Origin of the sequence: Lentzea sp. NPDC005914 (assembly GCF_040629405.1) — a bacterium.
GTDB lineage: Bacteria > Actinomycetota > Actinomycetes > Mycobacteriales > Pseudonocardiaceae > Lentzea.
On record NZ_JBEXVQ010000040.1, the window covers coordinates 1 to 89,586 of the forward strand.

Annotated in this window: 84 protein-coding genes and 1 riboswitch; of the genes, 36 read left to right on the forward strand and 48 right to left on the reverse strand. The window is 68.8% G+C overall.

The features are described from left to right. Nucleotides 1-79: 79 nt before the first annotated feature. The 4 genes from ABZ345_RS38820 to ABZ345_RS38835 form a co-directional block, all read right to left on the reverse strand. On the reverse strand, nucleotides 80-478 hold the full coding sequence (locus ABZ345_RS38820) for a GntR family transcriptional regulator (RefSeq protein WP_359860024.1): 399 nt from the start codon (nucleotides 476-478) through the stop codon (nucleotides 80-82). Between the two features lie 45 nt (nucleotides 479-523). After that, entirely contained in the window at nucleotides 524-1,522 is a 999-nt protein-coding gene (locus ABZ345_RS38825; protein ID WP_359859947.1) for an ABC transporter permease subunit, read from the reverse strand. After that, complete coding sequence (locus ABZ345_RS38830) at nucleotides 1,519-2,265, reverse strand: ABC transporter ATP-binding protein (RefSeq protein WP_359859948.1); 747 nt, start codon at nucleotides 2,263-2,265, stop codon at nucleotides 1,519-1,521. Before ABZ345_RS38830 ends, ABZ345_RS38825 begins: the two co-directional genes overlap by 4 nt. A gap of 118 nt (nucleotides 2,266-2,383) precedes the next feature. Then, nucleotides 2,384-3,289, reverse strand: a complete 906-nt coding sequence (locus tag ABZ345_RS38835; RefSeq protein WP_359859949.1) for a phosphotransferase — start codon at nucleotides 3,287-3,289, stop codon at nucleotides 2,384-2,386. A 71-nt stretch (nucleotides 3,290-3,360) separates the two neighbouring features. On the opposite strand from ABZ345_RS38835, the gene ABZ345_RS38840 reads away from it, so the two are divergent. The 3 genes from ABZ345_RS38840 to ABZ345_RS38850 are packed head-to-tail and all read left to right on the forward strand — an operon-like array spanning nucleotide 3,361 to nucleotide 5,730. Beyond that, entirely contained in the window at nucleotides 3,361-3,936 is a 576-nt protein-coding gene (locus tag ABZ345_RS38840; protein ID WP_359859950.1) for a sigma-70 family RNA polymerase sigma factor, read from the forward strand. Further along, nucleotides 3,933-4,772, forward strand: coding sequence for a hypothetical protein (locus tag ABZ345_RS38845; RefSeq protein WP_359859951.1), 840 nt, complete (start codon nucleotides 3,933-3,935; stop codon nucleotides 4,770-4,772). Before ABZ345_RS38840 ends, ABZ345_RS38845 begins: the two co-directional genes overlap by 4 nt. A 43-nt stretch (nucleotides 4,773-4,815) precedes the next feature. Then, entirely contained in the window at nucleotides 4,816-5,730 is a 915-nt protein-coding gene (locus ABZ345_RS38850; protein WP_359859952.1) for an alpha/beta hydrolase, read from the forward strand. Here the strand turns inward: ABZ345_RS38850 and ABZ345_RS38855 are convergent. After that, nucleotides 5,640-6,110, reverse strand: coding sequence for a hypothetical protein (locus ABZ345_RS38855; RefSeq protein ID WP_359859953.1), 471 nt, complete (start codon nucleotides 6,108-6,110; stop codon nucleotides 5,640-5,642). The two genes, ABZ345_RS38850 and ABZ345_RS38855, sit on opposite strands and share 91 nt — an antisense overlap. A gap of 83 nt (nucleotides 6,111-6,193) precedes the next feature. Then, complete coding sequence (locus tag ABZ345_RS38860; RefSeq protein ID WP_359860025.1) at nucleotides 6,194-7,750, reverse strand: wax ester/triacylglycerol synthase family O-acyltransferase; 1,557 nt, start codon at nucleotides 7,748-7,750, stop codon at nucleotides 6,194-6,196. Between the two features lie 222 nt (nucleotides 7,751-7,972). On the opposite strand from ABZ345_RS38860, the gene ABZ345_RS38865 reads away from it, so the two are divergent. Beyond that, nucleotides 7,973-8,791, forward strand: coding sequence for an alpha/beta fold hydrolase (locus tag ABZ345_RS38865; protein ID WP_359859954.1), 819 nt, complete (start codon nucleotides 7,973-7,975; stop codon nucleotides 8,789-8,791). Here ABZ345_RS38865 and ABZ345_RS38870 read toward each other — a convergent pair. After that, nucleotides 8,788-9,546: a helix-turn-helix transcriptional regulator gene (locus ABZ345_RS38870; protein WP_359859955.1), complete on the reverse strand. Its 759-nt coding sequence runs from the start codon at nucleotides 9,544-9,546 to the stop codon at nucleotides 8,788-8,790. The two genes, ABZ345_RS38865 and ABZ345_RS38870, sit on opposite strands and share 4 nt — an antisense overlap. Before the next feature lie 69 nt (nucleotides 9,547-9,615). On the opposite strand from ABZ345_RS38870, the gene ABZ345_RS38875 reads away from it, so the two are divergent. Then, nucleotides 9,616-10,344, forward strand: a complete 729-nt coding sequence (locus ABZ345_RS38875; RefSeq protein ID WP_359859956.1) for an SDR family oxidoreductase — start codon at nucleotides 9,616-9,618, stop codon at nucleotides 10,342-10,344. A 16-nt stretch (nucleotides 10,345-10,360) separates the two neighbouring features. Here ABZ345_RS38875 and ABZ345_RS38880 read toward each other — a convergent pair whose 3' ends face one another. Both ABZ345_RS38880 and ABZ345_RS38885 read right to left on the reverse strand, forming a co-directional pair. Then, complete coding sequence (locus ABZ345_RS38880; protein ID WP_359859957.1) at nucleotides 10,361-11,743, reverse strand: glycosyl hydrolase family 28 protein; 1,383 nt, start codon at nucleotides 11,741-11,743, stop codon at nucleotides 10,361-10,363. A gap of 77 nt (nucleotides 11,744-11,820) precedes the next feature. Continuing rightward, nucleotides 11,821-12,828, reverse strand: coding sequence for a helix-turn-helix domain-containing protein (locus ABZ345_RS38885; protein ID WP_359859958.1), 1,008 nt, complete (start codon nucleotides 12,826-12,828; stop codon nucleotides 11,821-11,823). A gap of 95 nt (nucleotides 12,829-12,923) precedes the next feature. Here ABZ345_RS38885 and ABZ345_RS38890 point away from each other — a divergent pair, with 95 nt between their 5' ends. Continuing rightward, a complete protein-coding gene (locus tag ABZ345_RS38890; RefSeq protein WP_359859959.1) occupies nucleotides 12,924-13,802 on the forward strand; it encodes an alpha/beta hydrolase in 879 nt (292 codons plus the stop codon). Continuing rightward, the gene (locus ABZ345_RS38895; protein WP_359859960.1) at nucleotides 13,799-14,755 is read left to right on the forward strand and encodes a serine hydrolase domain-containing protein; all 957 of its coding nucleotides are present in this window, start codon (nucleotides 13,799-13,801) and stop codon (nucleotides 14,753-14,755) included. Before ABZ345_RS38890 ends, ABZ345_RS38895 begins: the two co-directional genes overlap by 4 nt. Here the strand turns inward: ABZ345_RS38895 and ABZ345_RS38900 are convergent. Together ABZ345_RS38900 and ABZ345_RS38905 are read right to left on the reverse strand one after the other, a co-directional pair. Further along, the gene (locus ABZ345_RS38900) at nucleotides 14,731-15,648 is read right to left on the reverse strand and encodes a hypothetical protein (RefSeq protein WP_359859961.1); all 918 of its coding nucleotides are present in this window, start codon (nucleotides 15,646-15,648) and stop codon (nucleotides 14,731-14,733) included. The genes ABZ345_RS38895 and ABZ345_RS38900 overlap by 25 nt on opposite strands. Nucleotides 15,649-15,659: 11 nt before the next feature. Beyond that, nucleotides 15,660-16,628: a DUF2332 family protein gene (locus ABZ345_RS38905; RefSeq protein WP_359859962.1), complete on the reverse strand. Its 969-nt coding sequence runs from the start codon at nucleotides 16,626-16,628 to the stop codon at nucleotides 15,660-15,662. A 103-nt stretch (nucleotides 16,629-16,731) separates the two neighbouring features. Between ABZ345_RS38905 and ABZ345_RS38910 the strand changes: the two genes are divergently transcribed. Both ABZ345_RS38910 and ABZ345_RS38915 read left to right on the forward strand, forming a co-directional pair. Beyond that, nucleotides 16,732-17,490: an enoyl-CoA hydratase-related protein gene (locus ABZ345_RS38910; protein ID WP_359859963.1), complete on the forward strand. Its 759-nt coding sequence runs from the start codon at nucleotides 16,732-16,734 to the stop codon at nucleotides 17,488-17,490. A gap of 2 nt (nucleotides 17,491-17,492) precedes the next feature. Then, nucleotides 17,493-18,593, forward strand: coding sequence for a pentapeptide repeat-containing protein (locus ABZ345_RS38915; RefSeq protein ID WP_359859964.1), 1,101 nt, complete (start codon nucleotides 17,493-17,495; stop codon nucleotides 18,591-18,593). On the opposite strand, the gene ABZ345_RS38920 is transcribed toward ABZ345_RS38915, so the two are convergent. The 10 genes from ABZ345_RS38920 to ABZ345_RS38965 form a co-directional block, all read right to left on the reverse strand. Next, nucleotides 18,590-19,189, reverse strand: a complete 600-nt coding sequence (locus ABZ345_RS38920; protein ID WP_359860026.1) for an MBL fold metallo-hydrolase — start codon at nucleotides 19,187-19,189, stop codon at nucleotides 18,590-18,592. The two genes, ABZ345_RS38915 and ABZ345_RS38920, sit on opposite strands and share 4 nt — an antisense overlap. Next, nucleotides 19,186-20,274, reverse strand: a complete 1,089-nt coding sequence (locus ABZ345_RS38925) for an S-(hydroxymethyl)mycothiol dehydrogenase (RefSeq protein WP_359859965.1) — start codon at nucleotides 20,272-20,274, stop codon at nucleotides 19,186-19,188. The genes ABZ345_RS38920 and ABZ345_RS38925 overlap by 4 nt, the downstream gene beginning before the upstream one ends. 13 nt (nucleotides 20,275-20,287) lie before the next feature. Next, the gene (locus ABZ345_RS38930) at nucleotides 20,288-20,806 is read right to left on the reverse strand and encodes a VOC family protein (protein ID WP_359859966.1); all 519 of its coding nucleotides are present in this window, start codon (nucleotides 20,804-20,806) and stop codon (nucleotides 20,288-20,290) included. A 49-nt stretch (nucleotides 20,807-20,855) separates the two neighbouring features. After that, nucleotides 20,856-21,719 (reverse strand): hypothetical protein, encoded by an 864-nt coding sequence (locus ABZ345_RS38935; RefSeq protein ID WP_359859967.1) that lies wholly within the window; start codon nucleotides 21,717-21,719, stop codon nucleotides 20,856-20,858. A 105-nt stretch (nucleotides 21,720-21,824) separates the two neighbouring features. Continuing rightward, nucleotides 21,825-22,094, reverse strand: a complete 270-nt coding sequence (locus ABZ345_RS38940) for a DUF4235 domain-containing protein (protein WP_359859968.1) — start codon at nucleotides 22,092-22,094, stop codon at nucleotides 21,825-21,827. After that, nucleotides 22,091-22,378: a DUF3618 domain-containing protein gene (locus ABZ345_RS38945; protein ID WP_359859969.1), complete on the reverse strand. Its 288-nt coding sequence runs from the start codon at nucleotides 22,376-22,378 to the stop codon at nucleotides 22,091-22,093. Before ABZ345_RS38945 ends, ABZ345_RS38940 begins: the two co-directional genes overlap by 4 nt. Further along, the gene (locus ABZ345_RS38950; protein ID WP_359859970.1) at nucleotides 22,375-22,758 is read right to left on the reverse strand and encodes a phage holin family protein; all 384 of its coding nucleotides are present in this window, start codon (nucleotides 22,756-22,758) and stop codon (nucleotides 22,375-22,377) included. Before ABZ345_RS38950 ends, ABZ345_RS38945 begins: the two co-directional genes overlap by 4 nt. Before the next feature lie 33 nt (nucleotides 22,759-22,791). Beyond that, a complete protein-coding gene (trxA, locus tag ABZ345_RS38955) occupies nucleotides 22,792-23,157 on the reverse strand; it encodes a thioredoxin (protein WP_045317241.1) in 366 nt (121 codons plus the stop codon). A gap of 78 nt (nucleotides 23,158-23,235) precedes the next feature. Next, the gene (locus ABZ345_RS38960) at nucleotides 23,236-26,181 is read right to left on the reverse strand and encodes a LuxR C-terminal-related transcriptional regulator (protein ID WP_359859971.1); all 2,946 of its coding nucleotides are present in this window, start codon (nucleotides 26,179-26,181) and stop codon (nucleotides 23,236-23,238) included. A 64-nt stretch (nucleotides 26,182-26,245) separates the two neighbouring features. Continuing rightward, nucleotides 26,246-27,247, reverse strand: a complete 1,002-nt coding sequence (locus tag ABZ345_RS38965) for an FAD-dependent monooxygenase (protein WP_359859972.1) — start codon at nucleotides 27,245-27,247, stop codon at nucleotides 26,246-26,248. A 188-nt stretch (nucleotides 27,248-27,435) separates the two neighbouring features. On the opposite strand from ABZ345_RS38965, the gene ABZ345_RS38970 reads away from it, so the two are divergent. Genes ABZ345_RS38970 through ABZ345_RS38985 form a run of 4 tightly spaced genes read left to right on the forward strand, consistent with a single transcriptional unit; the run spans nucleotide 27,436 to nucleotide 31,584 of the window. Beyond that, nucleotides 27,436-28,338 (forward strand): ABC transporter substrate-binding protein, encoded by a 903-nt coding sequence (locus tag ABZ345_RS38970; RefSeq protein WP_359859973.1) that lies wholly within the window; start codon nucleotides 27,436-27,438, stop codon nucleotides 28,336-28,338. Further along, the gene (locus tag ABZ345_RS38975; RefSeq protein WP_359859974.1) at nucleotides 28,328-29,158 is read left to right on the forward strand and encodes an amino acid ABC transporter permease; all 831 of its coding nucleotides are present in this window, start codon (nucleotides 28,328-28,330) and stop codon (nucleotides 29,156-29,158) included. The genes ABZ345_RS38970 and ABZ345_RS38975 overlap by 11 nt, the downstream gene beginning before the upstream one ends. Next, complete coding sequence (locus tag ABZ345_RS38980; RefSeq protein WP_359859975.1) at nucleotides 29,139-29,903, forward strand: amino acid ABC transporter ATP-binding protein; 765 nt, start codon at nucleotides 29,139-29,141, stop codon at nucleotides 29,901-29,903. The genes ABZ345_RS38975 and ABZ345_RS38980 overlap by 20 nt, the downstream gene beginning before the upstream one ends. A gap of 1 nt (nucleotide 29,904) precedes the next feature. After that, nucleotides 29,905-31,584, forward strand: a complete 1,680-nt coding sequence (locus tag ABZ345_RS38985; protein WP_359859976.1) for an aminotransferase class V-fold PLP-dependent enzyme — start codon at nucleotides 29,905-29,907, stop codon at nucleotides 31,582-31,584. Here ABZ345_RS38985 and ABZ345_RS38990 read toward each other — a convergent pair. Then, nucleotides 31,547-32,386 carry a helix-turn-helix transcriptional regulator gene (locus ABZ345_RS38990; protein ID WP_359859977.1) on the reverse strand — a complete coding sequence of 280 codons (840 nt, stop codon included), beginning with the start codon at nucleotides 32,384-32,386 and terminating at the stop codon, nucleotides 31,547-31,549. The genes ABZ345_RS38985 and ABZ345_RS38990 overlap by 38 nt on opposite strands. 119 nt (nucleotides 32,387-32,505) lie before the next feature. On the opposite strand from ABZ345_RS38990, the gene ABZ345_RS38995 reads away from it, so the two are divergent. The 7 genes from ABZ345_RS38995 to ABZ345_RS39025 are packed head-to-tail and all read left to right on the forward strand — an operon-like array spanning nucleotide 32,506 to nucleotide 40,389. Next, the gene (locus tag ABZ345_RS38995) at nucleotides 32,506-34,788 is read left to right on the forward strand and encodes a chitobiase/beta-hexosaminidase C-terminal domain-containing protein (protein WP_359860027.1); all 2,283 of its coding nucleotides are present in this window, start codon (nucleotides 32,506-32,508) and stop codon (nucleotides 34,786-34,788) included. 44 nt (nucleotides 34,789-34,832) lie between these two features. Continuing rightward, on the forward strand, nucleotides 34,833-35,216 hold the full coding sequence (locus ABZ345_RS39000; protein ID WP_359859978.1) for a hypothetical protein: 384 nt from the start codon (nucleotides 34,833-34,835) through the stop codon (nucleotides 35,214-35,216). Between the two features lie 12 nt (nucleotides 35,217-35,228). Beyond that, nucleotides 35,229-37,439, forward strand: a complete 2,211-nt coding sequence (locus tag ABZ345_RS39005) for a P-loop NTPase fold protein (protein ID WP_359859979.1) — start codon at nucleotides 35,229-35,231, stop codon at nucleotides 37,437-37,439. An 8-nt stretch (nucleotides 37,440-37,447) separates the two neighbouring features. Then, a complete protein-coding gene (locus ABZ345_RS39010; protein ID WP_359859980.1) occupies nucleotides 37,448-37,828 on the forward strand; it encodes a TIGR03618 family F420-dependent PPOX class oxidoreductase in 381 nt (126 codons plus the stop codon). Further along, the gene (gene cbiE / locus ABZ345_RS39015; RefSeq protein ID WP_359859981.1) at nucleotides 37,809-38,954 is read left to right on the forward strand and encodes a precorrin-6y C5,15-methyltransferase (decarboxylating) subunit CbiE; all 1,146 of its coding nucleotides are present in this window, start codon (nucleotides 37,809-37,811) and stop codon (nucleotides 38,952-38,954) included. The genes ABZ345_RS39010 and cbiE overlap by 20 nt, the downstream gene beginning before the upstream one ends. After that, on the forward strand, nucleotides 38,951-39,691 hold the full coding sequence (gene cobM / locus ABZ345_RS39020) for a precorrin-4 C(11)-methyltransferase (RefSeq protein ID WP_359859982.1): 741 nt from the start codon (nucleotides 38,951-38,953) through the stop codon (nucleotides 39,689-39,691). The genes cbiE and cobM overlap by 4 nt, the downstream gene beginning before the upstream one ends. Next, the gene (locus ABZ345_RS39025) at nucleotides 39,688-40,389 is read left to right on the forward strand and encodes a cobalt-precorrin-6A reductase (protein ID WP_359859983.1); all 702 of its coding nucleotides are present in this window, start codon (nucleotides 39,688-39,690) and stop codon (nucleotides 40,387-40,389) included. Before cobM ends, ABZ345_RS39025 begins: the two co-directional genes overlap by 4 nt. Here ABZ345_RS39025 and ABZ345_RS39030 read toward each other — a convergent pair. From ABZ345_RS39030 to ABZ345_RS39040, 3 genes are read right to left on the reverse strand one after another with little or no spacing between them, the layout of a single operon-like run. Beyond that, nucleotides 40,361-41,812 carry a precorrin-2 C(20)-methyltransferase gene (locus ABZ345_RS39030; RefSeq protein WP_359859984.1) on the reverse strand — a complete coding sequence of 484 codons (1,452 nt, stop codon included), beginning with the start codon at nucleotides 41,810-41,812 and terminating at the stop codon, nucleotides 40,361-40,363. The two genes, ABZ345_RS39025 and ABZ345_RS39030, sit on opposite strands and share 29 nt — an antisense overlap. Continuing rightward, a complete protein-coding gene (locus ABZ345_RS39035) occupies nucleotides 41,809-42,429 on the reverse strand; it encodes a precorrin-8X methylmutase (RefSeq protein WP_359859985.1) in 621 nt (206 codons plus the stop codon). The genes ABZ345_RS39030 and ABZ345_RS39035 overlap by 4 nt, the downstream gene beginning before the upstream one ends. After that, entirely contained in the window at nucleotides 42,426-43,616 is a 1,191-nt protein-coding gene (locus tag ABZ345_RS39040) for a hypothetical protein (RefSeq protein WP_359859986.1), read from the reverse strand. The genes ABZ345_RS39035 and ABZ345_RS39040 overlap by 4 nt, the downstream gene beginning before the upstream one ends. A gap of 8 nt (nucleotides 43,617-43,624) precedes the next feature. After that, nucleotides 43,625-43,757, forward strand: a riboswitch (cobalamin riboswitch). A gap of 34 nt (nucleotides 43,758-43,791) precedes the next feature. On the opposite strand from ABZ345_RS39040, the gene cobN reads away from it, so the two are divergent. Beyond that, the gene (gene cobN, locus ABZ345_RS39045) at nucleotides 43,792-47,355 is read left to right on the forward strand and encodes a cobaltochelatase subunit CobN (protein WP_359859987.1); all 3,564 of its coding nucleotides are present in this window, start codon (nucleotides 43,792-43,794) and stop codon (nucleotides 47,353-47,355) included. Here cobN and ABZ345_RS39050 read toward each other — a convergent pair. Then, entirely contained in the window at nucleotides 47,316-47,993 is a 678-nt protein-coding gene (locus ABZ345_RS39050) for a helix-turn-helix domain-containing protein (RefSeq protein ID WP_359859988.1), read from the reverse strand. The genes cobN and ABZ345_RS39050 overlap by 40 nt on opposite strands. Nucleotides 47,994-48,071: 78 nt before the next feature. Between ABZ345_RS39050 and ABZ345_RS39055 the strand changes: the two genes are divergently transcribed. The 3 genes from ABZ345_RS39055 to ABZ345_RS39065 are packed head-to-tail and all read left to right on the forward strand — an operon-like array spanning nucleotide 48,072 to nucleotide 49,568. Next, complete coding sequence (locus ABZ345_RS39055) at nucleotides 48,072-48,452, forward strand: DoxX family membrane protein (RefSeq protein ID WP_359859989.1); 381 nt, start codon at nucleotides 48,072-48,074, stop codon at nucleotides 48,450-48,452. Then, on the forward strand, nucleotides 48,449-49,006 hold the full coding sequence (gene folE / locus ABZ345_RS39060; RefSeq protein WP_359859990.1) for a GTP cyclohydrolase I FolE: 558 nt from the start codon (nucleotides 48,449-48,451) through the stop codon (nucleotides 49,004-49,006). The genes ABZ345_RS39055 and folE overlap by 4 nt, the downstream gene beginning before the upstream one ends. A gap of 10 nt (nucleotides 49,007-49,016) precedes the next feature. Next, complete coding sequence (locus ABZ345_RS39065) at nucleotides 49,017-49,568, forward strand: hypothetical protein (protein ID WP_359859991.1); 552 nt, start codon at nucleotides 49,017-49,019, stop codon at nucleotides 49,566-49,568. Here the strand turns inward: ABZ345_RS39065 and ABZ345_RS39070 are convergent. Then, nucleotides 49,547-50,212 (reverse strand): EF-hand domain-containing protein, encoded by a 666-nt coding sequence (locus ABZ345_RS39070; protein ID WP_359860028.1) that lies wholly within the window; start codon nucleotides 50,210-50,212, stop codon nucleotides 49,547-49,549. The genes ABZ345_RS39065 and ABZ345_RS39070 overlap by 22 nt on opposite strands. On the opposite strand from ABZ345_RS39070, the gene ABZ345_RS39075 reads away from it, so the two are divergent. Both ABZ345_RS39075 and ABZ345_RS39080 read left to right on the forward strand, forming a co-directional pair. Then, nucleotides 50,205-50,765 carry an RICIN domain-containing protein gene (locus tag ABZ345_RS39075; protein WP_359859992.1) on the forward strand — a complete coding sequence of 187 codons (561 nt, stop codon included), beginning with the start codon at nucleotides 50,205-50,207 and terminating at the stop codon, nucleotides 50,763-50,765. The two genes, ABZ345_RS39070 and ABZ345_RS39075, sit on opposite strands and share 8 nt — an antisense overlap. Nucleotides 50,766-50,824: 59 nt before the next feature. Next, nucleotides 50,825-53,614 (forward strand): BTAD domain-containing putative transcriptional regulator, encoded by a 2,790-nt coding sequence (locus tag ABZ345_RS39080; RefSeq protein ID WP_359859993.1) that lies wholly within the window; start codon nucleotides 50,825-50,827, stop codon nucleotides 53,612-53,614. On the opposite strand, the gene ABZ345_RS39085 is transcribed toward ABZ345_RS39080, so the two are convergent. Further along, entirely contained in the window at nucleotides 53,554-56,097 is a 2,544-nt protein-coding gene (locus tag ABZ345_RS39085) for an AAA family ATPase (protein ID WP_359859994.1), read from the reverse strand. The two genes, ABZ345_RS39080 and ABZ345_RS39085, sit on opposite strands and share 61 nt — an antisense overlap. Before the next feature lie 281 nt (nucleotides 56,098-56,378). Between ABZ345_RS39085 and ABZ345_RS39090 the strand changes: the two genes are divergently transcribed. Continuing rightward, nucleotides 56,379-59,003, forward strand: a complete 2,625-nt coding sequence (locus ABZ345_RS39090) for a LuxR C-terminal-related transcriptional regulator (RefSeq protein ID WP_359859995.1) — start codon at nucleotides 56,379-56,381, stop codon at nucleotides 59,001-59,003. Here the strand turns inward: ABZ345_RS39090 and ABZ345_RS39095 are convergent. The 3 genes from ABZ345_RS39095 to ABZ345_RS39105 form a co-directional block, all read right to left on the reverse strand. Then, entirely contained in the window at nucleotides 58,957-59,298 is a 342-nt protein-coding gene (locus ABZ345_RS39095) for a lipopolysaccharide assembly protein LapA domain-containing protein (RefSeq protein ID WP_359860029.1), read from the reverse strand. The genes ABZ345_RS39090 and ABZ345_RS39095 overlap by 47 nt on opposite strands. A gap of 100 nt (nucleotides 59,299-59,398) precedes the next feature. Beyond that, nucleotides 59,399-59,752 (reverse strand): DUF742 domain-containing protein, encoded by a 354-nt coding sequence (locus ABZ345_RS39100; RefSeq protein WP_359859996.1) that lies wholly within the window; start codon nucleotides 59,750-59,752, stop codon nucleotides 59,399-59,401. A gap of 216 nt (nucleotides 59,753-59,968) precedes the next feature. After that, the gene (locus ABZ345_RS39105; protein ID WP_359859997.1) at nucleotides 59,969-60,892 is read right to left on the reverse strand and encodes an anti-sigma factor RsbA family regulatory protein; all 924 of its coding nucleotides are present in this window, start codon (nucleotides 60,890-60,892) and stop codon (nucleotides 59,969-59,971) included. 102 nt (nucleotides 60,893-60,994) lie between these two features. Here ABZ345_RS39105 and ABZ345_RS39110 point away from each other — a divergent pair, with 102 nt between their 5' ends. Continuing rightward, nucleotides 60,995-61,816, forward strand: coding sequence for a MerR family transcriptional regulator (locus ABZ345_RS39110; RefSeq protein WP_359859998.1), 822 nt, complete (start codon nucleotides 60,995-60,997; stop codon nucleotides 61,814-61,816). Here the strand turns inward: ABZ345_RS39110 and ABZ345_RS39115 are convergent. The 10 genes from ABZ345_RS39115 to ABZ345_RS39160 all read right to left on the reverse strand — a co-directional run bounded on the left by ABZ345_RS39115 (nucleotide 61,803) and on the right by ABZ345_RS39160 (nucleotide 76,754). Continuing rightward, nucleotides 61,803-62,882 carry an MFS transporter gene (locus ABZ345_RS39115; RefSeq protein ID WP_359859999.1) on the reverse strand — a complete coding sequence of 360 codons (1,080 nt, stop codon included), beginning with the start codon at nucleotides 62,880-62,882 and terminating at the stop codon, nucleotides 61,803-61,805. The genes ABZ345_RS39110 and ABZ345_RS39115 overlap by 14 nt on opposite strands. Nucleotides 62,883-62,901: 19 nt before the next feature. After that, the gene (locus tag ABZ345_RS39120) at nucleotides 62,902-63,531 is read right to left on the reverse strand and encodes a GTP pyrophosphokinase family protein (protein ID WP_359860000.1); all 630 of its coding nucleotides are present in this window, start codon (nucleotides 63,529-63,531) and stop codon (nucleotides 62,902-62,904) included. A 16-nt stretch (nucleotides 63,532-63,547) separates the two neighbouring features. Then, complete coding sequence (locus ABZ345_RS39125) at nucleotides 63,548-65,503, reverse strand: DUF4231 domain-containing protein (RefSeq protein WP_359860001.1); 1,956 nt, start codon at nucleotides 65,501-65,503, stop codon at nucleotides 63,548-63,550. Continuing rightward, nucleotides 65,500-66,567, reverse strand: a complete 1,068-nt coding sequence (locus ABZ345_RS39130) for a hypothetical protein (protein ID WP_359860002.1) — start codon at nucleotides 66,565-66,567, stop codon at nucleotides 65,500-65,502. Before ABZ345_RS39130 ends, ABZ345_RS39125 begins: the two co-directional genes overlap by 4 nt. After that, nucleotides 66,567-67,511, reverse strand: a complete 945-nt coding sequence (locus tag ABZ345_RS39135) for a hypothetical protein (RefSeq protein WP_359860003.1) — start codon at nucleotides 67,509-67,511, stop codon at nucleotides 66,567-66,569. Before ABZ345_RS39135 ends, ABZ345_RS39130 begins: the two co-directional genes overlap by 1 nt. Next, entirely contained in the window at nucleotides 67,508-69,649 is a 2,142-nt protein-coding gene (locus ABZ345_RS39140) for a hypothetical protein (RefSeq protein WP_359860004.1), read from the reverse strand. The genes ABZ345_RS39135 and ABZ345_RS39140 overlap by 4 nt, the downstream gene beginning before the upstream one ends. Nucleotides 69,650-69,660: 11 nt before the next feature. Continuing rightward, complete coding sequence (locus ABZ345_RS39145) at nucleotides 69,661-72,816, reverse strand: tubulin-like doman-containing protein (RefSeq protein ID WP_359860005.1); 3,156 nt, start codon at nucleotides 72,814-72,816, stop codon at nucleotides 69,661-69,663. A gap of 14 nt (nucleotides 72,817-72,830) precedes the next feature. Next, nucleotides 72,831-75,029 carry a vWA domain-containing protein gene (locus ABZ345_RS39150; RefSeq protein WP_359860006.1) on the reverse strand — a complete coding sequence of 733 codons (2,199 nt, stop codon included), beginning with the start codon at nucleotides 75,027-75,029 and terminating at the stop codon, nucleotides 72,831-72,833. A gap of 208 nt (nucleotides 75,030-75,237) precedes the next feature. Beyond that, entirely contained in the window at nucleotides 75,238-76,209 is a 972-nt protein-coding gene (locus ABZ345_RS39155; RefSeq protein WP_359860007.1) for a D-cysteine desulfhydrase family protein, read from the reverse strand. A 14-nt stretch (nucleotides 76,210-76,223) separates the two neighbouring features. Beyond that, nucleotides 76,224-76,754, reverse strand: a complete 531-nt coding sequence (locus ABZ345_RS39160) for an NUDIX hydrolase (RefSeq protein ID WP_359860008.1) — start codon at nucleotides 76,752-76,754, stop codon at nucleotides 76,224-76,226. A 179-nt stretch (nucleotides 76,755-76,933) separates the two neighbouring features. Between ABZ345_RS39160 and ABZ345_RS39165 the strand changes: the two genes are divergently transcribed. Both ABZ345_RS39165 and ABZ345_RS39170 read left to right on the forward strand, forming a co-directional pair. Continuing rightward, a complete protein-coding gene (locus ABZ345_RS39165; protein ID WP_359860009.1) occupies nucleotides 76,934-77,281 on the forward strand; it encodes a hypothetical protein in 348 nt (115 codons plus the stop codon). A gap of 107 nt (nucleotides 77,282-77,388) precedes the next feature. Next, on the forward strand, nucleotides 77,389-78,402 hold the full coding sequence (locus tag ABZ345_RS39170; RefSeq protein ID WP_359860010.1) for a hypothetical protein: 1,014 nt from the start codon (nucleotides 77,389-77,391) through the stop codon (nucleotides 78,400-78,402). Here the strand turns inward: ABZ345_RS39170 and ABZ345_RS39175 are convergent. Then, nucleotides 78,392-79,765 carry an IucA/IucC family protein gene (locus ABZ345_RS39175; protein ID WP_359860011.1) on the reverse strand — a complete coding sequence of 458 codons (1,374 nt, stop codon included), beginning with the start codon at nucleotides 79,763-79,765 and terminating at the stop codon, nucleotides 78,392-78,394. The two genes, ABZ345_RS39170 and ABZ345_RS39175, sit on opposite strands and share 11 nt — an antisense overlap. A gap of 22 nt (nucleotides 79,766-79,787) precedes the next feature. Between ABZ345_RS39175 and ABZ345_RS39180 the strand changes: the two genes are divergently transcribed. Together ABZ345_RS39180 and ABZ345_RS39185 are read left to right on the forward strand one after the other, a co-directional pair. Beyond that, nucleotides 79,788-81,215: an IucA/IucC family C-terminal-domain containing protein gene (locus ABZ345_RS39180; protein ID WP_359860012.1), complete on the forward strand. Its 1,428-nt coding sequence runs from the start codon at nucleotides 79,788-79,790 to the stop codon at nucleotides 81,213-81,215. A 46-nt stretch (nucleotides 81,216-81,261) separates the two neighbouring features. Then, entirely contained in the window at nucleotides 81,262-83,334 is a 2,073-nt protein-coding gene (locus tag ABZ345_RS39185; protein WP_359860013.1) for a glycoside hydrolase family 2 TIM barrel-domain containing protein, read from the forward strand. On the opposite strand, the gene ABZ345_RS39190 is transcribed toward ABZ345_RS39185, so the two are convergent. Beyond that, nucleotides 83,331-84,290, reverse strand: a complete 960-nt coding sequence (locus tag ABZ345_RS39190) for a chitinase (RefSeq protein WP_359860014.1) — start codon at nucleotides 84,288-84,290, stop codon at nucleotides 83,331-83,333. The two genes, ABZ345_RS39185 and ABZ345_RS39190, sit on opposite strands and share 4 nt — an antisense overlap. A gap of 104 nt (nucleotides 84,291-84,394) precedes the next feature. Then, nucleotides 84,395-85,327: a DUF1295 domain-containing protein gene (locus ABZ345_RS39195; RefSeq protein WP_359860015.1), complete on the reverse strand. Its 933-nt coding sequence runs from the start codon at nucleotides 85,325-85,327 to the stop codon at nucleotides 84,395-84,397. 61 nt (nucleotides 85,328-85,388) lie between these two features. Between ABZ345_RS39195 and ABZ345_RS39200 the strand changes: the two genes are divergently transcribed. After that, nucleotides 85,389-85,964 (forward strand): QsdR family transcriptional regulator, encoded by a 576-nt coding sequence (locus ABZ345_RS39200; RefSeq protein WP_359860016.1) that lies wholly within the window; start codon nucleotides 85,389-85,391, stop codon nucleotides 85,962-85,964. Here the strand turns inward: ABZ345_RS39200 and ABZ345_RS39205 are convergent. Together ABZ345_RS39205 and ABZ345_RS39210 are read right to left on the reverse strand one after the other, a co-directional pair. After that, nucleotides 85,961-86,377, reverse strand: a complete 417-nt coding sequence (locus ABZ345_RS39205; protein WP_359860017.1) for a type II toxin-antitoxin system VapC family toxin — start codon at nucleotides 86,375-86,377, stop codon at nucleotides 85,961-85,963. The two genes, ABZ345_RS39200 and ABZ345_RS39205, sit on opposite strands and share 4 nt — an antisense overlap. Before the next feature lie 15 nt (nucleotides 86,378-86,392). Beyond that, the gene (locus tag ABZ345_RS39210; RefSeq protein WP_359860018.1) at nucleotides 86,393-87,079 is read right to left on the reverse strand and encodes an alpha/beta fold hydrolase; all 687 of its coding nucleotides are present in this window, start codon (nucleotides 87,077-87,079) and stop codon (nucleotides 86,393-86,395) included. Nucleotides 87,080-87,165: 86 nt separating this feature from the next. Here ABZ345_RS39210 and ABZ345_RS39215 point away from each other — a divergent pair, with 86 nt between their 5' ends. Further along, on the forward strand, nucleotides 87,166-88,131 hold the full coding sequence (locus ABZ345_RS39215; RefSeq protein WP_359860019.1) for a WYL domain-containing protein: 966 nt from the start codon (nucleotides 87,166-87,168) through the stop codon (nucleotides 88,129-88,131). Nucleotides 88,132-88,184: 53 nt separating this feature from the next. After that, nucleotides 88,185-88,535 carry a VOC family protein gene (locus ABZ345_RS39220; RefSeq protein ID WP_359860020.1) on the forward strand — a complete coding sequence of 117 codons (351 nt, stop codon included), beginning with the start codon at nucleotides 88,185-88,187 and terminating at the stop codon, nucleotides 88,533-88,535. A 13-nt stretch (nucleotides 88,536-88,548) separates the two neighbouring features. Here the strand turns inward: ABZ345_RS39220 and ABZ345_RS39225 are convergent, their stop codons facing one another. Beyond that, nucleotides 88,549-88,713, reverse strand: coding sequence for a hypothetical protein (locus ABZ345_RS39225; protein WP_359860021.1), 165 nt, complete (start codon nucleotides 88,711-88,713; stop codon nucleotides 88,549-88,551). A 59-nt stretch (nucleotides 88,714-88,772) separates the two neighbouring features. Beyond that, the gene (locus ABZ345_RS39230) at nucleotides 88,773-89,090 is read right to left on the reverse strand and encodes a hypothetical protein (protein WP_359860022.1); all 318 of its coding nucleotides are present in this window, start codon (nucleotides 89,088-89,090) and stop codon (nucleotides 88,773-88,775) included. Nucleotides 89,091-89,140: 50 nt separating this feature from the next. On the opposite strand from ABZ345_RS39230, the gene ABZ345_RS39235 reads away from it, so the two are divergent. Beyond that, the gene (locus ABZ345_RS39235; RefSeq protein WP_359860023.1) at nucleotides 89,141-89,515 is read left to right on the forward strand and encodes an alpha-L-rhamnosidase C-terminal domain-containing protein; all 375 of its coding nucleotides are present in this window, start codon (nucleotides 89,141-89,143) and stop codon (nucleotides 89,513-89,515) included. The last annotated feature ends 71 nt before the right edge of the window (nucleotides 89,516-89,586 follow it).

An 89,586-nucleotide genomic window follows, 5' to 3' on the forward strand; every position in this document is an offset into this window, starting at 1 on the left:
ACGTCATCTGGGCGCTGCTGCGTGATGGCCGGGAGTTTCATCGCTCACCACAGCTCACGGCCCAGGCGGCTTGACACGATCATTGAGACTCCTCGGCGGGATAGCACTCGTCGCGGACCGCGAAGTACAGGGCATCGACGTCCTCGACGACGAGGCCGTCCTCGCGGGCGCGGCCCATCCAGCCCGCCAGTTCCTGCCGCAGCGGCGCGTCGTCGCCGGTGGTGGCCTCGGAGGACAGCGACTTGGTCACGAAGGTGCCCAGGCCGCGGCGGCCTTCCGCCAGCCCTTCCCGTTCGAGTTCGCGGTACGCCTTGAGCACGGTGTTGGGGTTGACGGCGGTCGCCTCCACCACCTCCCGCGCTGAGGGCAGCCGGTCGCCGGGGTTCAGCAGTCCCAGTCGCATGGCCTGCTTGACCTGCTGGACGATCTGGACGTAGGTGGAGACCCCGGAGCGCCGGTCGATCCGGAACTCGATCACGTCGGCCAGCATAGGTGCTCCCGCAGTTCAGGGTCTCCACCACGGTCAGCTCTGACGGCGCAGCGCCCAGGCGGTACCGATCAGCAACAGGACGGCGAGCGTGCCGAAGATCGCCGCGTCGGCGAGGTGCACCTGCCAGGCCTGGCTCGGCGGGATGACGTCGGCGAAGCGTTTGACGAGACCGGACTTCGGCAGGCAGGCCAGGAACTCCTGCTGCGACTCGGCCGTCCCCTGTCCTTGCGGCACGCTCTTGCAGGCCTCGGTCAGAGCGCTGACCTTGTCCGCGGGCACCGGGTGCCCGGCGGCGTCCAGATAGCCGTAGTCGATCACCAGGCTGACGTCCGTGTGCACGTTCAGTTCCTGGTCGGGCGTCACCTCCACGCGCTGCGCGGGAATCAGGCGGTCCACCAGGCCCGACAGGGCGAAGCGCGCGACGACGAACGCGCCGAGCCCCGCCGTCATCGCCACCAGGGTGCGGCGGGACATCACGCCGATGAAGGTGCCGAGGGCGAAGGCGAACAGCGCGTAGCCGGCCGGGGAGACGTGCCCGGTGCTGAAGTTCAGGGCGTTGAACGGACCGTTCACCAGCGGACCCAGCGTGCCGGCCGCGGACAGCCACCACGAGACCAGGAACTGGAGCACGACCAGCACGAGCAGCGCGGGAACCAGCGCGATGACCAGCTTGCTCGACATCCACCGGGTACGACTCACCGACTGGGTGAAGGCCAGCACGTGGGTGCCCTGTTCCAGCTCGCGGGCGAAGAGGGGAGCCCCGATGAAGACACCGATCAGGGCGGGACCGAAGGTGATCAACATCCGCCCCAGGTCCAACGGGTTCGCCCACGCCTCCGCGAAGCTCTTCGCCGCCCCCGGCGGTGCCGTGCACTGCTCGAGGGGCAGCGTGACGCAGCTGGTGAGCCGCGCCGAGGTGAGATCGCCGATCATGGTCGACCGCAGCAGGATGATGACGCCCGCGCCGACGACCAGCAGGCCGAGCAGGGTGATCAGTTGCGCGCGCTGCCGCCGCCAGGAGACCCAGATCATGCCGCTTCCTCCTGTGCCGCTTGGCGCATGCGATTAAGAGCCAGTTCGCCGAGCGGGGTGCCGTTGGCGCTGAGCTGGTTGACGTCTCCGGCCAAGAGGATCTGTCCTTTGTGGAGCAGGACCAGGTGGTCGCACACGCCTTCCAGCTCCGCCAGCACGTGCGAGGACAGCAGCACGGTGATGCCCTGAGTCCGCGCCTCGGTGATCAGTGCGCGCAGCACGGTCTCGCGGGCCAGCGGGTCCAGGTCGGCCAGCGGCTCGTCGAGCAGCAGCAGGCGCGGGCGCTTGCCCAATGCCAGCGCCAGAGCGACGCGGGTGCGCTGTCCGCCGGACAACGTGCCCACCACGGCGTTCATCGGCACCGCCGCCTGTCCGACCAGGTACTCGGCATAGCCCTGGTCCCAGGTCGGGTTGGTCCGGGCCCCGAACGTCAGCGTCTCGGTCACGGTGAACTGCTGGTACAGCGGCTTCTGCTGCGCCAGGTAGGACACGGCGGGGTGCAGGCCCTTGCCGGTCGGGCGGTCTCCGAAGACGGAGATCCACCCGGTCGTCGGGCGCAGCAACCCGGTGATCAGGCCCATCAGCGTGCTCTTGCCCGCGCCGTTCGGGCCGACGAGGGCCACGACCCGGTTCTTCGGGATCACCAGGGACGTCTCCCGCAGGGCCCACCCCCTGCGGTACTTCTTGCCCAAGCCCTCGGCGACGACCGGAAAACCCAGGTCAGGCTGCCTTTGCAAGGTCAAGACCATCTCCTCTCCGTGGTCGGCTTGCCGCCAAGGTAACACCTTTCACTAGTGAAGTAGTGAACTGGTGATCGTCGCCTCGTGCGAGCAACCTGTCGGCGAGATGTGGCTCCGGGCGCTAACAGAGCAGAACGCGTTCGATGTTCTGCTCGGCGATCTCCAGCATTGCGTCGCGGTGCGGGAAATCGCCGTCCAGCAACCGAAGCGGACCCTCCACGAGGGACAGGTACTGCGCGAGCCGGTAGAGGCTGAGCCGCGCCGGGTCCAGGCCCGGGACCGGCCGGTAGTGCGGGCCGAACCGCAGCTCCAGGAACACGTGCTCCCACTCGACGTCGAAGAACATCACGCCCTCGATGTCGATCAGCACCGGTCTGCCGTCGGCGACGAGCACGTGGTCCGGCCCCAGCTCGCCGTGGATCAGCCCGTACCGCTCGCGCGGCTCGATGACCGAATGTTGTTGGCGCAGCAGGGTTTCCAGGCGTTCTCGCTCGGCGGCGATGCGCGGAACCCGTTCACAACAGGCTTCTAGGTGCGCGAGGGCTCGTTTCAGCACGACGTCCGGCACCGGCGGCGCGTCCGCGGGCTGCAGCGCGCTCGGGCGGCCGTAGCGCGGGCTCAGACGCTGGTGCATGGCTCCGAGGTCATCCCACAACCGTTCGAGCGCCTCGGTGTCGTGGTCGAGGAGCTTCTCCAGGAACTCGCCGCCCAGGTCCTCGACGACGATCACGTCGCGGTCGACCAGCACGAGACGAGGCACGCACGCACCGGCCTCGGACAGCGTGGTGTGGGCGGTCAGGAACAGGTCGCGTCCGCTCGCGTTGCCGAACAACGGGTCGTACTCGTGCTCGGGCCAGTAGTCCTCGGATGCGCGCCACACATAGGCGATGCCCGTTGTGCCGTCGTCGAGCGTCATGCGGTAGACGCCCTTCTTGCTGCCACCGTGCAGACGAGCCACGTCGCGCAGTTCACGGCCGTACGCCGCCTGCGCGATGTCCGTCAGGTCAGCCACCCCCAGATGTGCCACGCTCCGCAACGTTAGGGAGGGGCACGTGAAACTGGTGCCAACACCGGACGGGCGGGCGGACACGAAGAGGCATGACGACCGAAGACCCTGACGACGGCGCGTTGTGGTCGCAGGCCGCCGGGGGCAGTGCGCATGCCTTCGGGGTGCTGTTCGACCGGCACGCCAAGGCGGTCTACAACCACTGCTTCCGGCTGACCGCCTCCTGGGCCGAGGCCGAGGACCACCTGCAGGCCACGTTCCTGGTGGCCTGGCGCAAGCGTGCCGAGGTGCGGCTGGAGCGCGAGTCCGCGTTGCCGTGGCTGCTCGCGGTGGCGACGAACGTGGTGCGCAACGAGCAGCGCTCGCTGGGCAGGCGGCTCAAGAACCTGCGGCGGGTGGGCGAGGAGCCCGCGATACCCGACCACGCGGACCTGGTGGTGGACCGGCTCGACGACCAGCGGCGGATGAACGAGCTGCTCGGTGCCGTGGCGAAGCTGCCGCGCAACGAACGTGAGGCGCTCGCGCTGTGCGTGTGGTCCCAGGTGTCCTACGCGGACGCCGCGGCGGTGCTCGGCATCACCGAGGGCAGCGTGCGGGCGAGGGTCAGCAAGGCCAAGTCGAAGCTCCAGCAGCAGCATGAGCTCGTGCACACCGGGGAGGACCGATGACCAGCATGCTTCCGCCCACTCGCGACCTGCCGCCCGGCCGTCACGCGCAGATCCGCGCCGAGCTCGAACGCGCGGCCGGCGGCCGCAAGACGAGCCGGCTCACCGTTCCGATCCTCGCCGCGGCGGCCTCGGTGCTCGCCGTCGCCGCGGGCATCGCGGTGCTGCGGCCGGACCCGTCGGAGCCGGCGCCGGCCGTCCAGATCACCACGTCACCGACATTGCCGGCGGCCCCCGACTTCGGCGTTTCGCAGGAGACGATCGCCGCGATCGAGGAAGGCTGCGCCAAGAGCGCCGGCGTCGGCAAGGCGACCCTGCACCAGCTGCGGCGCGAGGAGACCACGTGGGCGGTGCTCTACACCGAGAGGGAGGAGCTGACCTGCAGCATCGGGGTGGGCGGCATGGAGTACAACTCGAGCTTCGGCCAGACGAGCGTGCAGTACCTGCCTGGGCACTTCTCCGTCGACGGCCAGACCGCCAGCGCCGGTGGTGACGTGATGGGCAGGCCCGCGTACCTGGGCGTGCCGGGCAACCGGACGGTCGTCGGCCGGGTCGGTCCCAAGGTCGCGAAGGTGACGTACACGGTCGACGGCAAGACGGTCGAGGCCAAGATCGCCAACGGTACCTACGCCGCACGCATCTACTACCCGCCGACCTGGGGGATCGGGGAGCCGACGCCCGAGGTCGTGCGGGCCTACGACGAGAAGGGCGCGCCGCTCGGCGCCAGCACCGACCTCGAGACGACCTGCTACTACTCGCCGGACATGACGGTCGTCTACGGGACCCGCAAGCAGGAGAACGCCGACTGCAAGCCCGTGTCGCCGTGGCCTGGGCGCTAACGGCCGCTACCAACCGGTCGGTCCAACCGACATACTGGTTGGTATGACGACTGTGGCGAACTTCGGCGGCACCAGCCACTACGCGGACCTCGACGGGCCCGTGCACTGGGTCGACTTCGGCGGACCGGACGACGGACCGCGGATGGTCCTGGTGCACGGGCTCGGCGGCTCGCACCTGAACTGGGCGTTGCTGGCGCCGTTGCTCGCCCGGAAGGCCAGGGTCACGGCCGTCGACCTCGCCGGGCACGGCCTGACGAACCCCGAGGGCCGCAAGACCACGGTCCAGGCCAACGCGGGGCTGCTCGGCCGGTTCCTCCGGGAGGTCGTCGGCGAGCCGGTGATCCTGGTCGGCAACTCGATGGGCGGGATGATCTCCCTGTTCCACACCGCCTACAACCCCGACCTGGTCAGGGGCCTGGTGCTGGTCGACCCGGCACTGCCGATGGTGTTCGGGACGCGGCCGGACCCGACGATGCTGAGCACGTTCTTCATGTACTCGGTGCCGCGGCTGGGCGAGCGGTTCCTGGCCAAGGCGAGGACGGTGCCCGCGCGCCGGCAGGTCGAACGCCTGCTGGAGCTGGTCTGCGCGGACCCCTCCGGCATCCCCGAGGAGCTCAAGCAGGCGTCCGAGCACCTCATCGGCGAGCGCGCCAAGGTCGACGGGCTGGACACGGCGTTCCTCGCGGCCGCGCGCAGCACCGTGTTCACCACGTCCAAGCGCGGCGCCTACTTCGCGGCGATGTCCAAGGTGCGCGTGCCCGTGTTCCTGATGAGCGGCGACCAGGACCGGCTGGTCAACGTCGCCGCCGCCCGATACGCCGCCCGCAGGCACCCGCACTGGCGCTACGACGAGTACGCGGGCGTCGGTCACGTGCCCCAGATGGAGATCCCCGAGGTCGTGTCGGAACGGGTCCTGGCCTGGATGGACGCCAACCGCTTGAGCACGTCGGCGAGCTGACCGAGCGTGAGCCGCTCCCGCAGCACGGGGGCGGCTCCGGTCAGCACGAAGTGGTCATCGAGCTGCTCGACGCCGGTCAGCTGGATGCCGCGCGGGAGCTCCGGCACGGCGAACACGCGCGCCGGAAGCCACTTGTGCAATCGCACGTGCAGTTCCGTGCCGACCAACCGGACGGTCAGCGGCAACCAACTGAGGCGTTGCAACTCCGGGATGTCGGAGAACTCCACCTCGACCCGGAACTCGACCGGCGACGACACCAGCGTCGCGGGCGGGTTCACGTGGACGTCGCGGCACACGACGGTCGCGCGGCGAGCACGCCAGCGCGACCATCGCACGTTCTCCAGCTCGATGCGGACGTCGTCGACCTGGCCGAGCGCCACACCGAGGGCGCCCAGCCGTGCGTCGAGTCCTACTACGGTCAGGTGCAGGTCGTGCGCACCCGCCTGAACCGTCAGATCGTGTCTCAGGCCGTCGTCTCCGGCTTCACACCGTTGGTCGCCGCCTTGGCGGTCGGCTTCACCGAACGCGGCTTGGGAGCGGGCTTCGCAGCAGCGGGCTTCGCAGCACCGGTCTTCACGGCAGCAGGCTTCACGGCAGCGGGCTTGACCGCAACAGGCTTGGCGGCTTCGGCCTTCTCCTCGGCCTCGGCGGCGAGCGTCACCAGCTCGTCGAACCCGGCGCGGATGCCGTCGGCCAGCAGCTGCACGTCCGGCACGCCGTCGAAGTCGGCGTTGATGCCGAACGTGAACTTGTCCAGGTAGGAGAAGATGCCGACGGTGATCCGGATCGTCGAGGCGACCGGCACGTACGGGAACATCTCCACCAGCGGGCGGCCGAGCATGTAGAGCGGGATGCGCGGGCCGGGCACGTTCGTGGTGACGGTCTGCAGGATCTGCTGCGGGAAGCGCATCGCGGTGCGCGAGCCCAGTGCCATCAACGTCGGCGCGGCGAAGTTCGACAGGTTCGTGATCACGTCGGCACCGGCGGCCTGACGGGAGCTCTTCAGGTCGTCCATCTGTGCGCGGATCGACGCGAGGCGCTTCACCGGGTCGGCCTCGCCCACGGGCAGGTTGACGAGCACGGCGCTGACGCGGTTGTTCAGCTCGTTGTGCTGGTCGGACTTGCGCATCGACACGGGAACCATGGTCCGCACGACCATGCCCTCGGTCAGCTCGCCGCGCTTCTCCAGCAGGTCCCGGAAACCACGCGTGATCGCGGTCAGGATGACGTCGTTGACCGTGCCACCGGCGACCGAACGGACCTTCTTGATCTCGGCGAGGTTCGCGCGCGCCCACACCCAGCGGCGGTGAGGCCCGATAGGACCGTTCAACGACGTCGCCGCACGCGTCACCAGACGCCGCGCGGTCCCGGGAAGAGACCCGAGAACGGTCTTGCCGAAGTCGAGGATCTCGTTGAGCGACCGCATGTTCCGCGCGAGAGCGGGCAACGCGGAGAGGTGCTGGACGGGCGTCACCACGGCGTCGCGCACCCCGTCGACCACCAGGTCGAGCGTCGAGGGCGTCGGCGCGGGCTTCCACTCCTTCGGCTCCGGCAGCGCGGTCTCCTGCTTGAAGTCCAGCAGGAGCTGCAGCATGTCCGAACCGGACACTCCGTCGATCATGCAGTGGTGGACTTTGGAGATGATGGCCCAGCGACCGCCCTCGAGACCCTCGACGAGCCAGGCCTCCCACAGCGGCTTCTTGTCGTCGAGCTTCTGCGCGAAGATCCGGCCCGCGAGGTTGCGCAGCTGGTCCTCACCGCCCGGCGTGGGCACCGCTGTGTGCCGCACGTGGTAGAGGATGTTGAAGTGGTCGTCGTCGACCCAGACCGGACGGCCGACGTGGAACGGCAGGGCCTTCACCTTCTGCCGATAGCGCGGCACCTGGTCCAGCCGTGACACGAAGAGGCGGATCACGTCGCCGTATGACGGCGCCGGGCCGTCGAAAACCAGGACCGAGCCGACGTGCATCGGCACGTTCTCGTCCTCGATGAAGTAGAAGCCTGCGTCCAAAGAGCTCATCCGATCCACTCGAAAAATGGTAGAGGAGCTTTCCGTCTGAATCGACGTCCATGCAGGTGAGAGGCAGTGCACACGTGTGAGGTTGCCAACGTGTTACCTGGACGTGGCGAATCGAGACTCGAAAGTACTGGCGAAAAGATCGTTCACGAAACATCATGGACTCACTGGGCAACGAGGCCTGGGGACGCCGGCTCGGGGTTGTCGACGTGTGGGGAGGCTCCTATGTCTGCCGTACCTTCAGACGAGTTCTTCGAAGTTCCTGTTGTGTCTCCCCTCCACCTCGTCAGAGGAAGCGCGCCGGGACTGTTCTGGTACCTCACCGAGCCGACCCGCTGCGCCCTGGACGTCGGCGAGTTCGTCGCCACCAGGTCGATGCTGCGGGGCGCCTCAGCCGGTGACGGCCACCCGGTTCTCGTGTTTCCCGGTCTCGGAGCCGCGGACTCGTCCACGGTGATGCTGCGCCGTTTCCTGTCCGGTTTGGGCTATCAGGTCAACCCCTGGGGCCTGGGCCGCAACATCGGCCCGACGCGCCGCGCGGTCGACGGCATGCACGCGTTGGTGAAGAAGGTTTCCGACGCTTACGGCGGCCCTGTCTCGATCGTGGGCTGGTCGCTCGGCGGGATCTTCGCGCGCGAGATGGCGCGCGACCACCCGCACCGCGTGCGCCAGGTGATCACGATGGGCTCGCCGTACAACATGTCGGATCCCGTGCAGTCACGGGCGATGCCGGCGTTCGCGCTGTTCTCGCGGCTGCACATCCCGAAGGACGAGTTCCCGCCGCTGGAGTCGACCAGGCCGCCGATCCCGGTGCCCGCCACGTCGATCTACTCCAAGACGGACGGGATCGTCTCGTGGGAGTCGTGCATCGAAGAACCCGGCGCGCGGCGGGAGAACGTCCAGGTGTCGTCGTCACACCTGGGATATGGCTTCAACTCCACCGTTCTGTGGGTGGTGGCTGACCGGCTGGCGCAGGCGGAGGGCACGTGGGCGCCCTTCGCCGCGCCGCCCGGAATGGCCCGGCTCTACCCGCGGGCCGCCTAGCAGGGCTTCGGGTCGGCGTAGATCACCAGCGTCTGCCCTGGCTGCTCGGCGAGGTGGAACGCCGTGTACGCGTAGTCGACGGCGCCGAGTCTCTGGTGCCGCAAGCGTTTCCGGCCGCTGTGCTGGGCCTGCACGTCGTGGTGGGGCCACCAGGAGCGCATCTCCTGGCTGGCCTCGTGCAGCTCGTTGATCAGGCGGGTGAACCTCGCGTCGCCGGGGTACCGGCCGGTGAGCGTGCGCAGCCGGGCGAGCAGGGCGCGTGCCTCCGGTTCCCAGTCGATCACGACGTGCCGTGCCCGGGGATCGGTGAACGTCCAGCGCACGAAGTTCGGGTGTTCTCCCTGGAGCACCGGGAAAAGCTCTGCCGCCGCCTCGTTGTGCGCCAGCACGTCGTAGGTCGGTCCGATGATGTACGCGGGATTCGGTTGCAACAGGCCGGGCACGGCGGCCACCTCGGCGGGCAGCGTCTCTTCGGCCTCGTCCGCCGGTGCACGCCCGGCGAGCCGGAACAGATGGTCCTTTTCGGACGGATCGAGCGCGAGCGCGGCGGCGATCGCGCCGAGCACCTGGTCGGACGCCTGCACGTCCCTGCCCTGTTCGAGGTAGGTGTACCAGGTGGCGCTGATCCCGGCGAGGACCGCGAGCTCCTCCCGGCGCAGTCCCGGTGTGCGGCGCCTGCCGGTACTCGGCAGGCCTGCTTCGGCAGGGGTGATCCGCTCCCGGCGGCTGCGCAGGAACGCGCCCAGTTCGCTCATGCCGGGTACCTCCAGTTCCAGGATAAAGCGGCTCTGGATACCAGGGTAAAGGCAGCGCAGGCTGGGGTCATGTCAGGAATCGAAGGCAAGGTCGTGGCCATCACCGGTGCGAGCAGTGGGATCGGGGAGGCGACGGCGCTGCTGCTCGCGGAACGGGGCGCACGGCTCGTGCTCGGCGCACGCAGGGAGGATCGCCTCGGGGATCTTGTGGCCAAGCTCGGGGGTGAGGCCGTGTACGCGCGCACCGACGTGACGCGGCGGGAAGATCTGCAGGCGCTGGTCGCACTGGCCCAGGAACGGTTCGGCCGGCTCGACGTGCTGGTGAGCAACGCGGGGGTCGGACCGATCTCGCCGCTGGACGACCTGCGGGTCGACGAGTGGGACGAGATGGTGGACGTCAACATCAAGGGCGTGCTGCACGGCATCGCGGCCGCGCTGCCGGTGTTCCGGGCGCAGCTGGCCGGTCACTTCGTCACCACCGCCTCCACGGCCGCGTTCACGGTGGTGCCGGCCATGGCGGTGTACGCGGGCACCAAGGTCGCCGTGCGGTCGATCTGCGAGGGCCTGCGCCAGGAGTCCGGTGGTGCTTTCCGGGTGACGACGGTGTTTCCCGGGTTCGTGCACACGGACTTCGCGGAGGCGTCGAGCAATCCCGAGGTACGGGCGCGGATCGCGGGCATGCGGGACCAGATCGCGATCTCCCCGGACGCGATCGCCCGCGCCGTCGCGTTCGCACTGGAGCAGCCGGCCGACGTCGACGTGAACGAGATCGCCGTGCGGCCGGCTGCCCAGAGCTGAGCTACCCAGAGCTGAGTCACTTCGTCATCGGTTTGCCGTTCGCCGTGACGTTGGTGAACTTCAGGCCGTCGACGTTCTTGACGGTGTTGGTGGTGGAGCTGACGGTGAACTTGGAGTCCTTCAGCTCCAGCCCCTTCACGTGTTCCTGCGAGAGGCCGGACACGTCGAGGACCTTGGAGGCCTTGGTGCTGCTGCAGTTCGAGATGAAGAACGGGCCGAACTTCGGCACGTTGTTGCCCGTCTGCGAGTTGTAGGTCGTTGTCACGTAGACGAACGCGCGCTCGAACACGCCGGACACGCTGTCCAGGTTGATGTTCTGCGAGAAGCCGCCGCGCTTGGTGTTCGACTTGACGTACAGCGCGAACTTGGTGGCACCGACGCAGTTCAGCTTGTAGCCGTAGACGTTGCGGATGCCTCCGGTCTGCTCGGAGCCGCACGTGATGGCGCCCCAGTTGCCGTTCATGCGGCAGTTGACGACGACGAGGTTCTGGCACGGTACGTTGACCCGCCTGCCGTCCTCGTCGCGGCCCGACTTGATGGCCACGTTGTCGTCGTGGGCGCCGAGGTCGCTGTTGGCGATCACGATGTGGTCGCACGACTCCGGGTCGCACGCGTCGGTGTTGCTCGAGGCCGTCGACGGGTCGGTGTGCACGTCGTCGACGGTCACGTTCTTGCAGAGCGTGGGGTGGATCTGCCAGAACTTCGGGTTCTTCAGCGTGACGCCCTGGATCAGCACGGTGTCGCAGGAGTAGGGCTCGATGAACGTCGAGCGCATGTTCTTGCCGGATCCGGGCACCACGCGCTTCTCGGGCGGGGTTCCCTTGGCCACCAACGACTCCAGGTAGGAGCGGTCGCTGCCCTTGTTCCACGAACCGGTCGCGGCCGAGTCGAGCGTGCCCTTGCCGGTCAGCGCGATGTTGGTCTGCTGGTAGGCGTAGACCATGGGGGAGCGGTTCATGCACTCGATGCCCTCGTAGCGCGTGAGCACCGTCGGGAACTTCGAGGCGTCGCCGGAGAACTTGATCAGCACGCCGTCCTCGAGGTGGAAGTCGACGTTGCTCAGGAGGTGGATCGCGCCCGTGACGTACGTGCCCTTGGGGACGATCACGTGGCCGCCGCCGGCCGCGTTGCAGGCCGCGATGGCCTTCTTGAACGCTTCGGTGTTGTCGGTCTTGTTGTCACCCTTGGCGCCGTACGCGGTCGCGTCGAAGTTCTTGTCGGGGAACGACGGGAGCTTCGTGTTCTGCACGATCTCGTTGGCCGCGGGCCAGGGCAGTTCGGGAACCGCCGCTGAGAGCGCGACCGGCGCCGCGAGCGCGGTGCGCGCCAGCACCGGTGTGGCGATCGCCGCCACGACGGAGGCTTTCATCAGCAGTCGACGGTTGATCCTGCCGTCCATTCGACGTCCTCTTCCACAGTGAAGGCAACGTTGGGCGGCGGCGTTTCAGAAACGACTGTAAACGTTTGCGAGGCGGCTCACAACAGCCGGTGGGCGGCGAGCGCCAGACGGACACGTCCGACGTCTGACACGTCGAGGACCTTGCCGATCTGGTCGAGACGGCGGGAGACGCTGCTGTGGTGCAGGTGGAGGAGGTCGGCGGCGCGGCGGAGTGAGCCGGTGGTGCAGTAGGCGTCCAACGTTTCGAGGTCGTCAGCGGAGAGCGCCGCGATGGCGGCGACGTCGGCGTTCGCGCGCAGGACCGCTTCGGGGAGGTGGGCGAGCAGGGCCAGCGCCCCGAGGTCGGGGTGGCGGACGACGGGGGTGCGGGCGGTGGTGAAGCGGAGGGCGATCAGGGCCTCGCTCCAGGCGCGGGAGGGATGGGGATCGGCGCCCAGGCCCGCCCGGACGCCGGAAGGGAAGCCGGTCAGGTTCGTGGCGAGCAGGACGCCGACACCGGTCGCCGGGAGCATCGGCGCGGCCTTCACCAGATGCGAAGGGCACACCGCGGCCGCTACCCGGTCCAGCGGGAGCTCCGATCTGACCGCCGCGACCAGCACCGGCCGATCAGACGCGAAACCCAGCAGCCGCAACGCCCGTGCGCGCCCTGCCTCGTCGCTGTCGGCGCTGATCACCAGCTCGACCAGCGCGGGATCGGCCATGGTGGTGCGCGCGGGGCCGTAGCGTTCGACGACGGCGGCGACGGCGAGAGCGAGCCGGTCGAGCACCACCTCGTCCAGCGGGTTGGCTGTTTCGACGCGTTCCAGCCAGACCTCGCCGATCTCCTCGTCGTCGAGCGTGATCGGACTCCTCGACGACGGCAGTCGTGCCTCAACGGCTTCGGTGCCGGCGGGTGACATCCGGATCACCTTGCCGGTGCTGTGCAGCCGGATGCCCGCGACGCACTCCGCCAGTCCGGCCGAAGCCCGTGCCAGCGCCGGGAGATCGACGCGGCGGCGCATCAGGGTGTCGTAGAACATCACGACGCGGATCGCGCCCTCGACGTGCGAGTCGAGGTGCGACAGCCGGGTCGCCAACGCCTCCATGCCGACGACGATAGCGACGATCGGCGCGTGACCGGACCTGATTGCGCGACGCGCGTCGGCTGAAGCGCGGCCCGGAACTCGTGAGGATGAACGGCATGGATCCCGAGTTGGAAGCGTTCATCCCGTTCTTCCCGAAAGCCGACCTGACCGACGTCGAGAAGGAGCGCCAGGTCCTCGCCGAGCTGGCGGCGGGCATCCCGGCGGAGACCGAGGGCATGGAGGTCGAGGACCTGCTGGTGCCCGGCGACCCCGATGTCCCGATCAGGGTCTACCGGCCGCACGACGCGCACGGCACGGTCGTCTGGATGCACGGCGGTGGCTGGTGCATGGGCGACGTGGTGACCGAGCACCCGTGGGCGTCTCGCGTCGCGGCGCGCTCGCGGGCGACGGTGATCTCGGTGGGCTACCGGCTCGCACCGGAGAACCCGTTCCCGGCCGCGCTCGACGACGCCTGGACGGTGCTGCGGTGGGCGCACGAGAACGCCGCCGACCCGGACCTGGTCGCGGTCGCCGGGCACAGCGCGGGCGGTGGGCTGGCGGCGGCGCTGGCGTTGAGGAGCCGTGACGAGCAGGGGCCGCCGATCCGGTTCCAGCTGCTGCACCAGCCGGGGCTCGACGACCGGCTGACCACGTGGTCGGCGCGGCACTTCACCGAGACGCCCTGGTACAACCGCGCCAAGGCCGGGCAGGCGTGGGCGCACTACCTGGGCGGGCGGCCCGCGACGCCGTACGCGGCACCCGCGCGCGCCGAGGACCTGTCGGACCTGCCGCCCGCCTACATCGCGAGCGCCGAGTTCTGCCCGAACCGTGACGAGAACATCGCCTACGCGCTGCGGCTCCTGCAGTCGGACGTCCAGGTCGAGCTGCACCAGTGGCCCGGCACGTTCCACGGCTCGCAGGCGTTGCTGTCCGCGGACGTGTCGCAACGCCAGTTCGCCGAGATCGGTGCCGTGCTGAGGAGGGCGCTGACGTGAAGGCCGAGCTGGAGGAGATCCACCGGGCCGGAGTTCCCGGTGTGTGGGCGGAGGTGCGGGACGGCCGCGGGGTGTGGCGTGGCGCCGCCGGGGAGGCCGCGCCGGACATGCGGCACCGCGTCGGCAGCGTGACCAAGACGTTCACGGCCGCCGCGATCATGCTGCTGGTGGAACGCGGAAGGCTCCAGCTCGACACACCGGTCCACGGGGACGCCACGGTCCGGATGCTGCTGAACATGACCAGCGGCCTCGCGGACTACCGGTTCCTGGCGTTTCCGTCGCTGCTGGAGGGTTCGGCTCAAAGCCTGGACGACAACCAGTTCCGGCACTTCTACCCGCGCGAGCTGATCAAGCTCGGCGTCGACGCGCCCGCTGTCCCGCCCGGCACCTACTCCAACACCGGATATCTGTTGCTGGGCAGGCTCATCGAGAAGATCACCGGCATGACGGCCGAGCGGTGGATCACCCGGAACGTCATCGACCGCGCCGGGCTGCGCAACACGATGTTTCCGACCGGCACGAGGATCGAGGGGCCGCACGCGCGGATGTTCGAGGCGCTGTTCGGGCTGATCGACCCGCCGCGCGACTACAGCGTTTACGACATGTCGTGGGTCGGCGTGGCGGCGTCGCTGATCTCGACGATGGAGGACCTCAACAGCTTCTTCGCGCAGCTGCTCGACGGCAAGATCGTGTCGCGGGAGTCGTTGGCTCTAATGCAGCAGACCGGTCCGGTGGTCGCGTTCGACGGCTCGACGGTCGACTACGGGCTCGGGCTGCACAGGCTGGGGGCCTTCTGGGGGCACGACGGGTCCGTGTGGGGTGCGGGCACGTGGTCGTTCCACAGCACGGACGGCGAGCGACAGGTGTCGCTCGCCGTCACCCTTCAGCGCTGGAACAGTGCTGCGATCGACGAGGCTGTGGCGGCGTTTCAGCGGAAAGCGTTGCGGGTGTAGGTCAGGCTGAAGCTGCCCTTGTCGGAGAAGTACCTGTCGACGAGCAACGCCGGGTCCGTTGCCATGAAGCCCTTGTAGATCGGGCCGTCGTCGTGGTCGTCCCAGCCCCAGGGCGCGTTGGCGGCGTTGTCCTTGCCGTTGTCACCGCGGAACGTGCCGAACGACGCGAACGTCTCGGAGTTGTTGCGGCGCGCCCACATCCCGTTCGCCGCGAGCGTGTCCACCAGGCGGTAGCCGACGGTCCGGTCGTTGCCGCTGGACGGGACCTCACCGGTGGCGGCCGGGTAGTAGACGACGCCGTCGCCACCGGGGAAGTTGTTTCCGTCCCAGCGGTAGAGCCCGTGTCCCTTGGCTTCCTGGCGGGTCGTGGGACGGCCGTTGTTGAGCAGCAGCGTGCCGTCCACGGACTCGGCGCCGCTCCGGAACGACGACCCGGCGGGCACGTAGGAATAGAAGTCGCTGTGCGCCACCGTGACCGCGGCTTCGAGCCTGCCGAGACCGCCGTCCTTGCGCACGGTCAGCAGCACACCCTCCAGGTCGTTCTCGTGCGTCCTGGTGCCGAACGGGTCCGGCTCGTCGTCCCAGTCGCGCGGGTGGAAGAAGCTGTAGACGAGGAACCAGTGCGTCGACGTCTCGACCACCGAGTAGTAGGCGGCACCGGTGAGCCTGTTGAGCTGGACCTGGTTCTCCCAGTTGTTCAGCGCGTTCCAGTCACCGTCGAAGTCCACAGTGGACAGATAGTCGGCGTCGTAGTCGGAGGAGTCCGTGTCCTGGAAGTGGACCGGCGCCCAGTGGAACGCCAGGTCGTAGTCCGAGACGGCGGCGTGAGCGGGCGTGGTGAGGGTGCTCGTGAAGAATGCGGCGGCCAGCAGGGTGGCGCGGATCGGTTTCACGGCGCCGGACACTAACTGTAAATGGTGACTGTCAGCCGGGGGTTTGAGCGAAAATCGATCGACTCGTAGGCAACGCGCGCGAGAGGCATCGACCCCGCTGCGGCCGTCAGGGTCGTCTCGATCTCGTTGCGCTCGTCCTCGGTCAGGTACGCCCAGAACGAGCTGTGCCAGATCACCGTGTACGTGCCGCGCTCGTCGGGCGGCACGAGGGTCTCGCGCAGCCACCGCCCGGCCGGTGACCGGGCTACCTTCACGCCGACCTTGGCGGCGACCTCGATGGCGTCGTCGAGGTCCCAGCGCAGCGAGTCGTGCTCTGGCGGGATGAACGAGTGCAGGATCATCGCGTGCTTGGGATCGGACGGGTCGCGCGGCTGCAGGTCACAGCCCGCGCGGTCGACGATCTCGAGCTCGGGCGGGCGTGGTCCGGCGGCGGCCAGGCGCACGGGCGAGTCCTTCTCGCCCCACTCCCAGCCGAGGCCGAACCAGCGGTAGCGGTCCAGGATCAGGTTGAGTCCCGCGCAGGCGCCCAGTTCCAGGAGTCTCACCTTGGGCGCGCCGATCATGGTCAGGCCCCGCAGGAGGAACCCGGCGGTCTTCGGCTGGTGCTGCTGGACCGTGCGGTCGAGCGCGGCCAGGATCTCACCCGCGTTCTCGACGATCGCCCGCCTCGCCGCGAGCCACGCCAGCAGCGCCGTGGAGTCGGACTCGCCGGCCATCGCGGCGGCGTGCGCGCTGGCGAACCGCTGGCTCAGCTCCGGCGCCTTTCCTGACAGCATCAGGAGTCTTACCCCCGCGAGCGCCTGGATTCCGAACAGCGGGCTGTGCACGGCGCTGTGCGAGCAGAGCAGGTCGGCCACTGGGCCGCCGCGGTCGAGCTCGCTGGCGAGTTCCGAGAGGATGCGCGCGGAGACCGGCGCACTGGTGCGCAACCGCACCGCGAACGTGCGCAGGGTGGAGGCGCCGATGCCAGCCGCGGTCACGCGTCCCTCCCTTCTTCGGCAAGGGACTTTACAAGGGCGTGAACGCATTGTTCCCATCTGAGACCGGGCGTGGCGCCAGAAGGCTCTGGGTATCGTGCGGCACGTGAGCGAGTTCCTGGAGCTGTCCGCGGCCGGTCCGGTCGCGACGTTGACGATCAACCGGCCGGCCAAGCGCAACGCGATGAGCTACGAGATGTGGTCCGCGCTGCCCGGGTTGATGGAGCGCGTTTCCGCAGATGAGAGCATCCGGGTGCTCGTGATCCGGGGTGGCTCGCACTTCTCCGCCGGTGCCGACATCGCCGAGTTCTCGACGCTTCGGCGGGGTGCCGCGGGCGCCGCTCACTACGGCGAGGCGGTGCACAACGGGGAACGCGCCATCGCCCGGTTGGACAAGCCGACGATTGCCGCGATTTCCGGTTTCTGTGTCGGCGGTGGGTGCGAGATCGCCCTCGCTTGCGACATTCGGGTGGCGTCTTCGGACGCGCGATTCGGCATCACGCCCGCGAAACTCGGCATCGTTTACAACTTCACGTCCACCAAGGCGCTCGTCGACGCGGTCGGGCCGGCGTGGGCGAAGCAGATCCTGTTCTCGGCGGATTTGATCGACGCCGACGTGGCGTTGCGGATCGGTCTGGTCAACGAGGTCGTCGAGTCATTGGACGCTCGGGTGAAGGAACTGTCCGAACAGATCGCGGGGCGTGCGCGGGTATCGGTGCGGGGCGCCAAGAAGATCATCAACTCGATCACGGACGGCGGGCACGAGGACGACTTCGTCCGGGCGCTGTACGCGGAGGCCGCCTCCAGTGCCGACTACGAGGAGGGCGTGTCGGCGTTCCTGGAGAAGCGGCCCCCCAGGTTCTAGGGATGACTTCGTCGCGGGAGCCGTTGCAACCGATGCCGCGCAAGGTGATCGCGCTGGTGGCGGCCGCGATCGCGGTGTTCACCGTCGTGCTGGTGGCCGCGCTGTGGTGGGGCGGCACGGCCGGGTTGTCGGGCAAGGAACTCGTGACGGCCCGGCTGGACGCGTTGCGCACCGGGTTGAGCATCGGACTCGGCGGTGGCGGTCTGTTCGCGCTGTACCTGGCGTGGCGGCGGCGGCACGCCACCGAGGTCGGGTTGGTGCACGCGGAACGGGTTGCCGTGGCTACGGAGAAGGACGCCGCCGACCGCCGTGTCACCGAGTTGTACGCCAAGTCCAGCGAGCAGCTCGGGTCGGACAAGGCGCCGGTGCGGCTGGCTGGGATCTACGCGCTGGAACGCTTGGCGCAAGAGGTCCCGGAGCAACGCCAGACCATCGTGAACCTGCTGTGCGCCTACCTGCGGATGCCGTACGCGCCGCCGGATGACGAGACTGATGACGATCACCGCGAGCGGGTGCAGGAGCGCGAGGTCCGCCGCACCGCTCAGCAGGTCCTCGCCGCCCACCTGCGGCCCAAGGACGAGGCGGCGTTCTGGGGCGAGGCGGTGGAGGTGAACCTCGGCGGGGCCACGCTGATCGACGCGGACTTCAGCGACTGCCGCTTCGGTTCGGCCAGCTTCCGCATGGCGACGTTCGTCGACGTCGCCTACTTCGCCAGGGCCGAGTTCACCGGTGAGGCGAGGTTCGTGGCCGCGAAGTTCGAGACCCTCGCGAGCTTCACCGCCGTCCAGTTCGAGGGACCCGCGCTCTTCACGGGTGCCACGTTCCACTCGGTCGGCTTCAGGGGTTGCAGGTTCGGTGGCTTGGCGCAGTTCATGGACGCGAAGTTCCGCACATACGGGCCGGGGTTTGTCGGTGAGTTCGCCGACGTCGTCTTCGAAAAGTTCGTGACCTTCCAGGGCGCGCAGTTCGACGGACGCGTGGACTTCGGTGGTGCCCGAGTCTCAACCGGCGATGCGCACGCCCGCTCGATCTGGCCCGACGACTGGGCTGTCGGCGAGGACGGGGCGTTCGCAGAGCGACCGGTTGAGACCTCGAGCGACTAGAACACCTCTGCGGCAATCGTCGTGTCCGGGCCGTGGCCCGTGTGCACCACGGTGTCGCCGGGGAGTTCGAACAGCTTCTCCCTGATCGACCGCTCGATCGTCGGCCGGTCCGAGAACGACCGGCCGGTCGCGCCCGGTCCGCCCTGGAACAGCGTGTCGCCGGTGAACACCGCGCCCAGCGACGGCACGTAGAAGCACACGGCACCAGGCGAATGCCCAGGCGTGTGCAGCACGTGGATCTCTTCGCCCGCAACGGTGAGCACCTGGCCGTCCTGCAAGGCCTGGTGCGGGATCACGCCCGTGTGGGTCAGCGACCAGACGATGTGGTCGTCCTGGTGCAGAGCCATGGGCGCGTTGGTCGCGTGGGCGAGATCGGGCGCGACGCGGACGTGGTCGTCATGGGCGTGCGTCAGCAGGATCGCCGTGACTTTCCGGCCGTCCACGACCTTGAGGATCTCGTCCACGTCGTGCGGGGCATCAATCACCACGCACTCCTTGGCGTCGCCGATGACCCAGACGTTGTTGTCCACGTCGAAGGTCTCGCCGTCCAGCGAGAAAGTGCCGGACGTGATGGTGTGATCGACACGAAGCATCAGAACACCACGACCGATCGCAGCACGTCGCCGTGGTGCATCTTCTCGAAGGCGGCTTCCACGCCGTCCAGGGCGATCTCCTCGCTCACGAAGGCGTCCAGGTCGAAGCGGCCCTGCTGGTACAGGTCGACGAGCATCGGGAAGTCGCGGGTGGGCAGGCAGTCGCCGTACCACGAGGACTTCAGCGAGCCGCCGCGCGAGAAGAAGTCGATCAACGGCATGTCCAGGCGCATGTCCGGTGTCGGAACTCCTACCAGGACAACGGTTCCGGCCAGGTCGCGGGCGTAGAAGGCCTGCTTCCAGGTCTCCGGGCGGCCCACCGCGTCGATCACCACGTCGGCGCCGAACGAGTCGGTCAGGTCCTGGATCGCCGTGACGACGTCGTCGACCTCGCGGGCGTTGACGGTGTGGGTGGCGCCGAAACCCTTGGCCCACTCCAGTTTCCGCGGGTCGGTGTCGACGGCGATGATCTTCGCGGCGCCGGCGATGCGGGCGCCCGCGATGGCACCGTCACCCACGCCGCCGCAGCCGATCACGGCCACCGAGTCACCACGACTGACGCCACCTGTGTTCATCGCGGCACCGACGCCGGCCATCACGCCGCAGCCCAGCAGGCCGACCGCCGCCGCGCGGGCAGACGGGTCGACCTTCGTGCACTGTCCTGAGTGGACCAGAGTCTTCTCGGCGAACGCGCCGATGCCCAGCGCGGGCGACAGTTTGGTGCCGTCGGCCAAGGTCATGGGCTGCGAGGCGTTGAACGTCGAGAAGCAGTACCAGGGCTTGCCGCGGCGGCACGCACGGCAGGTGCCGCACACCGCGCGCCAGTTCAGCACGACGAAGTCGCCGGGCGCCAGGTCGGTCACGCCCTCGCCGACCGACTCCACCACGCCCGCGGCCTCGTGGCCCAGCAGGAACGGGAAGTCGTCGTTGATGCCGCCCTCGCGGTAGTGCAGGTCGGTGTGGCAGACGCCGCACGCCTGGACCTTCACCACGGCCTCACCGGGACCGGGGTCGGGAACGAGCACAGTGGTCAGTTCGACCGGCTGGCCTTTCCCTCTGGCGACAACACCCTTGACCTCTTGCGCCACGCTGCGACTCCGTTCACTTGATCAGGGTCGTGCCCTCGAACTCGCCGAGTTCCTCCCGGTAGAACTCAATCCCTACACCGTTGGGGTCGCGGATGTACAGGCTGTCCTCGACGCCGCGGTCGGGGCCCAGGTACTCGATCCCGCCGTCGTCCAGCTTGCCCTTGATCTCCTCGAACCGCTCGGGCGAGATGGACAGCGCCAGGTGCTGAACGGCGCCGATCGTCTCCATGAACGCCGGGTGGTCGTGGCCCGGGAAGTCGAAGAACCCCAGCAGGTTCTTGTTGCCGAGGTCGAAGAAGAAGTGGCTCGAGCCGCGGTAGTCGCGGTTCTCGACGAGCTCCACCAGGGGGAAGCCGAGGAACTCCTGGTAGAACTTGATGGTCTCCTCGACGTCCTTGCAGATCAACGCGATGTGGTGGACGCCCTGAGTTGGCGAGCCGCCTCGCTGGTCGAGCGGCTTCACGTACTGTTCGCGCAGCTCGTCGCGCTTGGACCTGATCGCGTCGAGTTCGGCACCCTCTGGCTGTGGCATGTCGGAGAGAATAGTTGAGAATTCAAGCGATCGCAGGGGTCGGAAGGCCTCAGCCCGCGACGCCCTCGAACTCCACGACGCGATCTTCCTGAAGCAGCGTGGCCTGCAGATAAGCCACGCACGTCTCGCGGTCCAAACGCGTGTCGCAGTCGAACCGCGCCAAGGAAAGATCACCCGGTTGCCGCGCGTACGCCTTCAGGGTCGTGATGTCGTGCAGGCCGAATCCGTCGTCGATTCCCCAGTTCGCGAGGTTGGCCGCGCTCATCAGCTCCTCGGCGTCGTCCAGCGAGGGGGCCGTGAAGAAAAGCCTGCCGTGCACGTAGACGCCGCGTGCGCCGCTCGGTGCGATGAGCGTGACCGGCGTGCCCGTGCGGCAGGCGAGGAAGTGGAACGCGATCCCGCCGCCGAGTGACCCGACCACCGTCGCCGCGGGCAGGCCGCTCCACGTGACCGGTCGTTTCGCGAACGCCTCCGCCTGGCCCAGCAGGAACTCGCGGTAGGTCTGCGGGTTGAGGTCCTGCAGGTAGTTCCACATCCGGAAGACGTGGTGGTAACCGAGCTTTCCGGCGAGCTCCAGCGCCGCCCGGAACGCGAGCCGTCCCGCGTAGGTGTGTTCGTCGCACGGGGGGATCCGGCCGGCGCAGAACAGGTACTCGCCGTCGTGCGCGTAAGTGATCGCCTTGTGCTCACCCGACTCGACGCCTCGCGAGCTCGTCCAGACCTCGGCGAAACCGCGCCGGTCGTCCTCGGCCAGGTGCACGGTCAGTTCCGGATGCCCGTCGCGCAGCACCGGGTTGAACGACGTGCCGGCGAACCGCACGACGCCCAGCCGGGAGCGGGACGGGTCGTCCGGAACCGAGGACAGCGGCTCGAACCTCGAGGACAGCGCGCGAGCCCGCAACTGACGAGTCATCACTGGCCCTTTCGCAGGCAACCGGGCCAGATTAAGTCGCGAAACGATTGGTGTGTACCTTTGCGTCTCGATAGGGCCGTTTCGCGGGAGCGGTCCCAGAGGCGCTCAATCCTCTTCGTCGCCGGGCCATTTACCCGTCAGCTTCTGAAATCCCTTGGCGCCACCGCGGTCGATGGCGGCTTTCACCAGGCCGAAGATGGCTCCCTGCAGCGCGGCGGCCAGCAGGACCTCGCGCCAGCCGCGGTTCCGCATCGTCGCGCTGGGTGCTTCTTCGTCACCCGCCACGACTTTCCACACTTGACCAAAGATCGCGGTTGCGAGGAACCCTCCCAACGCGCCGAGCAACATTCCCAGTGGGCGGTACAGGAACTTCATCCATTCCTCCTGGAAATTTTCCAGATCACGAGCACCAGCGTGATGAGCACCGCCGCGATCGCGGCGGGATGCCGGCGAGCCTTCTCGACCTGCGCGGCCACCGGCTCGGGCAGCGAGTCGATCGCCTCGTTGGTGGCGACGGTCATCCTGACCTTGGTCTCGTGCGCCTGCTCCTTGACGCGACCGGGCACGTCGACCTTGTGCGCCAACGCTTCCACGGTCTCGCCCAGCTCACGCCGGGTGCGTTCGACGTCGCGCTGCAGCTCTTCCCTCGGATCGCTCATCGGTGCGCGTGCTCCTTGATCGTCGCGATGTCCTGCTGGACGTTCTCCACCACCTGCAACGGCGGCGCGGCCCGCCGGACCTGGCTGCGTCCCATGAGCGCCGCGATGCCCGCGACGAGCAAAAGGGCGGCCGCGACGATCAGTGCGGCCGCCCACGGAGGTACTACGAGACTGAGGGCGAGGATGATGCCCGCGACGACGCTGAGCCCACCCCACCACGCGAACACGCCGGCCGCGCCGAACATCCCGGCGCCGACACCGGCGTGCTTGCCCTTGTCCTTGAGCTCAGCGACCGCGAGACGAATCTCGTCGCGCGCGAGCCTGCTCACCTGCTCGGACAGCTGGCTCACCAGCTGTGCGGTCGACGTGTCGGTGTTCATGCACGTCAGGTACCCACAGCCCGGTTTTGCCAATCAGCCCTGCTGTGCTTCCTTGACCTTCGCGTGGACCTCTTCCATGTCCACGTCACGCGCCTGCTGGATCAGGCTGTCCAGCGCGTTCCCCGGCAGCGCACCCGGCTGCGAGAACAGCACGACACCCTCGCGCACGATCATCAGCGTCGGGATGCTGCGGATGCCGAACGTGGCCGCCAGCTCCTGCTGCGCCTCCGTGTCGACCTTGCCGAACACCAGGTCCTCGTTCTTCTCCGACGCGGCCTCGAACGTGGGCCCGAACGCCTTGCACGGGCCACACCACTCGGCCCAGAAGTCGACCAGAACGATGCCGGACCCGCCGACCACGTCGTCGAAGTTCTCGGTGGTCAGCTCGACCGTCGCCATTGGGGTCCTCCTCGTTGTTTCAGCGTCTGATGGGTTCAACGGTCATCTGCCGTCCGGAATTCCCCGGCGTGCCCCCGGTCACCCCGCTACGTCCGCGGGCAGGTCGGTGCGGTATTTGACGTTGAGCTTGCGATACACGCGGGTCAGGTGCTGTTCGACCGTGCTCGCGGTGATGAACAACCGGTCCGCGATCTCCCGGTTCGTGTGCCCCTGCGCGGCGAGTTTCGCCACCTTGCGCTCGGCCTCGGACAACTCGTGCGGCGTGCTGGTCTTCTGCGTCAGGTGGGCGGCCCGCCTCGCCGTCATGCGCGCTCTGCGGTGCTCGCCCACCGCCTGCCACGCTCGGCTCAGGTCTTCGAGGGTCCTGGCGAGCTCGTACTGGTCCTGCTGATTCGTTGCGGCTTCGAGGAGCAGGGCTGGGCGGTGCCGTTTCTCCTCGCAGGCGGCTCTCAGCCTCAGCTCGTGCCCGTTGCGTGGCGTGGTGAGCAGGGCTCTCGCTTGCGCCTTGTTGCCCTGGTTGAGCCACGCCTCTGCTGCGCCGGCTCGCCACTGGACGATGTCCTGCATCTGCCAGTTTCTCAGCGTCTCGCCTATGACCAGGAAGTCGCTGAGCGCCGCGTGGTTCCTGTTCGCCGCCAGGTGGTGGTGGCCTCTCGCGAACGTGTAGTGCACGCCTGCCCTGGTCTCGTGCATGGCTTGTGGCGTGGGGATCTCGGCGAGCTGGGCGGCTTCGTGGTGGTCGCCTGCCCTGGTGGCGGCGAGGAGGGCGGTGCCGAGGGGGTGGCCGATGGCTGGGCCCCAGGCCTGCCTTGACATCGTTGTCAGGGCGTTGGCGGACTGGGTTGTGGCGCTGGTGAGGTCGCCTTTGCGGAGGCTGATCTCGGCTTGGACCGACAGGAGCATGGCTCGCAGGGTTGTGGAGCGGTGGTTGATGTCGAGGAGCCGGCTGCACCAGTCGGCTGCGGTGTCGAGGGCGCCCGCGTAGACGAGGGCGGTCAGGGCGGTGATCGGGTAGTCGGAGACGCTGGTGGCTCGGGTGGCTTGGAGGAGCTCTTCGGCGATGGTGACGTCTCGGGAGCCTCGGAGGACCGCCTCGAGGGCTGTCGCGGCTCGGGCCCACGGCTCGGACTCGCGCCCGCTCGGCCCGCCCGGGATCGGTGCGCTCGGGATTGGTGCGCTCGGGATCGGTGCGCTCGGGATTGGTGCGCTCGGGATTGGCGGGCTTGGGGTTGGTGCGCTTGGGGTTGGTGCGCTTGGGGTTGGTGCGCTTGGGGTTGGTGCGCTTGGGGTTGGTGCGCTTGGGGTCGACGCGCTCGGGATTGGCGGGCTTGGGGTCGACGCGTCTGGGGTCGGCGCGCTCGGGGTCGACGCTCCTGGGATCGGCTGGTCCGGGGTCGGCTGGTCCGGGGGCGGCCCGCCTGGGGTCGGCGCCGCAGGGAGCCCGGCGATGTCGGACCCGCTTCCTAGAATTGAAATTGGGGGTACCCGGTTGGAGTCGTGTGTGTGGTGTGCGGCCATAGCGCGTGCGTGGCCCGGCAGGTGGGCGCGCGTGTGGCCCGGCAGGTGGGCGCATGCGTGGCCCGGCAGGTGGCAGTAGAGCCATGAGCGCAGCAGGCCTGTCGACGGCACGCGACTTGGTGCAGTGGAAGTGCCGGCGACTCGGTCAAGCCCGGCGGAGTCGTCGGTGATCCAGCCGAGTCCTGCGGAAGTGCCAGCGACTCGATCGAGCTTTGCGGAGGTGTTGGCGATCCGGTCCAGCACCGTCGAGGCATCGGCGGTCCGGCCGTGCCACAGCAGCAACCGCACCAGTGACAGCTCCTGCAGCGGGTCGAGCAACCCCGAGCGGGACGCGGCCATCAACGCCGGGACGTGCCGGGCCGCGGTGAGCGGGCAGTCGTGCCACTCCACCGAAGCGAGGCGCGAACGGGCCGATGCCCGGCCGGCGTCGTCGGTGGCGGTGCGGGTGGCCAGCTCCAGATAGCGGGCGGCCGAGGAAGCGGCGCCGTCCTGCAGAGCGACATCGGCGGCTTCCGACAGGACCGGGGCCGCCCAGGCCGCGAGCGGGCGGTCCGCCGACAGCAAGTGCGGGGCGACAGAAGAAGCCGGCGTGCCACGGTCGTGCAGCAGGCGGGCGGCGCGCAGGTGCAGGTCGCCGCGTTCGTGGCGGGGGAGCGAGTCGAGCAGGTAGCCGGTGGTGGCCGGGTGGCGGAACGAGCCGTCCAGGACCAGGCCCGAGGCTTCCATCGTGGCCAGCACGCGCGGGACGGCGGCCGGGTCCAGGCCGGACAGGTCGCTGACCAGGTCGGAGCTGGCCCGGTCGGGGTTGGCCGGATCGGAGTTGGTCAGCGCGGCCAGGGCCAGAGCCAGAGTCCGGACCGACGGGTGGCTGCGGTGCACGCAGGCCAGGAGGTCCTCGCGCAGAGACGCGGCATCCAGGACCGCGTGGACCAGCAGCGGGTTGCCGCCGGTCAGGTGGTGCACCTCGGCGGCGCGGGTGCCGGCCAGCAGGGCGGTTTCCGGGAGGTTGAAGGAAGCCACGCGCAGGCGGTGGCAGTGGCGTTCGCGCGAGAGGGGCGTGTGCACGTAGGCGGGGCCGTCGGCTTCGGTCAACAGCAGCAGCACGCGCGTGCCGGACACACGGCGGGCCACGTAGAAGAGGCAGTCCAGCGAGAGAGGGTCGGCGTGCTGGATGTCGTCGACGGTGATGAGCAACGGTTCGGAGGAGGCGATGAGCTGGGTTGAGAGGTTGTGGAGTTGGACCGGGTCCAAGGAGGCGCGGCCGGGTGACACGGGCAGGAGCTGGGACAGGACGCCCAGGGGCAAACCCTGTTCGGACGGGGTGCAGGTGGCCGTGTGGTGGCGCATGCCGGTGGCTGACGCTATTTCGGCAAAAGTGTGAACCAGCTCGGTCTTGCCGGTTCCCACCGGGCCGGTCACCAAGGCGACCTGTCCATTTCCGGAAAGGGTGTGGCCCAGCAGGGTGCCGAGGAGTTCTAGTTGGGTGGTTCGTCCGATCAACTTCACGTGCTTGCCACGTCATAAACGTGCAGTGAAGGTCACTTGAAAGAGTGTGATTCACTCCAACGGCCTAACGCATCGGCCGGGGGTGGAACAATTGCGTGCGCAGGTCGTCAACGAGTTTCGGCAACTCGGACGACGTGTGGGCAACGCCGAAGACGTAGTGGTCCGGGCGGATCAGGGCGGCGATCGCGCCGGACGACGTCAGGAATGGGCCGTACACGTTCTCGGTGTCGACGACGGCACCCGATTGCGGCGGCGAACCGGCCGGGAGAACCCGCGCCACCCTGGTGTTGATGTCAGCCAGGAACGCACGCCGCGCGGGGCCTAGTGATCCGCGCACGTCGTCCAGTGTCAGCAGGACGAAGCCGCCGCCGAGCACGTCGTCGAGCGGGCCGCGGGCGTCCGGGGACTGCACGGTCGCGGACGGCAGGAGCGGGCCGTCGATCGGGAAGCTGTCGAGCAGCGAGTCGTGGGCGCGGTCGCGGAGTACCAGGTCAAGCTGCCAGGACAGCGTCGAGACGTCGAGCAGGCTGGCTCGGACGGGCAGCAGGATCCGGCCGGAGCGCCAGCCGTCCAGCCGGCCGTGGAAGTTGTGCCGGCCGTCGCAGCTCACGATCCAGGACGACGTCAGGGGCTCATCGCCGATCACGGACTCGGCGTAGTGGCCGTGATCGACGAGCAGGGACGTGGCACGCCCGCGGACGATCTGCAGGTTCGGCAGGCGGGAGGCGCGCGCCTCCAGTGCGGATTCCAAGCCTGACTGGTGGAACATCGTGAACGGGCCGCGGTGGAATCGAAGAACTGAGCTGCTGAATTCCAGTTCGGTGCCGGGGACGCCGATTCCCGCCAGCACACGTCCGATTCCGCAGCGGGAGAGCACGCGCACCACGGCCGAGTCGAGGCCGACGACCCGGGGAAACTCGTCGGAACCCGCGGAAGGATCGGCCAGCGTGACCAGCCAGCCTCGCTGGGCCAGCAGAATGGAGAGCGCCCACGCGGCGGCGCCGCGGCCTGTCACCAGGACGTCGGTGTCCGGGCAGGAATGAGCGGACGGTATCGGCATCGCCATCGCCGGCCTCCCTTTGCGCACGGGTCCACATCTCGAAGAATTGAGCATGCGGAGATGAATTCGCCCGGACAACCCGTGTCGAGACGACGCCCGGCGCGCCACCGCGTAGGGGGTGGGCAGGGGTGGCCGTAGGGGGGTGCTTCAACTTTTTGTGGACGTGTTCAACTGCGCGTTGTACGGTGCCCGCCATGATGCCGCGCCTGCTCGTGACCTCGTTGCTCGTCGCAACGCTTGCTGCCTGCGGAGGCACGTCTGACACCACGCAGACGAGCACCCCGCCGTCGTCGGACCTCTCGAGTGTCAAGAAGGACGACAAGCTCGCCGCGCTGGTGCCCGCCGAGATCGCGTCGAGCGGGAAGCTCAAGGTCGGGTCGAACATCCAGAACCCGCCCAACAACTTCTACGACCAGGACGGCAAGACGCCGATGGGGTCGGAGGTCGACCTGATCAAGGCGATCGCGGCCAAGCTCGGGCTGCAGGCCGAGCACAGCGACATGGCGTTCAGCTCGCTGATCACCAGCCTTGAGACCAAGCGCGTCGACGTCACGATGGCGGCGATGAACGACACCGCCGAGCGTCAGCAGAAGATCGACTTCGTCGACTACTTCACCTCCGGCATCACGATCATGGTGCAGAAGGGGAACCCGGCCCAAGTCAAGGGACCGGACGACCTGTGCGGCAAGGGCATCGCGGTGAACCTGGGCAGCTCCCAGGAGCAGTTCGGCAAGGAACAGAGCGAGAAGTGCAAAGCGCAGGGCAACCCCGAGGTCCAGCTCAGCGTCACCGACAGCGACACCGGCAACCAGAACCAGCTGCGCACCGGCCGGGTCGCGGCGATCCTCAACGACCTGCCGACCGCCGTCTACGTCGCGAAGACCGCGGGTGACGGCGGCTACTTCGAGGTCGTCCCGCTCGCCCCGATCAACGGCGGCCCGTACGGCATCGGCGTCAACAAGGAGAACGCCAAGCTCAGCGAGGCGATCAAGGGCGCGCTGCAGTCGCTGATCGACGACGGCACGTACACCAAGATCCTCACGACCTGGGACATCAAGCAGGGTGCGATCACCAAGGCCGCGATCAATGGCAAGTGATCTTCTGTCCCGCGATCAGGCACCGGACCTGGAGGTCGTGCCGCTGCGCCACCCCGGGCGGTGGATCAGCGGCGCGGTCATCCTCCTGATCATCGCGGGCCTCGGCTGGGCGATGGCCGAGGCGCAGATCCAGTGGGAGGACGTGCCGGGGTTCTTCACGCACCCCGTGATGCTCGAAGGCCTGCTCAACACCCTCGTGCTCGCCCTCGCTGCCCAGGGCGGCGCGATCGTCCTCGGCGTCGTCGTCGCGCTGATGCGGCTGTCGGCCAACCCCGTCGCGCGGTGGTTCGCCGTCGGCTACATCTGGCTGTTCCGCGGCCTGCCGGTGCTGCTGCAGATCCTGATCTGGTTCAACCTCGCCCTGGTGTTCAAGAACATCAGCGTCCCGATGCTCTTCACCGTGCCGACGAACGTGGTCATGACCGCGTTCGTCGCGGCACTGCTCGGCTTGGGGCTCAACGAGAGCGCCTACATGGCCGAGATCGTCCGCGCGGGCCTGAGCAGCGTGGACGAGGGACAGACCGAGGCCGCCAAGTCGATCGGCATGACGCCCATGACGACGCTCAGGAGAGTCGTTCTGCCCCAGGCGATGCGCGTGATCATCCCGCCGACCGGCAACAACTTCATCAACATGATCAAGGGCACCTCGATGGCGTCGGTGATCGCCTTCCTGGAGCTGATCCACGCCGCGAACAACATCTCCTCGCGCAACCTGGAGATCATGGAAACCCTGTTCGCCGCCGCGGCCTGGTACCTCGTGATGGTGTCCCTCGCGTCGATCGGGCAGCACTACCTGGAGCGTGCTTATGGCCCTCGTTGAGGCGGTTGGGGTCCGCAAGTCGTTCGGCCACACCGAAGTGCTCAAGGGCATCGACATGGAGGTCGACCGCGGCGAGGTCGTCTGCCTGCTCGGGCCGTCCGGCGCGGGCAAGTCCACGTTCCTGCGCTGCGTGAACCACCTGGAGACCATCGACGCCGGCCGGATCTGGGTCGACGGCGTCCCGGTCGGGTTCCGGTCGGCGCACGGAAAGCTCTACGAACTGCGCGAACGCGAGGCAGCCCACCAGCGCCGCGACGTCGGCATGGTGTTCCAGCGCTTCAACCTGTTCCCGCACCGCACGGCGCTGGAGAACGTCATGGAGGGCCCGATCCAGGTCCTTGGCCGCCACCGGAACGAGGTGCGCGAGGAGGCTCTGGCGCTGCTCGACCGGGTCGGGCTGCTGGAGAAGGCGGGCTCGTATCCGGCGCAACTGTCAGGCGGCCAGCAGCAACGTGTTGCGATCGCGCGCGCTCTGGCGATGAAGCCCAAGCTGATGCTGTTCGACGAGCCCACGTCCGCGTTGGACCCGGAGCTGGTCGGCGAGGTGCTCGACGTCATGACCTCGCTGGCTCGCGACGGCATGACGATGATCGTGGTCACTCACGAGATCGGCTTCGCCCGCTCGGTCGCCGACCGCGTGGTGTTCCTCGTCGACGGCGCCGTCGTGGAGAGCGGCACACCGGCCGACGTGCTGGACAATCCTCAGCAGCCGCGCACGCAACAGTTCCTCGCAAAGGTGCTCTAAGTTGATCGACGCCTCGTACCTCGCCCAGTTCCGCGAACCGGAGGGGTACCTCGACTTCGCCCGCTTCGGCCCGCCGTCGATCCCGGTGGTGACGGCCACCTCGCGCCTGATGGAACAGGCCTCGCTCGCCGGTCCGTCCACAGTGGACACGCTGATGCGTGAGGAACAACGGGTGAAGGCCGCCGTTGCCCGGTTGTGCCGCTCGGACACCGATCACGTGGCGCTCGTCCCGAACACGTCGATCGGCCTGTTCCAGGCGGCTTTCGGGCTGTCCGGGACGGTCATGTACTCGGCCTCGGAATTCCCGTCCAACACCTATCCGTGGGTGCGGGCCGGGCTGCCGTCGATCGTTTTCGACGGTCCGGTGGCACCTGCTGCCGTCGCGACTCGTCTGACGCCTGAGGTTTCCGCGCTGTCAGTGTCCGCTGTGGACTTCCGCACCGGCTACCGCGCCGATCTGGCGACCTTGCGCGAGGTCATCGGCGACCGGCTGCTGATCGTGGACGGCAGCCAAGGATTCGGGGTCGTCGACGAGCCCTGGGAGCTCGCCGACGTGCTCGTGGTCGGCGGGCAGAAGTGGCTGCGGGCCGGGTGGAGCACGGGCTTCGTCGTGCTGTCGGACCGGGCGCTGGAACGGCTGAAGCCCGTGCTGTCCGGATGGACGGGCGCAGTCGACGCCGGGCTGTTCGACAACTCCGTGCACGACGCCGCACCGGACGCCGCCTCCTGGAACATCACGAACCTCTCTCCGGTGGTGTCGGGCGCGTTCGCGGAGGCCCTCGAACTCGTTGAACTCGCAGGAGTTTCCGAGCTCGACGCGGCTGTTGCGGAGGTGGTCGCCGAGCTGGAGGAGATCGTGCTGTCGTGCGGCGGCAAGGTCGTGTCGGCTCGTGAGCGCCGCTCCGGGATCCTGGCGTTCACCATGCCCGAGGCGGCTCCCAAGGTCGGAGAGGCGTTGAACGCCTTCGGAGTCACGGCCACGGTCAGGCCTGAGCACGTCCGGTTGTCGCCGCACGTCACGACCTCGCGCGGCACGCTGGAACGTGTGCGCGCGGCTCTGAAGTCGTTGTCGGGGACGGCGAGCTCGCCGGTGCCGGCGGCGTTGTCGGCGCTGGTGCCGACGGTCGACAGCCTGGCCTCGGCCCTGGGACCGGACACCGAGGTCGTGGTGCACGACCTGTCCCGGCTGCCCAACTCGATCATCGCGATCGCCGGGTCGCTGACCGGACGCCAGGTGGGCGGCCCGATGACGGACCTGTTGCTGGGGCTGGTCCGGCGCGGCACCACCACGGACATGCCGGGCTACGAGACCTACGCGCCGGACGGGCGGGCGATCTGGTCGTCGACGACGTTCGTGCGCGACGCGGCCGGCGTGGCCGTGGGGTGCCTGTGCGTCAACAAACTGGCTGCGCACGAGGCTTCCGGTCCGGTCGAGTCGTTCCCGCAGGACGTGGACACGCTCCAGCGGGTGCTGGTGGAGAAGGCGATCGCCGACGTCGGCATCCCGGTCGAGCTCATGAAGAAGGTGCACAAGTCGCAGGTCGTGCGGGTGCTCGACGAAGCCGGGTTCTTCCTGATCCGCGACTCCGTCGATCATCTAGCGGGTGTCCTGGAGGTCACCCGCTACACGATCTACAACTACCTCAACGAGAACCGAGCCGACCCTCTCGAAGCGCGCTGAGGTACTCCACAAGCTTGTTCTTCGACTGTTCCTCGTCCAGGGCGACGGCCGCCAGTCGCTCGAACAGGTCCCTGCACCGCTTGACGACCGCGTCGTCCTGGGCGAAGACCTGCACCAGGTTGGTCTCGCTGAAGACGATCGGGGCGGCCTTGTCGAACTCGTACAGGGCGAACTTCGTCTCCAGGGAAGCGGTCCCGACGTCCAGCGGCACGATCCGGATGATGTTCGTGTTGCACAGCAGGCGGAGGTACTGGTCCTCCATGGCCTGGGCGTTGGCCACCCGTTGCTGCAACGCGAGCTCGTGAATGTAGAACAGGCACTCCGGGCGGAACGGCCGGCGCAGCACCGTCTGCCGATCGACGCGTGCCTCGACCAACCGCTCGATGTCCTCCGGTGCGTGGATTCCGGCTTCTGTCAGCAGTTCGCGCGTGTACTGCTTCGTCTGCAGCAACGCGGGGTGTGCCGTCACTTCGTAGCTGGTGATCTTCGAGGCCGTCGTCTCGGCCATCGCGAGCGTGCGGATGCTGGTCAGCGGCTGGGCGCAGACGAGATCGAACGCGTTGTAGTAACGGCGCTTGAAGTCATCAAAGAAATCTATGTCCATGCCGCACGCGGTAAGGTACTGCGCGAGGTCGATCTCGCTCGCGCGCGCCTTGCCGTTCTCGATGTTCGAGACCTTGCTTGGATCCCATCCAAGCTGGATGGCGAACTTGCGGCCGTTGAGAGTCGAGAAGCGCTCACGTAGGAGCCGCAGCTCGTCGCCGAGATCCCGGCTGTACGCGGTGGAAGTCGCTTGGGTCATGGCCAAAAACGCTATGGGTTGTTTTCGGTCCAAGGTACGGGCTCGTTCGGGTGAAAACGTCGCTTGTCTTTTGACGTCTTTCGCGCTTACCGTTCCCAGGTGTGAGAGCGCTCTCAAAGATGAGATGGCTGGCCGGACTGGCCGCCGCAGCGATTGCCCTGTCGTCATTGGCGTCGTCCACCGCCGCTTCCGCGGCCGAGGACTACACGCAGAACGTGACGGCGCTGGACGCCACTCAGGCAAGGATCGACTTCACGCCGACGACCCCTGCGCTGTACGTCGACGTGCACTATTTGATCACCAACGTTTCGCAGCAGAACTTCCGCATGACCAACAACGGCGGTGTTTGGCAGAAGACCGTCGGTGGGCTGTCATCGGGAACGGTGATCGAATACTGGTTCACCTACGAGAAGAGCGGTCCTCAGTACGACACGCCGCACTTCACCTACACGCACGGCAGCACGCAGGCGCCTGTTGCCACGCCCGGATTCAGTCCACCGGGCGGGGCTTACACGTCGGCGCAGACCGTGACGATCACGTCCGCCACCGCCGGTGCTTCGATCCGGTACACAGTGGACGGTTCGACGCCGACCGCCAGTTCTCCGCTCTACACCGGGCCGATCTCCGTGCCGACGAGCCGGACGATCAACGCGATCGGCATCAAGGCCGGGCTGGCGAACTCGTCGGTGGGCAGTGCTACCTACACGATCGGGACGCAGCAGGGTTGCGTGCAGTCCGACACGCCCAACTTCGGACCGAACACGCGCATCTTCGACCCGTCGATGTCCGCCGCGAGCATCCAGTCACAGCTCGACGCGGACTTCACCATGCAGAAAGACACGTTGACGGCGCAGATGGCGCCGCGCCGGGTCGCGCACCTGTTCAAGCCCGGTACGTACAACGTCCACGACGACGTCGGCTTCTACACGTCGGTTTCGGGCCTTGGGCGCAACCCCGGCGACGTCGTGATCAACGGCGACATCACGGTCGACGCGTTCAACGAGTCGGACAAGGGTGTTGCGCTGCAGAACTTCTGGCGGTCGGCCGAGAACATGGCGGTCAACCCGAGCAGCGGCACCAACCGGTGGGCCGTCGCGCAGGCGGCACCGTTCCGCCGCATGGACGTCCGTGGCAACTTGGCGCTGTACCCGGCTTCCTACGGGTTCGCCAGTGGTGGCTACACGGCTGATACGCGGGTGTCGGGGCAGACGGCGTCGATCTCGCAACAGCAGTGGTACACGCGCGATTCCAACTACGGCAGTTGGAATGGCGGTGTGTGGAACATGGTGTTCTCCGGGACTCCGGGCGCACCGGCCAACACGTTCCCGTCGCCGCCCGAGACGACATTGGCGACCACGCCGGTGTCGCGGGACGTTCCCTACCTCTACTTCGAGGGCGGCAAGTACCGGGTGTTCCTGCCTTCCTTGCGCACCAACGCTTCCGGTGCGTCGTGGATCAACGGTGGCACGCCGGGCAGCTCGTTGCCGATGAGCCAGTTCTACGTCGTGAAGGGCGGGGACACCGCGTCCACGATCAACGCGGCGCTGGCGAGCGGGTGCAACCTGTACTTCACGCCGGGCATCTACCACGTGAACCAGACGATCAACATCACGCGACCGGACACCGTCGTGCTCGGGAGCGGGTACGCGACGATCGTGCCGGACAACGGGGTCAACGCGATGCAGGTCGCGGACGTCGACGGCGTGCGGATCAAGGGCATCCTGTTCGACGCGGGGACGATCAGGTCATCCGCGCTGCTGACCGTGGGCCCGTCGGGGTCCTCGGCGTCGCACGCGGGCAACCCGACGACGTTGCAGGACGTGTTCTTCCGGGTCGGTGGTGCGGTTGCGGGCAAGGCGACCAACAGCCTTGTCATCAACAGCAACAACACGATCATCGACCACACGTGGGCGTGGCGTGCTGACCACGGCAACGCCGGCACGTTCGGCTGGACCGAGGCCGTCGGTGACACGGGCGTGGTCGTGAACGGCAACAACGTGCTGGCCACCGGGTTGTTCGTCGAGCACTACCAGAAGTACCAGGTGATCTGGAACGGACAGGGCGGGAAGACGATCTTCTTCCAGAACGAGATGCCCTACGACGTGCCGAACCAGGCCTCGTGGATGGCTCCCAACGGGGTGACCGGGTACGCGGCCTACAAGGTCGGCGACAACGTCACCACGCACGAGGCGTGGGGGCTCGGCAGCTACTGCTACTTCAACGTCAACCCGTCGGTGCGGGCCGAGCACGCGTTCGAGGTGCCCAACCGGTCCGGCGTGAGGATGCACAACCTGCTGACGGTGTCGCTCAACTACGCCGGGACGATCACGCACGTGGTGAACGACGTGGGTGCTGTGACGCCACCGGGCACCGTTCCGGTGAATGTTGTCAGCTATCCGTAGGTGAGACGGCCCGTCACTTCGGTGGCGGGCCGTACTCTTCGCCGGTGGGCATGACGACGATGGTGTCCGTGGGGGACCGCGGGTTCTGGGCGATGGACGACGCGTTCTCCGAGTGGTTCACCTGTTTGGCCGACCAGATCGAGCTCGAGTCCGCGCAGCCGTGGTTGAGGGAGCTGGCCGAGCTGTGGCGGGTCGCGGCGCTGGTGTCGGACTACGGTGCCCGCTTCCCGTCGCCTTCCGCGGAGCAGCTGCGGGTGCTGCACGCGATCGCCGTCGAGGCCAGGCGCCGTGTGACCGACGACCGCGTCCTCGAGGTGGCCGACGGTTTCCTGGGGCTGCTGGACGGCACGTTGCCCCTGGATCCGCCCGAAGGTGCCTGGTTCCTGGGCACCGGGCGCGGTTTCGAGACGATCGAGCTCGACCGCTGACAGAATCAGTGCGTGGCTGATGATCTTCCATGGGTGCGGGACGCCGACCGGACGAGGCTGCTGAAGGAGCCGAGCAGCTCCCCAGGCATCTATCTGCCGCGCGACGTCGACGCCCAACTCGATCGCGCGCTGCGCCGTCCAGGCGTCCTGCTCGTGGAGACCGAGCCGGGTGGAGCGGGCGCACGAAGGGCCGTGTACGAGGCACTGCTGCGGGTGCTGCCGGACAAGCCCATCGCGATCAATCCCGACCCCGGCCAGGCGGCCGTTCCCGACTCGGTGGCCTGGTACGACTACAGCGCGACGCCGGAACACATGGACACGAGCACCCCGCGCTGGATCATCCTGTTCGTGTCGGGGCTGGGTGGCAGGGGACTGCCGTCGTGGGCTCAGGACGCGACTGTCGTCCGGGTGCAGACCTATCTGAGCGAGAACGAGAAGGAGACGCTGCGGCGGCTCTACCCTGGCTTGCCCGAGGTGGACACCGTGCCGGAGTTCCTGAGCCAGGTGCGGCAGCTCGGGCCCCTGCGGGTGCACGCGGGCTATCGGGCGGACGTCGAGGACGGCGCCGACCTGCTCGGGATCGAGGCGGACGTCGTGATGCTCGCCGACCTGATGGCGTCGCGACTGATCAAACCCCCGCTGTCGATCGGGCTGTTCGGGAACTGGGGCAGCGGCAAGAGCTTCTTCATGCGGCAGTTGGAGGCGCGGATCGGTGACCTGGCGCGGCGGTCCGTCGGCGCGGATCAGTCGGTGTACTGCTCGTCGGTGCGGCAGATCCGGTTCAACGCCTGGCACTACGTCGAGGCGGACCTGTGGGCGTCGCTGGCCACGCACATCTTCGACAACCTCGCCGGTGGGTCGACGCACGACCTGGAGCGGTTCGCCGACGAGTTCGCCGCGCAGCGCAAGGACAAGACGTTGCTGGCCGACCAGCTGGCGAGTGTCCGGCTGGAACGGATGGCCGTCGCCGCCCAGCAGAAGAAGGTGCTCGGCTCGGCGCGACGCAAGCTGTCGAAGCAGCTCAGCGACGGGGATCTGACCTTCGTCGTGCCCGGTGTGAAGGTGCCCGAGTTCGTGTGGGGGCAGGTCCGGCGGGACAAGGCGGCGGTGATCACGCTGGTGCTGGGCCTGCTGGTGGTCGCCGGGCTGCTGTTCGTCTCGGTGAAGTGGCCGGTGGCGCTGGCCGCGTCGGTGGTCGCGCTGACGCCGGTGCTGGCCCGCGCCGCGAAGGCGGTGACGTGGTTCCGGGAGCTCAAGGACCGCGACGACCCCCTGGACGCGCGGCTCGCGGAGCTGGACGAGGAGATCGAGGGGCTGGAGCGGTCGATCGCCGAGCTGGCACCGGACGTCACCGAGTACGCGCGGACCCGCGACGGCGACTACCGGCAGCACCTCGGCGTGGTGTCGCTGGTGCGCAAGGACTTGGAGATGTTCGCGGCGATCCTCGCGAACTCCGCCGCAGGCCCGGAGCGGATCGTGCTGTACATCGACGACCTCGATCGGTGCCCGCCCGCCGTGGTGATCAAGGTGCTCGAGGCGGTGCACCTGTTGCTCGCGCAGCCGGTGTTCGTGGTGGTCGTCGGCGTGGACGCGCGGTGGTTGCTGCGGGCGTTGAAGGAGCACTACACCGAGATGCTGGACGACCCGGTCGACTACCTGGAGAAGATCTTCCAGGTGTCGTTCGCGCTGAGGCCGATGGACGGGCCGGGGTTCCGGCGGCTGGTGTCCGACCTCGCCGAGGAGGAGTTCGGCGACATGAACGTCGTCACGTCGACATCGGGTGCCGAGGCGGTGGCCACGACGCAGGGCGAGGTACGTCCCGCGGAGATTCCACGTGGGTCGTACGACCTGACGCCGCGCAGCATGCGGATCAGCGGGCCGGAGCTGCTGTACCTCGAACAGCTGTCGTCCCTGGTGCGCACGCCGCGGTCGGCCAAGCGGCTGGTGAACCTGTATCGGCTGGTCAAGGCGCGGATAGCGCCCACGGAGTACACCGCTTTCCTCGACCACGACTACAAGGTCGTCCTGGTGCTGCTGGCCGTGCTGGTCGGCCGCTCGGGGCAGTGCGACCCGTTGTTCGACGCCATCGAGTCAGGGCGGGACTGGCGGCAGGAGATGGACCGCTTCGCAGGCGATCTGGCCGTGCCGGACGATCTTTCCGCGTACCGGAAGTGGCTGCCGTTGGTGCGGCGATTTTCGTTCACGACCGCCGCTTGTGCATGATTCGTGGCATGTCGATCGAGCGGGGCGCGGAGTTCGCCGAGTTCTGGACGGAGCGGCACCTGTGCACGCTGTCCACTGTGCGTCCGGATGGCACTCCGCACGTGGTGCCGGTCGGGGTCACGCTCGACCTGGACGCCGGGGTGGCGCGGATCATCACCGACGGTGGTTCGTGGAAGGTCAAGCACGTGATCAAGGCCGGATACGCGGCTGTGTGTCAGGTGGACGGTCGGCGGTGGTCCACGGTGGAGGGTCCCGCCGTAGTTCGTGACGACGCGGCGTCGGTGGACGAGGCTGTACGCCGGTATGCGCTGCGGTACAGGCAGCCTCGGGTGAACCCCACACGTGTGGTGATCGAGATTCAGGTGCGGCGTGTCACCGGAACCGTCTGACGTCGTCGTTGTCGGCATCGGCGCCGACGGGTGGGACGGGCTGTCGCCCGCCGCGCAGCAGGCTGTCCGCGGCGCCAAGGTGCTGATGGGAAGCGCACGGCAGCTGGACCTGGTGCCTGGGGACTTTGAACGGGTGGCCTGGCCGTCGCCGCTGGTCCCGGCGTTGCCCTCGCTGTTCGAGAAGTATCGGGACGTGTGCGTGCTGGCGTCGGGCGATCCCATGTTCCATGGAATTGGCACGACTTTGGTGCGGCTGCTGGGTTCGCGGGTGACCGTGATCCCGCATCCGTCGTCGGTGTCGCTGGCCTGTGCGCGGCTCGGGTGGGCGTTGAACGAGGTCGAGGTCGTGTCGCTGGTGGGGCGGTCGCCTGACCTGCTGCGGCCTGCGCTGATCCCGGGGCGCCGCATATTGGTACTCGGTGGTGATCCTGCAACCGTTGCGGAACTGGCTGGGCCGATTACAGTGCTGGAGCAGTTGGGTGGGCCTGCCGAGCGGGTCTACCAGTGGTCCGGGGAAAGTGCGGATCCGTTGTGCGTCATCGCTGCCGAGTACGCCGGGAGCGCCTATTCGCGGGTGCCCGGGCTGCCGGACGACGCGTACGAGACTGACGGCCAGTTGACCAAACGTGAGGTGCGGGCTATTTCGCTGTCGACGTTGGCGCCGCTGCCGGGGCAGCTGCTGTGGGATGTCGGGGCTGGCTCGGGCTCGATCGCGATCGAGTGGGCGCGGACGCATCCGACGTGCCGGGCGATCGCGGTGGAGCAGGATGCCGTGCGCGCAGAGCGAATCGTGCGTAACGCTGCGTCGTTGGGTGTGCCGGGGGTCGAGGTCCACATTGGACGGGCCCCTGTCGTGCTGGAGGGGCTGGAGAAGCCCGACGCGATCTTCATCGGTGGCGGGCTGACGGTTCCCGGTGTCATGCAGACCTGCTGGGACGCACTGGGCGCCGGTGGGCGGCTGGTGGTGAACGCCGTGACGCTGGAGTCCGAGGCCGTGGTGGCGCAGTGGTACGCCCGGCTCGGCGGTGACCTGGTGCGGATCGCGGTGAACCGGGGGTCGTCGGTGGGGAAGTTCACCGCGTGGCGGCCGCACATGCCGGTGACGACCTGGAGCGTGGTCAAGTGACGGTGCACTTCATCGGCGCTGGTCCCGGGGCCGATGATCTGATCACCGTGCGGGGGCGTTCGCTCATCGAGTCCTCGCCGGTGTGCCTGTACGCCGGGGCGTTGGTCCCGGTCGAGCTGCTGGACTTCTGTCCTGCCGGGGCGCGGAAGGTCGACACCGCCTCGCTGACGCTGGACGAGATCGTGGCCGAGCTGGCCGCGGCTTCCGAGGCCGGTTTGGACGTGGCCCGGTTGCATTCCGGGGATCCGGCGGTGTTCAGCGCCATGGCCGAGCAGATGCGCCGGCTGGACGCGTTGGGGATCGAGTACTCCGTGACGCCGGGGGTGCCGGCGTTCGCGGCCGCGGCGGCGTCGTTGCAGCGGGAACTGACTGTGCCCGGCGTGGGACAGACGGTGATCCTGACCCGTACGTCGCAGCGGGCCACCCCGATGCCTGACGGTGAGGACCTGGACACGCTGGGTCGCAGTCACGCGACTCTGGTGCTGCACCTGGCTGTGCAGCGAATTTCCGACGTGGTCGCGGAGTTGGTGCCGAACTACGGGCTGGACTGTCCTGTCGCGGTGGTGGCCTATGCGTCCCGTGCGGACGAGGTCGTGTTGCGCGGGACGTTGGACGACATCGCCGCCCAGGTCGAGGCGGCCGGGATCAAGCGGACCGCGGTGATCATCGTGGGACGGACGCTGGGGGCCACGCAGTTCCCGGACAGCCACCTGTACTCGGCCACGCGCGTTCGATGATCCTGATTCTGGGAGGGACGGGGGAAGCGCGCGAGCTGGCTGCCCGCGTTCCCGCGATCTCTTCGCTGGCGGGGAGGGTGAGTTCGCCCCGGCTTCCGGTCGGTGAGGTCCGGGTCGGCGGGTTCGGCGGGGTCGCCGGGCTGGCTTCGTGGTTGCAGGACAACGACATTCACGCTGTTGTCGATGCCACGCATCCGTTCGCGCGGCAGATCACGGCCAATGCTTTCGAAGCCTGCACGCAGGTCGGGGTGCCGTTTCTGATTCTGCGGCGGCCTGGGTTCGCGGCTGTCGAGGGCTGGCGGTGGGTCGACAGCGTTGCCGATGCGGCGCGGGATCTGCCTGGCTCACGGGTGTTTCTGACCACCGGGCGCCAGGATCTCGCGGAGTTCGCCTCGTGTCCGCAGTGGTTTCTCGCCCGGATGGTCGAGCCGCCGGAACCGCCCATGCCGCACCGGATCGAGGTGCTGCTGTCGCGCGGTCCGTTCACTGTGGACGGTGAGCTCTCGCTGATGCGGTCGCGGTCGATCGACGTGCTGGTCACCAAGGACAGCGGTGGGTCGATGACGTCGGCGAAGCTCGAAGCAGCACAGCAGCTCGGGATTCCGGTGGTGATCGTACGTCGACCGCCGCTACCGCCCGCTTCGACGGTGGCGACCGTCGACGAGGCGGTCAGCTGGTTGGATACCGCCGGGGCGTGAAGACCACGCCCGCGTCCGTCACGATGGTCTGCGACGAGCCGATGATCAGCAGGCAGCGCATGTCGATCGTGTCCGGGTCGAGCGCGCCGAGCGTTCCGATGCGGATCTCTTCCTCGGGGCCGCCGACATCCCGGCCGACGACCACCGGGGTTTCCGGCGCGCGATGCTTGAGGAGCAGGTCGCGCATCTCCTGGACCTGGTGGGTGCGGGCCTTGGACGCCGGGTTGTAGATGGCGATCACGAGGTCTGCCTTGGCGGTGGCGGTCAGGCGTTCTTCGATGACGTCCCACGGCTTGAGCCTGTCGCTCAACGAGATCACCGCGTAGTCGTGGCCGAGCGGGGCACCTGCCTTGGCCGCCACGGCGTTCGCCGCGGTGACGCCAGGGATGACCTTGACCGGCACGTCCTGGGTTTCCGCGGCCACTTCCAGCACTGCGGTGGCCATGGCGAACACGCCGGGGTCGCCGGAGGAGATGACGGCCACCCGCTTGCCCTTGCGCGCCAGGTCGAGGGCGAACGCCGCTCGTTCCGACTCGACCTGGTTGTGCGAGGCGTGCTTGGTCTGGCCGGGCCGGTCCGGGACGCGGCCGAGGTAGGTGGTGTAGCCGACGAGGTCGTCCGCGGCTTCGATCTCCTGGCGCGCTTCCGGGGTGAGCCAGCCGCTCTTGCCGGGGCCGAGGCCGATGACGACGACTTCGCCCTTGGCGCGTGCGGGCTTGGAGTGGCTGGGGAGCAGGGCCAGGGAGAAGTACGGGACCGAGTCGGGGTCGACCTCGGCCAGGGGCGAGGTTTTCTGACGACCTGTGGTGGCTCGCTCGACGTACCAGGCGTTGTCGAGGCGGCCGGCGTCGTGCAGGGCCTGCTTGACGTTGCCGAAGGTGCGGCCCAGCTTGAGAATCGCGGCCGAGTCGGTGTCGGCGAGCCGGGCGGCGAGCTCGGCCGAGGGGAGGGTGCCGGGGAGGATCGTGAGGACCTCGTCGCGTTCCACCAGCGGGGTGCCGAGGACGGCACTGGCGCCGCTGACTGACGTCACGCCCGGGACGACTTCCCATTCGTAGCGGTCGGCCAGGCGTTTGTGCATGTGCATGTAGGAGCCGTAGAAGAACGGGTCGCCCGCGGCGAGGACGACCACGTCGCGGCCTGCGTCGAGGTGCGCGGCGAGTCGTGCGGCCGCCTCCTCGTAGAACTGGTCGATCTCGCCCTGGTAGTCGTCCGTGTCCTCGGTCGTCACCGGGTAGATGAGCTGTTCGAGGATCTGGCCTTCGCGAAAGTAGGGCTCCGCAATGGTTTTCGCGACGCTGCGGCCGTGGCGGGCGCTGTGGAAGGCGACCACGTCGGCTTCTCCGATGAGTCGTGCGGCCTTGACCGTCACGAGTTCCGGGTCGCCAGGACCCAGTCCGACGCCGTAGAGCTTGCCCGTCATTCTTCCTCGCTCGCGATCGCGTTGATGGCCGCCGCCGTCATGGCGCTGCCGCCGCGCCGGCCGTGCACCACGAGGTGCTCCAGGTCCGTTGCGGCCAAAGCTTCCTTGGACTCCGCCGCGCCGATGAAGCCCACCGGGATGCCCAGGACGGCGGCCGGTCGCGGGGCGCCCTTGGCGATCAGGTCGATCAGGTGGAACAGCGCCGTGGGGGCGTTGCCGACGGCGATGACGGCACCTTCGAAGCGGTCTTGGAGGAGTTCCAAGGCGGCTGCGCTGCGGGTGTTGCCGATGGTCTTGGCGAGGTCCGGGGTGCGCGGGTCCTGGAGGTAGCACAGGACTTCGTTGTCCTTGGGCAGACGGCGGCGGGTGACGCCGGACGCGACCATGTTGGCGTCGCACAGGATCGGGGCACCACTGCGCAGTGCTTCGCGGGCGTCGCGGACGACGTTGGGGGAGAAGGCGACGTCGTTCGGGAGATCGGTCATGCCGCACGCGTGGATCATGCGGACGACGACTTTCGCGACGTCCTCGGGGAACCTGGTGAGGTCCGATTCCGCGCGAATAGTGGCGAAGGACCGGCGGTAGATCTCCGCGCCGTCCTTGATGTACTCCGTCACCTGATCTCCTCGTAGCCGTCGCCGGTCGCGACGAACTCGATCACATCGCCCGCCGGGCGGCCGCATCGGCGCCCACAGCCCGACCAGTGAACCGCGCCGGGAGTGTCTGACCTGCCGGGACGTTCGGACCTGCCGCGACTGTCGGACGTGCCGTGACTGTCGGACGTGCCGGGACGTTCGGACGTGCCGCGACTGTCGGACCTGCCGGGACTGTCAGACCCGCTGCCTAGAATTGAAACTGGGGGTACCCGGCCGGGCGCGTGTGTGTGGTGTGAAGCGTTTGTGTCGTGTGACGCCTCAACCCAAGCGCGCGCATCGGCACGGACGTCGGACAACGACTTGGCGCAACCGGGGCGGCCGGCACAAGCGCTCACGCCGTGCCAGGGGGACGCTGGGTCGGTGATCAGGCCCGTCGTGTCGGTGCCAGCGGGCACGACCAAGCCACGCCACGGGGTCAGCCGGACCGGAACGCCGGGGAGCAGGTGCGCGTCGAGGCGACCCAGCGGCACGCCAGGGGTGGTCGGCGAAGGTGCGACAGGCGTCACAGCCGGGGTGATGCGCGGGGCGTCGGCGGTGCCGAAGTGCTCGGTGATCTTTCGCACACCGTCGTCCACTTCGGACAGGCGCCAGGCGGGGCCGCGCAGCTGCTGGAACAGGCGTGCGGCGGTCAGGAGCGCGTCAACGGGGTCGTCGACGCGGATGCCGGTGTCGCGGCCGGCGAGCAGGAGGGCGGTCGGGGCAGAAGTGCCGGCCGTGCCTGCTACCAGCCCGAAGTCGCCCCCGAGGCCGCTGACCGGCGCTCCGACCGTCACCAGGAAACGGCCTGGCAGACCAGCCAGTTCCTGGTCCGCGCACAGGGCGGCGTCCAGGGCGTCTACCAGCGGCTGGTTGTCCTCCAGGGGCGCGGCGATGATGTTGCGGATGCGTTCGTGGGTGTCCGAGGGCAGCAGGCCCGCCGCACGTAGGCGCGCACCTAGTTCGACGCCGTCCGCGAGGCCTCTGATCTGGAGGTTCGCGCGCGAAGTGAGTTCCAGCGTGCCGTCGCCGAGATCCATCGAAGCAACCCGGATCACGTCCCACTGCGCTGCCGAAAGCGTGCCGCCCGGAACCCGGATGCGCGCGAGGCCGCCGTCGGCCGCGGCGTGCAGCTCGACGGCGCCGGGGCAGGCATCCGGGTGACTACGCATAGGTCGGACTGTAACCCGCCGGTTAGGGTGAGCCCGAACGACGAAGCGCAGGAGGAAGCCGGTGTGAGTCCGGCGCGGTCCCGCCACTGTGACCAGCGGACGCTGGGAGTCAGGAACTCCGCTTCGCCTGTCACCCGCAACCTGGGGCGAGGACCCCACGAGGGATGGAGCCTGCGTGATCCTGCTGCTGTCGACCTCTGACACCGACCTGCTGTCGGCTCGGGCGAGTGGAGCCGAGTACCGCCTCGGCAACCCCGCGCGGCTCACGGCCGACGACCTGCCCGCGTTGATCGACGGGGTCAGCCTCGTGGTGGTGCGCATTCTGGGTGGGCGCCGGATGTGGGAGGAAGGGCTCGACTGGCTGCTGGCCAGCGGGTTGCCCGTGGTGGTGCTGGGCGGTGAGCAGCAACCGGACGCCGCGCTGATGGAGCTGTCGACGGTGCCCGGCGGGGTGTGTGCCGAGGCGCACCTCTACCTCGCGCACGGTGGGCCCGCGAATCTCGCCGAGCTGCACAAGTTCCTCGAAGACACGATTCTGCTGACCGGGCACGGGTTCGCGCCGCCCGCAGCCACGCCCACCTGGGGTGTGCTGGAGCGGGAAGGCAGCGCACAAGGCCCGACCGTCGCGGTGCTCTACTACCGGGCGCATCACGTCGCGGGGAACACGGCGTTCGTGCACGCGTTGTGCGACGCGATCGAGGCCAAGGGCGGGAAACCGCTGCCGGTCTACTGCTCGTCGTTGCGCACGGCGGAACCTGAGCTGCTGGAGACGCTCGGGAAGGCCGACGCGCTGATCGTCACGGTGCTGGCAGCGGGTGGCACGAACCCCGCGAAGGCGTCCGCTGGTGGGGACGACGACGCGTGGGACGTCGGGGCCCTGGCGGCGCTGGACGTGCCGATCCTGCAGGGGTTGTGCCTGACGTCGAGCCGTGAGTCGTGGGACGAGAACGACGACGGACTGTCCCCGTTGGACACCGCGACGCAGGTGGCGATCCCCGAGTTCGACGGGCGGATCATCACGGTTCCGTTCTCGTTCAAGGAGATCGACGAGGACGGGCTCACCGTCTACGTGGCGGATCCCGAACGCGCGCTGCGGGTCGCCGGAATCGCGGTCCGGCACGGGAAGCTGCGCCACATCCCCACCAAGGACCGCAAGATCGCGGTGATGCTGTCGGCCTACCCGACCAAACACTCGAGGATCGGCAACGCGGTCGGCCTCGACACCCCCGCGTCCACGGTCCGGCTGCTCAAAGCCATGGAAGACCACGGCTACGACATCGGCGACGAGCTGCCGGGCGTGCAGGAGCAGGACGGCGACGCGTTGATCCACGCGTTGATCGCGGCCGGCGGCCAGGACGCGGACTGGCTGACGCAGGAGCAGTTCGAGAGCAACCCCGTGCGCATCGCCGCGGCGGACTACCGCGAGTTCTACGAGACGCTGCCGGACGACTTCCGCGAGTCGATGCAGGAGCACTGGGGCGAGGCGCCCGGCTCGTTGTTCGTCGACCACTCGAAGTCCAAGGACGGCGAGATCGTGCTGGCGGCGCTGGAGTCGGGCAACGTCGTCGTGATCGTGCAGCCGCCGCGCGGGTTCGGCGAGAACCCCATCGCGATCTACCACGACCCGGACCTGCCGCCGTCGCACCACTATCTCGCGGCATACCGGTGGATCGAGTCGTCGTTCGGCGCGGACGCGGTGGTGCACGTCGGCAAGCACGGCAACCTGGAGTGGTTGCCCGGCAAGACCGTCGGCATGTCGGCGTCGTGCGGCACGGACGCGGCGCTCGGCGATCTGCCGCTGGTGTACCCGTTCCTCGTCAACGACCCGGGCGAAGGCACGCAGGCCAAGCGGCGCGCGCACGCGACGTTGGTCGACCACCTGGTGCCGCCGATGGCCCGCGCGGACAGCTACGGCGACATCGCGCGGCTGGAGCAGTTGCTCGACGAGTACGGCAACATCTCCGCGATGGACCCGGCGAAGCTGCCGGCGATCCGCGCGCAGATCTGGACGTTGATCCAGGCCGCGAAGCTCGACCACGACCTGGGCTTGGAGGACCGGCCGCACGAGGCCGAGTTCGACGAGTTCATCCTGCACGTCGACGGGTGGCTGTGCGAGGTCAAGGACGTGCAGATCCGCGACGGCCTGCACATCCTCGGCGAGGCGCCGACCGGGTCGGTGCGGGTCAACCTCGTGCTCGCGATGCTGCAGGCGCGGCAGATGTGGGGCGGTCAGGTCGCCGCGCTGCCGGGCCTGCGGGAGGCGCTCGGGCTCACGACCACCACGCGCGAAGACGTTGACGCCGTTGAGGAACAGGCTCGCGCGCTCGTCCAGGCGATGGAGGACGCGGGCTGGAACCGTGAGGTCGCGAAGACCCTGCACGACTCTGTTGACGTGCAGAAGATCCTGGAGTTCGCGGCCGTCGAGGTCGTGCCCAGGCTCGCCCGCACCACGGACGAGATGACGAACGTGCTGCACGCGTTGGACGGCGGGTACATCCCGGCCGGCCCGTCGGGTTCGCCGTTGCGCGGCTTGGTGAACGTGCTGCCGACCGGCCGGAACTTCTACTCGGTCGACCCGAAGGCCATCCCGTCGCGGCTCGCGTGGGAGACCGGCCAGGCGATGGCGGACTCACTGCTCGCCAGGTACCGCGAAGAGAACGACGGCGAGTGGCCGCCCTCGGTCGGCCTGTCGGTGTGGGGCACGTCGGCGATGCGCACGGCCGGTGACGACATCGCCGAGGTGTTCGCGCTGCTGGGCGTGCGACCGGTGTGGGACGACCAGTCCCGTCGCGTCACAGGGCTCGAGGTCATTGCGCTGGAGGAGCTGGAAAGGCCGCGCATCGACGTGACGGTCCGGATCTCCGGGTTCTTCCGCGACGCGTTCCCGCACGTCGTGTCCCTTTTGGACGACGCCGTGCAGCTCGTGGCGAACCTGGACGAGCCCGCGGGGCAGAACTTCGTGCGGGCGCACACTTTGCGGGACCTGGAAGAGCACGGCGACCAGCGCAGGGCCACGCTGCGGATCTTCGGCTCCAAGCCGGGCGCGTACGGTGCGGGCGTGCTGCCGTTGATCGACAGCCGCAACTGGCGCGACTCGTCGGACATCGCCGAGGTCTACGCGGTGTGGGGCGGGTACGCGTACGGGCGCGGGGTCGACGGCATCTCCGCGCGCGAGGACATGGAGTCGGCGTACCGGCGGATCGCGGTCGCGGCCAAGAACATCGACACCCGCGAGCACGACATCGCCGACTCGGACGACTACTTCCAGTACCACGGCGGCATGGTCACGATGGTGAAGGCGTTGACGGGCAAGGCACCCGCGGCCTACGTCGGTGACAGCACGCGTCCGGAGGCGGTGCGCACCCGGACGCTGACCGAGGAGACGTCACGGATCTTCCGGGCCCGCGTGGTGAACCCGCGCTGGGTCGGGGCGATGCGCAACCACGGCTACAAGGGCGCGTTCGAGCTGCAGGCGACGGTCGAGTACCTGTTCGGGTACGACGCGACGACCGGCGTGGTCGCGGACTGGATGTACGAGAAGCTGACCGAGACGTACGTGCTCGACCCGGAGACCCGCAAGTTCCTGCAGGCGTCGAACCCGTGGGCGTTGCACGGCATCGCCGAACGGCTGCTGGAAGCGGCCGAGCGCAAGATGTGGGAGCACCCGGAACCGTCCACTTTGGATGCTCTCCGCGCGGCCTACCTCGAAACCGAGGGCGACCTGGAGGACGGCGCCTGATCGAGCCTGACACAGCAATGTCCTGGTGACGGATCGAGGCTCGCGGTGTGACTGCGGGCCTCGATCCCGTCCAGGAGTCCGCTGATCAGGCACAGGTTCATCCCGCACACCAGTTGCGTGTGCTTCTGGGCCAGGCTGTGGAACGGGCAGTTGCCCAGCCGGATCGTCCGATCCTCCTGCTGCGGCTCGAACCCGAGGTCCTCCAACGCCCGCACGACGTCGCCGCCGGCTTCCTCCGCCAGGTCCTCGCCCCACTCGTAGGCGCGCCGGTTCAGGATCTCGCGCGCCGGCTCGCCCGAGGACTCCGACTCCAGCAGTGCGTCCGTGAGCAGATGGCTCGCCGCCTCGTACCGCCGGTCCGGCAGCGACACCTCGATCTGCTCCCCGGACCGCAGGTAGAGCTTCGCGGGACGGCCCGCGCCAGGCCCGGTGCGGCCCGAACGGCGCTCGTGGATCACGGCCAGCAGCCCCATCTCGACCAGCTTGTCCAGGTGGAACGCCGCGGTCGTGCGCGGCAGCCCGATGGCGGCCGACGCCTCGTCCTTGCTGATGGGCGCGGTTTGCCGCACCACGAAGTCGTAGAGCTTGCGCCTGTTCGGCTCGTCGAGGGCCGCGACGGCGGCGACGTGGTCGGCCATCTCTAAAACCTACTCCAGTTGACGAAAATCGGCACCTAGTTCTAACGTTAGCCGAAGTTGTCGTTAGAAGGAGGAGTCATGGCAGTCCTGACGCGCACGGATCCGTCGACGCAGGCATTCGTGCTGTTGCGGACGGTGTTCACGGTGGCGCCGATCCTGTTCGGGCTGGACAAGTTCTTCAACCTGCTCGTGGACTGGCCCGTCTACCTGGCGCCGTGGATCGACTCGATCGTGCCCGGCTCACCGCAGACCGCCCTGTACATCGTCGGCGTGGTCGAGATCGTGGCCGGTGTGCTCGTGGCGCTGCGGCCGATGTGGGGCGGGCTCGTCGTCGCCGCGTGGCTGCTCGGGATCATCGTGAACCTGGTGACCGGGCCCGGCTACTACGACATCGCGTTGCGGGACTTCGGTCTGCTGGTCGGCGCGCTGGCGTTGTCACGGCTGGCGGCTGCTCGATGACGGAGGCCGTGGATGTCGAGGCGGCGCGGCAGGCGGTCACGGATCTGCTGAAGGCGCTGGGCAGGGACCCGTACTCGGAGCACCTGGCCGACACCCCGCGCCGCGTCGCCGAGGCCTACGCCGAGCTCCTGACACCGCGATCGTTCAACCTCACGACGTTCCCGAACGACGAGGGCTACGACGAACTGGTGCTGGCACGCGGGATTCCCGTGCAGTCGTTGTGCGAGCACCACATGCTGCCGTTCCACGGGGTCGCGCACGTCGGCTACCTGCCGGGTGAACGGATCCTGGGCCTGTCGAAGCTCGCGCGGGTCGTGGAGATGTTCGCGCGAGACCTGCAGGTGCAGGAACGGCTCACCAAGCAGGTCGCCGACTGGCTGCAGGAACACCTGCGGCCCAAGGGAGTCGGCGTGGTGATCGAGGCCGAGCACATGTGCATGACGCTGAGAGGCGTGCGGGTCAACGGATCCTGCACCGTCACGTCGGCGCTGCAGGGCGTGCTGCGGAACAATCCCGCGTCGCGTCAGGAGTTCTTCACCCTCGTGCACGCGTAGCCTGCGACGCATGGGGAAGATTCACGCCGGCGCCACGCTGACACCGTCGTTCCGCGACTTCCTGCCCGCCTGGGTCGCAAGGCAACCGTGGTACGAGGGAAGCGGTGTGCTGAGGCCTGTCGGGTTCTTCCGGTTCGAGGACCCGGCAGGCCAGGTCGGCGTGGAGACGCATCTGCTCCAGGACGGTGGGGCGGTCTGGCAGGTGCCGCTGACCTACCGCCCCGCACCACTCGACCCAGGCGCGCTCGTCACGACGGCCGAGCACAGCGTGCTCGGCGCGCGGTGGATCTACGACGCCGAGACGGACCCGGTGTGGAGTGCCGCGATCCTCGACCTCGTCGCCACCGGCGGGGTCTCGGATTCGGCTGCCCGCACCGGTTTCGGTCTGGCACAAGCACGTGGAGCGCTGATCCGCCCGATGACGGGCCCGGTCACGATCGACCTCGACCGGCGGGTCGTCCCGGACGGTCTGCCGCAGGACGCGCTCGGCGTGGTCACCGGCTCCTGGCAGGACGGAGCGGGGCGGTTCGCGGTGATCCGTCAGACCGGTCCGAAGACGTAGGTGCCGGCGGCTTCCGCGTTGTCACCGGCCCAGAACTCGTACCACAGCTGGGAGAACTCCTCGCGCGACAACCTGCCGTCGCCGTCGGAGTCCAGCGCGGCGAAGTCGGTGACGCCGTCGTGGCCCAGCCAGGCGGCGATCATCGTCTGGTACTCGGACTTCGAGATGTAGTCGTCGTGGTTCTCGTCGACGGCGGCGAACATCGCCTCGGCGGTGTCGGTGACGGCCTCCGGGGTCTTCGGGAGCGCGTCCACGATGCTCAGCACGTTGTCGACGGTCACCTCGTCGTGGCCCGCGATGGCCTGCAGGGTCGCCCACCAGCCCATCATCACGCCGGACAACAGTTCCTCGTCGCCGCCGCGCAACGACACCCAACGCGCGGTCAGCGCGCGGAAGTCGCTTTCGGTCAGGTAACCGTCGTCGTTCGCGTCCATCGCCCCGAACACGACTGTCACCTTGCGTCGTTGCAGGTCACTGGCCATGCGCAGCACGATAGGCCGAATGTTGCAGTGGAAACTATCGGCCGAATGGGTCCAAACCGGCCTGACCAGGTGACTCAAGCGCTGCCAACGATCCGCCAGTGCGCCCGAAGCGAGGCTGAAGGCGTCCACACAGGCCTCGTTCCTTGGAGGATGGATGAGCACCTGGTCACGCAAGGCGTTGACGCTCGCGGTGGTCGCGGCGTCGGCGCTGTTCCTGGTACCCGCGGCGACCGCGGAGGTTGCCGCGGAACAGCAAAAACCAGTGGTACAGGGCATCAATCCGGGCACCTACCAGAACCTGATCAACGACCTGCACCACAAGTGCCTCGCGGTGAACTCAGCGGACAACCGCAACGGCAAGCCGTTGATCCACTACGACTGCTACAGCAATTTCACCGACCAGTACTGGCGGTTCGAGCCGATCGACGCCGCTCCCGGCTACTACCGGCTGCGCAACCAGAACACCGGCCGATGCGTCGCCGCGGCGAACCCCAACAACGGCGCGAAGGTCGTGCAGTACGACTGCGTGGACGGCTACTACGACCAGTGGTGGCTGCCAGAACTCATGCCCGACAACATCCACTACCGGCTGCGCAACTACAAGAGCGGCCGCTGTCTTGCCGTTCCGTCCAACAAGCCGGGGAACGGTGAGAACGCCGTGAGCTACAACTGCATCCTCGGCTACAACGACCAGTGGTGGCAGATCTGGCCGTGACGTGACTTCCTCCCCGTGCCCCGGTATGCATGGTTGCAGGGGCACGGGGAGGAAACCAGATGGCGGTGCGGTTCCGTCTGCTCGGCGATGTCGGGGCACAGGTCGACGATCGGGCGCTCTCGATCGGCTACGCGCAACTTCGTTCTGTGCTGGCGATTCTGCTGGTCGAGGCGAACCAGGTCGTGTCGGTGGACCAACTGGTGGATCGGGTCTGGGGCGAACGCCGCCTTCCGCGCAAGCCGCGTGCGGCCGTTCAGCACAGCATGACCATGCTGCGCAACGCTTTGGCGCCCGCGCCAGGAGTGGAGATCACCCGCAGGTCGACCGGCTACCAGCTCGCCGTCGACCCGGAAACCGTTGACCTGCACCAGTTCCGGCGGCTCGTCCAGGACGGTCGCGCCGCCGATGACGACAGCCTGACCGCCGCTGCGCTGGAGGAGGCGCTGACGTTGTGGGAAGGGGAGCCGTTCGCCGGCCTGACCACCGCCTGGCTGGACTCCTTGCGCGCCACGCTGATCGGGCACCGGCACGCGGTCCGGCTCGAGCTCGTCGACGTCCAGCTCCGCCTGGGCCTGCACGCGGCACTGCTGCCCGACCTGGCCACGTGGGCGGCCGACAACCCGCTGGACGAACGCCTGGCGGGACAGCTCATGCTGGCGCTGTACCAGAGCGGCCGGTCGGCCGACGCGCTCGACCAGTACCGGCTGATGCGCACACGGCTCGCCGAAGAGCTCGGGACCGATCCGAGTCCACCGTTGCGCCGTCTGCACGAGCAGATCCTGGTGGCCGACCCGGCGCTGACGGCTCCCAGCGCGCGAACCAGACCGGTTGTGCCGCAGCAACTTCCGGCCAGGCCACACCAGTTCATCGGCAGAACCCGCGAGCTGGCCGACCTCGACATCGCCCTGGGACGGCAGGACGGTGCCGTGGTGATCTCGGCGGTCGGCGGGCTCGGTGGGATGGGCAAGACATGGCTTACGTCGCAATGGGCGTATCGGCACCTCGACCGGTTCCCCGACGGCCAGCTGTACGTCAACCTGCGCGGCTTCGACCCCTCCGGGCAACCGATGCCCGCCACGACGGCGCTCCGCGGCTTCCTCGACGCGCTGGGCGTCACGCCTTCCGCCGTGCCGGTCGACGTGGACGTGCAGGCCGGGCTGTACCGAAGTCTGCTGGCAGGAAAGCGAATGCTCGTCTTCCTCGACAACGCCGCCGACAGCGCCCAGGTGATTCCGTTGTTGCCCGGCAGCCCGACCTGTCTCGTGCTGGTCACCAGTCGCAGGCATCTCAGCGGGTTGGTCGCGGCGCACGGCGCGCGGGCGGTGAACCTGGACCGGTTGCCCGACGAGGAGGCACGACGGCTGCTGGTGACGCATCTCGGCGAGGACAGGCTCGAACCTCAGGTGACGAACGAGCTCCTGGCCTGCTGCGCCGGCCTGCCGCTGGCGATCGGCATCGTGGCCGCCCGCGCAGGCGCGCATCCCGACTTCCCGCTGTCCGCGCTGGCGGACGAACTGCGCGTGCAGAGCACCCTGGACACCCTGGACGCGGGGGAGGACCTGGTGAGCCTGCGGGCCGTGTTCTCCTGGTCCTACCACGCCCTGTCCGCCGAAGCGGCCGAGGTGTTCCGCGCACTCGGACTCGCTCCCGGTGCGGACATCGGCCTGTCCGCCGTCGCGAGCCTCACGGCGCTTCCCGGAGTCCGAGCCTGCCTGAAGGAACTCGAACAGGCGCACCTGGTCGACCAGCACGCCCCCGGCCGCTACCGGATGCACGACCTCGTGCGGCTGTACGCGGGCGAACTCGGTCATGACGCGGAAGCGGTTCGGCGCGTGATCGACTTCTACGTGCACACCGCGTTCGCCGCCGAGCGAACGCTGGACCCGCTCCGCGAACCGATCGCGATCGGAACTCCCGCAACGGGTTGCGTCCCGCTGGTGTTCCCGGACGAGGCAGCGGCGACGGGATGGTTGACCACCGAGTTGCCGAACCTCCTCGCCGTGCAGAAACTGGCCGCCGAGCACGGCCTGCACGCCTCGGTCTGGCACGTGGCCTGGAACCTGAACACGTTCGTCCGAAGACGGGGCAACTACCACGACAGCCTCGTGGTGTGGCGAGCCGCGGTGGCCGCCGCCGGCCACACGAGCGACGTCGGCGCCCAAGCCCTGGCCCTGCGATCCCTCGGCGACGCCTGCATGGGACTGGGACTTCACTCCGAAGCCCAGCAGTACCTCCACGACTCCCTCGAGGTCAGCGAGCGGACGGGCGACCTCTTCGGACAGGCTCACGCCCATCACCTCCTGGCCGCCACCTGGGACGACCTGCACGACCCCCGGCGGGCGCTGGAACACGCCTCTCCGTCCCTGCAGCTGTTCCGCGACCTCGACATGGTGGTGTGGGAGGCGTGGGGACACCTCCAGGTGGGGTCGTATCACGCTCAGCTGGAAGGCTACGAACAGGCGGGTCTTCACCTCGACGCCGCCCTGACGATGGCCCGCCGTCACGGCGACCGCGAACTGGAGGTGACCACGCGGCACAACCTCGGCTACGTCGCCCACAACACCGGCCGGCACGCGGAGGCTCTCGACCACTACCACCAGGCACTCGACCTGCTTCGCGACATCGGTTACGACCACCACGAGCCCGACACCCTCGAGCGCCTCGGCCACACCCACCGAGCGCTCGGGCACCACGACCAGGCACGAGCGAGCTGGCAGCGCACCCTCGAGCTGTGCCTGTCCCAGCGCCGAGCCGATGACGCCGCCCGCGTTCAGCGACTGCTGGACGATCAGTCCACGTCGAGCGCTTCGGAGAGCTGCAACCGGCCGGAGACACCGAGTTTGCGGTAGGTGCCGGAAAGCAGTCCTTCGACGGCGTCCGCGGGCATCAGCAACGTCGAGGCGATCTCCTCGTTGGACCGTCCACGTGCGGCCAACGCGGCGACCTGGTGCTCGGTCGGGGTGAGCGCGGTCGGACCGGTCTGGCGCATCCGCCGAGGTCCGGCGCCGGTCGCGACCAGTTCGGAGTACGCCCGCGCTGCCATCGCCGTGGAGCCGCACTTCTGCGCGAGATCCAACGCGTCACGCAGGCACGCGCGCGCACCGGACGTGTCGCCCTGACGTCGTGACACCACACCGAGGTCGACCAACGCGCGTGCGAGTTCCAAACGCGCGGGGGAGTTGCGCAGCACTCGCACGGCCTCTTCGAGCAACGTCCGGCCGGGCATTCCAGCAGTCACCCGGCCTTCCGCGCGCAACGCCATGCCCAACGCGCGCGGCGCACCCCACGCCCGTGCGAGCTCGACTTCTTCATGAGCGAAGTTGCGCGCGCGTTCGCCGTCACCCATCGCCGCACAGGCCAGGGCCGCGCCGGAACGCCAGGCCAGAGCCGCCGGGTTGCGGTACGGCCAGCCCTCGCAGTGCCGTCCTGCGGCCAGAAACGCTTCCAACGCCTCGTGATCGTCGCCTCGCGCGGTGAGCATGCGTCCGCGCACGGTCAGCAGTCCGCCGAACGACCACACACACCGAGCCTCGTCCGTCGAAGCCTCAGCGATCACCAGCGCCGACTCGTCCAGGCGGCTCTCCTCGAGCAGGATGTCGGCGAGCAACGCGGCGTGCCACGTCGAGATCGCGAGCCACCGCCGGTCCTGCCGCAGGTGGTCGCCGGCCAGCGTCAGGTCGGCGCGGGCGGACGCGAGATCTCCCTTGCGGCGCTGGACGTTCGCGCGCATCACGTACGTCAGCGCCCGCAACGCCGGTGCCTGGGCGCGATCCACGTCGTCGAGCACGGTCAGCGCGGAGTCCAGAGCATCGGCCAGGTTGAGGATCATCGCGGACGTCAGCGCGGACATCGTCGTCTCTGTCGACACCAGCGCAACGGCCTCGTCCGCGCCGATGTCCCCGACCATCACGTGGTGCAGCACCCCGGCGGGAGTGTCCAGCGCCACCGACGACGGCACGGCTTCCTGCCACGCCAGCCCGTGCACGGCGAGATGCGCCCGCGCCGAAGCAGAACCAGACAGCACCGCCGTCAGCTCGCCGGGATTTCCCTCGGCGTGCAAGGCGTAGGACAACGCGACAGCGGACTCGACATCGTCCTCATTGGACTGAAAGGCTTCGCGCAACCGGGCTGTGGCACCAGGAAGGTTGCCGACCAGCTCGGCCACGCCCAGCAGGCGCAGTGCTCGCGACGGGTTCGCCACCGGTTCGCGCAACGCCCGCCACAGCAACCGCGCGGCACCCGAGGTGTCGCCTCGGTTCACGGCTTCCTGCGCGGCCCGGTCCAGCACCTCGCCCGCCCACGGCTCCAGCCCCGGCGAGGTCTCCAGCAGGTGCTCGGCGACAACCCGGTCCGAAGCGCCGTGGGTGCGCAACGACCGTGCGGCCCGCAGATGCAAAGCAGCCCGCGCCGGTGCGGGCATGTCGTCGAGAACCGCGGGCCCGGCAACACCGAGCAGTTCGACCGTGCGCATCGCTTCGGCGAGTTCGACCGGGCTCAGCCGCGACAGTTCGGCCAGCACATCAGGATGCGGCGACGGCCCGAGCACGGCCATGGCGTGTGCCGCAGCCACAACCGCAGCGGGCCGGCGTCGTAGCCGAGCGGCCATGACCTCGCTGGACACCTCCGCGCCGCGTTGCGCGACCCGCCATGCGGCCTCGGCGGTCGGCGGCACCCCGTCTTCTGCCAATGCCTTCACCAGCCGCGTCACGGTCAGCGGGTTGCCGCCGGTCGCGTCCAGGCAGGCGGCCACGAACTCGGGCGCCGGTGCCGGAGAGAACAACGCGGCGATGTCGTCCGAAGACATGTTGTCCAACGTGATGCGGTGACACGCGGCGATGATCTCGCCATAAGAAGGGTCGTCGCATCGCTCGCCCGTGCCCACGGTCAGCACGAGAGAGATGGGAAGCCGTTGAAGGCGCAGAGCCAGGTAGGCGAGCCAGCGCAGCGACGCGGCGTCGGCCCAGTGCGCGTCGTCCACCGCGATGAGCAGCCCGGCAGTGCCTGCCAGAGCCGCGGCCAGCCGGTACACGCCGTGCAGCACGGCGAAACCGGCGGCCGGCGCGGTCAGCTGCAGTGCGCCGAGCGCCTCCGGTGGGACGAGGCCGGGGTCGACCATGTCGAAGAGTTGGGCGACGATCCCGAACGGCAGATCGCCTTCGAGGGCACTGCCGCGCGCCCGCACGACGTGCCGGCCCGAGGCCTCCCAGCGCGCGGCGAGGTCGTCGAGCGCCGCGGTCTTGCCCGTGCCGGGTGCGCCTTCCACGACGGTGGTCGTGCCGGGCGTCACCTGGTCGCTGATTCCGGCACACCACACTTTCAGCCGGTTTTCCAAGATCTCTCCACAATCCGTGGGTGAATGGATCAGCGGAATTGATGCTAGGAGAAACAGCTCCACTTGCTCAGGTAAAGCTTCCTACGCTATGGGCGTCTCAACAGGGTTGTTGCCCGTATGATCCGCCGGGCAACTACTCGAATGGGTAGCGGCAGCCGGGCGGCGGCTTCACATGGTCATCCGGACGGCCTAGGGATGCTGCCTCAGGGGTGGTCGTCGTGCGGGTCGTTGTGGTAAAGCAGCGCTTGTTCTCCGCCGCCGCGGAGCGAAAGGAAAAATGGGTGTCGGGGAATCGGGACGGGGTGTTCCGCGGCCGTGAGGGAGAACGCGAGCTCCTGAACGGTGTGCTGGACGCGGGCTCCGGTGTGGTGCTGGTGGACGGCGCGGCGGGAACCGGCAAGACGCGGTTGCTGGCCGAGGTCGCCGCGGTCGCCGCGCGCCGCGGTTTCGAGGTCGCGACGGCACAGGACGAACTGGACCAGCCGTTCTTGCTGGCTCGATTGGCGGAACGGGAACCGCAGTGCCCGACGCTCGTCGTGCTGGACGATCTTCACCTGGCCGAGCCGGGAACCCTGGCCGCATTGCGCGCACTGCTTCCCGCCTCCACTCACGAGAAGGTCGTGTGGTTGCTCGCCCGCCGCCGTGGGGAGGGCGCGGACCGTCTGTTCGCCGCCGCCGCACAACGGGGTGCCGTGCGGGTCGAGCTTCGCCCGCTGACGGACAACGTGATCGCCGATCTCGTCACCGATCTCGCCGGCGGAATTCCTGATCACGATCTTCGAGCCTTGGCGTCGACCGCGCAAGGAAATCCGGCGGCATTAATTAGTCTTTTCACCGCACTTCGCGAAGACGGTCAGGTCGAGATCTCGGGCGAGCACGCGTCGTTGCGCGGGGATCGCGCGCCGCGGCGGACCGAGGCGTTGCTCCGCGACCGCGTGGGGTTGTTGAGCGGTAAAGCACGGCACCTGCTGCAGGTCGCCTCGGTGCTCGGGCCGCGGTTCGAACCGGGTGACGTCGCGGAGATGCTCGCGTCGAGCACCGCGATTCTGCTGCCCGCGCTGGACGAGGTCATCGGCGCGGGTGTGGTGACGTCGCTGGAAGATCGTCTCGCGTTCCGGCACGAGCTGGTCTGGCGGCTGGTCGCCGACTCCGTGCCCGCACCGGTGCGGCGCGCGCTGCACCGCGAGGCCGGCGAGATGCTGCTGGGGCGCGGGGACTGCGCGGTGATGGCCGCCCAGCACCTCCTGCACGGCGCCCAGCGAGGTGACGTGCGGTCGATCGACGGACTGGTCGCGGCCGCGCTCGCCGTGCTGTGGACCGCGCCTGACGCCGCCGCCGAACTCGCGGTGCGGGCTTTGGAGCTCACCGACCAGTCGTCGGCCTCGCTCGTGCACCGGACCGTCATCGCGGTACGGGCGTTGATAGCAGCCGGAAAGCTCACGGCGGCGCAGGCGCTCGCGCAGGACGCGTTGTCCCGTCAGGTTTCCCCGGAACCCGCCGCCAAGCTCCGGCACTGCGTGGCGACGACGACGTTGCTGGGCGCGCAGCACGCCGAGTCGGTGGAGATCACCGAGGAACTGCTGGAAGAACCCGACCTGCTGCCGGAACTCGTGCCGTGGGTGGAGATCACCCGGATGATGGCGTTGCTCGGCCACGATCGGCGCCGCGCCGAGGAACTCGCCGAGGCGGTCGTCCGCACCCACACGGGTTCGCCGGACGACGTGCTGGCGACGGCGCTCGCGGTGCTGGCCGCGATCGCCCGGGACACCGGACAGCCCGGCGCCGCACTGGAACTGGCGCGCGAGGCCGCGCAATCCGTTACGTCGCACGACCTTTGCGCGTATCCGCAGCTGCTGCTGGCCACGATTCTCGCGGGACTGCGGGACTTCCCGGAGTGCGACAGCGTGGTGCGCCGAGCGCGCAGCGGGCCGTCGTCGGTGGTGACGAAGGAACTGCTGACCTCGGTCGTGCAGGCGCGAATCCTGTTGCAGGCCGGGCGAATCGAGGAAGCCGCGGTCGAGGCGCGCAACGCCGTGTCGGTGGCGGAGGAGACCGGGCACGCGGCGCTGGTCCCGCCGGCGTTGGCGGTGCTCGCGATGGTCGCGATCCACACCGGTGATCTTCCCGCCGCGATCGAACACGTCGAGCGCTACCGCGGTCAGGTGCCGGTGGACGGGATCATCTTCTCGCGCGCCTACTACCAGTGGGCCGACGTTCTCGTGTCGTACGTGGGCTTCGGACTGGACAAGGCGCTGGGGCTGCTGACGGACGAGTATCCGGGGCTCGTGGCGTCCGGGCTGTTCGCCGAGGAACCGCGTGCGGCCGGGTGGTTCGTCCGGCGGGCCCTGGAGGCGGGGGACGAGCGGCTGGCCAAGGCCGTCGTCGACCGCGCGGAACGGCTGGCAGAGGAGAACCCCGGCTTCCGCGCCGTGGCGGCGGCCGCGCTGCACGCACGAGGGCTGCTCGACGGCGACGCCTCGTTGCTGGAACTGGCTTCGCAGCAGCACCGCGACCTGTGGGCACGGGCCAACGCGGCCGAGGACCTCGGCGTGCTGCTGACGTCGTCCTCGGACAGAACGGCGTCGGTGAAGGCGCTGGAGAACGCTCTCGGGTCGTACCGGGAGATCGGCGCGTCACGTGACAGCGCGCGGGTGCTGGGACGTCTGCGCAAGCTCGGCCGGCGCCGGCGAGCGGCTCCGGTGCGCCCGTCGTCCGGATGGTCCAGTTTGGACGACACCGAACGGGCGATCGCGAACCTCGTGGCCAAGGGTCAGACGAACCGGCAGATCTCCACGCAGCTGTTCATGTCGCCGCACACGGTGAACTTCCACCTGCGCAAGATCTTCCGGAAGCTCGGGATCAGCTCTCGCGTCGAGCTGGTGATGAGGTCGAGGGACGACCAGTGATGCGTTTGGCCTGACGGCGCAGCTGCAGGATGCGCGCCGCTCCCACGACCGCGACGAGCAGCGCGCCGCCGATCGCGCCGAACAGCAGCGCCACGCCGAGCGGGAGGCTGGCCTCGCCCCACAGGAAGTAGATGGTCGTGTTGCCGCCGTTCTGCAGGATGAACACCAGCAGGAAGATCAGCACGACGATCGCGACCAGCACGGCGATCCACGTGCCGCTGATCCTGGTCGGCCGCATCTTCTTCGGTGCGGTCGCAACCGGAGGTGCGGTCGCAGCTGGAGGTGCGGTCGGGATCGGCTCGGTGACCGGCGTCTTCGGGGTCTCGTCGCTGGGAGTCGCCACAACCAGAATTATCGGCGACCCCGCGTGATCTCGCGCGCTGGCGAACGGGTGGCTACAACCGGCGCAGGCCCGTCAGGACGCGCTCGAGCAGTGCCATGTTCGGCTTGTCGCCCGGCTCGTGCACGGCGACCAGGTTCAACGTGATCAGGTCGCTCAGCAGCACCCTCGTGACGCCCAGCGGGATCTTCATGAGCGCGGAGATCTCGGCGACCGACCGCGGCTGCAGGCACAGCCGCATCATCGCCGCCTGGTCGTTGTTCGCGCGGTACATCCGGTCCTCGTCCGTGGAGAGGAGCGTTTCGAGGCGGAGGTCGTGGCGGGCCGCCGTACGGCCGCCGGTGCGTGCGTACGGACGAACGAGAGCGCTGTCCCGCGCGGGGACATGGGGTGGTTCGTCTTCCTGCATCGGCCACTCCGGTGGCGGTTCCGGCGGGCGTTGGCGCAACGGTTGCTGACGGGGCAGTTGTTGCGTCTCGGCACCGTGCACTTCGTGTGTTCGGTCGTCGCGCAGTCGTCTACGGGTCGCCGGGGACCCGAAACGCGCCCCCGTGTAACCGATTTCCGTCGCTTCCTCGTCGTGCACGTGCTCAAGCTATAACGAAGAAGGCCGAATGTATGTCGATCACGTTGCCTTTTTGGTGCCCAGATCGAATCTGACCTGGATTGCAGTGCCGGACGACGTCGTTTGGGTGCGCACGAGGTCGGCCAAACGGTTCACCAGCAACAGACCGCGACCACCTGGTTCGTTTGCGTGAACAGGTGTGCGGCCGGCCAGAACATCGGTGATGTGCCCGTTGTCGTTGACTTGGCAAACAATACTTTCACTTTCGGCCCACACCCGGACGGTGCTCTCGCCGCCGCCGTGACGCACGCTGTTGGTCGCCAGCTCGGTCACTGCCAGCGCGAAGTCGTCCAAACGATCTTGTGCGAGCCCGTGCTTCACGGCCTGTTCACGCGCGAACGCCCGCACCGCCGCCATCGCCCCGGCACCGACCGAGGTGCTCGCCGCGTCGACGGGCGTCTGCAGCGGCAGCGAGTGCGCGGCGACGACCACCCGTGCGGGGTGGAAGTGGTCGCTGGGCCGGTGGCCGCTCGCGTCTATCACGATCGGATGGGTCTTCTCGGCGTCGGCCAGCACGTCGTGGTTGAGCGTGGACATGTCGTACGGGCAGAGAATGCTCAGGTCACGGCCACTGAAGGCGTAGTTGACCAACGCCTCGTGCAGCGCGCACGCGGGGTACTCGACGGCGGTGCGGTTGTTCCACACCGGTTCGCTGATGATCCGCACGGGCCCGCGGTGCCGGTCGGCGAACGCGCGGAGCTCGGGGATGATCCGGCCGGGATTGCGGCCGGTCTCCGTCATGTCGATGAACGTCACGAGGTGCGCGAATCGGCTGAGCGCCTCCTTGAGCAGCGTCAACTTCGCGCCGGGCACCGCGATGGCCACCGGTTCGGCACTCGCCAGACCTTCCACGACGAACGGGACCGTGCCGTCGATGTAGGACTCCTCATCGGAGTAGAACAACGCCGGATGTGCGAACGTCATGTGCCACCTCTCGTCAACGTCCCAGGATGCGCACCCGGACCGTTGCTCAAACCCATCATTTCTTGACCCTCACACCGTGTCAGCCCCTACACAGGAGCAGTCATGTTCACCATCGGAGACTTCGCCCATCTGGGGCGCGTGTCGGTGCGGATGCTGCGCCATTACGACGCGGTCGGGCTGCTCCCGCCGGCCCACGTGGACCCGTCGTCGGGCTACCGCTTCTACACCGCCGCACAGCTCCAGCGGCTCAACCGCCTGCTCGCGCTGAAGGACCTCGGTCTGACTTTGGACCAGGTTCGCGTCGTGCTCGACGAGAAGCTTTCCGTCGAGCAGCTGCACGGAATGCTTTCGTTGCGGCGCGCCGAGCTGCGACAGCAGATTCTTGCGGACGAGTCGAGGTTGCGCCGGGTTGAAGCACGTCTCCGCGCCATTGAAAGGGAAGGCGCAATGCCTACTGACGACGTTGTTGTGAAGCCTGTTCCTTCTGCTCGTGTTGCCCGATTGACCGCGACTGCCGCTTCTTACGGACCGGAGGACATCGGTCCGGTCATCCAGCCTCTCTACCCGGAACTGATGGCGCGTCTCGAGCGCGCCGGGGTGCCGATCACCGGGTACGGGATCGCCACCTACGAACCCGCCGAGGGGGACCAGGTGCTCGTGCAGGCGGGGGTGACGGTGTCGGTCTCGCCCTCTGATTCGTACGACTTCGAAGTGGTCGACCTGCCGGCGCTGGCCTCGGCCGCGACGATCGTGCATCGGGGGCCGATGGACGACGTCGACGCCACCTACCAGTCCGTGGCGGCCTGGATCGAGGCTCACGGGTACCGGCAGAACGGGTTCGCCCGTGAGGTGTACCTGAACTACGGGGACGGCGACCCCGCTGAGTGGATCACCGAGCTGCAACTGGAGATCACCAAGCCGTGAGGGCGATGACGGCGGCCAGCGCCAGCAGGCCGACCGGCAGCGAGGCGACCGCGGCGAGCCCGCCGGTGAGGAGCGGGCCGCCCGCGTCGCCCAGTTCCCTGCCCACCTCGGCGCTGCCCATCGTCTGGCCCAGCCGTTCCTTCGGAGTGGCGTTGGCGAGGGCGGCGAACGCCAGCGGGGTGACGGCCCCCGACCCGGCTCCGATGAGGACGGCCGCGACCAGCGTGCCCGCGAGTCCGGGGATCGCCGCCGCCGCGACGAAACCCGCTGCCGCGGTGAGGATGCCCGGGCGGGTGCTGGTGATCCGCCCGGCGTCCAGGGCCTTGCCGACGCGCGGCTGGATCAGGGCCGCGGTGATCGCGAGGAGGGAGACGGCCGCGCCGGTGACGATCGGGCCGTGGTCGGCGGCTTTCACCGGCAGGAAGCCGACTCCGGTGGCCAGCGCTGCCGTGGAGGCCGCCAGTGCGGTCGTCGGCCTCAGGAAGTCCTTGTGGGACAGGCGCTTGGCCAGGTCCGCGACGGTTTGCCGTTGGCGGGGCAGGGGTTCCAGGTTCGGGACTGCTCGGAGAGCCCAGGCGGCCACGATCACCGCCAGTGCGGCCATCGTGAGGAACAGGACGTCGAAGCCGCCGAAGTGGATCAGCACGCCGCCCAGCAGCGGACCGGCGGTGTAGCCGAGGCCTTTCCAGGCCCCGTAACGGCCGAACGCCCTGCCTCTGGCGTTGTCCGGGGTGAGTCTCGCGACCATCGCGCCGGCGGCGGGGGAGAACGCCGCTGCCGCCATGCCCTGGCCGAACCTCGCCACCGCGACGTTGTCGACGAGGGTGAAGGCGGCGCTGGCCACGGCGAACGCGGTCAGGCCCGCCAGCAGGACCGGGCGGGGACCGATGCGGTCCGCCAGTGAGCCCAAGATCGGCTTGAGGAGGACCTCGGCGCCGTCGTAGAGGGCCAGCAGGATGCCGAGGGTGAGCAGGTCGGTGTGCAGGAAGCCCAGGCTGGAAGCCACCGAGTGGGCGCCGAACGCCGTCACGAAACCTGCTGCGTACAGCGGCAGGACGGGTTTCACGCGGCTGAGGATAGCCGCGTCAGTCGTCCTGGTGGATGCGGCGGTGCAGCGACTCCATCCGCTCGTCCAGCTGCGCCGCGATCATCGCCGACGACATCAGCTCGTCCACGAAGTCGGCGGGCGGGTTGTCGAAGTACTTGTAGAACAGCTTGTGCTCCAGCGTCGCCCAGAAGTCCATGGCGATGGTGCGCAGCTGCACCTCCACCTTCACGTGCTCGACCCGGTCGGACAGGAACACCGGGATGCGCACGATGAGGTGCAGGCTGCGGTACCCGTTCGGTTTGGGATCGGCGATGTAGTCCTTGGTGCGCAGGATCTCCACGTCGTGCTGGCGCGCCAGCATCGCCGACACGCGGTACACGTCCGACACGAACGGGCAGATGACCCGCACACCGGCGATGTCGTCGAGCACCTCGCCGATCGAGTCGACGTCGAGCGGCAAGCCCTTGCGGCGGAGCTTGTCCAGGATGCCCTCGGGCTTCTTCACCCGGTTCGTGATGTGCTCGATCGGGTCGTGCCGGTGGACCGAGTCGAACTCCTCGCTCAGGATGCGGAGCTTCGTCATGAGCTCCTCGATCGCGAACTTGTAGACGAGCAGGCTCCGTTCGAGGTCACGAAGGAGCGAGAGGTCGTCGGCCAAGTCGGTCACAACTCCAGGGTACTGATCAGACGGACTGCCTTCCCGAGGTGGTGAGCTGCGCCATCCAGTCGTCGTTCTGCCGGGCGATGACCTGCTCACAGCCCGTCACGAAGGTGTCCTCCCGCGCCGGGTCGGCGGGTTCGGGCAGTGTGCGGACGAGTTCCTCCAGGTCGTGGACGGTGCGCTGGTAGCGGACGACCAGGCGGTCGTAGCCGGTCTGGGCGATGTGAGCCGTGACGGCACCGGCGATCGTGGTGAGCAGGCCGGCCCACACGGCGAGCTGGTAGCCCTGGACGGCGCCCACCGCGGCCAGAGCGGCCGCCATGCCCTGGAACACGTACTCGGCCATCCGCAGATGGCCCAGGTTGCGCCGCAGACGTTTGGCGGTGGCGCGGTGGTAGGAGACCTGGTCGCGCACCCGGTTGTCCACATAGGAGCGCAGGTCGTAGATCAACGGGGTGTCGCCCGCCACCTCGTGCATCGGTTCGGTGCCTTCGAACCGGCCGACGTTCTCCTCGAGCAGCGCCACGGCGTTGCGGTCGCGGTACGGGGTCGAGCCCGCGAGGTACTTGCAGACCTCGGCCTTCACCTGTTCGGCGATCATCCGCGCCCGAGTCCACTGCGCGCGTTCGGAGGGCTCCTTGACCGCGCGGAACCAGATGCCGAGCATGACCAGGGCCGCCGTCACGACGGCGATCCCGATCCCGGCGACCGGCGGCCACGTCGAGGTGAACTGCGCGGCGACCACCGTGAGCACCGCGCTGCCGGCGAGGGTGCCGAGCACTCCCAGGCGGAACCGGACGGCGCGGCGCTTGAAGTGGTTGGCGGAGCGCGACCACGCCTCGTGCTTGCCCCACATCCTGCGGGCGAGGCTCTCGTCGACAGGCGGTCGCGCGGTGAGTTTCGGAGCCTCCGCGAACTCGTGCCGTGCGGCGAGAACGCCCTGTTCGGCGAGCCAGCGGCGGCTGATCGCGGTGTCGAACCCCGTGTAGCCCTTGGCGCGCTGGGCTTGCACGAACGTCGCCACGAACGGGTCCGGCGCGTTGACGCGGTCCTCGATCCACACGCAGATCTGCTCGTGCCACGCCTCGCCGTCGATCTGCCCGGCCAGCTCGGCGAACTGCACGAGCCGTTGCGGCAGCGGCGCGTCACCGTGCACGAGGTCCGGCGCGGGCCAGGTCGCCCGTGGCGGTGCCTCGCGAACGGGCTCCTCGAAGACGATGGTGGGCGTCTCGTCGAACTCGGGCACCGGAGCCGAGTCCACGTGCCGGAGCTTGGCGAGCAGCTCCTCGGCGGGTTTGGTGGCCCAGTCGTTCGGACGGGGCGGCTGGTGCACCTCGATGCGCTGCCGTTCTTCCCGCGCCTCCAAGGACGGAGACGGCCGGCGGGGCAGGAAGACCACCCTCGGCAGGTTCGGCTGGGTGTCGTCCTGCTCGTAGGTCGAGAACGTCCACTCGCGGTCGGGCACCAGGGTCCGCAGCGCCCACATCACGGCCGGCTCGCGCCCGTCCGGCACCCCGATCACGGTGTACGTGCTGGAAGGCCAGGAGATCACCCGCGCGAGGATCGGCAGCAGCATCGGGTCGTCCAGAGGCTCCGGCTGCCGAGTGAACTCCGCAGGGTCGACGTCGTCGAGCTGATTGCTGCGCGGCCGGTCGTCGAGCCAGCCGTTCCAGCAGGTCATGGCCGGGACGAGCCGGGCGATCGTGCGGCGGTCGCTCACCAGCGCGTGCGCGACGTTGCGGCCGACATCGCCGGGCCGGGCCGAGCGGCGCAGCAAAGCGGCGGTGCCGTCGGGGAACGACAGGTGGCTGAACGAGACGCTCGGCGTGGCACCGAGTTCGCCGAGCAACCTGCAGTGCTGGCGCAGCTTCTCGTTCCAGCCGTCCCACGCGTCGGCGTCGTGGCTGGAGAACGACGCCGCGACGAGGTCCATTCCCTTGCTGTCACTGACCGCGAACAGCAGCTGGTCCACGCTCACACGCCCACCTCCGCGGCCTCGGGGTGATCGACCAGCCCGCTCATGGCGAGCAGCGCGAGCAGCGGCCGCAGCACTCGGGCCGGCCGGACACCACGCGGGAACAGGTTGTCGTCGTCGGCCTGGGATCCCGTCGCCGACACGACGTGCAGGGTGCTGCGGCGGAACCGTTCGAAGACGTCGAGCATGTGCCGGGCCTGGTACCTGTCGAGGAACGCGTAGACGTCCCGGCTCTCTTCGCGAAAAGCCTGAGCGTCCAACGGTTCACGCAGATCGTCTCGCCGGATCCAGTAGTCGACGGGATGTTCGTACCGGAGTTCGTCCGCTTTGGACAGAACCACCGCCACGGGCAGCTTCTGCACGTCCGCGCGGCGGCCCATCCGTTCCAGCGCACCGGAGAACGCCGGGTTGCGGTCCACGTCGGAGTCACCGCGCAACGCCGGGACCGCGCTGGCCGGGTGGTCGACGAACATCAACGCCGTCGCGCCGAGCACGAACTGGCCGCCCAGCGAGTGAGGCCCTGACTGCACGAAGTCCTCGCCCGCCACGTCGAAGAACACGATCGGCCTGGTTCCGGAGGCCGTGCGGACCAGCAGGTAGGTGGCGAAGTCCTCCCTGAGGTCCTTGGTGGCGTTGAGCTTGTTGCCGCGCATGAGCTGGTCGATCTCGCGCTGGAACGCCGCGTGCCGCAGCTCGTCGGCCGGTTCGAACGTGAGCCCGTGGTGGCGCAGGTCGCCGCGCAACGCCTCGTGGATCATCGCGGTCAGCAGGTGGGTCTTGCCGGACGCGTGCCGGCCGACCATGCCGATCACGATCGGGTCGCCGTGGTCGCGGTGCGAGACCGGCAGGTAGTGCTCGTGGTTCTCCTTGCCGGGATTGGGGCACCTCACGTAGCACCGGGCGCGTCGGTCCTTGCGCTTCACCGGGTTGGTGATGCCCGACAGGTCCGCCTTCACCCAGCGGGCGCCGCTCTCGTCGACGACCCGCCGGTACAGCGCGTCCTCGCGCCAGACGAAGGACTCCAGGCAGATCGGGCACTGCACGCGTTTGGTGTCGGGTGTCGTCATCAGATCACCGCCACGAGGATCGCGATCGCCGCCACGACGAGGAAGACGACGATCGCCAGCGGAGCCAGCGGAACCTGCTTCGGTTTCGGCGTCACGGCCGCGGGTCGTGACACGGTCGGCTGCAGGACTGGCTTTTCGGTCAACTTCGGCGGACGCAGCTCGTCGAACCTGTCGTAGCCCGGCCTCATCGCGGACGTGACGTCGACCGGCCTGGGCAGCGGATCCCTGTCGTTGAGCCGTTCCAGCATCTGCAGGGCCGTCGGGCGAAGCCGCGGATCCTGGTCGAAGACACCGCGCAGCAGCGACGCCAGCACCTCGGGCTGCGAGGCCAGGTCCGGGGTGTCGCCGAGGGCCACGTGCTTGCCGGTGAAGAGCTCGTAGACGACCCGGCCCGCCGCGCGCACGTCGTGACCGGGATGGGCCACGGCACCGTTGCGGGACAGGCGCGGCGTCTCGCCGGTGCCGGCCGCGTGCTCCAGGTCGACCAGTTGCGTCGTGGCGCCGTCCCAGCACAACGTGGAGAGCCCGACCGAGCCGTGCACGAGGTCGACGGCGGCGAGCTGGGCAAGTGCGCGGAACAGGCCGATCATGAACCGGCGGCGCTCGTCGATCAGCAACGTGCGCAGGCCGCCGTCGACGCACTTGCCGATCGGCGGTTCCAGCAGCAGGAACGGGTGCGCGGAGTCGAAGTCGTAGCCGACGATCCGCGGCAGCTCCGGCAACGGCCTGAGATAGCGGGTGTGCAGCCGGGTCAACGCGCGGATCTCGTTGTCCAGCAACACCTCCGCCGTGGCCAGGTCGACCGGGCCGGCGTCGGGCGGCAACGACCTGAGCACCAGCGTGGCGCCGTCGGCGGTCTTCACCCGGCCCGCGTCGAGCGGCTCGACCAGCCAGGACGCCGCGCGGCCCGCCGGATCGCGGCCGGTGAGAGTCTCGTGTGTCACCGCGGTTCTCCCTGGGTCTGCACCTCGCGCTGGACGTACCGGGCGAGGATCGGGGTCAGCCTCAGCGCGCCCACCGCGTCGCCCTTGGTGCGGATGACCTCGTCGGAGCCGCCGTCGATCGGCGGCAGGTCCATGTCCGCCGACGCGAAGTGCACGACCTTCGCGCCGTCGGCCTGCAGCAGGCGGACGTCCTCGGCCGCGCAGAGCTGCGTCATCCGGCTGCGTTCGGTGAGCTGCAGGATGTGCCGCGACGACGCCGAGCTCTGCCACAGCGTCGCGGCCAGCCTGCGTCGCGGGCCGTCGTCGGTCACGAACGCCGGCAGCTCGCGCAGCCCGGCGTGTTCGAGGTGGTCGTCGTACATCGCAACGAGTTCCCGTGCCCGCACCAGGGATCGCTGCGAGTCGCCGGACAGCGGCAGGTGCGACGAGATCGCGTCGAACGACGGCCGCAGCACCTCCAGCGTGACCGCCACGAGGTCGTGGTGCAGGACCTCGGAGAGCCCGGCGGAGGAGTCGCCGAACGTGTGCTCGCCGTCGGGGTCCTGGGCGTCCTTGATGACGTCGTGGAACACCTCGACGACCGCGTCGACGCCGCCCGCGACCACGAGCAGCGAGTCCGCGAGCCGGCGGCTGCGGTCGGCGGGCGACCAGCGTTGCGCGATGGTGCGCGACACCTGGTCGGACAGCCGTTTGTCCGCCGCGGCGGCCTTGCGCAACGGCACGGCGTCACGCCAGCGGGCGACTACGGTGCGCCAGGCCAAATACGTCGACAGCAGCGATATGACGACCAGGCCGAGCAGGATGCCCGTGCCGACGAGCGGGTCCGGCGACCGGTCGGGCGCGTTGCCGAGACCGATCGCACCGCACAGGCTCACGACGAAGAGCGTTGTCGCGTAGAGATAGGCGAGGTCGAGGTCGACCGGTGCGTTGGCGGACAACAACGTGACCAGCCCGAGCCACAGCGGCACCATGAGCAGCAACGGCCAGGCGCCCAGGCTCGGCAGGAGCGTGCTGAGCGCGGTGGTCAGACCGGCCACCGCCACCAGCCAGCCGGCCGGCTCCGGCCAGACCTTCACCGGTGGCGGCGAGAGCAGCCCCCGTGCCCACTTCTCCAGGTCCGCGGCCGAGTCCTGCTCGGTGATCGCGAGGCTGCGCGTGGCACCGAGCTGGTTGCCCAGCCTGCGGGCCTGCTCGGCGATTCCGGGCAGCGTGCGGCCGCCGATCAGCTCGGTCGTCACGGCCTTGCGCACCGCCTCGGCCATCTCGTCGGAGTTGACCGGTGCGGGGGAGGGCAGACCCTGCTCGACCAGCTCGCCCGGCGGTGGATAGCCCTCGGCGAGGCTGGAGTCCACGTCCACCAACGCTTTGCGCGCTACCCGGTGGTGCCGCAGCACCGCGTTCCCGGCCGCGGCAAGCCGGTCCAGCACGACCCGGTGCGCCGCCTTGAGGCCGAAAAGCCCGCGCCAGGACCGCCACCGGTCGATCGAGCGTGCCGCGGCCTGGAGCTCACGTTGGGCGTGTGACATCGCCTCGTACAGCGGCGATCCCTGGCGCACCGAGGTCGCGTCGCCCTCGGTGGCCGAGCGGAACACCGAGGTCAGCTCGGTCGACTCGCGGTCGTGCAGCCGTGCCGCGACGCCCGTGGACACGAGCTGCTGCAACGCGCGCAGCTTCAGCGACCGCATCATGCCGGGCTCGACCACCGCGTAGTCCACGGCCAGACCGGGGCTCGCGGCCTGGTGCGGCATCACGCCGACGTCCGCGAACACCCGGTCGAACACCTTGGGCAGTCGCAGGGCCGCCAGCAGGTCGTCCACAGTGGACTCTGCGCTGCCCGCGCCCGGTCGCTGCGAGCCGCCTTCCCACGGCACCCCGAGGCCGTCGCCGACCCACAGCGTCACGCCGACACCCGCGAGCGCCGAAGGCGTGCGCAGCACCGGATCGGCCCCGATACCGCCGATCGCCACCAGCACGACGCCGGTGACCTGCGGCAAGCGCGCGAGCCGTTCGAAGTACATGTGGTGCTCGCTCAGCGCGTCGGTCGTGTCGATCACCAGGACACGGCTCGACGACGTGCGCAGGACGCCCTGGCCCTCCGGCGTGCGGAGGTCCAGCGTCATCACGGGATCAGGGTTCACGGCAGCAGGGTTCACGGGCGCAGCCATTCGGGATCGCGCGCGACCCACTCGCGCAGGTCGAGCAGGTTGTCCTGCAACGGGTTGCTGACACCGCGGAACGGCAGCCGCAGCGCACCCGGCAGCGTTTCCTCCCAGAACTCCCGCAACGCCAGCAACCTGCGCGTACCGCTCTCGCCGGTGCGCTCGCCCAGTTCGGCGTCGATGCGTGCCAGTTCGGCCGGGGCCATGCTGACGATCTGGTCGAACAGCTGAGACGGCTTGTCCGGCCGGCGATCGACCCCGCGCGGGGTCGTCGAGATCAGCTTCACGCAGAAGTCGCGGCGGATCTGCTCGTCGTCGGTGAGCACCCACGCCTCGTACGCGGACAGCAGGCTCGCCCAGCTCGACATGCGGCCGAACGGTTCGAGCGGCAGCTTCATGCCGGCCTGCGCGCCGTCGCCGAGCTTCACGGTGATCGCGGACGGTGAGTCCTCGTCGCCCGCGACGCCGATCTGGTCGTTCCAGGCGGCGCAGAGCAGGTGGTGCAGGATCCGTTCGCGGTGCTCGGGAATCGTGGCCAGGTAACCGAAGTCGTAGCCCAGCCGCTGCCGCCAGCGCAGGAAGTCCTGCTGCTCCTCGTTCTTGAGCGCGTCCGACCAGTGCTTGAGGACCTCGCGGACCTCCGGCACCTCGGTCAGCCCCATCGAGCTGCGGAACAGCACGACCGTGATCGACTCGGCGGCGATCGGGCGGAACTCGACGACGGCGTCCTGGCGTGGCAGGGAGACCTCCTGCCGCAGGAACTTCTCCAGCTCGAGGTCCTTGGCCGCCGCGGGGTAGCTGAACAGGATCCGCAGCCTGCCCGTGCCGCTCGGCGCGAACCCGCCCGGCACCAGACCGGCGAGCTTCTCCCGGAACTGCGTCAGCTCGTCCTCGCCGACGTGCGCGCCCGGCTTTCCCGCCGCGGCCGCCAGCAGGTCCTGCAACGCCGGCAGCAACGGCCGGTGCTGTCCGTCGCGGAAGGAGAAGAGCCGCTTCACAGCCTGTTTCACCTGGTCCTTGACGTGCGCGACGGCCAGCGCGGGGCCGCGGCCGTCCAGCACCATGTCGTAGGCGTGCTTCCAGCCCTGTTCGCCGAGGATCTCGGTCACGAGGTCGCCCGCCGTCGCGGTCGGGTGCAGCTTGCCGCCCTGGTGCACGTAGAAGTCCACGAACCGGCGCACCACCGCGTCGTAGAACGGTTCGAGGTCGCCCTGGCGTGGCAACAGGTACGTGACGCCGACGCGCTGCTGGTACAGCTCGCGGGCCCGCGAACTGAACCGCCGCTCGCTCTGCCGCGCGTGGTCCTCGAACGCCGTGACGAGCGAGAGAACCTGCTGCTGCACGGCCTTGAGCTTGAGGTCCCAGCGCACCGCCTGGTCGTTCCACGCCGCGTGCCAGACCCGCTTGGCGCGCCACTCGTACCAGTCGTTCTGCCGCGCGATCGCAGCCCGTACGGCAGGGTCGGAGAACTGCAGCTTGCGCAGGAACTTGCCCTTGATGCCGGCGGATGTGGGCGGGTTGAGCGTCAGGCCGGGCGGGGCGGCCGGTTCGCCGCGCCGCAGTTCGAGGATCTTGGCGAACCCGAGCGCACTGGCCTCGTCGGTGAGCCCGTCGTGGCCGTTGAGCACGCGCCGGAGCCGGAACAAGTCGATCTCACCGAGCAGCGACCTCACCGCGCGGCCGGCGTCGAACGTCTGCACCATGTCCGGGATCTGCCTGGCCAGCTGCTGGTCCAGGGTGCGCAGGCCGGACTCCATCGTGCGGGCACGCGTCGCGAGCGCCCGTGAGATCGCCTCGGAGCCGCTGACCGCCGCGACCTCGTTGATCGGCACCGGTGCGCGCAGCCGCAGCGGGTCCACATTGGACTCGGTGAAGAACCGCTCGATGTACGGCGCGTTGGTCTCCGCCTGACCGGCGCCCGGCTGGTCCAGCTCGGTGACCGCGGCGGCGAGCAGGCGGGAGCTGATGATCTCCGCGATGTCGTCCACCGGGACCGTCATCGACGCGACCGAACTCGTGGACACGCCCCGGTTCCCGATACCGGTCGCGGCGGGCACCTCGCGTTCGACCGCGCCGTTGATGAACGAGTCGGCGAAGCTCATGTAGGTCTGGGCGATGGCGTGGCTGCCGCCGTCGCCGTCGGTGCCGAGGTCCGTGCCGATCAGCGACAGCACCAGCGAGACGATCGACCGGTGCAGATCGTCCCGTTGCACGCCGGGACCTTTGCCGAACAGGAACGCGGTCTGGATGGTCGAGGCGCGCAGCCGGATCTCCTCGCGGTCCGGGTAGCGCACCGACAACGAGCCGCTGATGCCAGAGCTGTCCAGCTCGGTGCCCGCGACCTGGGCGTTCTGGTCGTCCACCAGCCGGAACAGGTCGAGCAGCGAGCGGCCCGCGTTCAGCCTGGCCGCTCGTCCGCCGCCCAGTCCCTCGTCGAACGCGGACGGCATGAGGACGAGCGGGAAGATCCTGGCGCGGTAGTCCTGGCGTGCGAAGACGTCGCCGATCAGGTGCAGGAAGTCGAAGAAGATGCCGCTGCCGGTGCCGCCGGCGACGCTGAACGCCACGAAGACGTCGCACGACAGGGATCGTTTTCCGCCGCCGAGCATCGCCAGCTCGCCGAGCGAGTTGTTGATCGAGCCGATCGCCTTGCGCAGCGGGGCCTGCGCGGCCGAGGTACCGCCGCGGAAGGTCTCGAAGAGCGCGGCACGGCCCACAGTCGGCAGCTGGCCGGCGCCGCGGGCGAGCGGGCCGATGCGCGGTTCACCGGTGGGCGGGGGCAGCCAGTCGTTGACGTACTGGGGCGCGGCCAGGCGCAGGCTGCGGGCCACCTCGGGGTAGGTGTCGTGGTGGGGCACCAGTTCGCGGACGAGGTGCATGGTCCGTTCCGCGGCGGGCAGGTGTTCCGGGTCCGGCACGACCCGGCGTTCGAGAGCGCCGAACTCGTCCTCGCTGAGGTCCGCGTAGACGAACTGGAGGCACGAGGGCAGCTGGTAGGGCAGGAAGTTCTTGCCCTGCATGCGGTGCTGGAGCTCCGAGCCATCCGGTCCGCACAGCTCCTCGCGCAGTTTCCGCTCCAGCTCGGCCCCGACGCGACAGCCGGTGCCACCCAGTCCGACGTACAGCATGGGCTGGTAGATCTGCATCTCGGTCCCTTTGCTCAGAGCAGGTGGTTGCCGCTGGACGGACGTTCTTCGTGCTGTGGCGTCATCAACGGGTCGTGGTCGGGGAAGTCGACGGGGGCGTGCTCGTCCTGCACCTCGATGGCGAGGTTCCCGCTGACGGTCAGGCGCTCGCCGAGCTGAAGTGCGTGCGTGTCGCCGTACGGAGTCCTGAGCCGGAGCTGCCCGCCGACGCGGGTGAGCTCGTAGCCGTCCTCGCCGCCCGCGGAGTGCGAGAGCTGCGCGAGTCCTGTGTGGACCTCGCCGAGGTGGAAGCGGAACACTGAGGCCTGCTGTTGCGGTGCCGCCAGATCGCCGCACGAGCGGTAGCCGTCGTACAGGTAGACGACGAGGCCGCTGACGTTGCGCTGGCGGCGCCGGTAGATGAAGAGGACCAACGCCGTGGTGGCGAAGGCCGCGACGCCGATGGCGATGGCGATCTCGGTCCAGGGCAGGGGTTTCTCGACGTTCGCCGTGATCCGCCACTCGTAGATCACGTCGTCCGGCTTCTCGTCGTCGACGACCCTGAGCGTCAACGCGTTGGCGCCCAGCGCGGTGCCGTCGCCGAAGGCCAGGTCGAAGTCGAACGTGCTGGTGCCCGACGGCGGCACGTCCAGCACGGTCTGCTCGCCCGGGATGCTCGCGACGGTGCCGGGAGCGGCGTCGGCGACGATGATCCTGGCCTTGCGGGCGCGGCCGGAGTTGTTCGTGACGGTGACCGTGCCGCCGACCGTGTCGCCCGGCGCGACGTTCCAGTCGGCGTTGCCGAACGTGGTGGTCGCGGCGAGCGGACGCGGGCCGGTGACCAGCGCGGCGTCGACGGTTCTGGTGTCGCCGCTGATGCCGATGCCCGCGATCGTGCCGCTGAACTTGACGGTACCCCTGGCCTGGTCCGGGATGACGACCTTGCCGGAGTAGACGCCGTCCTGGCCGCGCGTGTCACCGTCGCGCGCGTCGTCGTTGAGCGGAATCGGTGTGGTGAAACCCTCTCCGGCGACGTCGGCGGTGAACGAGACGTCCTTCAGCTCCGCCGGGTCGGTGATCGACCGGCTCCTGGTCTGCAGGTTCAGCGCGACCGTGACCTCCTGGCCCGGCTGCGGCGCGGGCGGGTTCACGGTCATGCTCGACCGGATCGCGCCCTGGTACATCACGACGGTGCTGACGTCGAGCGCCGGTACACCGGGTGCGGACGAGATCTTCACGGTCCACGTGCCCGGCAGGGGGTTGACGATCCGCAGGCCCTCGACCGTGCTGTTCTCGCCGCTGACCTGGAACGTGGAACCGCCCTGCGTGCCGGACTTCGGCACGGTGTTGCCCTCGGGGTCCACATAGGACACGGTGATGCGCGAGTCGTGCTTGGTGACGAGGATCGAGCCGTCGGTCGCGATCAGCGGGATCCTGACCTTGGCCTCCGCCGTGCCACCGCTGCTGACCGGGGTGCGCTGGATGTCGCTCGCGCCCACGCATCTGCCCGCCTGGAAGGCTTTGACGAGCGCCTGGGCGACGTCCGCGCTGCTGCTGACGACGGTGGCGGACGGCGTCGGTGCCTTCACACCGCACTGGCCCTGGAACGAGCCCTTCGCGAACCTGTCCAGCTGGGCCTGGTCGACGCCGCCGAACCCGAGCGGCCAGATCTGGATCTTCTCCCGGTCCGCTTCCTGCAAAAGCGTGCCGATCAGCTCGTGCGCGGTGCGGTTGCGCTGGTCCAGGGCGTTGTCCGGGCCGTATCTCGGGCTGTCGGAGACGTCGAGCTTCCCGTCCGTGAGCAGGAAGACCAGCTTGGGGCCGCTCCTGTCGCCCCGCAGGTAGCTGAGTGCCTGCTGCAACGCGGACGCGTGGTCGGTGCCGTCCCCTTGCGTCCTGCTCTTCAGGCCGCGGGTGCAGTCGCTGAGGCGCTGCCGGTCCTGCGCGGTCGCGACGGTGCTCGGCGGGCACACGACGTCGACCGGCGACTGGCCGCCGTTGTCACTGCCGAACCCGACCACGGCGACGGTGCTGGACGGCGCGAACTCGCCGAGCGCGATGAGCGCGGCGGCTTCCCGTTCTCTGTCCACGTCCTGCGCGCTGATGCTGCTGGACTCGTCGACCAGCACCACGATGTTCGCCGGCGTGATGACGGGTTCCGGTTGTTCCAGTGCTGCGCTCGGTGACGTCAGCAGCAGGGCGGCCGCTGTCGAGGCGAGCGCGGACAGACGCATGAGTCAATTCACCCACTGACGCTCGTGGAATGTACCAAGGATTGATACCGCACCATTGCCGGGACCGGTCCCGTGAATGAGTGCTGGTCAGCCTTTTTCGGTGCACGTATGAGCGCGATTATGCCGGGTCAAATGGGTGGACATCATGGACAAAACCTGGCCAATAGCTGACCGAGGCTTTGTCATGTCGTTTTTTTGTGGGCCGTTATCAGAACTGGGCGACGGCTTCCGGCGCATAGCCGTAAAGACCCGGAAGACCACCCGTGTGGAGGAACACGAGCGGCACTTCGCTGTCCGGCGCGAGGCGGTGGAATTTTGCGGCCGCCTTGCCCGTGTAGACCGGGTCGAGGATGACGCCCTCGGTTTCCGCGAACAGCTTCAGGACGTTCCACATGTCCTGCGTGGGCACGCCGTAACCAGGGCCGATGGTGTCGTCGGTGACCCGGACGTGGTCGAGCTTCGGGGCCGGTTCGCCGAGCAGCGCGGCAGCATCCGCGGCGAGGTTTTCCAGCTCTCGTTCGGCGTCTTCTTTGGAGTGCGAGACGCTCGCGGCGTGAACGGTGCCGGGCCAGCCGAGGAGTTCGGTGCCGAGCGCGATACCCGCCGCCGTGGCACCACTGCCCTGAGGCACGACGATGGTGGCGTTGCCGATGCCGCGCTCGCCCAGCTGGCCGACGAGCTCGACCGCCGCCGCGACATAGCCGAGCGTGCCGAGCCCGTTCGAGCCGCCGACGGGCAGTGTGACGGCCTTGTCGTGGTCGATTCGCTCGTACGTTTTCGCGGCCTCGTCGGCGTCCGCGCAGATGTGCACGCCGGCGCCGAACATGTGTTTCAGCACAACGTTGCCGGACTTCTCGTACGCGTCGCCGTCCATCGGCACCTTGGCCGTGAGCACGAGCTCGCACTTCAACCCGAGCTTGGCGCACGCCGCCGCCGTCTGCCGGCCGTGGTTGGTCTGCAGCGCGCCGAACGTGATGATCGTGTCCGCGCCCTGCTCGATCGCCTGCCCGAGCAGGAACTCGAGCTTGCGCAGCTTGTTGCCGCCCGCGCCGAGCCCGTTGACGTCGTCGCGCTTGATCAGGACCGGCGGGCTGCCGAGCGCGGCCGCGAGCCTCGGGGCGTCTTCGAGCGGGGTCGGCCAGCTGCCCAGCGCGACTCGGGGAAACGCGCTCAGGTCCATGGCGCGAGCTTAGGTCAGACCTCCCGGCCGAACTCCGCGTAAAGCGTGGAACCGCTCTCAAGGGCCCTGAGAGCCACCGTGAGCCTCCGGTGCAGCGACGGGTAGATCCGGGTCCGCGCCTCGTCGAGCGTCAGGTACAGCACGCCTTCCAGTTCGTCGTCGTGTGCGGTGGCGCCGTCGACGACCCCACCGTCGAACACGAACTGGTGACAGTCGCGCCACACCCCGTTGCGAGGCGTCCAGTCGACGACGAGCAGCGGCCCCAGCGCGACGTCGAGCCCGAGCTCCTCCCGGATCTCCCGCACCGCCGCCGCCTTCGGGGACTCGTCGTCCTCGGTCATGCCGCCGGGGATGTCCAGCACCGCCTTGTACGTCGGCACCACGAAGAGCACACGTCCCGTGGAATCGCGGATCAGCGCACCAGCCGCGGAGGTCTTGGTGGGCCGGCGACCCGCCACGCCCGGCTCGTACTCCGGCTCGGCCGGACCCTCGTCGAGTACATCGGCGGCGAATGAAGCGGGGTCTCCCGCGTGCAGTGCGGACACCAGTTGATGATCACACCACGGAGTGAATTCCGCACGGGTTGTGCACCGGTCAGCCGCAGGTGAGCGGGCGTGCGGGTGATGACGGTCCGCAACCAAACGACCAGGGAGTACGCTTGGCCGTTGTAACTCCGTGCGATCAATCGCCGATGTCCACGGCAACATCGGTGGAGGTGACGCCAATGGGGGCAAGTGGTGCCGCCAGACGCAGACGTGACAGCAGATCGGCCCCGTGGTCGGTGGTCGGACTCACTGTCGTGTTCGTCGTGGTGGCCCAGGTCCAGTTCGCCATCGCGGTCGCGGAATCGGTCTGGTGGCCGGTCGCGATCGGGGTGCTGCTGCTGGCCGCGGCGGTCGCGTTCGTGAAGACGGCACGCAGGCTGCGTTGGGAAGACAGCGACCCGTACGAGGCACCGCCCGAGGTGGCCAAGCCGCTTCCGGCCGAGTACGAGCGCCACGTCGACGCCGACGGAAGCCTCGCTCGTGCGGTCGGCGACGTGGTCCACGCGTCCCGGCGCTGGCGGGCCTGACAGCCTCACAGCGGAGACCGGGCCAGGCAGGGCGGCCCGGTCATTTCGCCGTGTGCTGAGCCGTCTCCGTTGCGAGCTACTTCGCGTCACAGCTGCAGAATGGGGTCATGCCGACGTCGCGACAGTGGCTCGAAGTCCGCGCCCACCTGCTGGAACACCGCCACGAGCTGGCGGTGAAGGCCGCGGGCGAGTACCCGGACGTGCCCAAGGTCGCGGGCACGCCCCTGCTCACGGCGCCGCACTGGATGCCTGCCGCACCGGTGCCGCTGACGGACCTGGCGCTGTCGCTCGAGACGTCCCCGGAGTTCCCGGGCTTCGCGTTCGGCCTGCTCCCCGAGGGCTTCCGGAGCTACTCGGACGCGATGGCTTCGCTGGCCGCGCCGACGGTGTTCGAGAACCGCGAGACCTACCGGCTGCTCGGCTTCACCGACCGGCACCTGACGTTCGGCCTCGGCTCGTACTTCGACGGCATCGACGTGGGCGAGGCCTGCGCGCACGAGTACGCGGCCCGCGAGCTCGGCCACACCGACTCGCTGTCGTTGCGCGCTTCTGTGGGCAACCCGTGCGACCCGGCCAACCGCCCGACCAACGTCGCCGTCAGCACCCTCACGATCCGGCACGACGAGGCGACCGGCGACGCGACCTTCTACCTGCACTGGCGCGACCCGAAGCGCGTCGGCCACGCGGGCGGCATGTACCAGGTGCTGCCCGTCGGCGTGTTCCAGTCGGCCGGTGACGACGACTTCTCGTTGTGGCACAGCATGATCCGCGAGTTCGCCGAGGAGCTGCTCGGCGCGCCGGAGATCCACGGCGTGGACTACGAGAGCTGGCCGTTCGCACAGCAGTTGACGTCCGCAGCCCGCGTCTCGTACCTCGGCATGGGCGTCGACCCGCTGACGTTCGCCACCGACATGCTCACCGTCGCGGTGATCGAGGCCGGCCGGTTCGACTCGCTCTTCGGCGACCTGGTGTCGCACAACGACGAGGGCCGCGTCCTGGAGGGACTTCCCTTCACCGCCGCCACCGTCGAACGCTTCGTCCACCACGAGCCGACGCAGGCAGCGGGCGCGGCGCTGCTGTCATTGGCTTGGCAGCACCGGGAATCCCTGCTCAACGCGTGAACGGGTTGGGCAGGCGCGCCCACTGCGTCGTCTTCGGAAAGAGCCGCATCAACGTCAGCGGCTTGGCGGGAAGCGGGTCGCGCAGCAGCGCGTGGCGGTCCGGCGTGTCCGGTACCGCCTTCGCGACCACCTGCCAGAGGTCTTGCGACGGGGCGTCGAGCGCGGTGACGAGGCCGGTCATCGCGGTGGCGAAGAACGTCGCGAACGTCTTGGTGCGCAAGCCCTCGTGGTCCGCGTGCAGGCGTTGCGGCAGGTCCGGGCGCGGGCTGACGCGGATGTCGGCGAGGTCGCGGTAGATCAACCGGCGCGGCCGGCCGTTGATGAGCCCTACCAGCAGGTTCTGCTCGTGCGCCTCCAACGCCACGCCGCGGGCCAGCAGCGTCATCAGCGGTGGGACGGCCAGTTCGGCGAACTCCGCGAGCCACTCGACCGGGTCACCGAGCGCGCGGATCGGGGGAGGCCCGCCGTCGACCGGGCGAGCGGTGAGGACGGCCAGCGGCAGGAGGGTCTCGCCCTCGCGTGGCACGGGCTTGCGGCGCAGGATCACGCCCAGTTCGCGGTTCGGCTCGCCGTTCGTCAGCACCGCGGCCGAAGCCAGGTTGTGCTGCAGTTCGATGCCCTCGACCACCGTGTCGAGGAAGCCGGACACCGCGGTGGCCGTCGTGATCGAGCCCGCGGAGATGTCCCGCACGGCCGAGGTGATCTGGGCGCTCAGCGTCGTTTTGACGTGCCAGTCACCGGCGGACAGGGTGCGCAGCGCCATCAGCGGGCTCGCGGAGAGCGTGGCGACGCTCGGGACGTTCAGCCGGTCGGCCTGCCACGGGTGCACCGGCAGGAGGATTTCCGCGCCGTCCCTCAGTTCGTCCGGCCAGTCCCCGAACACGACGTGGTTCTTGGTGGGGTGCAGACGCAGCGCGACGACGGGGCGGTGTTCGGGCCCGTACGCGAGGTGGTCCGCGGCCGTGAAACCGGTGCGGTTGCGGCAGCACGGGTGCAGCGGGTGACCGTCGACGACGCTCTGCTCGTGCTCCTCCAGCGACCGTTCGAGGAATGGAGTGGTGAGCGGGCTCGTTGTGCGGGACAGCGCCAGTCCGGCCACGCTGTGGGCGACCTCGGCGGTCAGGTTCTCCGAGTGGGGCCAGCGCAGCGCGGTGAGGAGGGCGACGGGGTGGACGTACTCGGCCACGTTGGCGCTGACCTGCGGCAACGGTTCGATCGCGAGGGCTCGGTGCAGACGCGCCAGTACGGCCGCGCGGGCTTGCGGCAGTGCCGCGAGGAACCGCTCGGCACGGCCGGCGGGGAGCGCGGCGGCGAATTCGGCCTCGACCTGCGTCTGCGTCAGAATGATCAGATCCTGGCACATCTGGAGAGGGAAGCGGACAGCGGTGGAAGCGATCTCTGATGCCATCACCTCGACCGCCTTGCTCAACTGTCTGCGGCGCGAGGTGGGTGAGCCAGGCCCGGACGGCACGATGCGCCTGCCGCGGACCGATGTCCTGCTGCGCGCACGCCAGGGCCGTTGGCTGTCCGACCCCGAGGTTTTCACCGGTTCGTGGCAACCACTCTCGTGGCACGAGCTCGCCGTGCTCGTCACCAAGGAGCTCGGCGACCCGCCGGTCGGGTTCCTCGACGAGATCGCGGGATCCCGGTCGGCGATCGCGGCGATGCTGGCGGCACGGCCCGCTCCGCCGGCGGATCTTTACCAGCGCTCCGAACAGGCGTTGATCGCCGGGCACCGCTACCACCCCGCGCCAAAGGGCCGTGGCGGCCTGCCCGCGTCGCAGTGGTTGCCGTACGCGCCTGAGGTGCATGCCTCGTTCTCATTGGTGCACCTGGAAGGGTCGTTCGTCGACGACGGCGAGGTCCCGCTGCCCGCGAGGATTCTGCCGGCACACCCGTGGCAGCTCTCGTTGCTGGGCCTGTCCGGTGAGGTCGCTGATCATGTGGTGTGGCCGACGTCCTCCGTGCGCACGGTCTACGACCCGTCGGCCGACCTGTTCTACAAGTTCAGCCTCGATGTGCAGATCACCAACGACGTGCGCCGGTTGTGGGCGCACGACCTGCGCTGGGTTCCTCCGCTGGCTCGGGTGCTGAGTCCGGTGTTCGAGGACATCGCTTCCACCTATCCCGGCACGGTGTTCCTGATCGACCGCGGCTATCGAACGTCCCCGGAGTGCTTCGAGGGCCTTGCAGTGGTCGTGCGGGACGGGGTGCGGCGGCACACGTTGCCCGGCGTGACCCCGTTGCTGGCGGCCGGGATCAGCGAGGGTTTCGACGGCAACCCGTTGGACGGCTTGAGTTCCGCTGAGGCGTTGCGGTGGTTCCAGCGGTACGTCTCGGTCGTCGTTCCTCCTGTGCTGCACGCGTTCTTCGCGCACGGTGTGGTGATGGAGTGCCATCTGCAGAACGTTCTGGTGGGTGTGGACGCGTCGGGCATGCCGGTGCAGGCGTTCTACCGCGACCACGAGGGAATGCGTTTGCTGCCAAGGCACGCGGCGCTGCTGTCCGAAGTGGACGGCCCTGGCGGGTCGCGCGGTGTGTCCGAGGCGAAGGGCTGGGAGCGGCTCCAGTACTGCCTCGTCGTGAACCACCTGATCGAGATCGCGGGCGCGGTGCTGGATCGTCACCCCGAGCTCGACGTGTGGGCGGAGGCACGGGACGTTTTCGCGGGGTACGGATCGTTCACACTGCTGAACTCGTTGCTGGAGAGCCCGGTCGTGCCCGCGAAGGCGAACCTGTTGCTGCGGTGGACCCGTGCGGAGGGCGCCGCGAGCATCTACGTCGACTGCCCGAACCCGTTGTACCGGAACTAGCTCCTTTCGTTGACGCCGCTTTCACGTCGCCAATAGCGTGCTGGACATGACACGTCTGCTGGCGCTGCTCGTGCTGATCTCGGCGATGGTCGTTGGTGCACCGGCAGCTTCGGCGTACGCGCCACCGGACCTGCGTGCGAAGGTCGGTCTGGACGCCGGCTGGCGCTTCCTGCGCGCCGACGCCGTGGGAGCAGAGGCGCCGGCGTTCAACGACTCGTCCTGGACCCCGGTGACCGTCCCGCACACCTGGAACGCGGTGGACGGCCAGGACGGCGGCTCGAACTACTACCGGGGAATCGGCTGGTACCGCAAGCACTTCACGCCCTCAGCCGGTCTCGCGGGCCGTCGGTTGTGGCTGCAGTTCGACGGCGTGAACCAGGTTGCGGACGTGTGGGTCAACGGGGTTCGACTGGGCCAGCACCGCGGCGGGTTCGCGGGGTTCCGCTTCGACGCGACCTCGGCCCTGAAACTCGGCCAGGACAACGTGATCGCGGTGAAAGCCGACAACCGTGCCGCTGTCGACGTGGCACCGTTGTCCGCTGACTTCACGTTCTTCGGCGGCATGTACCGCGACGTGTCGCTGGTCGGCGTTGATCCGCTCGGCGTGCGCATGGGCGACTCCGGCGGCCCTGGCGTGTACCTGCGTCAGCGTGCTTTGACGGACGCCTCGGCGAGTGTCGAGGTGACCACCAAGGCCTGGAACAACAGGACTTCCGTCGCTCGAGCCAAGATTCGCGCGGTCGTGGCCGATCATGCGGGCGTGGTGGTGGGAGAGAGTGTCTCCGCGGTCCGTTCGGTCAACGCCGCCACCGGTTTCGACACCGTGCAGACCGTGACGATCCCGCGTCCGCACCGCTGGAACGGCAAGGCGGACCCGTACCTCTACCGGGCGAGCGTGGAGATCATCGACGCGGACACCGGTGCCGTGAAGGACGTCGTCACCGAACCGCTGGGTCTGCGCGTCACCTCGGTCGACGCTGTGACCGGGTTCTCGTTGAACGGCAAGTCCTTGCGCCTCAACGGGGTGAACGCCCACCAGGACCGCCTGAACTTCGGCTGGGCGGTGTCGGCCGACCAGCAACGCCAGGACTTCGACCTGATGGACGAGATGGGCGTCAACGCGTTGCGCACCGCCCACTACCAGCAGGCCTCGCGCGTCTACGACCTCGCCGACGCGCGCGGCTACGTCGTCTGGACCGAGATCCCGCTGGTCAACGAGGTCGCCGACAGCGCGGCCTTCCGTTCGAACGCCCAGCAGCAGCTCCTCGAGATGATCCGCCAGAACTTCAACCACCCGTCCATCGCGTTCTGGGGCATCGGCAACGAGCAGAAGACCAGCAACACCGCCACCAACAACCTGCTCCGCGACCTGGCCGCCTCCGTGCGCGCCGAGGACTCGGGCCGCCTCTCGACCTACGCCAGCCACATCGGCGACCTCGACCCGGTCTCCAGTCACGCCGATCTGGCCGCCTACAACAAGTACTACGGCTGGTACGACAAGAGCAGCACGGGCCCCGGCGCGTGGGCGGACCGCCTGCACGCCAACGACCCCGCGCGCAAGATCGCGCTGAGCGAGTACGGCGCCGGCGGCAGCGTGGTGCAGCACGAGGAGAACCCGAGCCCGCCCGTGACCACCTCGCGCTGGCACCCGGAGGAGTACCAGACCCTGGTGCACGAGAACTCGTGGGCGCAGCTTCGCAGTCGTGACTTCCTTTGGGGCACCTTCGTCTGGAACATGTTCGACTTCGCCGTTGACAGCCGTTCCGAAGGCGATACGTTGGGCCGCAACGACAAGGGTCTCGTGACCTACGACCGCGCGATCCGCAAGGACGCGTTCTGGTTCTACAAGTCCCAGTGGACCACGACGCCGTTCGTCCACCTGAACAGCGCCCGCTGGACGCAGCGAACGGCGGCTTCCACCACCGTCCGCGCTTACGCCACAACGGACAACGTGCAGCTGACGTTGAACGGTGCAGCCGTCGGTGGGCCACGACCGCCCGCCGCGGACCACATCTACACGTGGCCGATCACGTTGCGGCCAGGCTCGAACACGGTCACCATCACCGGCACGCGAGATGGCCGTGCCTACACCGACACGGCCACCTGGACGCTCGGCTAACCGTTGTAGCCGGCGAAGATCCGCGCGAACTCGTAGGGCTGCTGCGGGATGTTGTTGCACTTGTACAGCGCACCGGTGCAGGCGTTGGCATCCCGTCCCTGCTCCCAGAACGAGAGCATGTTCAGGTGCACCGTGGCGGCGAAGCTCACCAGCGCCCGAGCGTCCTTCTGGTAGAAGATCTCGTTGCGCGAGTCGTTCACGCCCAGCATCGGCGTGACCCCGATCTTCTTCCACGCGGCCGAGTCCGACAGCCCGTAGACCGACTTCACCTGAGCCTGCGTGGCCTTGGCCGCCGCGATCGCCTTGGCCCCTTGGTCACCGGGCCCCTGGTAGTAGTCCATGGCCATGATGTTGACCAGATCCAGGTTCACCCCGGCGTTCTTGGCCGACTGCACCACGTTCACGCCGTCCTGCGTCAGTCCGCTCGGCAACACCGGCAGCGTCAACGAGATCTTCAGGCCCGGGTTGCGGTCCTGCAAGATCTTCAACGCCTGCGAGCGCCGCTGAATCGTCGTGGGGTCGGCCACTGCGGCCCCTTCGATGTCGAAGTCCACGTACTTCAACGAATACGCCTTCACCACGGCGTCGTACTCGTTGGCCAGCGTGGCCGGCGTGGTGCAGTAGTACGCCAGCTCGATGCCCGACGCACCACCGAAGGAGATCTTCACGTCCCCACCGGCGGCGCGGAGCTTCTGGATCTCCTCCTTCTGCCACCCGGTCCTGGGGTCGTAAGCGCCGAACCAGCTCGCCTTGCACCCGTAGGACGTGACGAACCCGAGCGTGAAGCTCTTGACGCCACCCTTGGCGGCCATTTCGGACAACACAGGCGTGGGCCAGGCACCCATGTCGACGTACGGCGCGACCGACGACACCGTCGCCGCGTGCGCGCTGGACAGGGGTAGTGCCATCGCCGCCAGCGCGACGACCGTGGCCAGCTCGAACAGCTTGTTCCGCATGACGAACCTCCTCAGGGCAGGGGTGAGGCGGGGCCACTTATTGGTATAGACCATCACGCGGGACCTGTACAGCAAGAACGGAATCCGCTGGCCGCAGCCGTTCATCACTCCGCGACTTGCTGAGGGCTCCTGACGGGGCCGGGGAAGAACATGTTGGTGGTGGCCTGGTAAGCCGCGTAGTCGGGACGTTTGCGCAGGCTGTAGTACTCGGCGGGCCGCGCTCCGGTGTGCGTGGTCAACGTGACGTACAGCGCCCAGGAAGCAAGGCCGAGACCCAGGGCCAGCAGCACCCACACCGGCAACGCGGTGTGGTGGAACCGGGCCAGCAGTGCCGGCAGCGCGAGCAGCACCAGGGCGTTCCACTGCATCCACTGGAAGAAGTAGTTCGGGTGCCGGCTGTAGCGCCACAGCCCTTGATCGCAGGTGCCTGAGCCACCGCGGGCGCTGAACCGCTGCTTCTGGCGGTCGGCCACCGACTCCAGCACGTACGACCCGGCCCACAGGATCAGCGCGGCCGCGGACCACACCGACAGCCCCTGGGGACCGGCGGCGACGACGAACGCGGGGACGGCCAGCACCGTCGCGTTCGCCAGACCCTGCATCCAGATCTCGAACTGGACGGACCACGCCTCGCTGTGGAACCCCTGCCGCTCCCAGCGCCGCCGTTGATACCGGTACCGGGGCAGCTCGGCCTTGGGCGCACCGGGCGTCCACCAGCCGTGCTTCCAGCTCAGCACCAGCCCCCACAGCCCCATCCGCGCGCCCATGGCGAGATAGGCGACCGCGACCGCCCAGGTCACCACACCGAGCCGGTCGGCCGTGGCCAAGGTGACCACGCCGATGCCCGCCAAACCCCACGGCCAGGCCACGTCGACGTACGACACGTGCCGCGTGAGGTATCCGGGAACGGCCGCCACCAGGGTGAACAACACGACCTGCACCAGCAGGTTCCACCGGGCCGCCCCCGCCGTGGCCGGGTCGACCAGCAGCGCCACCCCGACCAGCGCGAAGGGCAGCATCCTCCAGATCCGCCGCACGCCGTCCTCCTCGCCCAGGGTGAGACATTCCGTCCAAATGTCTCCGTGAGACACTTTATACATGCTGTCTCACGCCGCGGCCAACGTGAACCTGACCACCGAGCCCGAGGTGGATCCGGTCATCGCCCTCGCGATCCGGCAGTTCCTGCGCGAGAGCCGCATCGACATGCGCGACCTGGCCACCGCCGCCGGCATCGGCCGCGCCACCCTCTACCGCCGCCACGGCGACCGCGACCGCGTCCTGGGCGAGGTGCTGTGGGCCATCACGCAACGGGGATGGGCGCGCCTGTGGCAGGCCAGCCCGCAGCGGGGCATGGCGAGGGTGATCGCCGTGCTGGACCAGGCGATGCGCGACACGGTCGCCTTGCCGGCCCTGCGCGCCCTGCTGGAACGCGACCCCGAAACCGCGCTGCGCGTCCTCACCTCCCAGCAGGGAGTGGTGCAGCAGCGCCTCGTGGCCGGACTGGCCGAGCTCATCCGCGCCGAACGCGACGACGACAGCTCGGAGATCCCGGTGGTCAAACTGGCCTACGCCGTGGTCAGGCTCGCCGAGTCCTTCTGCTACTCCGACGTCATCACCGGTGCTCCGCCGGACATCGACACCGCCACCGAGATCATCCGGAAACTTCTCGCCTAACGGTCCGACGTCGTAGATGACAACAGCGCGTCGATCGATGCGACCGTCACCAGCTTCTTCACGGCGCGGGCGAGCTGCCCGTCGAGCGTGATCAACGCGTCTGCCTGGAGCTGGGTCAGAGCGACGTACTCGGCGACCAGGGTGTCGGGCCATCCGAGCTGGTCGGCGACCTTCCACGCAACGGACTGCAGCACGCGGTCGCCGAGCAGCCGGATCCGCAGTCCGCGCAGGTAGTCCAGTCGTCCCTCGGCGTCCTTTTTGGTCATCTCACCGCGTTGTACCTCTTGGTAGAGGAGCGACAGCGTCTGCGAGCGAAGAAGTGTCGGGGCCAGGATCTGGTGTCCGGTGCCGATCACGGCCCGGTCGTGAGCCAGTCGAACGGCCACGTCCGGGCCGATCACGTACTTGGTCATGGAAGATCCACTTCTTCAGGCGGTGTCCGCTGCCGCCGCGAGGAGCCGGGCGAGTTCGGCCGGCCTGGTGTGCATGGGCCAGTGGCCGGAGTCGAGGTCGACGAGGTCGAGGTGCTTGGCCTTGGCGAGCTCGGGCACGTCGCCCGCGTTGATCCACTCCTCGGCCTGGGCGGGGGTGAACTCGGGGCAGATGACCACGACCGGGACGTCGAAGCGCCGTTCGTCGGTCAGCCGCACGACGCCCGTGGCCACATCCCCGGGAACGGGGATCGCGGTGGCGGCGAACGCGCGCCTGGCTTCCTCGTCGAGGTCGGCCGAGTCCGGTCCGTCGAACGGGTCCCAGCCGGGGAAGGACATGACGCCGTCCCGCAGTTCGAAGAAGTCGGCGTAGGGCTTCCCGTCGGCGGCCGGGAAGCCGCCGATGAGGACGACCTTGGAGATCTTGTCCGGACGCCCGTCCGCGGCCAGCCACGCCAGCGAGCAGGCGGCCGAGTGCCCGACCACCACAGGCTTTCCGGAGGCCACGTCCACGGCGCCGAGCACGGCCGCCACCTGGTCGTCGAGCGTGGCGGAGGCGGACCCGTCACCCTGGCCGGGCAGGGTCAGCGGCACGGGACGGTGGCCGAGCGACCGGAGCGCGGACGCGACGTCGTCCCAGGCGGACCCGTCGAGCCACAGGCCGGCGATGAGCAGGACGTCCATGATCAATACCCCTTTTCAGCGCGGATACGTCAGGCTAGAGGAAATTCCGGACGATCTGCTTCCGGTTCATCGCTTAGCCTGCCCGAGTGCCGAGTGACCTGAGTCCGACCGCCCGCGCCCTGCGTGCGTTGGAGATCCTCCAAGCGCGCCCCGGCACGACGGCCGGCCAGCTGGCCGAGAGACTGGGCGTCACGGAACGCGCCGCCCGCCGCTACATCGGGATCCTCCGCGAGGCGGGCATCCAGGTCGACTCGTATCGAGGCCCGCACGGCGGCTACCGGCTCGGGCGCGGAACGCGGCTGCCGCCGATCGTGTTCACCCAGACCGAAGCGTTGGGCCTGGTCATGGCGGTGCTCGACGGCCAGCCGGCGGCCACCGAAGCCGACGACCCGGTCGGCGCGGCCCTGGGCAAGGTCATCCAGGCGCTGCCCGAGAACGTCGGCCGTCAGGCGGCCGTCCTGCGCGAGCACGCCAAAGCCGCGCCCGACCGGCAGTCCGCACACCCGGATCCCGCCATCACCAGCGCACTGGTCGCGGCCGTCGCAGCCAGGCAGCGCGTGCTGATCGCGTACCAGAGCGAGCGCGGCAACGCGTGGAAGACCGAGGTGGACCCGTGGGCGGTCGTGGTCCGCCACGGACGCTGGTACCTGCTGTGTCATTCCCATCGGGCAGACGCGATCCGCACCTATCGGATCGACCGGATTCGCACGGTCGCACAGACCACGCACGAGTTCGAGCCACCCGACGACCTGGACCCGATCGCCGCGCTGGAGGAGAACCTGGGCACCGGCTGGGAGTTCCCCACCCACGTCGTGTTCGACGCCCCGCTGACCGAGGTCGCACCCTGGATCCGGCCTCCCATGGGACGGCTCCAACCATCGGGGAACGGGTGCGTGCTCGTCGGCAGCACCAGCAATCCGGCGATGTACGCACAGGAGTGGCTGGCGGCCGTGCCGTTCGCCTTCCGAGTCGAGGGCGGAGACGAACTGCGTGCCGCGGTCGCGACAGTCGCGACGCGCTTCGCCGCAGCCCTGGCGCCGCGGGACGGATAGCCGTCGGAAGGCTCTGGCTTGCGCGGCAACGCCTTCGCGAGACACTGTTGGCCATGTTCAGCGGCGCGCACGTGATCCTCTACAGCCAGGACGCCGAGGCGGACCGGGCCTTCGTCGCCGACGTCCTCGGGTTCCCTCACGTGGATGCCGGACACGGCTGGCTGATCTTCAAGCTGCCGCCGGCCGAGGTCGCCGTCCACCCGACGGACGGGGCGCCGCAGCACGAGTTCTACCTGATGTGCGACGACCTGGACGCGGTCCTGTCCGACCTGGCCGCAGCCGGTGTCGGCACCTCCCGGCCGGTGACCGAGGAACGGTGGGGGCGGCTCACCGCGGTAAGGATGCCAAGTGGGTCCGAACTGCCCCTGTACCAGCCGCTTCACCCCGTCGCACACAACCTGTGACGAGCGCGTGATGTCAGCCCACGAAGGTCGCGACAACAGACGCGGCGGCGGGGGTGACCTTGACCTCGGCAGCACGCAGCCGTGGATGGTCCAGCCAGTACATGCGGGCTTCGTCGGGCTGCCCTTCGTACACGGGCGGCGAACTCGTCATCGGGGCGAAGTCGTCCAGGACGATCACGCCACCCAGCCATAGCCAGTCCGCCGGCTCGAGTGGTCGGCCAGCTCCCGCCAGCCCCGTTACGCACCTCCCACCCGCGGGTCACCGGCGAACACCGCGGCGGCGATCTCCGCCCGTGCTCGGTCTCGTTCCACACTGACGATCCGCACGCCCGGCCGCGCACCGGAAGCCAGCCACGCCAAGCCAACCCCGCAGCCGGTCCCGGTCTCGCCGATCACACCGGCACCGACGCCGCCCGCAAGCGTCCGCAGAAGCCGGCCCTGCTCAGGAAGGCAGGAATGGGCGAAGCCGGCCCGGCGAGCCGCCCGCACCGCAGTCGCGACCAAGGGCGGAAGATCGACGCAGTGGTCATAGGCGGCCGTCCCCGAATCTGTCACGAGCCAATCGTGCCCTGCCTGACTCGGTCCCGTGAGCCACAACCGACATCGTGCGGCTGGACGATCACCACCTGCTTCCTGTCGGTCACGTCGCGGCAGTCGAGGGCGTCGAGGAACTCGGACCGGTCGGGCGCGCGCGTTCCGTGGCTCCAGCAGCCGGCCTGGCCGGCATCCGTCCCGCGGAGGGTGCCGTCGCCTATCGATCACTGGTCGTCGAGCCCAAGGTCGTGGGTGACCTGACCTTCGTGAAGGGCAGCTGCGAAACACCTCAGGGCACTGCGCGGTCGGAATGGCACAGGCGAGACGGGCGGTTCACCCTCGCCGTGACGGTGCCCCCGAACACCACCGCCGAGATCAGGGTTCCGCTGCTGGGCGGGCGAGTGGTCCTCCCATCGGCCGGTGGCTTAGAACTCCTAACAGAATGATCTTGGAATACTGTTGATCAACCGCGTGTTGACCTTGGTGTGAGGAAGGGCGAGCAGCTCCCCTGGATCGT

Bases quoted from the DNA above. Each gene is read 5' to 3' on its own strand.
- ABZ345_RS38935 (WP_359859967.1), bottom strand. From the start codon at position 21,719: ATGACTCGTCAGTTGCGGGCTCGCGCGCTGTCCTCGAGGTTCGAGCCG.
- ABZ345_RS39210 (WP_359860018.1), bottom strand. From the start codon at position 87,079: ATGGACGTCCTGCTCATCGCCGGCCTGTGGCTCGACGGGTCCGCCTGG.
- ABZ345_RS39190 (WP_359860014.1), bottom strand. From the start codon at position 84,290: ATGCGGAACAAGCTGTTCGAGCTGGCCACGGTCGTCGCGCTGGCGGCG.
- ABZ345_RS39200 (WP_359860016.1), top strand. From the start codon at position 85,389: ATGCTGTCTCACGCCGCGGCCAACGTGAACCTGACCACCGAGCCCGAG.
- ABZ345_RS39150 (WP_359860006.1), bottom strand. From the start codon at position 75,029: ATGCGTCTGTCCGCGCTCGCCTCGACAGCGGCCGCCCTGCTGCTGACG.
- ABZ345_RS39080 (WP_359859993.1), top strand. From the start codon at position 50,825: ATGGCGGTGCGGTTCCGTCTGCTCGGCGATGTCGGGGCACAGGTCGAC.
- ABZ345_RS38970 (WP_359859973.1), top strand. From the start codon at position 27,436: ATGATGCCGCGCCTGCTCGTGACCTCGTTGCTCGTCGCAACGCTTGCT.
- ABZ345_RS39010 (WP_359859980.1), top strand. From the start codon at position 37,448: ATGTCGATCGAGCGGGGCGCGGAGTTCGCCGAGTTCTGGACGGAGCGG.
- ABZ345_RS38865 (WP_359859954.1), top strand. From the start codon at position 7,973: ATGTCTGCCGTACCTTCAGACGAGTTCTTCGAAGTTCCTGTTGTGTCT.
- ABZ345_RS39030 (WP_359859984.1), bottom strand. From the start codon at position 41,812: ATGACGGGCAAGCTCTACGGCGTCGGACTGGGTCCTGGCGACCCGGAA.
- ABZ345_RS39205 (WP_359860017.1), bottom strand. From the start codon at position 86,377: ATGACCAAGTACGTGATCGGCCCGGACGTGGCCGTTCGACTGGCTCAC.
- ABZ345_RS39100 (WP_359859996.1), bottom strand. From the start codon at position 59,752: ATGCAGGAAGACGAACCACCCCATGTCCCCGCGCGGGACAGCGCTCTC.
- trxA (WP_045317241.1), bottom strand. From the start codon at position 23,157: ATGGCGACGGTCGAGCTGACCACCGAGAACTTCGACGACGTGGTCGGC.
- ABZ345_RS38950 (WP_359859970.1), bottom strand. From the start codon at position 22,758: ATGAACACCGACACGTCGACCGCACAGCTGGTGAGCCAGCTGTCCGAG.
- ABZ345_RS38880 (WP_359859957.1), bottom strand. From the start codon at position 11,743: ATGGACGGCAGGATCAACCGTCGACTGCTGATGAAAGCCTCCGTCGTG.
- ABZ345_RS39105 (WP_359859997.1), bottom strand. From the start codon at position 60,892: ATGACGTTCGCACATCCGGCGTTGTTCTACTCCGATGAGGAGTCCTAC.
- ABZ345_RS38930 (WP_359859966.1), bottom strand. From the start codon at position 20,806: ATGCCACAGCCAGAGGGTGCCGAACTCGACGCGATCAGGTCCAAGCGC.
- ABZ345_RS38890 (WP_359859959.1), top strand. From the start codon at position 12,924: ATGGATCCCGAGTTGGAAGCGTTCATCCCGTTCTTCCCGAAAGCCGAC.
- ABZ345_RS39075 (WP_359859992.1), top strand. From the start codon at position 50,205: ATGAGCACCTGGTCACGCAAGGCGTTGACGCTCGCGGTGGTCGCGGCG.
- ABZ345_RS39185 (WP_359860013.1), top strand. From the start codon at position 81,262: ATGACACGTCTGCTGGCGCTGCTCGTGCTGATCTCGGCGATGGTCGTT.
- ABZ345_RS39220 (WP_359860020.1), top strand. From the start codon at position 88,185: ATGTTCAGCGGCGCGCACGTGATCCTCTACAGCCAGGACGCCGAGGCG.
- ABZ345_RS38850 (WP_359859952.1), top strand. From the start codon at position 4,816: ATGACGACTGTGGCGAACTTCGGCGGCACCAGCCACTACGCGGACCTC.
- ABZ345_RS38965 (WP_359859972.1), bottom strand. From the start codon at position 27,247: ATGGCGATGCCGATACCGTCCGCTCATTCCTGCCCGGACACCGACGTC.
- ABZ345_RS39155 (WP_359860007.1), bottom strand. From the start codon at position 76,209: ATGGACCTGAGCGCGTTTCCCCGAGTCGCGCTGGGCAGCTGGCCGACC.
- ABZ345_RS38990 (WP_359859977.1), bottom strand. From the start codon at position 32,386: ATGACCCAAGCGACTTCCACCGCGTACAGCCGGGATCTCGGCGACGAG.
- ABZ345_RS39025 (WP_359859983.1), top strand. From the start codon at position 39,688: ATGATCCTGATTCTGGGAGGGACGGGGGAAGCGCGCGAGCTGGCTGCC.
- ABZ345_RS39065 (WP_359859991.1), top strand. From the start codon at position 49,017: ATGGGGAAGATTCACGCCGGCGCCACGCTGACACCGTCGTTCCGCGAC.
- ABZ345_RS39145 (WP_359860005.1), bottom strand. From the start codon at position 72,816: ATGCAGATCTACCAGCCCATGCTGTACGTCGGACTGGGTGGCACCGGC.
- ABZ345_RS38995 (WP_359860027.1), top strand. From the start codon at position 32,506: ATGAGATGGCTGGCCGGACTGGCCGCCGCAGCGATTGCCCTGTCGTCA.
- ABZ345_RS39130 (WP_359860002.1), bottom strand. From the start codon at position 66,567: ATGACGACACCCGACACCAAACGCGTGCAGTGCCCGATCTGCCTGGAG.
- ABZ345_RS39110 (WP_359859998.1), top strand. From the start codon at position 60,995: ATGTTCACCATCGGAGACTTCGCCCATCTGGGGCGCGTGTCGGTGCGG.
- ABZ345_RS39040 (WP_359859986.1), bottom strand. From the start codon at position 43,616: ATGCGTAGTCACCCGGATGCCTGCCCCGGCGCCGTCGAGCTGCACGCC.
- ABZ345_RS39055 (WP_359859989.1), top strand. From the start codon at position 48,072: ATGGCAGTCCTGACGCGCACGGATCCGTCGACGCAGGCATTCGTGCTG.
- ABZ345_RS38870 (WP_359859955.1), bottom strand. From the start codon at position 9,546: ATGAGCGAACTGGGCGCGTTCCTGCGCAGCCGCCGGGAGCGGATCACC.
- ABZ345_RS38940 (WP_359859968.1), bottom strand. From the start codon at position 22,094: ATGAAGTTCCTGTACCGCCCACTGGGAATGTTGCTCGGCGCGTTGGGA.
- ABZ345_RS38860 (WP_359860025.1), bottom strand. From the start codon at position 7,750: ATGAGCTCTTTGGACGCAGGCTTCTACTTCATCGAGGACGAGAACGTG.
- ABZ345_RS38945 (WP_359859969.1), bottom strand. From the start codon at position 22,378: ATGAGCGATCCGAGGGAAGAGCTGCAGCGCGACGTCGAACGCACCCGG.
- ABZ345_RS38885 (WP_359859958.1), bottom strand. From the start codon at position 12,828: ATGGAGGCGTTGGCGACCCGGCTGTCGCACCTCGACTCGCACGTCGAG.
- ABZ345_RS39050 (WP_359859988.1), bottom strand. From the start codon at position 47,993: ATGGCCGACCACGTCGCCGCCGTCGCGGCCCTCGACGAGCCGAACAGG.
- ABZ345_RS38845 (WP_359859951.1), top strand. From the start codon at position 3,933: ATGACCAGCATGCTTCCGCCCACTCGCGACCTGCCGCCCGGCCGTCAC.
- ABZ345_RS38840 (WP_359859950.1), top strand. From the start codon at position 3,361: ATGACGACCGAAGACCCTGACGACGGCGCGTTGTGGTCGCAGGCCGCC.
- folE (WP_359859990.1), top strand. From the start codon at position 48,449: ATGACGGAGGCCGTGGATGTCGAGGCGGCGCGGCAGGCGGTCACGGAT.
- ABZ345_RS38875 (WP_359859956.1), top strand. From the start codon at position 9,616: ATGTCAGGAATCGAAGGCAAGGTCGTGGCCATCACCGGTGCGAGCAGT.
- ABZ345_RS38975 (WP_359859974.1), top strand. From the start codon at position 28,328: ATGGCAAGTGATCTTCTGTCCCGCGATCAGGCACCGGACCTGGAGGTC.
- ABZ345_RS39165 (WP_359860009.1), top strand. From the start codon at position 76,934: ATGGGGGCAAGTGGTGCCGCCAGACGCAGACGTGACAGCAGATCGGCC.
- ABZ345_RS39175 (WP_359860011.1), bottom strand. From the start codon at position 79,765: ATGTGCCAGGATCTGATCATTCTGACGCAGACGCAGGTCGAGGCCGAA.
- ABZ345_RS39170 (WP_359860010.1), top strand. From the start codon at position 77,389: ATGCCGACGTCGCGACAGTGGCTCGAAGTCCGCGCCCACCTGCTGGAA.
- ABZ345_RS38825 (WP_359859947.1), bottom strand. From the start codon at position 1,522: ATGATCTGGGTCTCCTGGCGGCGGCAGCGCGCGCAACTGATCACCCTG.
- ABZ345_RS38915 (WP_359859964.1), top strand. From the start codon at position 17,493: ATGACTTCGTCGCGGGAGCCGTTGCAACCGATGCCGCGCAAGGTGATC.